Annotated in this window: 98 protein-coding genes and 3 tRNA genes (2 of these 101 running past the window's edge); 40 read left to right on the top strand and 61 right to left on the bottom strand. The window is 37.0% G+C overall.

Annotated elements, in window-relative coordinates:
• The 3 genes in view from WBG21_RS04960 to WBG21_RS04950 are tightly spaced (at most 6 nt apart) and all read right to left on the bottom strand, a layout consistent with a single transcriptional unit that may run on beyond the window.
• Positions 1-45: the 5' portion of a prephenate dehydrogenase gene (locus WBG21_RS04960; protein ID WP_340075423.1), read on the bottom strand. Its footprint begins 816 nt before the window's first position; only the first 45 of its 861 coding nucleotides appear in the window; the start codon lies at positions 43-45; its stop codon lies beyond the left edge, outside the window.
• A 6-nt stretch (positions 46-51) separates the two neighbouring features.
• Positions 52-1,197 (bottom strand): pyridoxal phosphate-dependent aminotransferase, encoded by a 1,146-nt coding sequence (locus WBG21_RS04955; protein WP_340075421.1) that lies wholly within the window; start codon positions 1,195-1,197, stop codon positions 52-54.
• On the bottom strand, positions 1,194-2,021 hold the full coding sequence (locus tag WBG21_RS04950; RefSeq protein ID WP_340075419.1) for a prephenate dehydratase: 828 nt from the start codon (positions 2,019-2,021) through the stop codon (positions 1,194-1,196). The genes WBG21_RS04955 and WBG21_RS04950 overlap by 4 nt, the downstream gene beginning before the upstream one ends.
• Positions 2,022-2,360: 339 nt before the next feature.
• On the opposite strand from WBG21_RS04950, the gene gldA reads away from it, so the two are divergent.
• The gene (gldA, locus tag WBG21_RS04945) at positions 2,361-3,263 is read left to right on the top strand and encodes a gliding motility-associated ABC transporter ATP-binding subunit GldA (RefSeq protein ID WP_340075417.1); all 903 of its coding nucleotides are present in this window, start codon (positions 2,361-2,363) and stop codon (positions 3,261-3,263) included.
• Here gldA and WBG21_RS04940 read toward each other — a convergent pair.
• On the bottom strand, positions 3,247-4,341 hold the full coding sequence (locus tag WBG21_RS04940) for a serine hydrolase domain-containing protein (protein ID WP_340075415.1): 1,095 nt from the start codon (positions 4,339-4,341) through the stop codon (positions 3,247-3,249). The genes gldA and WBG21_RS04940 overlap by 17 nt on opposite strands.
• Before the next feature lie 73 nt (positions 4,342-4,414).
• A complete protein-coding gene (metK, locus tag WBG21_RS04935; RefSeq protein WP_340075413.1) occupies positions 4,415-5,671 on the bottom strand; it encodes a methionine adenosyltransferase in 1,257 nt (418 codons plus the stop codon).
• 261 nt (positions 5,672-5,932) lie between these two features.
• On the opposite strand from metK, the gene WBG21_RS04930 reads away from it, so the two are divergent.
• The 3 genes from WBG21_RS04930 to WBG21_RS04920 all read left to right on the top strand — a co-directional run bounded on the left by WBG21_RS04930 (position 5,933) and on the right by WBG21_RS04920 (position 7,853).
• A complete protein-coding gene (locus WBG21_RS04930; protein WP_340075411.1) occupies positions 5,933-6,379 on the top strand; it encodes a hypothetical protein in 447 nt (148 codons plus the stop codon).
• 63 nt (positions 6,380-6,442) lie between these two features.
• Positions 6,443-7,237, top strand: a complete 795-nt coding sequence (locus WBG21_RS04925) for a hypothetical protein (protein WP_340075409.1) — start codon at positions 6,443-6,445, stop codon at positions 7,235-7,237.
• Position 7,238: 1 nt separating this feature from the next.
• A complete protein-coding gene (locus tag WBG21_RS04920; RefSeq protein ID WP_340075407.1) occupies positions 7,239-7,853 on the top strand; it encodes a deoxynucleoside kinase in 615 nt (204 codons plus the stop codon).
• Positions 7,854-7,919: 66 nt separating this feature from the next.
• Here the strand turns inward: WBG21_RS04920 and WBG21_RS04915 are convergent, their stop codons facing one another.
• From WBG21_RS04915 to WBG21_RS04900, 4 genes are all read right to left on the bottom strand, one after another.
• Entirely contained in the window at positions 7,920-10,328 is a 2,409-nt protein-coding gene (locus WBG21_RS04915; RefSeq protein WP_340075405.1) for a sodium-translocating pyrophosphatase, read from the bottom strand.
• Between the two features lie 350 nt (positions 10,329-10,678).
• Positions 10,679-12,613: a hypothetical protein gene (locus WBG21_RS04910; RefSeq protein ID WP_340075403.1), complete on the bottom strand. Its 1,935-nt coding sequence runs from the start codon at positions 12,611-12,613 to the stop codon at positions 10,679-10,681.
• Positions 12,614-12,777: 164 nt separating this feature from the next.
• Entirely contained in the window at positions 12,778-15,273 is a 2,496-nt protein-coding gene (locus WBG21_RS04905) for a DUF5686 family protein (RefSeq protein WP_340075400.1), read from the bottom strand.
• A gap of 74 nt (positions 15,274-15,347) precedes the next feature.
• On the bottom strand, positions 15,348-16,325 hold the full coding sequence (locus tag WBG21_RS04900) for a pyruvate dehydrogenase complex E1 component subunit beta (protein ID WP_340075398.1): 978 nt from the start codon (positions 16,323-16,325) through the stop codon (positions 15,348-15,350).
• Positions 16,326-16,496: 171 nt separating this feature from the next.
• Between WBG21_RS04900 and WBG21_RS04895 the strand changes: the two genes are divergently transcribed.
• From WBG21_RS04895 to WBG21_RS04855, 9 genes are all read left to right on the top strand, one after another.
• A complete protein-coding gene (locus tag WBG21_RS04895) occupies positions 16,497-17,243 on the top strand; it encodes an electron transfer flavoprotein subunit beta/FixA family protein (RefSeq protein ID WP_340075396.1) in 747 nt (248 codons plus the stop codon).
• Positions 17,244-17,283: 40 nt separating this feature from the next.
• The gene (locus WBG21_RS04890; protein ID WP_340075394.1) at positions 17,284-18,252 is read left to right on the top strand and encodes an electron transfer flavoprotein subunit alpha/FixB family protein; all 969 of its coding nucleotides are present in this window, start codon (positions 17,284-17,286) and stop codon (positions 18,250-18,252) included.
• Between the two features lie 87 nt (positions 18,253-18,339).
• A complete protein-coding gene (locus WBG21_RS04885) occupies positions 18,340-18,969 on the top strand; it encodes a bifunctional nuclease family protein (protein WP_340075392.1) in 630 nt (209 codons plus the stop codon).
• A gap of 8 nt (positions 18,970-18,977) precedes the next feature.
• Positions 18,978-20,687, top strand: coding sequence for a nucleoside transporter C-terminal domain-containing protein (locus WBG21_RS04880; protein ID WP_340075390.1), 1,710 nt, complete (start codon positions 18,978-18,980; stop codon positions 20,685-20,687).
• 91 nt (positions 20,688-20,778) lie between these two features.
• Entirely contained in the window at positions 20,779-21,603 is an 825-nt protein-coding gene (locus WBG21_RS04875) for a thymidylate synthase (protein ID WP_340075388.1), read from the top strand.
• 84 nt (positions 21,604-21,687) lie between these two features.
• Positions 21,688-22,848, top strand: a complete 1,161-nt coding sequence (gene egtB, locus WBG21_RS04870) for an ergothioneine biosynthesis protein EgtB (protein WP_340075386.1) — start codon at positions 21,688-21,690, stop codon at positions 22,846-22,848.
• Positions 22,849-22,867: 19 nt separating this feature from the next.
• On the top strand, positions 22,868-23,836 hold the full coding sequence (gene egtD, locus WBG21_RS04865) for an L-histidine N(alpha)-methyltransferase (protein WP_340075384.1): 969 nt from the start codon (positions 22,868-22,870) through the stop codon (positions 23,834-23,836).
• A 3-nt stretch (positions 23,837-23,839) separates the two neighbouring features.
• Entirely contained in the window at positions 23,840-24,121 is a 282-nt protein-coding gene (locus WBG21_RS04860; protein WP_340075382.1) for a DUF427 domain-containing protein, read from the top strand.
• A complete protein-coding gene (locus WBG21_RS04855; protein WP_340075380.1) occupies positions 24,121-24,897 on the top strand; it encodes a hypothetical protein in 777 nt (258 codons plus the stop codon). The genes WBG21_RS04860 and WBG21_RS04855 overlap by 1 nt, the downstream gene beginning before the upstream one ends.
• A gap of 1 nt (position 24,898) precedes the next feature.
• Here WBG21_RS04855 and WBG21_RS04850 read toward each other — a convergent pair whose 3' ends face one another.
• Positions 24,899-25,195: an isoamylase early set domain-containing protein gene (locus WBG21_RS04850; RefSeq protein ID WP_340075378.1), complete on the bottom strand. Its 297-nt coding sequence runs from the start codon at positions 25,193-25,195 to the stop codon at positions 24,899-24,901.
• Positions 25,196-25,361: 166 nt separating this feature from the next.
• Positions 25,362-26,441 (bottom strand): aminotransferase class V-fold PLP-dependent enzyme, encoded by a 1,080-nt coding sequence (locus WBG21_RS04845; RefSeq protein ID WP_340075376.1) that lies wholly within the window; start codon positions 26,439-26,441, stop codon positions 25,362-25,364.
• A gap of 48 nt (positions 26,442-26,489) precedes the next feature.
• Here WBG21_RS04845 and WBG21_RS04840 point away from each other — a divergent pair, with 48 nt between their 5' ends.
• On the top strand, positions 26,490-26,882 hold the full coding sequence (locus WBG21_RS04840; protein ID WP_340075374.1) for a 2TM domain-containing protein: 393 nt from the start codon (positions 26,490-26,492) through the stop codon (positions 26,880-26,882).
• A complete protein-coding gene (locus WBG21_RS04835; protein WP_340075372.1) occupies positions 26,879-27,367 on the top strand; it encodes a dihydrofolate reductase in 489 nt (162 codons plus the stop codon). The genes WBG21_RS04840 and WBG21_RS04835 overlap by 4 nt, the downstream gene beginning before the upstream one ends.
• Here the strand turns inward: WBG21_RS04835 and murI are convergent.
• A complete protein-coding gene (murI, locus tag WBG21_RS04830; protein WP_340075371.1) occupies positions 27,364-28,152 on the bottom strand; it encodes a glutamate racemase in 789 nt (262 codons plus the stop codon). The genes WBG21_RS04835 and murI overlap by 4 nt on opposite strands.
• 344 nt (positions 28,153-28,496) lie before the next feature.
• On the opposite strand from murI, the gene WBG21_RS04825 reads away from it, so the two are divergent.
• The 3 genes from WBG21_RS04825 (at position 28,497) to WBG21_RS04815 (ending at position 29,966) form a co-directional block, all read left to right on the top strand.
• A complete protein-coding gene (locus tag WBG21_RS04825) occupies positions 28,497-28,826 on the top strand; it encodes a zinc ribbon domain-containing protein YjdM (RefSeq protein WP_413789394.1) in 330 nt (109 codons plus the stop codon).
• Between the two features lie 51 nt (positions 28,827-28,877).
• Positions 28,878-29,057 carry a hypothetical protein gene (locus WBG21_RS04820; RefSeq protein WP_340075367.1) on the top strand — a complete coding sequence of 60 codons (180 nt, stop codon included), beginning with the start codon at positions 28,878-28,880 and terminating at the stop codon, positions 29,055-29,057.
• Between the two features lie 225 nt (positions 29,058-29,282).
• Positions 29,283-29,966 (top strand): hypothetical protein, encoded by a 684-nt coding sequence (locus WBG21_RS04815; RefSeq protein ID WP_340075365.1) that lies wholly within the window; start codon positions 29,283-29,285, stop codon positions 29,964-29,966.
• A 120-nt stretch (positions 29,967-30,086) separates the two neighbouring features.
• On the opposite strand, the gene WBG21_RS04810 is transcribed toward WBG21_RS04815, so the two are convergent.
• The 3 genes from WBG21_RS04810 to mutS form a co-directional block, all read right to left on the bottom strand.
• Positions 30,087-30,172: transfer RNA gene (locus WBG21_RS04810), tRNA-Leu, on the bottom strand.
• A gap of 30 nt (positions 30,173-30,202) precedes the next feature.
• A tRNA-Gly gene (locus tag WBG21_RS04805) sits at positions 30,203-30,275 on the bottom strand.
• A gap of 91 nt (positions 30,276-30,366) precedes the next feature.
• Positions 30,367-32,946, bottom strand: coding sequence for a DNA mismatch repair protein MutS (gene mutS / locus WBG21_RS04800; RefSeq protein ID WP_340075363.1), 2,580 nt, complete (start codon positions 32,944-32,946; stop codon positions 30,367-30,369).
• A 164-nt stretch (positions 32,947-33,110) separates the two neighbouring features.
• On the opposite strand from mutS, the gene WBG21_RS04795 reads away from it, so the two are divergent.
• A complete protein-coding gene (locus WBG21_RS04795) occupies positions 33,111-33,638 on the top strand; it encodes an RNA methyltransferase (protein WP_340075361.1) in 528 nt (175 codons plus the stop codon).
• A gap of 146 nt (positions 33,639-33,784) precedes the next feature.
• The gene (locus tag WBG21_RS04790) at positions 33,785-34,504 is read left to right on the top strand and encodes a hypothetical protein (RefSeq protein WP_340075359.1); all 720 of its coding nucleotides are present in this window, start codon (positions 33,785-33,787) and stop codon (positions 34,502-34,504) included.
• Positions 34,505-34,731: 227 nt separating this feature from the next.
• Here WBG21_RS04790 and folK read toward each other — a convergent pair whose 3' ends face one another.
• A complete protein-coding gene (gene folK, locus WBG21_RS04785) occupies positions 34,732-35,865 on the bottom strand; it encodes a 2-amino-4-hydroxy-6-hydroxymethyldihydropteridine diphosphokinase (protein WP_340075358.1) in 1,134 nt (377 codons plus the stop codon).
• 77 nt (positions 35,866-35,942) lie between these two features.
• Here folK and sppA point away from each other — a divergent pair, with 77 nt between their 5' ends.
• From sppA to WBG21_RS04765, 4 genes are read left to right on the top strand one after another with little or no spacing between them, the layout of a single operon-like run.
• Positions 35,943-37,709 (top strand): signal peptide peptidase SppA, encoded by a 1,767-nt coding sequence (gene sppA, locus WBG21_RS04780; RefSeq protein ID WP_340075356.1) that lies wholly within the window; start codon positions 35,943-35,945, stop codon positions 37,707-37,709.
• A gap of 2 nt (positions 37,710-37,711) precedes the next feature.
• Positions 37,712-38,419 (top strand): queuosine precursor transporter, encoded by a 708-nt coding sequence (locus tag WBG21_RS04775; protein WP_340075354.1) that lies wholly within the window; start codon positions 37,712-37,714, stop codon positions 38,417-38,419.
• Between the two features lie 18 nt (positions 38,420-38,437).
• Entirely contained in the window at positions 38,438-41,047 is a 2,610-nt protein-coding gene (locus tag WBG21_RS04770; protein ID WP_340075352.1) for an AsmA-like C-terminal region-containing protein, read from the top strand.
• Between the two features lie 30 nt (positions 41,048-41,077).
• Positions 41,078-42,097, top strand: a complete 1,020-nt coding sequence (locus WBG21_RS04765; protein ID WP_340075350.1) for a Kelch repeat-containing protein — start codon at positions 41,078-41,080, stop codon at positions 42,095-42,097.
• Positions 42,098-42,162: 65 nt separating this feature from the next.
• Here the strand turns inward: WBG21_RS04765 and fabD are convergent, their stop codons facing one another.
• From fabD to WBG21_RS04745, 4 genes are read right to left on the bottom strand one after another with little or no spacing between them, the layout of a single operon-like run.
• Complete coding sequence (fabD, locus tag WBG21_RS04760; RefSeq protein WP_340075348.1) at positions 42,163-43,050, bottom strand: ACP S-malonyltransferase; 888 nt, start codon at positions 43,048-43,050, stop codon at positions 42,163-42,165.
• A 49-nt stretch (positions 43,051-43,099) separates the two neighbouring features.
• On the bottom strand, positions 43,100-43,624 hold the full coding sequence (locus WBG21_RS04755; RefSeq protein WP_340075346.1) for a gamma carbonic anhydrase family protein: 525 nt from the start codon (positions 43,622-43,624) through the stop codon (positions 43,100-43,102).
• Positions 43,625-43,681: 57 nt separating this feature from the next.
• Positions 43,682-44,413 carry a LytR/AlgR family response regulator transcription factor gene (locus WBG21_RS04750; protein WP_340075344.1) on the bottom strand — a complete coding sequence of 244 codons (732 nt, stop codon included), beginning with the start codon at positions 44,411-44,413 and terminating at the stop codon, positions 43,682-43,684.
• 3 nt (positions 44,414-44,416) lie between these two features.
• Positions 44,417-46,369 carry a histidine kinase gene (locus WBG21_RS04745; RefSeq protein ID WP_340075342.1) on the bottom strand — a complete coding sequence of 651 codons (1,953 nt, stop codon included), beginning with the start codon at positions 46,367-46,369 and terminating at the stop codon, positions 44,417-44,419.
• Between the two features lie 228 nt (positions 46,370-46,597).
• On the opposite strand from WBG21_RS04745, the gene WBG21_RS04740 reads away from it, so the two are divergent.
• Positions 46,598-47,755, top strand: a complete 1,158-nt coding sequence (locus WBG21_RS04740; RefSeq protein ID WP_340075340.1) for a vWA domain-containing protein — start codon at positions 46,598-46,600, stop codon at positions 47,753-47,755.
• An 86-nt stretch (positions 47,756-47,841) separates the two neighbouring features.
• On the opposite strand, the gene WBG21_RS04735 is transcribed toward WBG21_RS04740, so the two are convergent.
• Positions 47,842-48,840, bottom strand: a complete 999-nt coding sequence (locus WBG21_RS04735) for a PorP/SprF family type IX secretion system membrane protein (RefSeq protein WP_340075338.1) — start codon at positions 48,838-48,840, stop codon at positions 47,842-47,844.
• Positions 48,841-48,953: 113 nt separating this feature from the next.
• Between WBG21_RS04735 and WBG21_RS04730 the strand changes: the two genes are divergently transcribed.
• The 3 genes from WBG21_RS04730 (at position 48,954) to WBG21_RS04720 (ending at position 52,377) form a co-directional block, all read left to right on the top strand.
• Positions 48,954-49,859, top strand: coding sequence for a NifU family protein (locus tag WBG21_RS04730; protein ID WP_340075336.1), 906 nt, complete (start codon positions 48,954-48,956; stop codon positions 49,857-49,859).
• A 99-nt stretch (positions 49,860-49,958) separates the two neighbouring features.
• On the top strand, positions 49,959-51,992 hold the full coding sequence (locus WBG21_RS04725; RefSeq protein WP_340075334.1) for a thioredoxin domain-containing protein: 2,034 nt from the start codon (positions 49,959-49,961) through the stop codon (positions 51,990-51,992).
• Positions 51,993-51,999: 7 nt separating this feature from the next.
• Complete coding sequence (locus tag WBG21_RS04720; protein WP_340075332.1) at positions 52,000-52,377, top strand: DUF1304 domain-containing protein; 378 nt, start codon at positions 52,000-52,002, stop codon at positions 52,375-52,377.
• A gap of 4 nt (positions 52,378-52,381) precedes the next feature.
• Here WBG21_RS04720 and WBG21_RS04715 read toward each other — a convergent pair whose 3' ends face one another.
• From WBG21_RS04715 to ruvB, 24 genes are all read right to left on the bottom strand, one after another.
• Entirely contained in the window at positions 52,382-52,864 is a 483-nt protein-coding gene (locus WBG21_RS04715; RefSeq protein WP_340075330.1) for a hypothetical protein, read from the bottom strand.
• 37 nt (positions 52,865-52,901) lie between these two features.
• Complete coding sequence (gene tsaB / locus WBG21_RS04710) at positions 52,902-53,573, bottom strand: tRNA (adenosine(37)-N6)-threonylcarbamoyltransferase complex dimerization subunit type 1 TsaB (RefSeq protein WP_340075328.1); 672 nt, start codon at positions 53,571-53,573, stop codon at positions 52,902-52,904.
• A 17-nt stretch (positions 53,574-53,590) separates the two neighbouring features.
• Complete coding sequence (locus WBG21_RS04705; protein WP_340075326.1) at positions 53,591-54,916, bottom strand: TolC family protein; 1,326 nt, start codon at positions 54,914-54,916, stop codon at positions 53,591-53,593.
• A 30-nt stretch (positions 54,917-54,946) separates the two neighbouring features.
• Positions 54,947-56,071 (bottom strand): efflux RND transporter periplasmic adaptor subunit, encoded by a 1,125-nt coding sequence (locus tag WBG21_RS04700; RefSeq protein ID WP_340075324.1) that lies wholly within the window; start codon positions 56,069-56,071, stop codon positions 54,947-54,949.
• Between the two features lie 31 nt (positions 56,072-56,102).
• Entirely contained in the window at positions 56,103-57,368 is a 1,266-nt protein-coding gene (locus tag WBG21_RS04695; protein WP_340075322.1) for an ABC transporter permease, read from the bottom strand.
• Between the two features lie 2 nt (positions 57,369-57,370).
• Positions 57,371-58,600 (bottom strand): ABC transporter permease, encoded by a 1,230-nt coding sequence (locus WBG21_RS04690; RefSeq protein WP_340075320.1) that lies wholly within the window; start codon positions 58,598-58,600, stop codon positions 57,371-57,373.
• On the bottom strand, positions 58,593-59,294 hold the full coding sequence (locus WBG21_RS04685) for an ABC transporter ATP-binding protein (RefSeq protein ID WP_340075318.1): 702 nt from the start codon (positions 59,292-59,294) through the stop codon (positions 58,593-58,595). Before WBG21_RS04685 ends, WBG21_RS04690 begins: the two co-directional genes overlap by 8 nt.
• 129 nt (positions 59,295-59,423) lie before the next feature.
• Entirely contained in the window at positions 59,424-59,651 is a 228-nt protein-coding gene (locus tag WBG21_RS04680; RefSeq protein WP_340075316.1) for a hypothetical protein, read from the bottom strand.
• 11 nt (positions 59,652-59,662) lie between these two features.
• On the bottom strand, positions 59,663-60,190 hold the full coding sequence (locus WBG21_RS04675) for a DUF420 domain-containing protein (RefSeq protein WP_340075314.1): 528 nt from the start codon (positions 60,188-60,190) through the stop codon (positions 59,663-59,665).
• Complete coding sequence (locus tag WBG21_RS04670) at positions 60,191-60,820, bottom strand: SCO family protein (RefSeq protein WP_340075312.1); 630 nt, start codon at positions 60,818-60,820, stop codon at positions 60,191-60,193.
• A 2-nt stretch (positions 60,821-60,822) separates the two neighbouring features.
• Positions 60,823-61,458, bottom strand: coding sequence for a hypothetical protein (locus WBG21_RS04665; RefSeq protein ID WP_340075310.1), 636 nt, complete (start codon positions 61,456-61,458; stop codon positions 60,823-60,825).
• Positions 61,459-61,528: 70 nt separating this feature from the next.
• Entirely contained in the window at positions 61,529-61,915 is a 387-nt protein-coding gene (locus tag WBG21_RS04660; RefSeq protein ID WP_340075308.1) for a cytochrome C oxidase subunit IV family protein, read from the bottom strand.
• A 19-nt stretch (positions 61,916-61,934) separates the two neighbouring features.
• Positions 61,935-62,918 (bottom strand): cytochrome c oxidase subunit 3, encoded by a 984-nt coding sequence (locus WBG21_RS04655; protein ID WP_340075306.1) that lies wholly within the window; start codon positions 62,916-62,918, stop codon positions 61,935-61,937.
• A gap of 50 nt (positions 62,919-62,968) precedes the next feature.
• A complete protein-coding gene (locus WBG21_RS04650; protein ID WP_340075304.1) occupies positions 62,969-63,550 on the bottom strand; it encodes a cytochrome c oxidase subunit 3 in 582 nt (193 codons plus the stop codon).
• Positions 63,551-63,552: 2 nt separating this feature from the next.
• Complete coding sequence (gene cyoE, locus WBG21_RS04645) at positions 63,553-64,458, bottom strand: heme o synthase (protein WP_340075302.1); 906 nt, start codon at positions 64,456-64,458, stop codon at positions 63,553-63,555.
• A 166-nt stretch (positions 64,459-64,624) separates the two neighbouring features.
• Complete coding sequence (locus WBG21_RS04640) at positions 64,625-65,335, bottom strand: energy transducer TonB (protein WP_340075300.1); 711 nt, start codon at positions 65,333-65,335, stop codon at positions 64,625-64,627.
• 61 nt (positions 65,336-65,396) lie between these two features.
• Positions 65,397-65,777 (bottom strand): VanZ family protein, encoded by a 381-nt coding sequence (locus tag WBG21_RS04635; RefSeq protein WP_340075298.1) that lies wholly within the window; start codon positions 65,775-65,777, stop codon positions 65,397-65,399.
• Positions 65,770-66,150, bottom strand: a complete 381-nt coding sequence (gene gcvH, locus WBG21_RS04630) for a glycine cleavage system protein GcvH (protein ID WP_340075296.1) — start codon at positions 66,148-66,150, stop codon at positions 65,770-65,772. The genes WBG21_RS04635 and gcvH overlap by 8 nt, the downstream gene beginning before the upstream one ends.
• Before the next feature lie 71 nt (positions 66,151-66,221).
• Positions 66,222-73,328: a T9SS outer membrane translocon Sov/SprA gene (gene sov / locus WBG21_RS04625; protein WP_413789393.1), complete on the bottom strand. Its 7,107-nt coding sequence runs from the start codon at positions 73,326-73,328 to the stop codon at positions 66,222-66,224.
• A 5-nt stretch (positions 73,329-73,333) separates the two neighbouring features.
• Positions 73,334-73,915, bottom strand: a complete 582-nt coding sequence (gene ruvA, locus WBG21_RS04620) for a Holliday junction branch migration protein RuvA (RefSeq protein WP_340075294.1) — start codon at positions 73,913-73,915, stop codon at positions 73,334-73,336.
• 61 nt (positions 73,916-73,976) lie between these two features.
• Positions 73,977-76,274, bottom strand: a complete 2,298-nt coding sequence (locus WBG21_RS04615) for an NADP-dependent malic enzyme (RefSeq protein ID WP_340075292.1) — start codon at positions 76,272-76,274, stop codon at positions 73,977-73,979.
• Between the two features lie 120 nt (positions 76,275-76,394).
• Positions 76,395-77,360: a tRNA epoxyqueuosine(34) reductase QueG gene (queG, locus tag WBG21_RS04610; RefSeq protein WP_413789392.1), complete on the bottom strand. Its 966-nt coding sequence runs from the start codon at positions 77,358-77,360 to the stop codon at positions 76,395-76,397.
• Positions 77,329-77,643: a GIY-YIG nuclease family protein gene (locus tag WBG21_RS04605; RefSeq protein WP_340075290.1), complete on the bottom strand. Its 315-nt coding sequence runs from the start codon at positions 77,641-77,643 to the stop codon at positions 77,329-77,331. Before WBG21_RS04605 ends, queG begins: the two co-directional genes overlap by 32 nt.
• A 211-nt stretch (positions 77,644-77,854) precedes the next feature.
• Entirely contained in the window at positions 77,855-78,877 is a 1,023-nt protein-coding gene (gene ruvB / locus WBG21_RS04600) for a Holliday junction branch migration DNA helicase RuvB (RefSeq protein ID WP_340075288.1), read from the bottom strand.
• A 333-nt stretch (positions 78,878-79,210) separates the two neighbouring features.
• Between ruvB and WBG21_RS04595 the strand changes: the two genes are divergently transcribed.
• The 3 genes from WBG21_RS04595 (at position 79,211) to WBG21_RS04585 (ending at position 84,671) form a co-directional block, all read left to right on the top strand.
• Positions 79,211-81,418, top strand: coding sequence for a hypothetical protein (locus tag WBG21_RS04595; RefSeq protein ID WP_340075286.1), 2,208 nt, complete (start codon positions 79,211-79,213; stop codon positions 81,416-81,418).
• Positions 81,419-81,596: 178 nt separating this feature from the next.
• On the top strand, positions 81,597-83,045 hold the full coding sequence (locus WBG21_RS04590; RefSeq protein WP_340075284.1) for an ATP-binding protein: 1,449 nt from the start codon (positions 81,597-81,599) through the stop codon (positions 83,043-83,045).
• Positions 83,046-83,657: 612 nt separating this feature from the next.
• On the top strand, positions 83,658-84,671 hold the full coding sequence (locus WBG21_RS04585) for a virulence protein RhuM/Fic/DOC family protein (protein ID WP_340075282.1): 1,014 nt from the start codon (positions 83,658-83,660) through the stop codon (positions 84,669-84,671).
• 191 nt (positions 84,672-84,862) lie between these two features.
• On the opposite strand, the gene WBG21_RS04580 is transcribed toward WBG21_RS04585, so the two are convergent.
• The 8 genes from WBG21_RS04580 to WBG21_RS04545 form a co-directional block, all read right to left on the bottom strand.
• Positions 84,863-86,677, bottom strand: a complete 1,815-nt coding sequence (locus WBG21_RS04580; RefSeq protein WP_340075280.1) for a cytochrome c oxidase subunit I — start codon at positions 86,675-86,677, stop codon at positions 84,863-84,865.
• 31 nt (positions 86,678-86,708) lie between these two features.
• On the bottom strand, positions 86,709-87,782 hold the full coding sequence (locus WBG21_RS04575) for a cytochrome c oxidase subunit II (protein WP_340075278.1): 1,074 nt from the start codon (positions 87,780-87,782) through the stop codon (positions 86,709-86,711).
• 30 nt (positions 87,783-87,812) lie between these two features.
• Positions 87,813-89,165 (bottom strand): quinol:cytochrome C oxidoreductase, encoded by a 1,353-nt coding sequence (locus WBG21_RS04570; RefSeq protein ID WP_340075276.1) that lies wholly within the window; start codon positions 89,163-89,165, stop codon positions 87,813-87,815.
• 15 nt (positions 89,166-89,180) lie between these two features.
• Positions 89,181-89,738: a c-type cytochrome gene (locus tag WBG21_RS04565; protein ID WP_340075274.1), complete on the bottom strand. Its 558-nt coding sequence runs from the start codon at positions 89,736-89,738 to the stop codon at positions 89,181-89,183.
• A gap of 8 nt (positions 89,739-89,746) precedes the next feature.
• On the bottom strand, positions 89,747-90,271 hold the full coding sequence (locus tag WBG21_RS04560) for a DUF3341 domain-containing protein (protein WP_340075272.1): 525 nt from the start codon (positions 90,269-90,271) through the stop codon (positions 89,747-89,749).
• A gap of 3 nt (positions 90,272-90,274) precedes the next feature.
• The gene (gene nrfD, locus WBG21_RS04555; RefSeq protein WP_340075270.1) at positions 90,275-91,750 is read right to left on the bottom strand and encodes an NrfD/PsrC family molybdoenzyme membrane anchor subunit; all 1,476 of its coding nucleotides are present in this window, start codon (positions 91,748-91,750) and stop codon (positions 90,275-90,277) included.
• Positions 91,751-91,778: 28 nt separating this feature from the next.
• A complete protein-coding gene (locus WBG21_RS04550) occupies positions 91,779-94,862 on the bottom strand; it encodes a TAT-variant-translocated molybdopterin oxidoreductase (protein WP_340075268.1) in 3,084 nt (1,027 codons plus the stop codon).
• Between the two features lie 68 nt (positions 94,863-94,930).
• The gene (locus tag WBG21_RS04545) at positions 94,931-96,229 is read right to left on the bottom strand and encodes a c-type cytochrome (RefSeq protein ID WP_340075529.1); all 1,299 of its coding nucleotides are present in this window, start codon (positions 96,227-96,229) and stop codon (positions 94,931-94,933) included.
• Between the two features lie 221 nt (positions 96,230-96,450).
• Here WBG21_RS04545 and WBG21_RS04540 point away from each other — a divergent pair, with 221 nt between their 5' ends.
• Positions 96,451-96,834, top strand: a complete 384-nt coding sequence (locus WBG21_RS04540) for an SPOR domain-containing protein (RefSeq protein WP_340075266.1) — start codon at positions 96,451-96,453, stop codon at positions 96,832-96,834.
• Positions 96,835-96,904: 70 nt separating this feature from the next.
• On the opposite strand, the gene WBG21_RS04535 is transcribed toward WBG21_RS04540, so the two are convergent.
• From WBG21_RS04535 to rimP, 5 genes are all read right to left on the bottom strand, one after another.
• Positions 96,905-97,603, bottom strand: a complete 699-nt coding sequence (locus tag WBG21_RS04535; protein ID WP_340075264.1) for a T9SS type A sorting domain-containing protein — start codon at positions 97,601-97,603, stop codon at positions 96,905-96,907.
• A gap of 7 nt (positions 97,604-97,610) precedes the next feature.
• Positions 97,611-98,198: a phage tail protein gene (locus tag WBG21_RS04530; RefSeq protein ID WP_340075262.1), complete on the bottom strand. Its 588-nt coding sequence runs from the start codon at positions 98,196-98,198 to the stop codon at positions 97,611-97,613.
• A 355-nt stretch (positions 98,199-98,553) separates the two neighbouring features.
• Complete coding sequence (infB, locus tag WBG21_RS04525) at positions 98,554-101,175, bottom strand: translation initiation factor IF-2 (RefSeq protein ID WP_340075260.1); 2,622 nt, start codon at positions 101,173-101,175, stop codon at positions 98,554-98,556.
• 38 nt (positions 101,176-101,213) lie between these two features.
• Complete coding sequence (gene nusA / locus WBG21_RS04520) at positions 101,214-102,446, bottom strand: transcription termination factor NusA (protein ID WP_340075258.1); 1,233 nt, start codon at positions 102,444-102,446, stop codon at positions 101,214-101,216.
• Between the two features lie 13 nt (positions 102,447-102,459).
• Positions 102,460-102,927: a ribosome assembly cofactor RimP gene (gene rimP, locus WBG21_RS04515; protein WP_340075256.1), complete on the bottom strand. Its 468-nt coding sequence runs from the start codon at positions 102,925-102,927 to the stop codon at positions 102,460-102,462.
• Positions 102,928-103,080: 153 nt separating this feature from the next.
• On the opposite strand from rimP, the gene WBG21_RS04510 reads away from it, so the two are divergent.
• Positions 103,081-103,899: a universal stress protein gene (locus WBG21_RS04510; protein ID WP_340075254.1), complete on the top strand. Its 819-nt coding sequence runs from the start codon at positions 103,081-103,083 to the stop codon at positions 103,897-103,899.
• A 34-nt stretch (positions 103,900-103,933) separates the two neighbouring features.
• Here the strand turns inward: WBG21_RS04510 and WBG21_RS04505 are convergent.
• Positions 103,934-104,004, bottom strand: a tRNA-Gln gene (locus tag WBG21_RS04505).
• Positions 104,005-104,182: 178 nt separating this feature from the next.
• Between WBG21_RS04505 and WBG21_RS04500 the strand changes: the two genes are divergently transcribed.
• Complete coding sequence (locus tag WBG21_RS04500) at positions 104,183-107,434, top strand: DUF2723 domain-containing protein (protein ID WP_340075252.1); 3,252 nt, start codon at positions 104,183-104,185, stop codon at positions 107,432-107,434.
• 48 nt (positions 107,435-107,482) lie between these two features.
• A complete protein-coding gene (locus tag WBG21_RS04495) occupies positions 107,483-108,058 on the top strand; it encodes a polysaccharide deacetylase family protein (RefSeq protein ID WP_340075250.1) in 576 nt (191 codons plus the stop codon).
• Positions 108,059-108,139: 81 nt separating this feature from the next.
• On the opposite strand, the gene WBG21_RS04490 is transcribed toward WBG21_RS04495, so the two are convergent.
• Entirely contained in the window at positions 108,140-108,436 is a 297-nt protein-coding gene (locus WBG21_RS04490) for a thioredoxin family protein (protein ID WP_340075248.1), read from the bottom strand.
• A 129-nt stretch (positions 108,437-108,565) separates the two neighbouring features.
• Positions 108,566-109,795, bottom strand: a complete 1,230-nt coding sequence (locus WBG21_RS04485) for a metallophosphoesterase (protein WP_340075246.1) — start codon at positions 109,793-109,795, stop codon at positions 108,566-108,568.
• A 200-nt stretch (positions 109,796-109,995) separates the two neighbouring features.
• On the opposite strand from WBG21_RS04485, the gene polA reads away from it, so the two are divergent.
• The 5 genes from polA to tsf form a co-directional block, all read left to right on the top strand.
• Complete coding sequence (polA, locus tag WBG21_RS04480) at positions 109,996-112,824, top strand: DNA polymerase I (protein WP_340075244.1); 2,829 nt, start codon at positions 109,996-109,998, stop codon at positions 112,822-112,824.
• Between the two features lie 150 nt (positions 112,825-112,974).
• Positions 112,975-113,430, top strand: a complete 456-nt coding sequence (gene rplM, locus WBG21_RS04475) for a 50S ribosomal protein L13 (protein WP_340075242.1) — start codon at positions 112,975-112,977, stop codon at positions 113,428-113,430.
• Complete coding sequence (rpsI, locus tag WBG21_RS04470; RefSeq protein WP_340075240.1) at positions 113,431-113,817, top strand: 30S ribosomal protein S9; 387 nt, start codon at positions 113,431-113,433, stop codon at positions 113,815-113,817. It abuts the gene before it with no gap.
• Between the two features lie 210 nt (positions 113,818-114,027).
• Positions 114,028-115,029, top strand: coding sequence for a 30S ribosomal protein S2 (rpsB, locus tag WBG21_RS04465; protein WP_340075238.1), 1,002 nt, complete (start codon positions 114,028-114,030; stop codon positions 115,027-115,029).
• 49 nt (positions 115,030-115,078) lie between these two features.
• Positions 115,079-115,343: the beginning of a translation elongation factor Ts gene (gene tsf, locus WBG21_RS04460; RefSeq protein WP_340075236.1), read on the top strand. 560 nt of this gene lie beyond the right edge of the window; only the first 265 of its 825 coding nucleotides appear in the window; its start codon is at positions 115,079-115,081; the stop codon falls past the right edge of the window.

Raw genomic sequence — 115,343 nt, 5'->3', positions numbered from 1 at the left:
CATGGAGCCCCCTATCAATCCGATACCGATTATATATATATTCATTTTTTTTTAAAACCTCTTTATTACTTCTTTAATTTTTTCTTTGTCCACACACAATGAAAACCGGATATACCCTTCACCATTACTGCCGAAAATATTCCCCGGTGCTATAAAAACACTTTTGTTATATAAAACAGCATCTATAAACTCTTGTGAAGAGCCAGCTTCTATAGGTAACTTTCCCCAAACAAACATCCCCGCTGTGTTTTTATCATAGGTGCAATTGAGTTTATCTGCCAATTGAAAGATCAATTCTCTTCTTTCATTATAAATATTTTTTAGGTTTTTAAACCATTCTTCGGAACTTTTAAAGGCTTCAATAGCTCCTTTTTGTATCCCATAAAACATACCGCTGTCCATATTGCTTTTTACTTTGAGAATGGCATTGATATATTCTTCTTTTCCGAGCACTGCCCCTACGCGCCATCCGGCCATATTAAAGGTCTTGCTAAGTGAATTGAGTTCTATTGCTACTTCTTTTGACCCTTCAATGCTAAGAAGGCTCATTGGGGTATCATTTAAAATAAAGCTGTATGGGTTGTCATTTACAATCAGGATTTGATGCTTTTTAGCAAAAGCAATCAGTTCTTTAAACAATACTTTGTCTCCTTTTATACCGGTAGGCATGTGTGGATAGTTTACCCATATGAGCTTGCTCTTGGAGAGGTCTTGCTTTTCTAATTCTTTTAGGTCCGGAAGCCAATTGTTTTTTTCTGTTAGGTCATAATATCTGGGAACAGCTTCTACCATGTGGGTGACTGATGTATAGGTAGGGTACCCCGGGTTGGGAATAAGTACCTCATCCCCTTTATTCAAAAAAGCCATGCTGATGTGCATAATACCTTCCTTGGAACCCATGAGGGGCAAAACTTCGGTATTACTGTCTAAGGAAGTATTAAAATATTTCTTATAAAAGTTGACCATTTCCTGTCGCAGTTCTGGCAGTCCTTGATAGCTCTGGTACTGGTGTGCACCAGGGTCTGACACTGCTTCTTGCAATGCTTTTATTACTGTCTCTGGCGGATCAAGGTCCGGGCTGCCTATGCCCATATTAATAATGGGTTTTCCCTGAGCGGCGAGTTGCCGTACCTCCTTTAATTTTTTAGAGAAATAATATTCTGAAACAGTATGTAAACGATTAGCTGTTTTGATCATAACCGTGCTTTTTTGTATTGACCCAATATTTTAAAATCTTCTGCCATAATTTGAAGGATGGATTTCGCCTTGGCATAGTCTTCATACTTGTCAAAAGTGACATCTACAAAAAAAGCATATTTCCATGGGGTTTCTATTTTGGGAAGTGATTGTATTTTGGTAAGGTTCAATTTACAATCGCTCATAACATTTAGTATCGTTGCCAAACTACCTCTTTTATGGTCGAGCTCAAATTTTAAAGATGCCTTATTGATTTCATTTTCAGAAGTTTCCGGATTTTCAGTCTGGAGAATCACAAATCGGGTAGCATTATTATTAATAGTCTGTATCTCTTTTGTTAAAATTTCCAGATTATACAACTTTGCGGCTACCTTACCTGCAATGGCCCCTACCCCTACTATATTATTCTGCTGTATTCTTCTAGCTGTTTCTGCCGTATCTACGTCTTCTACCAATTTGATATAGGGGTAATTTTTGAAAAAATCTTTACATTGAAGCAAAGCCATGGGGTGTGAGTGCACTTCTTTCATATGATTAATGGTCTGACCCGGCAACGCCATCAGGTTATGATGAATACTTATATAATGCTCTCCTACTACATGAAGGTGGTGTTTATCTATGAGGGCATAATTAGGAATGATGGAGCCTGCAATGGAGTTTTCTATAGCCATGACCGCTTTCCCTGATTCTTTTTCCAATAAACTGTCTACGAGTGTATCAAAAGACATGCATTCATCTACAGCAATGAGCTCCCCAAAATATTCCTGTGCCACCTGATGGTGAAAAGAACCTTTTATTCCCTGTATAGCCACTTTATTGTTCATACGTATTAAGTCATAAAAAAAGTCCCGATAATTTCGAGACTTTCTATTTTATATTTAATTCTAATTAACTATACTAAAAAAAGCCTCATCTCTTCTCTAAAATAGTAGAAGAAAAAATAAAATCCTTTCCAGAAATAGTTAGTTAAAAACATTATCTACTCTTATTTGTTGGCTAAAATACTTATTAATTTGAAAAAACAATTACGTTTTATAATTTTTTTCAAATTTTTAAATAAGAAAAAAAGAATCAATAATTCTTGTTTTTAAGTTTTCATTAATTGAGAATAATACATGCATTTTTCAGTTATATAATTGTGTATTTTTGAGGAAACATTTCCTATGTCTATTGAGGTTGTAAATATTTCCAAGCATTATGGCTTGCAGAAAGCGTTGGATTCAGTGTCTTTCTCTGTTAAAAAAGGGGAAATTGTTGGTTTTTTAGGCCCTAACGGTGCCGGGAAATCTACCTTAATGAAAATCCTCACTACATATCTTCAGGCTGATGAAGGAAGTGCGAAAATAAACGGTCATGATGTGATTTCGGCTAAAAAGGCAGTGCAAAAAAGCATTGGATATTTACCAGAACACAATCCGCTATATCTCGATATGTATGTGCGAGAGTATCTGGCTTTTAATGCAGATGTTTACAACATTCCGAAAAGTTGCATTGAAGAAGTTATCGAATTAACCGGATTGTTACCGGAAGCGCATAAAAAAATTCATCAATTGTCAAAAGGGTACCGGCAACGAGTGGGTTTGGCTACGGCATTGCTCCATAAACCTGATGTATTGATCCTTGATGAACCTACTACGGGATTGGACCCTAATCAATTGGCTGAAATACGGAACGTAATCAAAAATGTAGGTGAAGAAAAGACCGTTTTGCTATCTACTCATATCATGCAGGAAGTGGAGGCTATCTGTGACCGAGTGATTATTATTAATAAGGGGGTTATTGTAACTGATAAAAAGCTTTCGGAGCTTCGCGATGCTCAAACCCAAATAATTGAAGTGGAATTTGATTATCGGGTAGAAACCCCTTTATTACAACAACTTCCATATTTAAAAGAGCTAAAAAACACAGGGGGATTTGTGTATGAACTCACCTTTTCTACTACTAAAGATATGCGACCAGCAGTATTTGATTTTGCACATGATCATCAATTAAAAACGCTTCAACTAAATCAAAAAAATAAAAATTTGGAAAGCCTGTTCAGGGAACTTACTATTGATAGAGCATAGCTCTTTTCATCACTGCATCAATAATTTTATCGGTTTTCTTTTCTATTTGTGGGTTGGTAACATTTATCAGTATAGAAACTACCATGTTCTGTGCAGGATAAATCCTGAAAACAGCATACCCCCCCACTCCATTGCCAATATGTCCATAATAAGGCCTTTTTTTATGGTCATAGCTTACTTCCCAACCAATTCCATAATACGTTAACTGCTCACCTAGTTCTTGAGAAGAGAGAAATTGATGTGTTATGGTACTTGGTATAAAGTCCCCTTTCAGATATGCATTCCCTAATTTTAAAATATCGGTGGCCGTTGATAGGTACCCTCCTCCTGCCAGTTTGTAAAAATTATCGACTTGAGTCGCCAATCGGAATTTCCGCTTTCCTTTCTTAGAGTAAAAAACAGCTTTGTTGAGTATAGGGCTGTTTCCCTCCGGAAACGTATGTTCCATCCCTAGTGGTTTTAATACATTTTCTTCGACATATTCTTCAAAAGGCATCCCAGAGGCCTCCTGCATAGCCAAAGAAATAAGTGTCCAATCATAACTATTGTATGCATAACTGGTGCCCGGTTCAAAAAGAAGTGGGTCATCCTGAAACATGGCGATACCTTCTTTAATCGTCAAAGGTTTATTGTTTAAAAATTCATTGCCTTTGTAGGTACGGATTCCAGCTGTATGGCTTCCTAGTTGCCGGATGGTAAAATCATGTTTTTTTTTAGGGAAATAGGGAACGTATTTGTAGAATGAACTGTCTAGTGTTATTTTTTTTTCTTCTACCATTTTTGCCAATGCTGTTGCTGCCAATGGTTTGGATACACTTGCTATTCTAAAAATGGTTTTTCCAGGTTGTACAGGCTCTTTATTTTCAATATCTGCATAGCCAAAACCTGTTTCCCAAATAGTTTCTCCATTTTTTGATACTGCAATAGCCAGCCCGGGAACTTTTTTTTTCTTAACGAGTTTTTCAATAAGGCGGGTTGCCTTTTTAATGCCTTTGTCGTACTCTGATGGTTGTGAGGATAATGGGAACGCGTACAATAAAATACCCATTATAATTATATAGCGTATTATTTGATTCATCAATTCCTGAAAATTAATCTGTCTTCAAAATGAACTACCGGCTATCAACTGTTTTGAAGCGTTGTAAGTACTCTTATACTCCAAAAATTTCCTTTACCTTATCCACATAATCTAACTTCTCCCAAGTAAATAGTTCTACTTCTTTTTCTATGGTTCCATTGTATGGGGAATTGAATATTTTTTTTACTATCCTAGGTTCTTTACCCATATGCCCATATGCTGCTGATTCTAGATATATAGGGTTTCGAAGTTTTAATCGTTCTTCTATGGCAAAGGGCCGCATGTCAAATATCTCCGCTACTTTTTTAGCAATCTCTCCATCGTTCATATCTACATTAGCTGCTCCATACGTATCTACAAAAATAGAGGTAGGTGCTACTACCCCAATAGCATAGCTTACTTGTACTAATACCTCGTCTGTTACCCCTGCCGCTACCAAATTTTTAGCAATATGCCTTGCTGCATAGGCTGCGCTTCTATCTACTTTGCTTGGGTCTTTTCCACTAAATGCGCCTCCTCCATGAGCTCCTTTTCCGCCATACGTATCTACAATAATTTTTCTACCCGTTAGTCCGGTATCCCCATGAGGGCCTCCTATTACAAACTTCCCTGTAGGGTTTATATGGTAGGTGATTTTATCATTAAAAAGTTCCTGTACATATTGGGGCAATTGTTTTATTACCCGTGGCATTAAGATATTAATGATGTCTTCTTTTATTTTGGCCAACATCTTATTGTCATCTGTATCAAAAGGGTCGTGCTGGGTTGATATTACAATAGTATCTATACGTTGTGGAATATTATCATCACTGTATTCTATAGTTACCTGCGATTTTGCATCGGGTCGTAAATAAGGGATTTCTTTATGCTCTCTTCGCAATGCTGCTAACTCTTGTAATATTTTATGGGAAATATCTAACGCCAAAGGCATATAATTGGCTGTCTCTTTGGTCGCATAGCCAAACATCATGCCTTGGTCTCCTGCTCCTTGTTCTTCTCTTTTTGTACGGTCTACACCTTGGTTAATGTCTTGTGATTGTTCATGAATCAATGAAATGACACCGCACGAATCGCCACTAAACTGATACGCTCCTTTGGTATACCCAATCTTATTAACTACCTCTCTAGCTATTTGTTGTACATCCAAATATGTATTGCTTTTTACTTCTCCTGCTAATATTACTTGCCCGGTCGTAACCATTGTTTCACAAGCTACTTTGCTATTAGGGTCAAATGCTAAGAAGTTATCTAAGAGTGCATCACTTATCTGATCTGCTACTTTGTCAGGATGTCCTTCACTAACTGATTCGGAAGTAAACAAATATGGCATAATTTATTTTTTACATTGTTATAGAAACTTTTGACATGCCTCCTAAAAGAAGGTTGTATTGCTATAGTATTTTTTATACTATAAACAACTTTATCTGTCGGGACTGTAACCTTTCAAACTTTCCTTTCAAAAGTCTGTCGTGCAAATGTAAAAAATGTTTTTTGTATAACATCTTTGCCTTAATGTCTTTTAAAAAAGAATGAGATTTGTCATACATAAAGGCATAAAAACTTAGTATTTTTAATCACTAAAATTAGAATTATGATTGATAAAGAAGCTTTAAAGAAAACAATGGTTGTAATACACCAAAAGCATATTGATGAACTTGAAAATATTCGGGATAGCTATAAGCATGGAGCTGATCTTGATGAAGAGGATACCAGAGATCCGGAAGATTTTTCGCATCAGGATGAATGGACAACTGCTTCCATTAATTTACAATTGCGCATTGAACGGGCACATGAAGAAATGCGATTGATTGAGAAATTCCCTGTTACTCCACTTAATGAGGTTACTTTTGGAGCAGTTGTATGTACGGAAAACCTCAATTTTGTTATTGGTACTGTAATGCCTGTATTTGATTTTGATAATAAAAAATTTGTCGGAATTTCAGAGAATGCTCCTATTTATAAATCTTTAAAAGGGAAACATATTGGCGATGTTTTTAAATTTGGGGATTATTCTTATACCATAAAAACTATCCTATAAAAACAACACAAAGAAGTTTTTATTAATGTGTCCTTTACATTTTTTGTATTTTGTGAGATAGTTATGAATATAGTTACTTCTATTATCTTTTTTTTAACAACAGGACTTCTTTTCTCTCAGGAAAGTATTTCATTATCCATTAAAGATAGTCTTCCGATTACCGCTGATATTTTTATAGGGGTTGATGATTTTAATAATATATACTATATAAAAGATAATATTTTCCATAAAAAAACAGCAAGTAAAGTGTTTGTTTACAATAACCTCCAATTAGGTGCCATATCAAGTGTAGATATATTAAACCCATTAGATATAACTGTTTTTTATAGTGACTTTAATACCGTAATTAAATTAGACAATACATTAAACGAGACTGTTCAAATACGGTTTTCTGAAATCCAAAGCTTTAGAAATGTACAATATGTTTCCACTGCGATCAACAAAAGTTTATGGATCTTTAATACCGATATACAACAACCCGAGTTATTTGATTACCAGCAAAAAAACATATTAAGCATCAATCAACCCATTACAGAGGATGTCATTGCATGGGAAAGCAATTATAACTTCTGCTGGGCATTGACCATAAACACACTATACCAATATAATATTTATGGTAGTTTATTACAAAAAATAGCACTAAACGGATTTGATGATCTTCATCAATCAAGTGAAAACCTTGTTTTGAAGAAGAAAAATAAACTTTTTTACATAAAAAAAGGCAGTTATATAACCATTCCTATAAAATTACCTGTCAATATTTCTATTAAAGATTTTTATCTAAGAGGGGATAACTTGTATATTTACAACAATAAAAAACTTTATCACTTTATACTAAACCTTAATCAACCCGAGTAATATGCATGTCGCTATCGCAGGAAATATTGGTTCCGGAAAAACTACACTTACACATTTACTCTCAAAACATTATAGATGGGATGCCCATTTTGAAGACGTAGAAGACAATCCTTATTTAGATGATTTTTACAATCAAATGGAGCGTTGGAGTTTTAATCTTCAAATTTATTTTTTGAATAGCCGTTTTCGTCAGGTGTTGCAAATCCGGGAAAGTGGCAAAAAAATCATACAAGACCGTACCATCTATGAAGACGCCCATATTTTTGCACCTAATCTGCATGCTATGGGGCTTATGACAAACAAAGACTTTAGCAATTATAAAGCATTGTTTGATTTAATGGAAGGGCTTGTACTTCCCCCGGATCTATTGATCTATCTAAGAAGTTCTATACCCAATCTGGTCAATCAAATTCACCGGCGCGGTCGCGAATATGAAAATTCCATTTCTATTGATTATTTGAGCCGTTTGAATGAGCGTTATGAGGGCTGGGTGCAAAATTATGATAAGGGAAAACTGCTTGTGCTGGATGTTGATAAACTGAATTTTGTTGATAATCCGGAAGATCTCGGGGATATCATCAACCGGATTGATGCAGAAATCCACGGATTGTTTTAATGGGTACTTTTTTAAATAAAAAATGCGGTCATTACTGCCGCATTTTTTCAACATAATATATGCTTACTATTGCTTTTTTTCTATACGAACTTCTTTGATAACTTTCTTTGAGCCTTTCTCGCTAGTCGTATTTATTTCTACTTCAAACTCTTTAAGTTGTTCTTTTATTTCTTCTTCTGTTCCTTTCAGTACCTTTTCTTCTACAATCATTTCCCCATTCTCGTCTGAGGTAATTGTAATAACTGCTTCCACGCCTTCATCATCTCCTGATTTAATCATTTTTACTTCCACTTCTTTCTTTATTTCATTTCCTGATGTCTCAGCACCATGCCCTCCTAAAATTGGAGCAATCACTAATCCTACTAAACAGGTAAGCTTGATAAGAATGTTCATTGATGGACCTGAAGTATCTTTGAATGGATCTCCTACGGTATCTCCCGTTACAGCTGCTTTGTGTGCCTCTGAACCTTTATAGGTCATCTCACCATTGATCATCACACCTGCTTCAAAAGATTTTTTAGCATTGTCCCATGCACCACCGGCATTGTTCTGAAAAATAGCCCACATAACGCCTGAAACACACACACCTGCCATATAGCCCCCTAAAGGCTCGGCACCAAATACCAACCCAATAACAATAGGTGTTATAATAGTGATTAAACCAGGAACTAGCATCTCTTTTAATGCAGCCTTAGTTGATATATCTACACATTTAGCATACTCCGGTGTACCTTTTCCTTCCATAATTCCAGGGATTTCACGGAATTGCCTTCTTACCTCTTGTACCATTTCCATAGCTGCTTTACCTACAGATTGCATCGCTAAAGCGGAGAACACTACCGGGATCATCCCTCCAACAAATAACATGGCCAATACATCTGCTTTAAAAATATTGATCCCATCAATTCCTGTAAATGTCACATATGCGGCAAATAAAGCTAAGGCAGTCAACGCTGCCGATGCAATAGCAAACCCTTTTCCTACTGCAGCTGTGGTGTTCCCTACAGAATCTAGGATATCGGTACGCTCACGAACATGCGGTTCTAATTCACTCATTTCTGCTACGCCTCCTGCATTGTCGGCAATCGGCCCAAAAGCATCAATGGCCAATTGCATCGCCGTAGTAGCCATCATCGCAGATGCTGCCAGTGCTACTCCATAAAACCCTGCTAAAGCATATGAGCCGAATATTGCTGCCGCAAATAAAATAACAGAGAAGAAGGTAGATTTCATACCTACTGCCAATCCGGCAATAATATTTGTAGCTGCTCCGGTAGAGCTGTTTTGTACAATATTCAATACCGGTTTTTTACCTAAGCTTGTATAATAGGCTGTTACCGCAGAAATCAGAGCACCTACCGCCAATCCTATCATGGATGCATAAAACACGTGGCGTGATGGGATTTCTTTTAAACCTTCACCAAAAAAGTTCATCTGCATGGTTTCTGGTAACATCCATCGTATTAAGAACCAGCTTGCTATAAGAGTTAGTATGATTGCTGTCCAGTTTCCAGTATCTAACGCTTTTTGAACTTGAGCCTCTTTTGCTTCATTGCTTGAAATTCTAACTAAAAATGTCCCCAAAATAGAAGCCAATATACCTACACCGGCTATTACCAAAGGTAGCAATATGGGGCCCATATTATTGAATGCATCTGTAAATTGATTGACCGCTGACATGTCTTTTATCACATAGTTTCCAAGCACCATAGCTGCCAATACGGTTGCTACATACGAGCCAAACAAATCAGCACCCATACCAGCCACATCTCCTACATTATCTCCCACATTATCTGCTATCGTTGCCGGGTTTCTAGGATCATCTTCAGGAATTCCTGCTTCTACTTTCCCCACGAGGTCAGCACCTACATCAGCTGCTTTGGTATAAATTCCACCACCTACACGTGCAAATAACGCAATTGATTCTGCTCCTAATGAGAATCCTGCCAAGGTCTCTAGAACGATGGTCATATTCGTATAAAAACTTCCCTCTTGCCCCATAAACTGGCTCAGGAATAACCAAAATAACAAACTGAGCCCTAATACAGCCAATCCTGCAACGCCTAACCCCATTACTGTACCTCCACCAAATGACACTTTTAAGGCTTGTGGCAAACTTGTCTTTGCTGCTTCAGCAGTACGTGTATTCGCCTCTGTGGCAATGCGCATACCTATGTTTCCGGCAAGTGCGGAAAACACAGCTCCTATAATAAACGCCGGAACAATCATCCAACTAGTTGTGTCTACATAATAGGAAATTCCGAATAAGGCGGCAGAAGCTATCAGTACAAATACCAAAAGTAGCCGGTATTCTGCTCCCAAAAAGGCCAAGGCCCCTTCTTTTATTGCTTTAGAAATCCCTTGCATCTTCTCACTTCCTGGGGCTTGTCTTTTAACCCACGTCATTTTAATGAACATAAACAACAATCCTACAATTGCCAATGCGATCGGTGCGAAAATAATATTTGATTCCATTCGTATATAGTCTATAAATTTGCCGTGCAAAAGTATAAAAAGAATGGTATAATAAAAAGGTGCTAGGCGGTTTTATTAAAAATAGAACCCGAATGCCCCAGTTACAACAAATTTTTGGGCATCGGGAAGGTTTAAATAATGAAAATAAGAATGTGCTTAATTATATAAGATTTTCTCATTGAGAAGTACTCCGAAAACATCAATATCATAGAGAGCAATGTCTTGGCAAGTAATCTTTTGGAAATTAGTCATAAAAGCTAATTAAAATAGCTAAAAAAAATAACCGTTTAATGCAATTATATTGATTCTTTATGGTAAACGTTTTTAGCTAAAAGTTATTTAAATTTGGTTTAGTAGAAAACATTTACGAGTACTTGAATTGAATCTTCTCCATCTGTAGATCTAAAAAAAATCCTAGCACTTCCAAAAGTCTGTTTAGAGTTAACGGTAACTGTCGTAAGTCCAGCACTACCTGATGTTTTATCTATTGTAGCAATAAGTGGGTTTTCAATGGTTGCCGTCCAGTCTGTACTAGATCTTATATTAATATCCCCAGAACTTTCAATAGTGAGATCCAACCTAGATGGCCCCTTTATTACAGAGAAAGCAGCACTTCCCTGACTAGTTAACGACACCCATTCTGTACCATTATAGCCTTCAAAATCACTTCCTGTCCACCTAATTGTTCCAGGATTTGCATTGCTGGTATTCCCAATTTTTAAGGCACCGCTTATTTCCATTTTCTCTAATGGGGTTGTTGTGCCAATTCCTACATTGCCGTTAGCATAATTAATACCTCCGGTAATATTGTCCCATTGAGTAGCATTAGTACCCACTTCTTGATCTACATAAGATTTGGTAGCAGCATCTTTTGGGTTAACAGGGTCGGCTACATCAACAATGGAAGTATTCCTCATGTCTAACGAACCTGTTACTTGGGCAGTACCGTTTATGGTGAGCAATTGGTTATCAAACTCACCATAGATTAACGGTAAGGAAGTAGATGAGTTACTGATATATAATTTATTAGAGCCAGTTTCATTCACCCCTGCTCTATACCCTAAAAATACGTTACTGCTTCCATTAGTATTATCACTGCCAGCTGAACGGCCAACAAAAGTATTTCGCTGACCCGTAAGATTGTCATTTCCAGCATTTACGCCAATGAAGACGTTTTCATCACCGGTAGTATGACGATTTCCAGCAGATGCCCCAATAAAAATATTTAGATTACCTTCGGTATTTCCAGTGCTTCCCCCTATAAGAATATTCGTATTGCCAGTAGTATTCTGAGTCCCTGCAAATGTGCCAATAAATATGTTTTGAAATCCCGTCGTATTTTCATTCCCTGCAACACTCCCTATAAAAGTGTTTTGTTGTCCTACATCCGTATTTTTATATCCGGCCTGAAACCCGATAAAAGTATTACTAGATCCTATTGTGTTACTACCTCCTGCAAGTTTTCCAACAAAAGTATTTCGCATACCCGTCGTATTGTTGGATCCGGAAGATTGACCAACAAAGGTGTTATCTGAGCCTGTTGTATTATTGAACCCCGAGAATTGGCCAATAAAAGTATTTAGCAAACCTGTAGTCAAATTATCTCCTGTATTTTTTCCCAGAAGCAGGTTACTTCCTACTTGATCAAGTATCCGTACTCCATCAAGGTTGTATTGTGTAGTGGTATTAATATCTCCGACTATATCCAATTTGGCAGTAGGGATATCTGTACCGACCCCTACATTCCCACCGGCATAGTTAATACCCCCTGCAATATCGTTCCATTGGCTGGTACCACTAACATCTGTAGGTTCCCAAGCCGTGGTATTGGCATTCCATTTTAGTACTTGTCCATCAGCAGCACCTATGTCACCTAGACTGGCAGCTACCCCTGCATCCTGTGCGTAAAGGGCATAGGGTACGGAAAGAAGCTCAAAAGTTCCCAGATTGGTAAAGGCATTACCTCCTGTGGGATCTAAACCCATTTGCACATAGTGGGAAGTGGCTCCCCAATCAATCAAATTAAAATTATCGGTAGTAGTACCATTTCCTACCTCAAGGGTAAAAAGTCCGAAAGCATTGGTAGTAACAGCATGGGTCTCAGTATAGACTATCGTACCAATAGCATTACTTTCCCTGATAATAATTTGTGTGGCAATATTTTTGTTTGCTAACGGGTTACCTGCATTATCGCGAGCAACTGCCTGATAATTGATTTTTTGAGGGGATTGGGCATAGACTGCTACTGCCAATAACAGCATAATAAGTTGTAAATAGGTCTTCATACTTGTTGTAGTTATTAGAATTATAACCTATAACAAATCTAAGAAATAACGTCTAAGTTATGCTGTATATTTACAGTATATTATTTAGGGTTTTACTGTATAAATTATTGTTTTAATAAAAAATATTAGCACGCTAAATATTGAATAATAACCTTAAAATTGAGTTAGAAGAAAAACCCGAATGCCCCGGTTACACTAAATTCCCTTGCATCGGGAAGGTTTAAATAATTGCCCCTGAAATTAAAATCGATCCGGAAGACTTTAAAAATATTCCCTATTCCAAAAGAATACTCCCAGTAAATCTTATCAGAAGGTGCCCGTAAAGGTATATTGGCAGGAGCGCTAAGTGCTATATTGGCATCTGAAAGTTTACCCCACACCCCTCTTACACTAATAATTTCCCTAAGGTTATAATCGCGCAACCAAGGAATTCTTGAAAGTAGCCGTCCACCGAAATTATGCTCTAAATGAATGGAAGTGTAGGTATCGGTCACAAATTCATAAAAATCCATATTGGGAAAGGTATTGAAAATGGAAAAATAGGTTTGGTTTCCAGGCACAGGGCTTAATAACCCTAAGGGAACTTCTCCAAATGTTTTCCCTAATTCTACCACCGTAAGCAATCGGCCAAAACCACCTATTTGAATAGGGTTACGGTAAAAAAGTTGTACTTTATCGTATTCGAAATCACTTTCTAAGGTTCCTTCTATGCCTCTGGTATAGGTAAGAAAAAAGCGGGCATAATCGTCATTTACATCTTTTCGTTCTACCCCATACCCTATAGTTTTTCTACTGGGCGTGTATTCAAATGACACGTTTAGTTCTAATTGTTTTGTTTGTGAAGAGATCCCTGTGGGTGACTCCGGATCTATGTAATCCAAACTAAACGTCTGGGGTGATGCCGATTTAAGTGTACGGTAGGAACCCCCTGTTTTAAAAATCAAGTTTTTGAACGGTTCAAACTCAATAGCTGCAGTGGTGAGATTGATATTGGTAAGCTTGTCATTGGTGCCTGCTGTGAGGAGTGCTGAAGATGCAAAGCTACGTCCCAAAACATCGCTTGTAGCTGTGAGGCTTGCTCCAATCTGTTCAATGTCACGCCGGTTCCCTCCACTTATAATAACCCTATTTTTACGGCCGATCAACCACTTGCCGGAAATTCCATACTTAAACTTTTGATCCTTAAATCCATAGGCAGTATAGCCTTCTATCCGCCATAAATCATTTTGACCAAAATAGGTTCTTCCTCCTGTTCGTAAACGAAATCCTTCCACGTCATTGTTCCCGAAAGTGGAAAACACAGGACCATAGTCAAAATCCCATTTGTCAATTTCCCAATATCCGGAGGCCAATACAGAACCTAATGTATAAAGACGTTTAAATTTGGGGACGTGTTTTATGGTATCAATTAGCTTGTAAATTCCTTGTTCGTCTTTATTGAGTTTTTCCAAACGGTTGGTAGTCCAAAATGCATCGTCCTTATTGTAAATTTCTTCATCATGAGGATCTATCTCTTGTTCATAGAATTTCTTGGGTTTTTGTTCATCAAACACATAATTATCATAAACTGTTGTACGCTTTCCGTATACTCCACGGGATTCTTCTTTTTTACGCAGGCTGAAGTCACTCAACATATAATCCCTTTTCAACAAAAAAACCGAGTCATTGACTACCTGAAATTCTTGTTCTATGTATATCTCTTTTACCCAATTGATATTGGCACTTTTTGTAACGGCCATATTTATTTTCTTAATGGCAAAAGTGGTGTCATTTACCCAAAAATCGCCTTTAAAAGTAAGTTCATTTTTTCGGCGTGGGTAGTATATGATATTGTAGCACCATTTATTATCGATGAAAGTAGAATCAGCCAACGCATAGTTATACACATCTATACCTGTTTTGGATAGTGGGCTCACAAAACTTTTGTCAAAAAATTTCAAGTAGTTATTATAAATATCATAGTCTGCATATAAATCTTGAACAAAGGCAATAATACTTTGATTGTTACTGAATCCTGAATTTTTATTTCCAATAAGATCTTCTTTTACCTTTCCGTACCCATTGTCTCCATATACTTTATAGAATGCTTCATTGATAAAAATGGGCAGGTATGTTTTTCCGGTAATTCGGGAAGTGTCCATCTCTTCAAAAACAAATTCAAGTCCCTTGAACAGTTTACTTTTTATGAGAGCACTATCAATCGTATTCAGATCAAATTCTACCTTCTCATATTTATCATATTGGTACTGATCGAACTTCCTAATACCATTTTCTCTTTTCTTTGCCCATATTTTTCTTAAAATATCGATCGCCGGATTGTTCTTTTTCGACTGCTTCCCTGAAATAACGACCACTTCGTCTAATTGCTCTCCTTCAGGAAGTACTACCGTAAGATCATAGTTGACTTTACTTTCTAACAATATTTCCTGTGTAGTGTAGCCCACAAAAGATACAATGATAGCAGTATAGGTATTATCCGATTCTATATAGAAACGCCCATTATCGTTTGTGATAGTCCCTTCCGAAGAGTCTTTGAAGATAATATTGGCAAAGGGTACGGCTTCGCCCGATTCATCTACTACGATACCACTTACTTTGGTTTGTGACCACGTTGAGACAACCATTATTAAAAAAAAGAAAAAACCTAAAACCTTTTGCATAGCATAAATTAAAAACAAAACTTCACTAACAATAACAATGCCAGTGAAGCCTTTATAACGTTACAAATCTGTATTTATTTGTACAATACTTTTTTTACGGCTTTTATGACATCATTGTAATTGGGCAGCCATTCTTCTAACAATACCGGGGAATAGGGTGCTGGGGTATCCCCTGTATTTAATTTTACAATAGGCGCATCTAAATAATCAAACGCCTGTGACTGAACCTGATAGGTAATTTCTGTAGCAATATTCCCAAATGGCCATGCTTCTTCTAAAATCACCAATCTGTTTGTTTTCTTGACAGAGTTCAAGATGGCATCATGATCCATCGGCCGCACAGTGCGCAAATCAATAATTTCGCAGCTAATGTTTTCTTTTTCCAGTTCTTCAGCTGCTTTATAAGCCTCTTTTATAATTTTCCCAAAAGAAACAATAGTAACATCTGTCCCTTCTCTTTTAATATCAGCAACACCTAATGGAATTGTATATTCGTCTTCAGGAACTTCGCCTTTGTCGCCATACATCTGTTCAGATTCCATAAAAATTACCGGATCATCATCACGGATAGCTGATTTCAAAAGCCCTTTCGCATCATACGGATTGGAAGGCACCACTACTTTTAATCCCGGACAATTGGCATACCAACTCTCAAAAGCCTGGGAGTGTGTAGCCGCTAACTGGCCGGCAGAAGCTGTAGGCCCTCTAAAAACTATCGGAATGTTAAATTGCCCACCACTCATCTGTCGCAACTTAGCCGCATTGTTTATAATCTGATCAATTCCTACTAAGGAAAAATTAAAAGTCATAAATTCAATAATAGGACGGTTCCCGTTCATCGCAGAACCTACACCTATTCCAGAGAACCCCAATTCTGATATAGGTGTATCTATAATCCTTTCAGGGCCAAATTCATCTAGCATTCCTTTAGAAGCTTTATAGGCACCATTGTATTCTGCCACTTCTTCACCCATCAAGTAAATAGACGCATCCTTACGCATTTCTTCGCTCATGGCCTCTGCTATTGCTTGTCTGAACTGTATTGTTTTCATTCAAGTACTGTTAAAGTTCTGTTCAAAAATAGAACAGCAAAAATAGTAATAAATAAAAAACTTTCTCAGGCTTTCATTGACAAAAATATACTATGCGCGCATAGTATATTCAGGAAAATATCAGTATCTTCGTAGCCACATTTTTCAAATCTATAATAAATAAATATAAAAATGAAAATACTCGTATGCATTAGCCATGTTCCGGATACCACTTCAAAAATAAATTTTACGGAAGGGAATGCAAAATTTGACACTAATGGGGTGCAGTTTGTAATTAATCCTAATGATGAATTTGGTTTAACCAGAGCCATGTGGTTCAAAGAAAAACAGGGGGCTTCTGTTACTGTTGTAAATGTAGGAGGGCCTGAGACAGAACCTACGCTTAGAAAAGCGTTGGCCATTGGGGCAGATGATGCTATTCGCATAAATGCTGAAGCAACCGATGGTTTTTTTGTTGCAGAACAATTAGCAAAGGTAGTAGAAGAGAATGGTTATGACCTTATCATCGCCGGAAGGGAATCTATTGATTACAACGGTGGAATGGTTCCCGGAATGTTAGCAACATTGATAGATGCTAATTTTGTGAATAACTGTATTGGTCTTGAAATTGAAGGAAATGAAGCTACGGCACTAAGGGAGATAGATGGCGGAAAGGAAACCATAAAAACCTCATTACCGCTTGTTATAGGTGCCCAAAAAGGGTTGGTAGAGGAAAGCGACCTCCGTATCCCTAATATGCGAGGGATTATGATGGCTAGGCAAAAGAAACTTACTTTAGTAGAAGCGACAGCCGCTGAAAAAAGAACAACAGCTGTACAGTTTGAGAAACCAGCTCCAAAAGGGAATGTAAAATTAGTGGCTCCCGATAATCTGGATGAACTTATTGACCTTCTTCACAACGAAGCTAAAGTCATCTAAATTAAAACCATAACAAACTCTGATATAAAACATAAAATCTATGTCTATACTCGTATATACTGAATCTGAAGACGGAAAGCTAAAAAAAACTGCTTTTGAAGCAGCCTCTTATGCAAAAGGCCTCGCAGAAAAGCTAGGGGTTTCTGTTACTGCAATTTCCATAAATACTAATAGCACTAACGAACTTGCTACTTATGGTGTTGATAAAGTGCTCAAAGTAGTTGATGAAAAATTAAATACATTCAATGCAAAAGCATACGCTAATGTTGTAAAGCAAGCAGCGGAAAAAGAAGGTAGTAAAGTGGTCGTTATAAATTCCAGTGCCAACGGAAAATATATAGCCCCCATAGTCGCTGTAAACCTTAATGCAGGTTACGCCTCCAATGTAATTACCCTTCCCGAAAGCACTACTCCATTCAAGGTGAAAAGAACAGCGTTTACTAACAAAGCGTTCAATGTTACAGAAATGAACACCGATGTGAAAATTATAGGCCTTTCTAAAAACTCTTTTGGTCTAAAAGAATCCAATGGGGCTGCTACTGAGGAAACTTTTTCTCCTGAATTATCAGATAATTTATTCACTTCAAAAGTCGCTAACGTAGATAAAGTCTCCGGAAAAGTAACTATTGCCGATGCGGAAATAGTAGTTTCAGGAGGACGTGGCCTTAAAGGGCCTGAAAATTGGGGAATGATTGAAGAACTCGCCGACGTTTTAGGAGCTGCTACTGCTTGTTCAAAACCGGTATCCGATTTAGGCTGGAGACCACATAGCGAACACGTAGGGCAAACAGGAAAACCTGTTGCTTCTAACTTGTATATAGCTGTAGGGATCTCTGGGGCTATTCAACATTTAGCAGGAATTAATGCCTCAAAAGTAAAAGTAGTTATCAATAACGACCCAGAAGCTCCTTTCTTTAAAGCAGCTGATTATGGGATCGTAGGAGACGCTTTTGAAGTTGTTCCTTCATTAATCGAAAAATTAAAACAATTTAAGGCTCAAAACGCATAATTTTTGTTAAATTGTACCCAGTAAGGGCTGTCAGAAATAGAGGTAATCCCTTATTCAGACAGCCTTTTGGTATGTTTGCAATGTATTATGAGCTTAGTTCGCTTAAACATAAAAGGTATTTCATATAGCCAAACCCAAAATGGGGCGTATGCACTTATTCTCAATGAGGTAGATGGAGAACGGAAACTCCCTATTGTAATTGGTGCATTTGAAGCACAATCGATTGCCATTGCCTTGGAGAAAGAAATAAAACCTCCTCGACCGCTTACCCATGATTTATTTAAGAGTTTTGCTGACCGTTTTGATATTGTGATAAAACAAGTAATTATTCACAAACTGGTAGATGGTGTTTTTTATTCAAGCATCATATGTGAACGAGACCGGATAGAAGAAATTGTAGATGCCCGAACAAGCGATGCTATCGCACTGGCTATAAGGTTTAAGGCGCCTATCTTCACCTATAAAACCATTCTAGATAAGGCAGGGATTTATTTGAAGCTATCTCAAGACAAAGAAGGTGATGAAAGCATTGTTGTAGATGAAATACTCTCAGGAACAAGTGAAGAGACTCCTAAAAAAGAAATGGCTTCAACTGAAAGCTATACTTCATATGCCACAAAGGAGCTTCGCAACATGTTACAAGCAGCTGTAGCAAATGAAGATTATGAAAAAGCTGCAAGAATACGGGATGAGCTATCCAAACGAGAAAAGAAATAAACCTACGCATGAAAAAACATCTATTTGGGCTACTACTCCTGTTTAGTATTGCGTCACAAGCTCAAACTATTGAAGGGGAGTGGAATTTTAAATCCATTACCGACTCAGAAAATAACAAATTATTCAATATTTCGCAAAATGATATCCTACAGCTTACTGATGGTGATTTTACATATCAGTTAGCGAGTAAAAATAATTTGAAAGCTTCCGGAAATTACCTTGTTCAAGATAAGTTACTGGTATTTTATTACAAACAACCTAAAGATACTGTTCGATTTTATAAAATAACTACTGCCACCGACTCTACACTCATATTTACGGAGAATAGCGTACAATATGCTTTTACAAGAAATATAGAGAATGCCAACACCATAATTGATCAAGAATCCATCACAAATAATACCATCATCCCAAGTAATGGCTTTTCTACAAGCAGTTTATGGAGAGGTATATTAGGCATGCTTTCACTATTGCTGATTGCATACCTGTTTAGCAGCAATAGAAAACATATAAACTGGAAAACAGTGGGGATTGGCCTGGCCTTTCAAATTGTGCTTGCCATTGGTATTCTCAAAGTTTCTTTTATCCAAAAAGCGTTTGAGTTTGTTGGTAGTATTTTTATAAAGATACTTGATTTTACACGAGCCGGCAGTGAGTTTTTGTTAGGTGGTATGATGGACGTGGAAAGCTATGGTTTTATTTTCCTCTTCCAAGTATTACCTACCATTATTTTCTTTTCTGCGCTTACTTCTGTCCTTTTCTACCTTGGTATTATCCAAGTAGTCGTAAAAGGAATGGCTTGGGGGTTAACAAAATTAATGGGGATTTCAGGCGCTGAAAGCTTATCCGTAACAGGTAATATTTTTCTTGGACAGACCGAAGCCCCTTTAATGATAAAAGCCTACTTGGAAAAAATGACCCGTTCTGAAATCCTTTTGGTAATGGTTGGCGGGATGGCCACAGTAGCTGGCGGTGTTTTGGCTGCGTATATTGGTTTCTTAGGGGGCGACGATCCTATTCTTCGCCTTCAGTTTGCAAAACATTTATTGGCTGCATCTGTTATGGCTGCTCCAGGCGCAGTCGTTATCTCCAAAATGCTTTACCCTCAAACAGAAAAAATTGAGTCCGTTGTAGAAGTTTCCCAAGAAAAAATAGGGAGCAATATCTTAGATGCTATTGCCAATGGAACTACCGAAGGGCTAAAACTGGCTGCCAATGTGGGTGCCATGCTATTAGTTTTTATCGCTTTTATTGCTATGATCAATTTTGGATTTCTGAAAGTTGGTGGATTTACAGGTTTAAATAACTGGATTATAAATAATACACCATACCAAAGCTTGTCACTTGAATTTATTCTCGGATATCTGTTCGCACCTCTTATGTGGCTTATTGGCGTTGCCAAAGAAGATATGGCCCTCATGGGACAATTATTGGGCATAAAGTTAGCGGCTAGTGAATTTGTAGGCTACATTCAATTGGCCGACTTAAAAAACCCTGTTAACCCTCTACACCTTACTTATAACAAATCCATTATCATGGCAACCTATATGCTTTGTGGTTTTGCAAATTTTGCCTCTATCGGGATTCAAATTGGAGGTATTGGGTCATTAGCCCCCGGACAACGAAAAACACTTTCTAAATTTGGTCTTAAAGCTGTTATAGGAGGTACTTTGGCTTCGTTGCTTTCTGCCACGCTTGCAGGAATGATTATTGGATAACCGTTGATAAACTCTTGATAAAAAACCCTTCTTTTTTGCTTCGGTAAAGCAATACATTTTTTATATTCGATTTGTTCAAGAAAAAATTTAGATGAAACAATACCACGACCTCTTAAAACATATTTTGGAGAACGGAACCCGAAAAGAAGACCGTACTGGAACAGGTACCATTAGTATCTTTGGACACCAAATGCGATTTGATATGGAAGAGGGTTTTCCTATGGTCACTACCAAAAAGTTGCACTTAAAATCAATTATCCATGAACTTTTATGGTTTCTAAAAGGAGACACCAATATCAAATACCTTCAAGAAAATGGTGTCAGAATTTGGAATGAATGGGCAGATGAAAATGGAAACCTCGGCCCTGTATATGGACATCAATGGCGCAACTGGAACAGCGAAGGTATTGATCAGATAGCAGAAGTAATCAACACATTGAAAAGTAATCCTGACAGCCGGCGGATGCTAGTAGCTGCGTGGAATCCTAGTGTATTACCAGACACTTCTGTTTCTTTCTCAGAAAATGTTGCCAATGGCAAAGCAGCCCTTCCTCCCTGTCACGCTTTCTTTCAATTCTATGTAGCCGACAGAAAACTATCGTGCCAACTCTACCAGCGAAGCGCTGACGTTTTTCTAGGTGTTCCTTTTAACATTGCATCGTATGCATTATTAACATTAATGATGGCTCAGGTATGTGGTTATCAACCCGGAACATTTATTCACACCTTCGGAGATGTCCATATTTATACAAATCACCTGGAACAGGTAAACGAACAATTATCAAGAACTCCAAAGCCACTACCAAAGATGCTCCTCAATCCTGAGGTGACTTCTATTTTTGATTTTAAATTTGAAGACTTTACTTTGGTGGATTATGATCCACATCCTCCAATAAGGGCAACAGTAGCTATTTAAAAAATCAATATATTTTAACCATCTGTCTAAAATGTGTGCGATTTTATTTATGTAACTTTGGGTTTCACTTCTTTTTATTAAAAGATGATTATTACGGAAACTATTCTTACTTCTTTTATAGAAACCCGAAAAACAACAGAAGATATCTGTAAACCACTGGAAGTGGAGGATTATATCCCTCAACCCGTGGTGGATGTTTCGCCCCCCAAATGGCATTTGGGTCATACTACTTGGTTTTTTGAAGCTTTTATCCTAAAAAAACATGTGGAAGAATACCAAGCCTATAATGACGATTTCTTTTTCATCTTTAACAGCTATTACGAAACTTTTGGAAAGCGCGTGGTTCGAACTGACCGAGGGAACTTATCACGTCCGGGTGTTGAAGAAATATATGCTTATCGAAAGTATGTGACCCAGGCAATGGAAAACCTTTTGGAAAGCACTCCCTCTGAAGAAATTTTTCAACTAACAGAGATCGGTATCCATCATGAAAAACAACATCAGGAGTTATTATTGACAGACATTAAATATATTTTGGGTAACAACCCATTACTGCCGAAATATTCTGATAGTTTTGAAGAAAATATTAGCGAAACCAACACTTTTGAATGGATCCAAATTGCTGAAGGTATCTATGAAATAGGCCATGATTCAGATGCTTTTTGTTATGACAATGAACTGGGAAGGCATAAAGTCTACCTGCACGATTTTGGAATAGCCAACAAACTCGTTACCAATGCTGAATATCTCGAATTTATAGAAGATGAAGGGTATCAAACTTTTCATCTATGGCATGCCGAAGCGTGGGATTGGATCAATCAAAATAATATTAAAGCACCCTTATATTGGCATAAAATTGATGGCACATGGCACCGATATGCTATGAAGGGGTTGGAAAAAATAAATAAACTAATTCCTGTTACCCATATTTCTTACTATGAAGCTTTTGCCTATGCGCAATGGAAAGGCGTGCGCCTTCCTACTGAGTTTGAATGGGAAGCTGCCTGCAACCATTTTGATCATGGGTACCGATGGGAATGGACTGAAAGTGCCTACTTGCCTTATCCGGGATATAAAAAAGCAGCTGGGGCATTAGGTGAATACAACGGTAAGTTTATGGTGAATCAAAAAGTGCTCCGGGGTGGATCAGTGGCCTCCCCAAAAAACCATATCAGGCATACTTACCGGAACTTTTTTCATCCACATTTACAATGGCAATTTACTGGGTTAAGGTTAGCCCGTTAATACCGACTAAAGAATTACTATGAAGACAGCAACAACCACATCGTTTGCCAACGCTTTTGAAGAAGAGGTCTATAAAGGATTAACAGCATATCCGAAATACCTCTCTTCAAAATACTTTTATGACAAAGCAGGCGATAAACTTTTTCAGGATATTATGAAGCTCCCTGAATATTACCTGACCAACTGTGAATTTGATATCTTGTCCAAACACAAAGAAGCTATCGCAGAAGCCTTTAAAGGAGTTAATGGTTTTGATTTGATTGAACTAGGGGCCGGTGATGGAAAAAAAACCAAAATACTGCTACACTACTTAGCTGAAAAAAAATATGGTTTTAATTTTTTACCCATTGATATCAGTCAGAATGTTTTAAACGAACTGGAATCTTCCTTAAAAAAAGAACTGCCCAATATTTCTGTGATTCCAAAGCAAGGGACTTATTTTGAAGTATTAAAAGAACTTGCGCAATATAACGAGCGGAAAAAAGTAATCATGGTTTTAGGGTCGAATATTGGAAACCTACTACATCCGGATGCTATTTTGTTCTTAAAAAACATTGAAAAGTCAATGAGCGAAGAAGATCTTTTATTTATGGGGTTTGACCAAAAAAAAGACCCTCAGGTCATTTTAGATGCTTACAACGACAAAACCGGTGTTACTGCTGCTTTTAATAAAAATATATTGAAAAGGATCAATAAGGAGCTTGGTGCTGACTTTGATACCAGACTTTTCATGCATTGGGAGGCTTATGATCCTGAATCGGGAACGGCAAAGAGTTATCTTGTGGCAAAGGAAGCGCATAACGTTACCGTTAAAGAACTTGATTTAACCATTCGCTTTGACCAATGGGAAACCATCCACACGGAGATTTCACAAAAATATGATGACAAAGTAGTTGAGTGGTTGGCTGAAGAATCTGGACTACAGATCAAGCAACAATTCACAGATGATAGAAATTATTATAAAAACTATATATTCACTAAAAAATAAATTATGAAAGCACTATGGAACGGTAAAGTTATTGCCGAAAGCGACGATACTGTCGTTGTAGAAAACAATCATTATTTCCCTGCAGATGCTATAAAAAAAGAATTCTTTAAAGAAAGTGATACACATACCACCTGTCCGTGGAAAGGAGTTGCTTCTTATTATACCATAGAAGTAGACGGCAAAGAGAATAAAGATGCTGCATGGTACTACCCCGAAGTGAGCGAATTGGCAAAAGGTATTAAAGGGCGAGTTGCTTTTTGGAAGGGTGTAGAGGTTACAGAATAATGAAACTTATCAATCAAACTCAAAATACATTACACCACCTTGCGCAGTTTTTAGCTGCTTTTAGTAATAGCTATCTACAAAAGGAAGACGATGACAGCCAGTCAAACATTGGTTGGTCTGTTGTAAAAAAAGCGATGGTTTCCAGAAGTGTTGATGGAGTTCATTTGGAGTTATCATATCCTAACGTCACTCTTAAAATCATTAAGGAAGAAACTACCGTTGCCCAAACAACATTGTCTGGAATGTCAAGAGCAGCAATCGATTCTTGGATCAGAAAAAACCTAGAAATCCTTTCATTGGATAGCAACAAGTTTAATTATGAATTAGGGTTTAGCCTAGACACTAGTTTTAGCAACTTCTCTATAATGGATGATGAAACAATGGCATCTATCCAACAGCTTATACAGCATCGCACCATTGCTCAAAAGGCATTAGAAAAGCTAGCAAAAGCATACGCCTATCCAACCGAAATACGCGTATGGCCACATCATTTTGATACCGGAATGTTGATTGATTTAAGTGACGACCAAACACTCTCCAAGGGTTTGGGCCTTGGCTATGCTATAGCTGACAGCGTTAGCAATGTTCCTTATTTTTATACCTATGCCTGGGGCAACGATACTATTGATTACAAGCAACTGCCCCCACTAGCAAACGGCAAATGGGCAACCGGCGATTGGAAAGGTGCCCTGCTCCGCGCAGATGAACTCTTTGACTTAAAAGCCGTAGAAAGTTTCTATCAAGGAGCAAGCTACTTGTTATCCGAACTACTTTAAGCTATACCTCTAGTACTGCGTTTTCAGCACCTGCATAATCGTTCCATTGAAAACGGTATGCCTGTTCTTCATTGGCATAAGTCCCGTCTATGATGTACCGGAACTCATAGGCATTGTCTTTTTTAAAGTCAAAAGTACCTTTAAAAGTTCCATTTTTTAATTTTTTAAGGGTACTTTCTTTTGGGTTCCATCCGTTAAAGTCACCCACCACAGTTACTGATTCTGCCTCTTTTGCCAGAACAGTAAATGTTACCTTACAAACCGGCTTTGTCTTTAAATATTGTTTCTGAATTGCCATATCAATTAAAATTGGTTATTGTTTATTTTCAAACAAAAAAAAAGCATAAAAACAATGGCAACCAATAGCTGCTGTAAGAATTAGCAAATTGATAAAATGGGCTTAACCAAAATTTGTTTTTGACAAAAATAAAGGGATTAAAATTTCATATTCACAAGGCGTCCAACTACTTTCTCAGCTGTAACAAAAGCCTGTTAAGGTCTTTTTCGGTGTTGTAAAAATGAAAACTGACCCGGATACCGGAGCCGCGTTGGGAGCAAATAATAGCATTATTTCGCAACCTGTTAAACAATTCTTCATCACCTTTCATATTGAAAATAGTACTATGGTGTGCCCGTTTAACTATCGCTTCCTCCAATAAGCCCAGTGCTTCTAGTTTTTGTTTTGCTGTTATCGACAAGTGCTTCAAATGTTCTTCAATCGGCTTCAACCCTATCTCAGATAGGTATTTAAGCGAAAATTGCAAGCTCCCATAATTTAAAGTATCCTGATGCCCGGGTTCAAAATGGTTCATTAAATGACATTGTATGCTTGAAAAATCTGTGATTCTAGACTCTTTTTCAAAAGAGTCCGGATAAATCTTCTTAATGGCAGCTTCTTTAAAAAACATAAACCCGTTTCCATACCCTCCTAACAACCACTTATACCCACTAGCTCCCAAAACATCGATGCCGGAAGCCTCAAAATCAAAAATTTCGGTACCGCAATACTGCGTGCCGTCTGCAACAATCAATAAGTCCGGATGTGCTTCCTTTAAACTTTTTAGAAAACCTAAATCTATTTTTATACCGTTGATGTATTGCACCAAGCTCAGTGCCAGTATATCTGGTTGTTCTTTTTCTACAGCTATTTTTATACGCTCTTCAACACATTCGTCAATCGTTACATAGCAAGTTTTGTAACCTGCTGCCTCTACTTGCCAATTAATGGATGGGTAGTCATTTTTTAACAGCAGGACTTTTTGTTTCTTATCCAATCCGTTCAAAAGTGTCGTAAAGCCAAATGAGAAATTAGGTATTAGTGACACACGTTCACTCGAACAATTAAAAAATTTACCAACCGTTCCGCGGATACTTTCCAGTAGCGCATGATGTTCTTCCCGGAACAGACTACCCCCTATCAAGAAATCGATATCATGTTCCTGTCGCCACTCCATCAAACGCTCATAGAGCAAACCTGAAGCGGCTGTGTCTAAATAGGTATAATTTCCAATCACCGGGAAATCTTTCTGAAAATGCTGATCCATTCCTCTTAATTAAAAATCGTAAATTTGTCTAGCTAAAGGTAACAAACTATGCCTATTAAAAACAACAATCCGGAAAAAATCAGCCTAGAACAACATGAGCTCCTAGAAAAAGCACAGCAACGGATTCGCCAAAAAAAAAGGCTGTATTATCATTTTATCCTGTTTTTGATCGGTAGTATTTTTTTTATTGTCCTGAATAAATTCTTAAACTATGGCGAACCCTACAATTGGTATGTTTGGGCTATATTTTTATGGCTGTTCTTCTTGTTGTTGCATGTAGTGAATGTATATATTACCCATCCGTTTTTAGACAACGATTGGGAACGTGCCCAACGCGAAAAGCTAGTAGCAAAACAGCAAGAAAAAATTGCCGCCATACAAAAAGAGATCGAAGAAGCACACCCCCTACCTAACCCTCCAAAAACTGATACTGAGTTATGATTACCATGATTGCTGCTGCTGCAGAAAACAATGCGTTGGGAAAGGATAATGATTTGGTATGGCACCTGTCCGATGATTTTAAACGATTTAAAGCATTAACTACCGGACATGCCATTATTATGGGGAGGAAAACATTTGAAAGTTTTCCAAAACTATTGCCCAACCGAACACATATCATCATCACCCGAAAAAAGGACTACCACCCCGAAGGCTGTATCGTGGTCAATTCTATAGAAACTGCTCTAAAAGCTGCCGGAACAGACCCACAACCGTTTATTATTGGTGGTGGGGAAATTTATGAATTGGGAATGCCGTACGCTGATAAAATAGAACTCACAAGGGTACATGCTGCCTTTGAAGCTGATACTTTTTTCCCTGAAATTGATCCCGATAAATGGAGGCTTGTATCGGAAATATACCATCCTAAGGATAGACGGCATAATTATGACTTTACGTATTTGACCTACGAACGGATCTCCCGTTAAAAATTGAGGTAACTGATATTTATGTCTCCTTGTTCGCCTTCCAAAAAACGGTTCAGTATTTTTTCATCCGCATTGCTATAAAACTGATGTTTTGGAGGGGATATCGTTATATTGTTTAACTGAAGTGCCTCTAGTACAGCTTTTGTTTGTTTGGCCACTGCCTCGCCCGAGTCAATAATCTTAATCTCTGGAGGTATTATTTTTTTTATCTCTGGAATTAAATAGGGATAATGAGTACAGCCTAATACTAAATGGTCGATCCCCTTATTGAGCATTGGCTGTAGATAGGCATACAATAAATTGCGTGTTTCATCGGTGGCTATTTTCCCTGCTTCAATAAGTGCTACCAACCCATGACCTTCTTGTTGTATGATCTCTATCCCTTCATCATATAGACTGCTGGTTTTATGAAAAAGAGCACTGCTCAATGTCCCTTTGGTTGCCAAAATACCCACCTTTTTAGTGCGCGATTGTAGTGCTGCAGGCTTAATGGCCGGTTCTATCCCAATAAAAGGGACACTATAAGTGCTCCTTAAATAACCGATGGCATTCGTAGTAGCCGTATTACAGGCCACCACAATAAGTTTGCATTTTTTGTTAAGCAGAAACTCCGTGTTTTTTACACTCAACGCTATGATTTCCTTGTGGCTTTTTTCTCCATAGGGAGCATTTTTGCTATCCGCCAAATAAATAGTCGGTTCATTGGGAAGCAAACGGTGAAGTTCCTTCCAGATGGAAGTACCGCCAATTCCGGAATCAAAAATACCTATGGGATGGTCTTGCATACCGCAAAGCTAGTGAAAATAGCAGTTTATTTTTATTATTTCTTATGAGTAAGAGTTGTGGTTTATCTCCATCTGTAGTAGCCATTATTTTATTATATTGTTCTTGATAAAATCAAGTTGATGGCAATGATACAAAAGAATACGCAAAATCATGTCCACAGATGGTCTTTGTACACCCACCTCATATTTGTCATTTGTTTTTGCTAAATTACACCTCACAATAAACTAAAGGCACAGCCATCAACTATGTCTATATCGCATGAGGTGAAATAATGGCTCCCCTGTGAGGCCCACCTTACGACACTACATAAAAACAATTAACTGTAATTAAAATGTCAGGAGAAATGAAACCTTGCCTAAAATGCAACTCCCCATACGGATATCCACTAAGGGATGAAATATACGCCTGCCCTGAATGTGGCAATGAATGGAACCCTAATGAAAAAATGGAAGAAGATATCTTAAAAGTACTTGACTCAAACGGAAATGAGCTGAACAACGGAGACTCAGTAATTATTATTAAAAACCTTCCTGTAAAAGGAGCTCCTAAACCTATAAAAGCAGGAACAAAAATAAAAAATATCCGTCTGACAGATGGTGATCATAACATTGATTGTAAAATCGATGGGGTCGGTTCTATGGCATTGAAGTCCGAATTTGTCAGAAAAGCTTAGTTGAAGTTGAAGTGAAAAAATAAGATCTCCTGCCAACAGTACACAAATGCGGTGTACAAACTATATGCTAAAAACAGGTGTGAAAAGCAGTATAAAAACCCCTTACTAACGGCTTCTCATAGCACAAATGACAATTCAGTTGTTGCAACAGGAGCAATGGTTACAAAGAATGTGCTCAGAAACAAAATCATTGCCGGGGTTTCAGCCAAAGTAGTAAAAAAATTAGATTAACTAAAAGTAATTATTTGTAACAATAACTATAGACAAATGCTTGCCTGTTTTTAAAAACCCTTGTAATTCCAACCCTTCAAAGTCAAATTGGTGTGTATTTGAAAAATTAGGTGCAATCCCACAAAACTATCCATGATTGAGACCATTAGCCTTAATTGCCAAGAACAATTTTCCAAGCGGTAATTATTAACTTCTTTTATATCTTTGCCCGCTAATTTTGATGCTATGAGACCTAAAAAATCAGACAGACTATTTTTTCTTATTATTCCTATTTGGATTTTTACACTTTGCTTTATAGGCTTCTCTCCCTCATTTTATTTAAGAAGTTCTTCACTACCGGAATTAAAAACATTTATGCAGGTACATGGCATGATTACCTCATTTTGGATAATCCTTTTTATAGTTCAGAGTGCACTCCTTAACACTAAAAAATATAAAAATTTACATTTCAAGTTAGGATGGGTAGGATTGGCAGTTCTTTTTGCCACTTTTGTTAGTGGGCTGTTTGTTACTTTCCTTGCCGGGGAGATGCTGAATAAATCAATGGCCTCCATTGGTGATGGGTTTATTCATTTTATAATTGTCTTTCTTTTAGGTATTGCCGGGATTTATTTTAGAAAAAAGCCCATACTTCATAAAAGGTTGATGATTTTTTCTCTGATGATATTAAGTAGCGCAGGGATATCTAGAATTGTGTTTGATTTTAATGTTGGCGGAACATTCCTTGTATATTATTCGATCGTGTTTTTGCCTATGTTGGCTATATTCATTTATGACCTTATTGTGTATAAAAAAACCTTCAAGGTAACTATGGTAAGTGGTGTTTTTATATACATTTTTCTTTTTTATTCCCATTACTTATGGCAAACTGAACTTTGGGCCAATATTGTGAATTTTATAAATGCATAATTCATTTAGAACAAAGCTAACATTCATAGTGTCTTTTCTTGATTCGTTTCTTTGTCCCTAACTTCTTATAAATCCAAAAAATAAAAACCTCTTTAAACAATTGTTTAAAGAGGTTTTAAGTACTCGGGGCGGGACTTGAACCCGCACGGGCATTTCTGCCCATTGGATTTTAAGTCCAACGTGTCTACCAATTCCACCACCCGAGCATTCCATTGTTTGGGAATTGTATTTTTCAGAGCGAAAAACGGGATTCGAACCCGCGACCTCAACCTTGGCAAGGTTGCGCTCTACCAACTGAGCTATTTTCGCGTGTATTTATATGAACGTGCAATGCATTATTGCGGATGCAAATTTAACATATTTCTATAAATACCAAAGGATTTTATAGAAAAAACAAGGGCTACGCCTGTTTCTTTTTCTTGGTCAACATCCGCTTTATTTCGTTGAGTTTCATCAATGCTTCCACCGGTGTCAAGGTATCAATATCGGTTTGTAAAATTTCTTCTTTAATTTCTTCCAATAGTGGGTCATCTATATTAAAAAAACTAAGCTGCATTTCATGCTGAACTGCATTCAGATTGTCTGACAGCTCTTCACTAGAGTGTGATTTTTCCAGTTTTTTCAATATTTTATTGGCTTTCCGGATCACTTGTTGTGGCATGCCTGCCATTTTTGCCACATGGATACCAAAACTATGCTCGCTTCCCCCGGGAACTAGTTTTCTAAGGAAAAGTACCGTATCCTTCAATTCTTTGATGGAGACATTAAAGTTTTTAATGCGTGGGAAAGTGTCTGTCATTTCATTCAATTCATGATAATGCGTGGCAAATAAGGTTTTTGGCCTTGCAGGGTGCTCATGCAGGTATTCTGAAATAGCCCAGGCAATGGAAATACCATCATACGTACTTGTGCCACGGCCTATTTCATCAAGAAGTACCAAACTCCTTTCCGAGATATTGTTCAAAATAGAGGCTGTTTCGTTCATTTCTACCATAAAGGTAGATTCGCCCATTGAGATGTTATCACTTGCTCCCACCCGCGTAAATATCTTATCGATATAGCCTATACGGGCTTCATCGGCAGGAACAAAACTCCCCATCTGAGCCAAGAGGACAATCAAAGCAGTTTGCCGTAAAATAGCCGATTTACCACTCATATTTGGCCCTGTGATCATAATGATTTGCTGGGTTTCCTTGTTGAGTGTCAGATCATTTGCTATGTAAGGTTCCCCTATGGGCAATTGTTTCTCTATAACGGGATGCCTTCCATTTTTTATTTCCAGATCAAAAGAATCGTTCATTACAGGGCGGACATAATTGTGTTCTTTCGCCAATTGTGCAAATCCGCATAAACAATCCAACTGTGCTATCAAAGCAGCGTTGCTCTGTACTGATTGAATGTGTTCATGCATCCATGTTACTAATTCAGAGAACAATTGTTGTTCCAGCATCAAAATTTTCTCTTCCGCACCCAGTATTTTTGCTTCGTATTCCTTTAACTCTTCCGTAATGTACCGTTCTGCACTAACCAGTGTCTGTTTGCGTTGCCACTCTGGCGGTACTTTCTCTTTATGGGTGTTCCTCACTTCAATATAGTACCCAAAAACATTGTTGAACGCTATTTTTAGGGATGGAATCCCTGTTCGGGCAGTTTCCCGTTCCAGCATGGTATCGAGGTACTGTTTCCCGGAAGACATCAGGCTTCTAAGTTCATCCAATTCTTCACTATATCCAGGGGCAATAACATTGCCTTTCGCTAACTGTACGGGAGCCTCTTCCTGTAGCATTGTTTTGATTCGGTTTCGCAAGGCTTCACAATCATGAAGTTGTTCTCCCAGTTCCTTCAATGCTACATTTTTCCCTGAAGAAATAAGCCCTTTTACAGGAACAATGGCCTCAAGCGAATTTTTTAAAAGAACCACCTCACGCGGATTGATTTTTGAAGTAGCGACCTTAGAAATTAACCGCTCAATATCACTTATTTGCTTGATGTAATGTTGTACTTTTTCTAAAATGGTTTGCTCTTTCATTAAATAGGCAACCACTTCATGGCGTTTATTGATTTTTGCAGTGTCCTTAAGCGGTAATGCCAACCACCTTTTTAGCAAACGCCCTCCCATGGGAGATCTGGTCTTATCAATTATATCTAACAACGTAACTGCATTGGGCACCGTAGCGTGGTATAGCTCTAAGTTCCGGATCGTAAATCGGTCCATCCAAACGTACGCCTCTTCAGCAATCCTGCGGATAGCTGTTATGTGATGCAATTGATGGTGCTGCGTTTCCGACAGGTAGTGCAATACCGCACCGGAAGCTAACAATCCTTCTTCAAGGTTTTCAACGCCAAACCCTTTTAATGAACTCGTTTTAAAATGATTGGTCAGGGTTTCATGCGCATAATCTTCCTGAAATACCCAATCTTCCAGATAAAAAACATGGTATCCCTTTCCAAAAGATTCTGCAAAATCAGTTTTTTTAGTTTTAGTGACCAACACTTCACTTGGCGCAAAGTTCTGCAACAACTTGTCAATATATTCACGGTTCCCTTGCGAAGTTAAAAACTCACCGGTGGATACATCTAAAAAAGCAACCCCCAATTGTTTTTTACCAAAGTGAACAGCACATAGAAAGTTGTTGGTTTTGGATTGCAGAATATCGTCATTTAAGGCCACCCCGGGCGTCACCAATTCAGTAACCCCCCTTTTTACAATGGTTTTGGTAAGCTTTGGGTCTTCCAATTGATCGCATATGGCTACCCGCTCCCCTGCTTTTACCAATTTTGGCAGGTAGGTGTTCAAGGAATGATGGGGAAACCCGGCCAATTCGGTTTTATCACCGCCATTGTTCCTGTGGGTAAGGATAATTCCCAATATTTTAGAGGCCCGCACGGCATCTTCTCCAAAGGTTTCGTAAAAATCCCCTACTCTAAAAAGCAATAAGGCATCAGGGTATTTTGCCTTAATCTGATTGTATTGCTTCATTAAAGGGGTCTCCTTTTTACTTTTTGTTGCCAATAGTTTCTGTGTATTGCGTTATTTTTGTAAAAATCGGGATATCGTGCGAATTTACTATTTTTTTGCCTTGTTTTGGTTTAATATAGCTACAATTATGTAGCTGTTGCTGTCATTGTAAAAAATAATTTTTTATGCGAAAACTTCGAAATGAGGAATTGAACCGGTTATCGGTAGAAGCATTTAAGAAAAGTGCCAAAACGCCTGTTATTGTTATACTTGACAACATAAGGAGCCTGAACAACATTGGTTCGGTTTTCAGAACTGCCGATGCGTTCCGTGTTGAAAAAATATACCTCTGCGGCATTACGGCCACCCCGCCCCATAAAGATATCCATAAAACGGCATTAGGGGCCACAGAAAGTGTTGATTGGAAATATGTAAAAGATTGTTCTTCTCTTGTTAAGAACCTAAAAACGCAGGGTGTAGAAACCATTGCTATTGAGCAAACCGAAAACGCGGTTATGCTAGACCGGTTTTACCCGAAAAAAGGTAAAAAATATGCTATCGTCTTTGGCAATGAGGTAAAAGGGGTTTCCCAAGAGGTTGTTTCTACTTGTGATACCGTTATTGAAATCCCTCAATACGGTACCAAACATTCTCTAAATATCTCGGTAAGTGCCGGAATCGTTATTTGGGACCTGTTCTGTAAACTTTCTTAAAAAAGTAACTCCTATTGATTAACAGGAAGTTTTAATTCGATAAAAACCTACTTAATTTATACGATTTTTACTTAAATTTACTGATGTAAATATAATAGGGCTACATACAATTGTATTTATTCTTGCGTTAGTAGCAAATATTAATAATGAACATAGTCAATAAAAATCAAATAAGTAAAATAGTCTGGACTATATCCATATTGGCATTTATACTTTCAGTATTGTTATTCTATCTATATTTCAAAAATTTCAATGGAGAATTGTCAAAAGACCAAACTGATTGGGGAGTTTTCGGTGATTATGTGGGTGGAGTAATTGGAACTCTTTTCAGTTTAATTGCAGTTATATTTTCAATATTGAGTATCTATGTCACACTTAAAATTGCAAACTATATCCACGAAAAAGAGCAAAAGTTTAATGCGCAGAGATTGACTAAAGAAATTGAAATAGTTCACAAACAAAATAGACCATACATATATTTAGATTTGACAAGGACTAAAGATTTTATAAAGATCGATATAATGAATTCAGGTACTGGACCTCTAATTATAAAAAAGTGGCAAATTAAATATAAGAATGAACTATTCAATAACTTCAATGATTTTATTTTAAGATTCGCAAAAAATCCACCAAATAGTGAAAAAACTAGTATTAGTCTGAATACAGCACCAACCCATATTCTTGGAGTTAATGTCTCTAAAGAGTTATTACTAATGAAGCCAAAAGGAGTAAACTCGAGGGAACATAATCAATTCCAAGGAACTATTCGAAATTATTTTATCGAGTCTATAATTGAATTTAGTTTTGAAGATATATTTGAAAATAAGTTCTATCACTCTCAAAGTTTATCCTTTTTAAGAAATTAAATCAACTGCTAAAAATGACTACAATTCATTGTGTTTCAAATTTTACTACCCATTTGATAGCTTTAAATATCATTAGGCACAAAATAAAAGAGGCTTAAACAAATGTTAAGCCTCTTTCAACGTTGATTTATAAAATCGAGTTAGCTAGTTACGATCTTGTTATTAATCCTGCGCTAATATAAATAAACCTTTTTGTGATTTACAAAAAAAATCTTAAAAAAATGCTGTTATCCCTTAAAATCCAGTATTTTAGTAATAATATTCTTATAATCTACGCTACTTCTCACAAAATCATGTGCTGAAACATCAATTACAAGCACCTTCATTCCTTGCTGTGTTTTGATAAACTCTACATATCCCTGGTTGATCTGTTCTAAATATTCCGGTGCAATATTTTGTTCGTAATCGCGTCCTCTTTGTTTAATGTTATACAACAGCCTTTCTGTATTCTGGTACAGGTACACATAGATATCGGGCTTAATAACATCTTTATACATATGGTTGAATAGCTTTCTATATAGTATGAACTCATCTTCCGGCAAGGTTATTTTTGCAAAAATGAGTGATTTATAAATATCATAATCGCTTACCATAAAGTTTTTAAAAAGGTCAAACTGTGAGGAGTCATCCGTAAATTGCTGGTACCTGTCCGCCAAAAAAGACATTTCTAACGGAAAGGCATACCGTTGCTTATCTTGATAGAATTTTGGGAGAAAAGGGTTGTCTGCAAAACGCTCCAAAACAAGTTTGCCGTTAAAATCATTGGCGATTTTTGTGGCTAAGGTTGTTTTTCCTGCCCCAATATTTCCTTCAATAGCAATGTAATTGTACTTTGAAAAGGGTTTCTCTTGTGCCCATTTCAATACTTCATCTCTTTTTTCAATAACACTATCGTCCAGACATGCTTCAAGTAGTTCAATAACACTTTTTTTAATAACGGGATGTATTTTGCCCGGCGCAATTTCTGCCAAAGGCTCTAAAACAAAACGCCTTAAATGCAATTGTGGGTGTGGTATTGTTAAATTTTTTCCCTGTATGATTTCCTCTTCATAAAATATGATGTCAATGTCTATGGTACGGGAAACATAACCATCATCAGAGCCCCGGGTTCTCCCCATTTGGTGTTCAATCTGTAATATGTTTTGTAATAGTTTCTCAGGGGTTAAAGCTGTGTCAATAGCAAGGCATGCATTCAAAAAATCAGCTCCCTTAAATCCCCATGCCGGTGTTTTGTATATAGAAGAGCCGGTTTTTATATTCCCTATAGTTTTTTGGAGTTGGTCAACCGCTTTTTGGAGATGTGCCTTTTTATCTCCTATGTTACTACCAATAGATAAATATGCCCTTCTTAAATTTTTCATAATTAGACGGACAAAGTAAACAAAACAATTTCACAAAAAGTTATCTTTGCCTACCATTGTTGATAAGTTTTAAGACCATGAACTTTTTAAAAAACACACTTGCTAGTATTCTTGGAGTGCTTATAGCTTCAGGGATCTTATTCATTATTTTCTTCGTGTTTATTGCTATTGCCGGCACTGCCGAAGAAGATAGTATTTCTGTACGCAATAATTCAGTATTAGATTTAAAATTCAATGCCCCTTTAAAAGATTACGGAGGTGCCTATCATTTCTCGGACATTGAATACTCTTTTGAAAAATATGATGGACTCAACCACGTACTGAATGCTATAGAAAAAGCTAAAGAGGATCCTAAAATAGAAGGAATATCCATCAGCAATTCATTTCTCATGGCAGGAATTGCGCAAACAAAAGCTATTCGAGATGCTTTAATTGATTTTAAAACATCCGGAAAGTTTGTATATGCCTACAGCGATTATTATGCCCAAAAAGACTATTACCTTGCTTCTGTAGCTGATTCTATTTTCTTGAACCCCTCAGGCGAGTTGCTTTTCAGGGGACTGGCGGCAGAAGTGTTGTTTTTTAAAGATTTTCAGGAAAAATCAGGCATTAAAATGGAAGTGGTCCGCCATGGGAAATATAAAAGTGCTGTAGAGCCTTTTCTTGATGATAAAATGAGTGATGCCAACCGGGAACAGCTATATGCACTTTTAACTTCTGTATGGGGCAGCGTGCTTGATGATATTGCTGAAAGCAGGAACCTTTCAGTAGAGGAATTAAATACTATTGCAGATGAGCTTCTGGGAAGATCTCCCAAACTTGCTAAAACAGCAAAGCTCATTGATGAAGTTGCATACTATGACGAATATGAAATTGTACTAAAAAACGCCATAGGGCTTTCTGAAGATGAAGACATCAACTATGTGAAGCTGGAGGATTATGCAGAATATGCTTATAAAAAGTTTAAAAGTGGGAAAAAAGACAAAATTGCTGTTATTTATGCGCAAGGGGACATTCTTTATGGAGAGGGAAATAACGACTATATTGGACAAGGCATCATTGTAAAATCCCTAAAAGAAGCCCGGGAAGACACGAATGTAAAAGCCATTGTATTGCGGGTAAATTCCCCGGGTGGTAGTGCACTTACCTCAGAAATCATATGGCGCGAACTGGAGATCACAAAAAACTACAAACCCTTGGTGGTTTCTATGGGGAATTTAGCCGCCTCAGGAGGGTACTATATTGCACTTAGCGGACAGAAAATTTTTGCGGAACCTTCTACCATTACCGGTTCTATAGGTGTTTTTGGAACACTTCCTAATTTTAAGGGGCTGGCAGATAAACTTGGGATTAATTCTGAGCAGGTGGTTACTAACAAGCAAGCAATTGGTTATACACCTTTTGAACCACTTTCTGATGCATTTTATAATGAAACCAAGGAAAACGTTAACGAAATATACAACACTTTCATAAAACGGGTAGCCGACGCAAGAAACCTCTCTGTTGCTTCGGTTGACAGCATTGCACAGGGAAGGGTATGGAGTGGCATAGATGCAAAACAAATAGGGTTGATAGATGAGATTGGTGGTCTCGATGATGCTATTGCTGCTGCTGCTAACTTTGGAGAGGTTGCCGAATACCGTATAAAAAACTACCCTGTTTATAAAACTAGCATTGAAGAGGTTATAGATCGCTTATTCGGAATCCAGATGTCAAAAAGTAAAACAACAATTCTTAAAGAAGAATTGGGGGCAGAAGGATATGAACTGCTCAGAACCATTCAAGCATTTGCAAAACAAAAAGGTATTCAGGCACGGATACCTTACGAATTGAACATAAAATAAACATGACTTCAAGAGATAAAAAAACAGCTCATAAGATCTATCTATATCTCGGTGCATTGTTTATTACATCATTGGTGGTTTCCAATCTTATTTTTCAAAAGTTTTTTTATTGGTACCCTTTTGGGGAGATTAACATATTTGGCGCCCCCCTTTTCGAGCTATCCGTGGGTATTTTGCCTTATCCCATCACTTTTTTGATTACCGACCTTATCTCAGAGATCTATGGGAAAAAGAAAGCCAACCGTATTGTTACTGCCGGTATCTTTGCTTCATTTTTCTCGATGGGGATTGTACTACTGGCCAATTCCGTTCCTGCCATTCCTTCATCTCCCGTAGACGATACTTTATTCTCAAGTGTTTTTGCGCTGTCTCCCATTGCCGTGTTGGCATCCATGCTAGCCTATCTTTTTGCACAGTATGTAGACATAAAAATCTATCACTTTTGGAAAAACTATACAAACGGGAAGCATTTATGGCTCCGCAACAACTTCTCCACTTTCACCTCTCAGTTTATAGATACCTTTACGGTAGTATCCCTATTATGTCTGTTTAAAGTATTGCCATGGAGCATGTTTTATGGGCTGCTCATCAGCGGGTTTATTTTTAAGGTGTTGATTGCAGCAATAGACACTCCTTTTTTGTATCTTTTCGTTGCCATTTTCAGAAAACGGTTTAAATTAAAACCTAATCAGGAAATTGAATTAGATTGAACCCTCAACCTACACATTATGAAAAAAACAAAAAAACTGTTTAAAATCTTCCTTATCATTTTACTGTTAGGGGTAGGCACATTATTTGCCATTCCGCTATTGTTTGAAGACAAGATAGTATCCATGGTAAAAGACGCGGCCAATGACAACCTCAACGCCAAAATCGATTTTCAAGATGCCCATATCAGTCTGTTCAAAAATTTCCCTAATGCAACACTCTCCATAGAAAACCTGTCATTGATAAACTTTACGCCATTTGAAAGGGACACTTTGTTTTATGCAGGTCAAATGAGCCTAAACATGTCTTTAATGGAATTGTTTAAAAGTAAAGAAGAGGGCATTGCCATAAATAGCTTTTTTATTGACCAAGCCAAAGTGAATATTATCGTAAACAAGGATGGCATTGCTAATTATGACATTGGAAAAGAAAGTGCCACAAACGATAGCTCCGGAGAGAAAGAACCTCAAAACATCACCCTTTCCTTAAAAGAGTATGCCATCACCAACAGTCAAATTTCATATATGGATGAAGGGAGTATGCTCTATCTGAAAATTGAAACATTTAACCATCGCGGCAGTGGCGACCTTTCAGCCAGCCGTTCAGAATTGGATACCCAAACCGAAGCTACAGTTTCTTTTGAAATGGACAGCACCAATTACCTCCAGAAAAACAAGGTTAAGCTCGATGCTTTGTTAGATGTTGACTTGGAAAAGAACACGTACACTTTTCTAAAAAACGAAGCCCTTGTGAACCAATTGCCCATTGTTTTTGATGGTTTTGTAAAAGTGAATGACAATAATCAGGAGATTGATTTAACCTTTAAAACACCTTCGTCCGATTTTAAAAATTTCCTTGCTGTTATCCCGGAAGCCTATTCAAAAAACATCCAAGATGTAAAAACAGAAGGCAATTTTGAAGTCAACGGAAAATTAAAAGGTATCATAGATGACACCCACATACCCACATTTGCTGTTTCTATAAATTCTGAAAATGCATCTTTTCAATATCCAAACCTTCCAAAATCGGTCAAAAACATCCATATTGCTACTGAAATAATAAACACTACTGGGATTACCAATGATACCTATATTGATATTAAAAAACTATCGTTCAAAATTGACGGGGATACGTTTAATGCAAAAGCGAAACTGAGCAACCTTGTAAAGAATCCTTATGTAAATGCCCATATCAATGGCCGCCTCAACTTAGCAAACCTTTCTCAGGCCTACCCAATGGCTTCGGAAACTACACTTAAGGGAATTGTTGATGCCAATGTAGCCACTTCTTTCGATATGAATTCCATAGAAAAAGGAAATTATGGCAATACTAAAAGTGAGGGGACTTTAACCGTCTCCGCACTTGAATATGCTTCTACTGAACTGGCCCATCCGGTACAGATTAATACATCGACCATTGGCTTCAACACAAAAACCATAACCCTTAACGAATTTGATGCAAAAACCGGAAAAACAGACCTGAAAATTGCAGGGACTATTGATAATTTGTTTGGTTTCATGTTCAATAACGAAAATATTAAGGGAGATTTCAACCTCAAATCCAACACTTTTTCCGTGAATGATTTTATGGTGACTGAAACCACTGCCGATACCAACGGAAATGAGAAAAAAGAAGAAGCACAGTTAAAAATTCCATCATTCTTAGATGTCACCATAAATGCCGGTGCAAATACTGTTTTATATGACAATTTAACATTGAAGGATGTAAAAGGCACTTTGATCATTAAAGACGAAAAAGCCTCTTTTATAAATGTTACTTCTAACATTTTTAATGGAAGTATGGCACTCAATGGAAATGTATCCACCAAAAATGAGACCCCTACTTTTGACATGGACCTAAACATCAATGCTTTTGATATTACAGAATCATTTAACGGGTTGGAGCTGTTCCAAGCACTATCGCCCGTTGCAAATGCCTTGCAGGGAAAACTGAACAGTACTTTGTCCCTGTCAGGCGACCTGAATACCGATTTTACCCCAAACCTTTCCACAGTAAGCGGCAATGGCTTGGCAGAAATACTCTCTTCCTCGCTAAACCCTGAAAAATCAAAAGCGCTTTCATTGTTGGGCAGCAATTTGAATTTTATAGATCTCAGTAAAATGGATCTTGAAAAGTTAAAGACTTCCATCTCTTTTGAAAATGGGAAAGTAAGCGTAAAGCCTTTTAAGATAAATTATCAAGACATCAGTATCGATGTTTCGGGAAGCCATAGTTTTAATAAGGCCATGGACTATAATGCTACTTTTAACGTCCCTGCAAAATACCTGGGCAAAGAAGTTTCCGGTTTACTGGCCAATCTCAGCAACGAAGAAGCAAACAATACTACGGTTCCCGTTACGGCAACTATTACCGGGAACTTCACCAATCCTTCTGTAAAAACTGACCTTAAACAAGCTACCTCAAACCTTACTAAACAAATCGCTGCCAAACAAAAAGAAAAACTTGTGGGGAAAGGAAAGGATGTGATTAACAAAACATTAGGGAACTTATTGAATGAAAAAAACGCCACAAAAGATTCCGTCCCCAAAACACAGGATGACCCGGTAAAGAAAACTGCCAATAAGCTCATCAATAACCTTTTTAAGAAAAAGAAAGACACTACACAATAACACATTAATTAATCTTTAAAACATAAAAAAATGCGCTTATCTATTCTAATTCTTGCTTTTTTATTTTTTTCAATTTTATATTCACAAGAAAAGCTTTCTGTAAGAAACGCCCATGCCATGGCATACAATTCAAAAACAGGGCAAACCTTCCTTTTTGGTGGGGCCAGTGAAAAAGAAGTTCTAAATGATTTCTGGGTTTTTGAAAATAATGCCTGGGGCGAAATACCTGCTTCTAACAATCCATCTCCCCGTACTTTCCCCGGAATGGTTTATGATAGTGGCAATGACCGGATGCTCCTTTTTGGAGGAAACAGTGTGTTGTTTGGGAAGGGTGATGGAACACCAACACTCCTTAACGATATTTGGGAATACAAAAACACGCAATGGACACAATTAACTCCTTCCTCAGCACCTTCTCCGAGATCAGAAGCTGCTATGGTATACGATCCAAACAACAATAGTGTATTACTTTTTGGAGGTTATAAAATTGTTGAAGGAAACTATATAAAGTTAGGTGACACATGGGAGTTTAAGAATAACGAATGGCGTCTTGTATCTGAAGAAGGCCCTTCTGCCCGTAACGGTGCTGTCATGGTGTATGATAAGAAGAATAAAAATGTTTTGTTATTTGGAGGAAGTAACGTAAACAGGGATTCCCGATATGGTGAAGGTACCGGCGAAACTTGGTTTTGGAATGGGGAAAAATGGAGTAAATATGAGATGAAACAGCCTTATAATGTGTTTAATGCTGCCATGGCCTATGACACTCATAAAAAATGTATGGTCCGTTTTGGGGGGTGGATTGGAAAAACCCGTATAAATGGCACTTTTCTATTAAAAGACAATGAATGGAAGGAATTAAAGTTGGATACTGCACCACAAGCACGTAACCATAGTGATATGGTATACGATGCCAAAAACAAACGTTTCATCCTTTACGGAGGGCATGATGGGGAAAACATCTTTGGCGATACCTGGGAATTTAAAAACAATACATGGAGATTGTTATCTGAAACGCCTGTATTGAAGAGAGTGCCAAATAATCATTAAAAATTAAGACCTCACAGGTTTTGAAAACCTATGAGGTCTTTAGTATCCTATTAACCCAATTACCTTCAATCAGGCATAACAGCAGAGGCTACCTCAGCATTCCTGTCTATTTTTTTTACTAGTCCCTGCAATACTTTTCCCGGCCCGACTTCTGTAAACAGAGCAGCACCATCTTTAATCATATGCTGTACACTTTGTGTCCATTTTACAGGAGCCGTTAGTTGAGCTATCAAGTTCTTTTTAATCTCATCTGGGCTTGTTACTGCTGTGGTAGTTACATTTTGGTACACAGGGCATACAGGCACATTAAAGTTTGTGTTTTCAATTGCATTGGCGAGTTCTTCCCTGGCAGGTTCCATTAATGGGGAATGAAACGCTCCTCCTACGGGAAGTACCAAAGCTCTTCTCGCCCCTGCGGTTTTCAGTGCTTCACAGGCTGCATTCACAGCAGTTATCTCTCCTGAAATCACCAATTGTCCGGGGCAATTATAGTTGGCTGCCACCACAATTCCGGAGGTATCTGCACATATTTTTTCAACAACTTCGTCTTCTAACCCTAAAACGGCCGCCATGGTACTGGGTTGTAACTCACATGCTTTTTGCATGGCCAAAGCCCGGCGGGAAACCAAGGTAAGGCCATCCTTAAAATTCAATGTGCCATTGGCTACCAAAGCGGAAAACTCTCCTAGTGAATGTCCTGCTACCATATCAGGTTTAAATTCATCACCCAACACTTTACTTAAAATTACTGAGTGTAAAAATATGGCTGGTTGCGTTACTTTAGTTTCTTTCAAATCTTCTGCAGTCCCTTCAAACATAACATCCGTAATGGAAAAACCTAAAATATCATTCGCTTGTTCAAAGAGTTCTTGGGCTAAAGGTGATTTTTCGTAAAGTTCTAACCCCATCCCTGAAAATTGGGCACCCTGTCCTGGAAATATATATGCTTTCATTTATCACTTTATTTTGATGCGCAAAAATAGGAATTATTTATATGACGGGTTATTGTTCTTTTTCTTCCTTAAACCAGCCTGAATACTTTATGTAATTATTTGCAATCCGGTCAATCTCTCCCGAAATAAGTTCCTGGCTTATGTCTTTTACTTTTTTGGCTGGAACCCCAGCATAAATGCTCCCTGCTTCCACTCTCGTATTTTGGGTGACTACGGCACCGGCAGCAATAATACTGTTACTTTCTACCACACAGTCATCCATAATAATGCTCCCCATCCCAATAAGTACATTGTCGTGGATTGTGCAACCATGAACAATAGCATTATGCCCTACGGAGACATTGTTCCCAATATTGGTAGGTGATTTTTGATAGGTACAATGGACTACCGCACCATCTTGTATATTTACTTTGTCGCCTATTTTTATAGAATGGACATCGCCCCGGACTACAGCATTGAACCATATACTGCACTGGTTGCCCATTACTACATCTCCTACCACTACAGCGTTTTCTGCAATAAAACAGTCTTCTCCAAATCGGGGGGCTTTTCCATTTATCTTTTTTATGATCATTTGTTTTTTTGAGGTTTATTAGTTTAGACGTATAAGGGTTTAGAAGGTCAAAAGCTTTTATTCAAAATAAGACAGTAATGTTCCTTTTTTGGCAGATGAAACAGACAGTTCTTTTCCATTGGTCAAAACTACACTCCCTCCTTTTCCTTTTTTATATTTTATGATTTTATTTACGTTGACCAAATAGGATTTGTGAATTCGGACGAAAGGGAACCTCTGTAATGCTTCTTCAAAATATTTGAGAGTTTTGCTAACTACCAACTTCTGCTTTTCAAGGTATATTTCGGTATAATTGTCATCTGCCTTGCAAAAGAAAATATCCGTTACCTGAAGTACTTCAAAACCATCTAGCTGAGGGATTGTTATCTTTCCGTTTACGCTATCTGTTTTGGGTACTGCTATCTTTTCTTGAAGGGTATTTTCCTTTTGTTTTATCTCCACTACATAATCTACTGCTTTAATGAGTTCATCAATAGAAATTGGTTTCATTAAATAATAAGAAGCATGGTTGTTGAGCGCATCTTTTGCATAATGGTCATAGGCCGTTACAAAAATGGTTTCAAAAGTACGGTCGCCCACTTTGTCTAGCAGATCAAAAGCATTCCCGAAAGGCATTTCTACATCCAGAAAAACCAAATCAAGATCATTGTTCCTAATCAATACCAGTGCTTCTTCAATGTTTGAGGCTTCTCCAAGTACGGTTACATTTGGGCAGTATTTGGCAATATAATTGCCCAGTATTTCCCTACTCACTGCTTCGTCTTCTACGATAATGGCATTTAAGTTCATCTACTATTTTCTTAATGTCAGAATTACTCTGGTACCAGTCCCATCCTCAAAAACATCTTCTATCCTAACCGACACTTTATTTTTATACATATCATTTAAAATGGCTATCCGTTTTTTGATATTCCCCATTCCTTTTGATTGTTGTTTTTTTTGGTTTTTTGTTTTTAATTCAGTTGATTTTTTTCTTCCAATACCGTCATCTTCAATGATTACTCTTATTTCTTCAGGGTTTGACTGCGAAAAGTGTATTTTTAGATTTCCTTTACTTTCTTTATATCGTAAACCATGCCATATAGCATTTTCTATATAAGGTTGTAACAACATAGGAGGGATTTGAAATGATGCAATAGCAACATTTGCATCAATTTGAATATCATAATCAAACTTATCCATAAAACGGGAATGTTCCAGCTTGGTATAGAGTTTTAACAGTTCTATCTCTTTAGCTAAAGGGATAAAATCTTCTTCGGAATTTTCTAAAACCGATCGCATCAAGGCAGAAAATTCACTTAGGTACCTGTTGGCACTACGCTCATCATTTTTTGCAATAAAGTTATTTACTGAATTGAGCGCATTAAAAATAAAGTGCGGATTCATCTGAGAACGCAACGACTTTAATGAAAGCAGGTTATTAGTAAGTTTTTGTTGCCGGTTACTTCTGTAAAACAGTATGATGACCGATAATAACAATAATAACCCTAAAATAAGTGCATAAATAATGAATTGTTGCCGTTTGTTGCTTTCTGAAATTAAAGCACGTTCTTTTATTGCTAATTCGTATTTGCTTTCTGAAAGTTCCCTGTCCTTTTCTAAACTGGCTATCCGGTTTTGATTCAATGCAACATTCCGGCTAAACTGGGAAGCTTTTGTTATTTCTTCTTCTTTCTTGATATATAATTCATCTACCAACTGAACATAATTTTGATAACTTGCTAAAGCTTTATCATAATTTCCTACTGTCCTATATATTTCAGAGAGTTGCCTGGTAGCATCTTTTTGAACTACCAAATCTTCTTCATCATCTGCTTCAGCGATACTTTCTTCCAGATAAGGAATGGCCTCTTCATATTTGTTTTGTGCTATATAAGCCCCTGCTATTTTATAGTTTATACGTTGTGGCGTAATGGTATCTTCTTCCGGAGAAACACTTGCAGGGGCAGGAGCTGTTTCTCTTTTTAACTTTTTAGCATCTTCTAATGCCGACTGCCGTATAGCTATTTCTTTATCATATAAATTTCTATTTTTATAAAAATCAGCCACACGCTCCTTTTCTTCAATAGCACGTCTTGGGTTTTGTTTGCTTGCTAACTGGAGTGAATTATCATATAAGTTTTGTGCTTGATCTAAGTCGTTCCGTTTTGCATAAGCAGCTGCTAACTTTGAGTTAAGATCAATTGTTTTTGGAGTTATCAAATTATCCTGCGCTATTCTAAGGGCTTGTTCATAATTACTAATAGCCTTACCAATATCGTTCTCACTTCTATAGACATCTCCCAAACCTTCATACAGTAATACGCTTTGATATGCCGATAAGCTGTTATCGTTTATCAGTTCTTGATAGATAGCGAGGCTCTTCTTATTTTGTTTATTCAAATAATAAGCATTCCCTAATTTTATTTTTATTTCAGGTGCTGATTGCTCATGTAGTGCAATTTCATAATTGGCAATAGCCAAATCATATTGTTTCCAATAGGTATAAATATCTCCTAAGGTTGTGTATGAAACAGCTGTTTTAGGGCTATTTTTTTGCCGGCCCAGTACCGTCAATGATTTTTCTATAAAGCCAATGCTTTGTGCGATGTCTTTCTTTTTATAAAAATTGGCTGAATCTATGAATTGTTTGTGTGCCTCCTGAGAAGGTTCTCTTACCCCCGATTTATTTGAAACAGGGCTTGCCTCTTGGGAAAACACCCAAAAAGGAATAAATAAAAATGCTATGTAAACTCCTTTTTTCAAAACCGAGGTAATTCAATAATTATGGTTAAACTTACGTACTTTCTATGATATTAGAAAACACGTAAAACTTATACTTTCTCTAAATCATAGATTTTATTGTTCCTTTTTTCTACATTACTCATTAAAAGGTCTGTTTCCCTAATAGAAAAGTATCATTCCCTCATTCTAGATTTTTTTCAAAAAAACTCGGAGCTACTTTTATACCATTAACATAAAAAACACTACATCATGAAAGCATTAAAAACACTCATTAGCATAGTCGCACTAACTCTATGTTATACTATCACCTCAGGATTTGATATTGTTTCAAAAAATGAAGCGGCCTCATTTGAAAATTTTGAAAAGCCAAAAAAGAAATATATCAAAGTTGCTTTACTGCTTGACACCAGCAATAGTATGGACGGATTGATCAACCAAGCAAAAGCAAAGTTGTGGGACATTATCAATGAACTGTCGTATGCCCGCCACAAAGGACAGGCCCCCAATCTAGAAATCGCTTTATATGAATACGGAAATGATAATTTATCTTCTCAAGAAGGATATATCCGGCAAGTGATTGGTTTTACCAATGACCTTGATGATATTTCTGAAAAGCTTTTCTCACTAACCACAAATGGCGGAAGTGAATTTTGCGGACATGTTATCCAAACATCATTAAATCAACTTGAATGGGGAGACAATCCAGATGATTTAAAATTAATTTTTATTGCGGGGAACGAGCCTTTTACACAAGGAACTGTAGATTATAGAAATGCAACTGCAAATGCTAAAGAAAAAGATGTAGTGGTGAACACCATTTTTTGTGGAAACCACAATTTAGGAATTAATGGAGAATGGAAAAATGGGGCAATATTGACCGACGGTGATTACATGTCGATTGACCACAATGAAGAAATTGTACAAATTGTTACTCCTTATGATGATTTAATTTTACAACTCAACATCAAACTAAACAACACTTACATTCCTTATGGAAATAGAGGGTATGAAAAAATGAAAATACAAGCTACACAAGATGCCAATGCAGCTTCTGTAAATGAAGAGGTACAATTAAAAAGAACTGTGAGTAAAAGCTCCGGGCTATATAAAAACACCACATGGGATCTAGTAGATGCTGCCGCAGAGAAAGATTTCAGTTATGATGATCTGGAAAAAAAGGATTTGCCAGAACCGTTAAAAGAAAAATCTACTTATGAAATCAAAAAATATGTAGCACAGAAAGCCGGTGAGCGTTCTAATATCCAAAAAGAGATACAAGCCTTGAATGCTAAAAGGAAGAAATATATTGCTGAAGAGAAAAAGAATGTAACATCCAAGGGGTTGGAAAATGCTATGATAAAAGCATTAAAAAGCCAAGCTTCTAAAAAAGACTATATCTGGCAATAAATAAAAATGCTCAAAAAAAGTCATTTCGGATCTCAATAGTTGTCGGGATTCGAAATGACTTCTATTTTTATTTTAAAAACGCTCCTCTAGTAATTCACCGCTGGACATGTACAATCATACGGCCGTTTTCCTGCTCCTAAGAAATTATAGCCCAATGTAAGTTGATGAAATCCGCCATTATCAATCCGGATATCCCCTGTTTGATAAGAATACGTATATGCAAACACAAAGTTCTTATAATCTACGCCCAATATCGGAGTGATAAGTTGTAATTTTTGATCGGAAAAACTCCCTCCTGCAACAGGTTGCGCACCATCAAAACTTCTTCGGTATGAAAGTCCTCCCCATAACCTCCCAAAGCCAACATCTTTATATACTTTTGCATTAACATCAATAGTTTTTTCATTGGTAAACTCCGTTGCCTGAAAAAGAAGAGAAGGTTCATACCACCATCCGTTATTACCTCCTCCAAAAAGATACCCTACAGATAGTATATACCTTCTAAGATTGTCGAATTCTTGAGCCGTATATAAATCCCTTCCCGTTCCCAATGCATTATGAACTGTAAAGTGTGCATAGAATTCCAGAAAGTTATAGGACATCCCAAAATCTACATTAAAATAACTAACGCTTGTCTCTGCTCCGGTGATAATGGGATCAGGAATGGGAGATACAAAATCACGTTCATCCAAACGGCTTTGTAATACGCCCGCCGATATTCCGAAAGATAATTGGTTGATATCAACTATGTTTCTTGATAAAAGAATATGATGTGCATAGGTGATCTTTCCTCCTGTTTGTGAATGGAACCCATTTTCATCATTAAATAAAATAACACCTATACCGCTCCTATACCCTAACCGAACATGTGCGTTCAGTGTCTGTAAAACAGGTGCCTGTTCTACATCAAACCATTGTTTTCTGGCAGTGGCCCGAACCTTACCGCCTTGCCCTACTCCCGCCATTGCAGGGTGAATAAGGTAATAGTTGTCCGATAAATAATCAAAGTATACAGGAAGTCCCTCTTGTGCAGGTGCACAATGTCCAATAATAAAGAGTATAATAACGACAGCTTGTTTTCTCATTGGTAATTTGGGGGCAATTATATGAGGTTATTTATTGTATCATACCTCTTATAACTTCAAATATATTAATAATCTTGCCTTTGTTTTTCTATTTTTGTAAAAAAATTGCGAAAATGGAGAGAATTACTATAAAAATACAACCCACAAACAATCCGGCTATCATCAAATTTCAGGCTGATACTTTTCTCGTTAATCATAAAAGCTATGAGTTTAACAATATAGATGATGCAAAAAACGCCCCGCTAGCACAACAACTGTTTTATTTACCTTTTGTGAAGACCGTATTGATTTCAGGGAATTTTATTGCTATAGAACGCTATGATATTGTAACTTGGGAAGATGTCCAAAATGAAGTGGCTGAACAAATTGAAAACTACTTAAATAGTGGGCAACCACTTGTAAATGAAGCTCCTGATACCACAAAAAAAACAGCTGTTACTATTTATGCCGAAAGCACCCCAAACCCTGCTGTCATGAAGTTTGTAGCAAATAGGCTGCTGATACCTTCCCCTCATGAATTTAAAAATATTGATGAAGCCAAAGAAGCTCCTTTAGCCCAGGCATTATTTAATTTTCCGTTTGTGAAAGAAGTTTTTATTGATGAAAATTATATCGCTGTTGCTAAATATGATATTGCGGATTGGAATGATATTACCATGGAACTTCGTGAGTTCATCAGAAACCATATAACCGAAGGCAATGAGATTGTTTCTGAAAACAGTGTTTCAAAAACAACCGGTAAGCGTGAAACAGCTAAAAAAAATACCGAAGATTTTGATGATACATCCAAAGAGATTATTAGTATCTTGGATGAGTATGTAAAACCTGCTGTAGCCAGTGATGGTGGGAATATCTTATTTGAATCATATGATGAGGAAAGCAAAACCGTTAAAGTGATCCTCCAAGGTGCATGTAGTGGTTGCCCGTCTTCTACCTTTACCTTAAAGAACGGGATTGAAACCATGCTCAAAAATATGCTGCATGATAAAGTAAATGAGGTAGTAGCTGTCAACGGATAAACTACATTCCTGTATAATAACGAATTCAATATGAAGAAGGTGTTTTTTCATATTATTATTGCAATATTCTTTAGTAGCTGCATAAATAAATCACAAGAAATGAAGCCTGAATTCACGAACTCCCTTATCCACGAAACCAGTCCATATTTATTACAACATGCATACAATCCGGTAGATTGGTTGCCTTGGGGGGAAGAAGCCCTTCATAAAGCAAAAAGTGAAAATAAACCCCTTCTTATCAGTATTGGTTATGCCGCCTGTCATTGGTGCCATGTGATGGAAAAAGAAAGTTTTGAAGATGAAGAAGTGGCAAAACTCATGAATGAGTACTTTATCAATGTTAAAGTAGACCGAGAAGAACGGCCTGATGTTGACCAAATATACATGGATGCCGTTCAATTGATGACCAATGGTGGTGGGTGGCCCTTAAATGTAGTGGCTATGCCCGATGGGCGGCCTTTTTGGGGAGGTACTTATTTCCCGAAAGAAGATTGGATGAATTCCTTAAAACAACTTTCCCTTATTTACAAAGAGTCCCCTGAAAAAGTGATTACCTATGCAGATAACCTTCAAAAAGGGATCGAAGGGCTTCATGCGGTCATTCCACCTGCAGAAAAAACAGGATTTTCCAATTCAGAACTAAAAACAGCTGTAGAAAACTGGTCAAAATACTTCGATTACAAAAATGGTGGTATTACCCGGGTTCCAAAATTCATGATGCCTGTAAACCTCCAGTTTTTGTTACGCCATGCTACTGCCCAGAAAGATGCTGCACTTTTAGCATACGTAGAGACCACACTTACTAAAATTGCTTATGGTGGTGTATATGATCACATTGGAGGTGGTTTTGCACGTTATGCTGTAGATAAAAAATGGCATGTCCCTCACTTTGAAAAGATGTTGTACGACAATGCGCAGTTGGTAAGCCTCTACAGCAATGCCTATGCTGCGACTAAAAATGAGCTGTATAAAAAAGTGGTTATTGAAACCCTTGCTTTTGTAGAGCGTGAGCTTATGAGCGGTGAATTTGCTTTTTATTCTTCTTTGGATGCCGATAGCTACAATGAAAAAAACGAACTGGAAGAGGGTGCTTTTTATGTATGGAATAAAGAAACCCTACAGAAGCTGATCAAAGATGATTATGAAGTTTTTAGTAACTACTACAATATTAATGACTATGGGTATTGGGAACATAATAACTATGTATTGATACGGGACCAAACGGACGAGGAATTGGCAAAAAAACATCAAACAACCCCTGAAAGGCTTCGTCAAATTATTGAAAAAAGCAAAAAGGTCCTTTTTAAAGAACGTGAAAAACGCTCCCAGCCCCGGTTGGATGATAAATCATTGACCTCTTGGAACGCTTTAATGCTAAAAGCATATGTAGATGCTTATAAAATATTTGGGGACGACCACTATTTGGACATTGCCATTAAAAATGCCCATTTTCTGCTACAAAAACAGCTTAGGGAAGATGGCGGCCTCAACCACAATTACAAAAAGGGAAAAAGTACTATCAATGGGTACTTAGAAGATTATGCCACATTAGCCGATGCGTATATTGCGCTTTATGAGGTTACTTTAGATGATACATGGCTACACACCTCAAAAAGTTTCGTGAATTATTGTTTTGACCATTTTTTTGATGATACCTCTAAATTATTTTACTTCACTTCTAATGAAGATGATATTATTGTGGTACGGGGAATCGAAAAGGCAGATAATGTGATCCCTGCATCCAATTCCATTATGGGGAAAGTATTATTCAAACTTTCACATTATTATGATAACAAAAAATATAAGGAAACTGCCGAACAAATGCTTCATCCTATCAGAGGAGAATTTTTGAGTTACGGATCCAGTTATGCCAACTGGATGAACCTGATGCTAGATTTTACAAACCCATTCTACGAAGTTGCTGTAGTGGGTGAAAATGCAAAAGATAAAATTGACTGTCTGAATCAATATTATCTTCCTAACAAAATCATAGCAGGAAGCACAAAACCTTCTAAAATGTCATTGTTGAGAGATCGATACACTACTAATAAAACATTTATGTATGTTTGTGTAAATAACAGTTGTAAATTGCCTGTCACCGAAGTATCAGAGGCACTCAAGTTAATGGATTAAACCATACATGAAAATACTAGCACTTATTTTTGTAAGCATTGTAGCCTTAGAACATCTTTATTTTTTAATCCTGGAAATGTTTTTGTGGGACAAGCCCTATGGCATGAAAGCCTTTGGTCTGAAAAAAGATTATGCTAATAGCACTAAAGTATTGGCTGCCAATCAAGGGCTTTACAATGGTTTTTTGGCTGCCGGACTCATTTGGTCGTTGGTGGAAAGCAATGAGGTTTTCTCTTTTTATTTAAAATTGTTTTTTCTTTCTTGTGTTATTATCGCTGGGGTTTTTGGAGCTTTTTCAACCCAAAAAATAAAGCTGTTTTATGTGCAGGCAGTTCCTGCTATTATTGCTTTGGGGTTAACTCTATTAATTAAAGTAAATATTTAATTCTTTATCTACTATTAAAAATATAATTATACTCATTTGAAGTAATTATACTATCTCCATACCCTAAGTCTTTTCTTAATAAACCTATATACTCAGCAATATCAACAGGTGTTGGTTTTCCAGAGAAAAAAAAGGGATATTTTTTCAAAATTTTATTGTCATCAACATATAAATTCAACTTTGCATAACAAGAATTAATTTCTACTTCATTTGGTGTGTCCATGTAAGGGATTCTTTTTTCAGGAGCCCCTGGGCCACTCCATTTTGTTGATGCTAAGTTTCGGCTAATTAAAATTATCACCTCAAAAAAAACTTCTCTTTTCGAATTTAAATAATTTTCTCTTCTTAATACTTGCTCAGCCGTTAAAGGTTCATGATCCTTCAGTTTCTTTTCAAATTTATAATTCACCCACTTTCCTAATATGACACTTACAATTCCCAAAAGAACTACATCAATTATTACTCTATCCCAAAATTCACTTATCATAGACATCTATATTTAATTAATTTATAACAAAAATTGATCATAATTTACTCCCCGGAATAAAATCTTTTAGGTAATACGGTTCAAAATAGGCTACGTCTTCAAAGTCCCCTTTTTGGTATTTTTGAAAAGCAAGAGTTGCCATTTCCTTTGCAGAAGGAACAAACTTTTCATCAGTAAACATGGCATTTGGATGTTGTATAAGTGGTTTGCATTTTTCAGCACCACTTCCTATAAAATATACTTTGTCCTGATTTAAAAACTTGTGAAAAGATGCTTCTTCAATAATCTCAGCTTTTGTTTCACGGACTTTTTTATGACCGGCATCAAAAACTGCAGCATATACTTCCATTCTTCGAGCATCTAACATAGGTACAATAAAGCCCTTATCTATTTGTAATTGCATGCTCAATGCTTTTAGGGTTGAAACAGCTATCAATGGTTTATCTAGTGCAAAGCACAACCCTTTTGCGGCAGAGACCCCTATCCTAAGCCCTGTGTAAGAGCCAGGGCCTTTACTAACCGCAATGGCGTCTAGGTGATTAAATGACAAAGAAGCCTCGGTCAAGGCTTCTTTTATAAATTTATGTAAGTTCTCTGAGTGTGAATAACCGACAGTATCTTCTTCTTTCAGTACAATAATTTGTCCCTTTTCAGATATGCTTACGGAACAGTTTGTAGAAGATGTCTCTAAGTTTAGTATTACAGCCATGTGACTGCAAATATACTCTAGTTTAACTGATCTATCGGAATACCAAAATAGAATTCGAGCACTTTGAGCTTAAAAATATAATCGTACTTGGTCCGGATTACATCTGCTTCTGCATTTTCTACACGAGATTGCGCCTGGCTAAAGTCAAACGAATTCATCAACCCTACATTGAAACGTTCTCTTGCATAATTAAACGCTTCTTTTCTGGCAGTAAGTGTTTTTTCTGCGGCTTCATAGGCTTTTAAAGATCCCCTGGTATCATTCCAAGCTTGATTAATAATATTTTCCAAGTCCAACTTGGTTTGTTCTAATTGAAACTGTGACCGCTGATATGCAATTTTATTCCTTTTGATGCTATTACTGGTTCGGAAACCGTTGAATATGGGTACATTTAATTGCAATCCGTATGAAATTCCATCAAATGTATAAAACTGTTCAATGATATCCACTCCGCTAATCGCATCTGTATATCGTGTGTTGTAATTGAAAAATGCTGATAAAGTAGGATATGATGCCCCTCTCGCGATTTCTAGGTCTTTTTTTGCTAAATCTACATTGGTTTCAGAAAGTTTGATATCGTTTCTAAAGGTAAGGGCCTTTGCAAAAATTTCTTTAGGGGAATTTTCTAAAACGGTGGTGGTAGGGATAATAAAGTTTTCATCTACAATATCGAAATTTTCATAGTCATTGATCAATAGTAATTGTGCTAATGCAATTCTGGAAAGCCGTAAAGCATTTTCAGCATTAACTATTTGCTGTTCCTGATTGGCTGCAGTAGCTTCAATTTCTAATAGGTCCCCTCTTGGCACAACTCCAGAATTGACCAATTCTCTTGTTCTTTTTAAATCCTGCTCGGTTACTGCATATTGTGCTTGTGCAACCGCCAAATTTTCTCTGTTGAACAAAATTTGAAGATAGCCATTGGCTACTGCCAATGAAATGTCATCTTTAATATTATCCAACTGATATTGGGCTGCCAATTTTGAAAGTTTTGCACGGGTCAATTGTTTAAAGTTACGAAGTCCATCAAATAAGGTCACTCCTGAATTCAACCCTGCAGAAATTGTTGTTTGTGTGGCATTTTCTAAAATTCCGGTCGTTGGGTTTTGAGATAAACCTGTACTCGCAGAAAGTGTAGAGCTTCCATTTAAAGAAGGGATAAAGTTCCCTATTGCATCTCTCTTATCTACTTCTGCATTTTCAAGATCAAGCTCCGATTGCTTTATCGTAATATTATTTTCTAAAGCATATAGCACACACTCTTTTAATGTCCATTTCTTATCCTGACTGTGTATACTAATGCTTATTAATATGATGATAATTGTTATGATTTTTGCCTTCATGAGGTTGGTGCTTCTTTTTTGGTAACGAAATTAGTTACTGTTGTTAGTATCTTCTTTTTTCTTGTTTGGTTCTGTTTTGTTCCACACCTTTACTTTATCTTCTTCAGTAAGTCCGGAAACTATTTCTACATTAATACCATCAGAAATTCCTACTTCTATATCTCTTCTTTCAAATTTTTGCTCTCCTACTGCCACTTCTACATAGGGCTTATCTGTTTCTTTGTCAAACTGAAGCAATGCTTCTTTTATGGCAAGAACACTATCTTTCTTTTCTAGAACAATAGAGGCATTGGCACTATATCCTGCACGGATATATACACTGTCATTTAATTGGACATTTCCTTCTATCTTAAATTGTACCGCTCCTTGTTCTTCATTTCCTTTTGGGGCTATAAAACGCAAACTCGCATCAAATTCTTTATCCTGGATAGCACCTAAACTTACTTTTAACGGAGTCCCTATTTGTAGTTTTCCTACTTCTGCTTCGTCTACCTTCCCTTCAAAAATCATAATACTCAGGTCTGCAATAGTAGCAATGGTGGTACCGTCATTAAAGTTGTTACTTTGTATTACCTGATCTCCTTCTTTAACGGGAATTTCTAAAACAGTTCCTGATACTGTTGCTCTAATATTGGTATTGGCTACAGAAGATCCTGCTGCCGATCCTTCGCGAATGATCTGCAAGTCGTTTTGGGCATTTGTCAATTCTTGTTTTGCCTGATCGTATTGCAGTTGGATGGTATTAAAATCTTGACTGGAAACAACACCTCTATCAAATAATGTTTTATTCCTATTGTATTCAATTTTTATATTGTTGAGGCTTATTTGTGCATTTTTCACTCTTCCTATGGCACTATTAAGTGCCTGCTCATTAGGAACTACTTTTACTTTTGCAATAAGCTCTCCTGCTTTTACTTTTTCACCTTCTTTAAGGTATATTTTTTCTATAATCCCGGATATTTGAGGTTTTATATTTACTTCGTCTTCTGGAACTACTTTCCCTGTGGCTACTGTTTTTTCTTCTATACTGGTTATAAATGGGGTTTCTGTATCATATTCTACTATAGACTTACTATTGGTCTTTACAAAGTAAGCAGCAGCAAACAATACGCCAAGTACCAGAACGGCAATTCCAATGTATTTTAAAATTTTCATTTTCTTAATTTTTGTTTTATAGTTGTTTAGTTTATTCTTCTCTTAATGCGTCAATTGGTTTAATACTCACAGCACGTTGGGCAGGGATCATTCCTATTAGTATCCCTAATGCAATCATTATAAATAAAGAGCCTACTACATAAGGAATGGGAACTGTGGGATTGGTATATGGAAAATCACTTTGTCCTTGTGTCATTGCATTAATTGCTGCAAGTACCAATGCCCCTAAAACAATTCCAATAATTCCTGCTATGATCGTTAAAAAAACAGATTCTAATATGATTTGGCCTTTTACTTCTCTGGGTGTGGCGCCCAATGCCCTTCTTATGCCCAATTCTTTGGTACGTTCTTTTACAGAAATTAGCAAAATATTCCCAATACCAATAACTCCTGCTATAATAGTAGCTATCCCTACTACGAGTGATAGAAAGGTCATTCCTTTTGAAAAGCCCATAATCCGTTCAAACATTTCCCCTAAATTGAAAGAACCAAAAGCTCTTTCGTCATCTGGATGCACTTTGTGAATACTTTTTAAGGTGGCTTTTATATCTTTTTCTACCTGTATAACATCCACATCAGCATATGCAGCAATAGAAAACCACTGTACATTTTCCCCGGTGTTATATAATTTTCTATAGGTAGAGAAAGGAATAAAGATATCACTATCTGATTCAAAACCCCCTCCCGGAATAAATTTATGAACTCCGATAACTTGAAAGTAAACATCGTCTATACGGATGTATTTTCCGATAGGGTCTTCATCTTTCTCGAAAAGTTCTTTTTCAGTACGTTCCCCAATAACACATACTTTTCTGGCATGTTCTATATCAGCATCATTTATAAAACGCCCCCCTTCATATATTTTTTTGGTTGCTATTTTGGTATATACGGGAAAGTCTCCATAGATGTTGTAGCTTCCTGTTTTTTGGCCTCTTACAATATTCGCGCCGCTACCACCAAAAGCTCCTTTCGTATTTCGAGGGGCAATGTATTGTATTTCGGGGATCCTTTCTTGTAATATACGGGCATCGTTCAATTTTAATTGTAAACTTCTCCCCGTTTTAAACCCTGCATATGGGATACTGGTCCGTTGCGCCCATGCAAACATACTGTTCATGGCCACATTTTCAAATTGGCGTTCAAAACCATTGTCCAGACCTTTTGCAGAGCCGGAAAGGGCTATGTAGATGAAAATTCCCCATAGTACACCAATAACGGTTATGATGGTCCTCAACTTATTCTTCCGAATAGAACCAAATATTTCTTGCCATGTGTCTCTATCAAAAATAAATCGCATACTTATTCGTCTCTTAGTGCTACTATTGGTTTTATTTTGGCAGCTCTTTTCGCCGGAATGTATCCTGCTATTGCACCAAAAATAACAAGTATAATTGTTGCAAAAATGGCTGTACCTGTATTTATATAGGGGTCTTTTATGAAATATTTTTGAAGGGTATCTCCAAGAGAGCTTAAAATTAATACCCCTATAAACAACCCTATATACCCTGCTATGGTAGTAATAAAAACAGATTCTTGCATGATCATCCCTATTACAGATCTTGGGGTTGCTCCTAATGCTTTTCGGATACCTAATTCTTTTGTACGTTCTTTTACTGTATATACCATAATATTGCTAATCCCTATAATGCCTGCTATAAGTGTCCCGAAACCAACAAATGTTACAATAAGTTGCAATACTCCTGCAAATTGTTGGTTCTGCTGAAGGTTGGTTGCTATATTCCGTATAAAAATAGCCCTTTGGTCATCAGGGGATATGTTGTGTTTATTTTTTAAAAATTTCATCAAACTACTTTCAAAAGCCATAGCTCCTGCATAGCCTATCTCAGGTTTAAATGCTAATATAATCTGGTCTATTTTATCGGTGTTTTTCTCTACTAGTTGTCTCGTGGTGTATGGGATATAAATAAGTCGCTCTTCATTATCGCCCCCATCATCTTGAAATACTCCGATTACTTTATAAACACTTCCTCCTATATCAATATACTGTCCCATGCCATTGCCATCACCAAAAAGATCTTTCTCCACCAATCGGCCTATCACGGCATATTTTGTTTTATTAATGATATCATCTTCATTGAGATAACGGCCTTTCATCATAATCGTCTTCTCATTGTACTGGTGTGCTGGGCCTACGGCTCTGGTTGTGTAGTTGTTAGATTCATTTTCATATTTTACCAATGCACTTCTGGATATTCTCGGAGTGATATATTCAAGAAATAGGGGAAAATTCTTTTCAATATCCTCTAAATCATCATTCCTGAATTCAATCCGCCGATCTGCTTTGTATCCTTTGTATGGTTTAGATGTCCTGCCTGCAAATATGAAAAATGTGTTGGTAGCATCGTCCATGAAAAACTCATCAAATTGGTTCTTTAGCCCATTTCCAAAGCCAAACAGAATTACAAAAATGAAAATTCCCAACGCTACAGAAAACCCTGAGAGAAATGCTCTCAGCTTATTTTTTCTGATACTATCAAATATTTCTTGCCAACGGTCTCTACTAAACATGTTCTTTGGCCCTTACTTGTTTTACTTTTTTATCTTCCATTATTACACCATCTTTCAAATGGACAATCCGCTTGCACATCTTTGCAATATCCGTTTCGTGTGTTACAATTAAAATGGTCTTGCCTTCATCATTGATCTGTTGAATAATGTCCATTACTTCATAAGATGTTTTGCTGTCCAAGGCTCCCGTAGGCTCATCAGCTAACAACACTTTTGGTTCTGATGCTAGTGCCCTTGCGATAGCTACACGCTGTTTTTGTCCTCCGGAAAGCTCACTAGGGTGATGCGTGGCCCATTCTGCCAAGCCAACTTTTTCTAGATATTGCATCGCCTTTTTTTGACGTTCTTTTCTACCTAAGCGTTGATAGTATAACGGCAACGCTACATTTTCTAATGCTGTTTTATAATTGATGAGGTTGAATGATTGAAAAACAAATCCAAGAAATTTATTTCTGTATTTTGCTGCTTTTGTCTCGTTTAGGTTTTTTATCAGAATGCCATCTAATATATATTCGCCAGAATCGGCTTCATCCAGCATTCCCAGAATGTTTAATAGTGTAGATTTACCAGATCCTGAAGATCCCATAATAGCAACCAATTCACCCTCTTCTACAGAAAAATCAATACCTTTTAGAACATGGAGGGAATTTTTCCCCATTTTATAGGATTTGTGCAGTTCTTTAATTTCTATCATGATGGTTAGTTATACTATTTTTATTATTTAACATCACACGCTTAACTGTGATATTACATTTTGTAAGACTCATTCAACAAAGAATTGTTACAATTAAAAAAGCAAAAAAAATGTTAAAGTTTGGGGAATTTATTTTTTTAGCTTTTTATAAATTAGAAATCCTAATGCTCCAATAAGTATGTATGGAATGGCCATTAAATAAATGATTCCATTATTAATACCTTCACCAATTTGTTGCTCTTCTCCACTTTCAAGAACAGCCCTGCACATAGCACATTGTGCATTTATCAATTGTGGAACCATAAGAAATCCAAAAAACAATATCAGAAAATATATGTTGAGCCTTTCTTGTTTCATTATATTCTTTATTAATAATAAGGCGCTATCATTATATAAACCATTACACCTGTTATTGCTACATACAACCAAATGGGAAAAGCAACCCGCGCTATTTTTTTATGTTTGTCAAAACGCTTGGAAAGTGCTCTTACATACGTTATAAGTACTAAAGGAATCACCGCGATTGATAATATAATATGAGATATTAAAACAAAAAAATATACATATTTCATGATACCAAAACCTCCATAAGTGGTAGGCTCAGAAGTCATATGATATGCAATATACATTAACAAAAACAGTACTGATAATATAATACATGACTTCATTAATCTTTCATGTAATTGTTTTTTTCCATTATGGATGGCTATATATGCCAGAACTAATAAAAATGCAGTAGCTCCATTAATAGTTGCATAAATAGGTGGCAAAAATTTTAATGGCGTCGCATTGGGGATTTTTATCCCAAAAAGGACAGCTACCGCTAAAGGAATTGTAATAGACAATATAACAATCCATTTGTTGTATTTTTTCTCAAGTTTGGGTGTACCTGCCATCTATTCTTCTTTTAACAACTTTTCGATATCTTCTTTTAACATATTGATTCCTTCCTGCTCAAGTCCGTCATAATAAACAATAGGGTTCCCATATGCATCATTTCTGGAGCGTATATAGCCTTCTTTATCAATCAATGCAAATAATCCGGAATGTTCAAAACCACCTTCTGCTTCTACATTTTGATCAACATACAAATTGAACCCTCCATTTGCCAATTTATATATTTCATCTTTGTCTCCTGTCAACAAATGCCAATGGGGATGTGTTATTTTATACCTTTCTGCATATTCATTTAATATTTCCGGAGTATCATGCTTAGGGTTTATGCTAAAAGAAGCAATACCAAAATTAGGATTTCCATAAAACTTATCTTGCAATTGAACCATGTTACGATTCATAATCGGGCAGATAGTAGGACACGTAGTAAAGAAAAATTCCACTACATATACTTTCCCTCTATAGGTTTCATTAGTTATTCCTTCGCCTCTTTGGTTTATGAAATTAAAAGGTTTTACTTTTCCAATTTTTGAAAGTCCGGGGCTCGTAAATTTTGATACAATTTTTGGGACTGCCCAAATACCAAAAACTAGAATTACTAACGATATCCCTATATAGGAGTATTTCTTCATATTCATTTTTCTTTGTATACATTATTTTTCTTCAGGGCCATTCTGTACTCTGCTAAAATAACTTTCACATCATCTTCCATTTTATTATTTATTTCTGCCACCGAAGTAGCATCAAAACCATAAACTGTTTCATCGCCTTTTCGGCCACGTAAATTTCTGTCTTTATCAATAATAAACACATAGGGTATGCTCAAATCCTCTTCCAGAGTTAAATTGGATTGAAGGCTATTGAATATAGATTGAATTTTACTCGCTTCTGCAAATACAAATTTCCAGTTTTTAGTATCTGTAAAAGGTTGTAGTTCGTTTTTTAATTCTTGTATTTCGGGCTCTGTTCCCTTAGGTTGAACAATTACGAACTGAAAGTCATGAAATTCATAAAAGCGCTTGTATATTTTTTGATTTAGATTGAATGCATTCCCTTTTTTATTTGCTACATCCTTACCAAAAAAACCTAAAATGGTAATTTTATTGTCTAAACTTATTTTCTCTCCTGAAAGTGATGAAAGTTCATCAACGTTATTAATCCCTTGGGTTAATACCGGAAGTTTAGCAAAATTATTGACTCCGGAAGCAAAAAAGAGATATGCTACCAAAGGGAATACAAATAAAATGCTAAGAACTATGATTTTTTTCATGTGTCTTTTGTCCTAATACAAAATTAAAAAAGACGGTCGAAACCGTCTTTCTATATATCGTTAAAGAAAATTAAAAATTCCAACTTACAAAGCCTTCCCGCATTATATCATATATATAGTTCCCTTCTACCAAAAGTATGAAGGCAAGGTAAGGTATAAGGATAACTAAAGGCAATACAATAGACCACTTAAGGCTTCCTTTTTCATCACGCAAATGCATAAAATCCCATGCTATGTAATACGCTTTCACTAAGGTAAGCAGAATAAATATCCAGTTCAATAATTTCATCCCTAAAAAATAATTATCTATTAAAGATGCCGGTTTAAGTATTCCTAAAGCAACTTCAATAACGGTTACTATGGATAGAAATATCAATACGCCCCATATTTTTTGTTCGTTGGATTTGAACTTTAATAATCCTCTAAAAATTGCTAGTTTATGTGTGTCGTGTCCCATTTCAACTTTTTATTTCCAATTATACCAAATAGAAGAAGGTAAATACAAATACCCAGACTAAATCTACAAAGTGCCAGTATAACCCAACTTTCTCTACCATCTCATAATGACCTCTACGTTCATACGTTCCCAGTATTACATTAAAAAAGATAATGATATTGATCACTACGCCCGAGAATACGTGAAATCCATGAAATCCGGTAATAAAGAAAAAGAAATCTGCAAACAAGCGGTTTCCATATTCATTTCTTACTAAGTTTGCGCCTTCTACTACCAATACGGCATTTTTTAATTTTTCAGCTGATTCTGCACGGGTAAGGATTGTTTTTTCTCCTTCCTCATTAAGCATTTCAGTACGAACCAATACATTTTCGTGTGCGCTAAACCCATTTACCACTTCCTCTACTGTATATGTCGGCAGACTGCCTTCATTTGTGAACCATAATCCGTCCTTTCTGGTATGCTGAACACGGTCTTTGTGGCTAAGTGTAGCAAAATCATGCAATGCTATTTGCTTTCCAGTTTCGGAATCTACAAATTGTAATATCCTACCTCCTTTTGTTTCTATTGCACCATACTCGCCCTTTATAAAGTTTTTCCACTCCCAGGCCTGAGAGCCAACAAATATAGCCCCTCCTAAAATGGTGAGCAGCATATACCAGGCCACTTTATTTTTTTTCATGTGATGCCCTGCATCTACTGCCAATACCATGGTTACTGATGAAAAAATAAGAACAAACGTCATCAATGCCACATAATACATGGGAGCTGGCACACCATGTAAAAATGGAAAGTGCGTAAACACTTCATCAGCTATAGGCCAAGACTCAATAAATTTAAATCGTGAAAAGCCATAGGATACTAAAAACCCTGAAAATGTTAAGGCATCTGATACAATGAAGAACCACATCATCATCTTACCATAACTGGCATTAAGAGGTTGGGTTCCTCCTCCTTCCCATACTTTCCCTTTTGTTTCTGTAGTGTTTACAGTAGCTTCCATAAAATAGTGTAGTCAGTTTTAAAAAATTTGTCCAAATTTACGTTTTTTTCTCATCTAAAGAAATAGAAAAATAAAATAAGGTATAGCCACAAGAAATCTAAGAAATGCCAAAAAGTGACCCCTAGTTCCAACCCCAATGTTTTTCCTTGATTATAGCTCCCTTTCAGATGTTTAACAAAAATTGTGGTAAGTACTATAATCCCTGCGAAAACATGTACAATGTGCGTCAATGTAATTGCATATAAAAAAGAAGTTGTAATACTGCTTTCGCTTCCGGTAAAATAATATCCTTGTGCTATGATTTGACCAAATCCCTTGAATTGAAAAAAAATAAATGCTATTCCTAACAATAATGTCCCTGTTAAAAAATAAGTTCCATTTTTAGAAGCTTCTTTTTTTATAGCTCTTTTTGCCATGTGTATAGTGATACTACTTAATAATATGGCAATAGTACTAATATAAAATGCTTGTGGGATTTGAAATTCTTTTAGCCAATCGGGTCGCGATTTACTCACCACATAGGCACTCGTTAAACCTGCAAACATCATCGCCATACTAATGATGCCAAACCAGAGCATCATTTTCTTTGCACGGGCATTTTTATGTTCTACAGTTCCTTGTGTTAAATCCATTTCTATCCTATCAATTTATCAACTACATATACGAGTTGCATTAAAGTAATATAGCTTACGCTTGCCAACATAAGCTTTCGTGCCGATTTATTGTCTCTCATTCTATAAAGCCTAAAGGCAAACACTAGCATCCCTATCCCTAGTAGAAGAATAATTATAGCAGCTGTTATCGATAATTGCAATGCTCCTGTTAATCCTGTAACCGGAAATATGGAAATAATAATCATCCATATAGTGTACATGATTATTTGTATGGTAGTTGCTTTATCTTTTTTTCCGGTAGGCAGCATTTTAAATCCGGCTTTTTTATAATCTTCATGTAACAACCATCCAATAGCCCAAAAATGAGGGAATTGCCAAAAAAACTGGATCATAAAAAGGGTGCCGGGTTCAATGCCAAAATCATTGGTCGCTGCTACCCAGCCCAGCATAAAAGGAATAGCCCCCGGAAAAGCCCCTACAAAAACAGCCAATGGTGTTTTGGTTTTTAAAGGTGTATAAACACTTACATATAAAAATATAGAAATAGCCCCAAACATAGCTGTTTTAGGATTCACTATATATAATGCAATAATTCCGGCTATAGCTAATACTGTAGCTATTGTAAACGCAGAAGAAACTGTCATTCTACCTGATGGGATGGGTCTGTTTTTTGTGCGCTGCATTAAAGCATCCAGATCTTTCTCAATAATCTGATTGTAGGCATTTGATGCCCCTACCATACAATAACCGCCCAAGCTGAGCAGTATTAATATTTTTATATGAATAGTATCGGCACCTAGCAGATACCCTGCTATGGATGAAAACACCACACTAATTGCTAAGCCAACTTTTGTTATTTGTTTAAAATCTTCCAGTGCCGGAAGTAAGGTATATGACTTTTCTGCGGTACCCAGTGCGGTCTTCATTCATTTTTATATAAGTGGTGCAAAGATAAACCACTAATGCCTTTTATGCAATGATTTTAAAAGCATTTATCTGTAAACTGACCATGTCCTTAAAATTGAAGTTATAGTAATGAAAAAGGCACTGAAAAATTCAGCGCCTCTTGATATTTTCTATTACTATATTTATTTACTGTAGTTTAAAATTGATCGGGATACTAAACGGCACACGAACCGCACGACCTCGTTGTTTTCCAGGCGTCATTTTAGGGAGTTTTTGAATAATCCGCATCGCTTCTTTCTCTAAGTTCTTATCCGGACCACGCATCCTGATATTGGTAATGCTTCCATCTTTATCTATGGTAAACAATACACTTACCCTTCCTTGTATCCCCATCTCCTGAGCTATCTCAGGATACCTGAAGTTTTTACGTATATGATCCTGCATTTTTTGCTGGAAACAATCCCTTTGTTTTGATTTTGGTTGCCCTTCACATCCGGGGAAAATCGGCACATCCTCGATCACTGCAAAAGGAACATCTATATCTAAATCTTCTTCAATAACTTCTACTTCTTCTACCTCCACAATTTCTTCTTCTTGATTTGTTTCTGTAGATTCAATCACTGTTTCTTCCACTTCTTCTTCATCTTCCACTACTTCAATAACTTCGGGTGCTGCCGGAGGTGGAGGTGGAGGCGGCGTTTTTAATTGTTCTGTAATTGGGATTTCTTCTTCCAATTCGTCATCCACATTTAATGCATAATCAAATGCTGAGTTTTTCTCATAAGTCTTCCATTCCAATGCTGCCCATGTAGTCCCCAAAACCAATGCAAGGCCTATAACAAAGTACAAGCTACTGTTTTTGGTAAGGTCAGCTTTTGGGTTTTTCTTGAGTTCCATAATTCAAATTTTTACGATTGCTAATTTAAATATTTATTTATAATAAAAGCAACTAAAACTTTTATTTTAACGACTTGCTTTTTAGAGGAAGCGTATATAGCAACAAAATTGCTAAAGTTACCCCTATGGCATTCGCTATTCCATCCAGCCACTCCGCTGTCCTTCCGTAAGGAAGTATAGCTTGTATTATTTCAATTATTATGCCATAAATTAAAGCAGCGATGCTAATAGCTATTATTTGTTTATATTTTGTTTTAGTTGTTTTAAAATAAAAAAACCACGCTAGAGTCATAACATTATAAAAAATGATATGTGTTATTTTGTCTGAGTGTGGTATGAATTCTGTATTTGAAATAGTATCCGGAAGAGAAAATAAGCTAAGTATGGCCACTAAAAAAGTCCAGCTTACTGCAAAAGTACCATAGATGTGTTTTTTACGCACCTATCAATTCTTTATAGGCGTCACTATCTAACAAGCTGTCTATTTCAGAAGTGTTGGCTATTTTGATTTTTACCATCCATCCGTCTGTATAAGGAGCTGTATTTACTTTTTCAGGGGCATCTTCTAGTTCTTCATTAAATGCTGTGATTTCTCCACTTAAAGGAAGAAACAGATCTGACACTGTTTTTACTGCCTCTACGGTACCAAAAACCTCATCTTTATCCAACGTTTCTCCAACGGTTTCTATTTCTACATAGACAATGTCTCCTAACTCGCTTTGTGCAAAATCAGTAATTCCAACAGTAGCCACATCGCCTTCAATTCTTATCCATTCGTGGTCTTTGGTATATTTTAAATCAGCTGGTATGTTCATGATGCATCCATTTTAATTGTTGATGGACAAATGTACTTTTTTAAGCGATTTTAGCAAAAAAAATACTTTGATTAATTTCCGAAATTATACCGCAATGTAAATCCTGACCGAATGGTGGTTTGTGGAAATGCAGTAGATATTGCAAATTTTGAAAATGTATGGTCATAAAAAAACAATGTCGTAAGGTTTTTACTTAATGCATAATCTGCAGTAAATTTCAGTGCCCAAATAGTTTGTCCTGCTGTAATTTGATTATTTTCAATATCTAAATTCCTAATAATACTTATGTTGTCCCGATATGAAATATCCGCTTTCAAATTAAGGTCTCCTTTTAAGGTTGTTTTCTTTCCTCCTATATTGGTTTTGAACCGTAGGTCTTTTATACGATAGCCTAACCCTACTATATATTCATTTCCTGAGACATCGGTCAACAAACTATTGTCAAAACTAAGAGATAATGCACGATCCCGTTTTACCTCTGCTTGTACATTAATAGAATTTTTCATCTCAAAATCTACCCGCACTAATGGGTTAAACTGTTCTACGAGGGTAACATTGGTATAAACATTTTTATTCAGAAAGTTTCCGGCCTGATCAACTTGTTGGTTTTTAGGAAGGTCAGGGTCAAACTCTAAATTAGTTCGAAATGAATTAACGCTATAACTAGATCGGTACCCATGGCTAACTGAAAATCGCTTAAATCGTTTTTTAAACCATTTTGAACGCATTAATCCGGTATATTTTATATTCCAATTCGGAATTGGCACATCCCTGAACGCACCTAATTGAACATTCTCTACATTTTTTCCTGTATAGGCAGCAATAAATGCCGGAAGTAATACTGCCTGATTGTTTTTGCCATATCCTCTAGGGAAACCATCTGCATCGAGCTGAGCAGGGTCTGTAATATCAATACCATCCTGTATGGCCAAACGATTGGCTATAGCAAGCCGGTTTGCTCTAAATTCGTCAAAAGTTTTTGATGTAAATTCATCGCTTTTGGAAAATGTGGTTCCTATCATCAATGTTGAAATCGAAAAATCGCCTATCCGGTTTCCTAATAAATTTTCATATTCAAACTGTCCGTTGCCCAAATCGTTAATAGCAAAGTTTTCTGTATAGCTGTCCCCGTATTGACGATTGGCCACTAAATCAATTGTCAAGTCAGGTATAGGCTGTACATTGGCAGTGATATTTAATGTAGTGTTATTCCGTTCTAAATATTGTTGGTTAAGATCGGGGAACGTAGTAATCCAACCTTTTCGGGCCGCTTCAAAACGGATGTCAGACTGACTCCCAAACACAAAGCCCAAAGAGGGTCTTAGGGTGCCTATAAAACCTACAGATTCTGTATAGCCAGGCAATACTTTTCCGTGGTTTTCCGAATAACTGATATTAATTCGTTTTACAGTAGTAAAAACATCCACTAGTGTGTTGTGCAGTCTAGATGTTTTTTGTGGGGTTGCTTCATTGTTTACCGTTGTAGAGTTTGTATTTGAAACAGGCTTGTTCTGGGGTTTTGTCGCCGACCCCCTTTTTACTAATCCTAAATACTTATATAATTTGTCCATATTAAGGGATGCATTCAGGTTATGTGTATTAGCATTTTGGATAGTATTTATATCTTCTCCGGCAACTTCGTTCAATACATCACCTCCCCGCTGCCAGTCAAAATCACCCGTATAACTGTAGGTGGCATCTATAAAACTAAATGTGGGTATCTTATTGAGTGGCAGTGTATAGTTTACCTGTAATTGTTGTGTGTGCCTGTTGGGCTCCCCTAAATTGAAAAAATCACTCCAAATACCTACATCATCCCTGATAATGGTGTTCCCATTCTCATCTTCGTCAAAATAATTCCTTACAATGTTATAATTGGAAGCTGTAAAATTGAACTGTAGTGATTTTGTAAGGTTATGATTAATGGTATACTGCCAATCGAAGAGAAAGTTGCGTTGTTGTAAAGTAGGCAAATTCAATTGTTCTCCTGCGTTTACATCTCCTGTAAACACATCTCTAAAGCGCTGTTCGTTAAAAGTCCTGGTAAAATTGGAATTAACAGAAATATTTGACGGCAACAAATTCAAATTTAAATCTTTGAGCCATTGCCAGTATTTACCCATAAAAACAGAGTCTTTATTTTTGAAAGGTGCTACTTCCAATGGTTTAAAACTATAGCTATACAAAAAGCCGGTCTGTACCCGTTGATCATTCAATTCTTCAATTTCAAAATCTCGATGGTTGACTTCACTGTATGCGTAATTAAATGTAAAGTTTTCTATATCATATACCCGCTGTTTCTGCTCCGGTCCCCTATTCTTTCGTAACCCGATAAGGTTAATGCTTCTTCGTTTGGTATAATCTTCTGCCTGTTTTTTTGTTTGTTCTTTTTCTTCATTGGTTTCAACAGCATCAATACGGTCATCTAATCGAATGTCTTGGTATACAGGATCAAACTCCGGTGTAATCAATTCTTCTGAAATACTGTAATTTAAAGGTATTTGCAATCCCCAATTTTTAGGGAATAATTGTCCCAAATTAACATTGGTGTTCAGTCCATATTGAACAGCGTCTTCCCTGCTCCGTTCATTGGGTGTTTGTTCTAAAGAACCAAACCCTACGGTACTCATCTGACCGGTTGCAGAGATCGTTGCAAAATCTGCAAGATTGGTATCTATTCCTGCTACAGCCGCCCAACCTCCTTTATTGTCAAGCTCTGATAATCGAAGCTCATTAAACCATACTTCCCCGCAAATTTCATTTCCAGTAGCGTTTTTAACACCTACCATCAGGGCGCGTATATTCCCCAATGCAGGGTTTCCTTTAATAGCCAATCGTAGCTGCCCTTCCTGTCTTGGGGCAAATTCATTGACTTGATTTAATTCTTCATCATAGAATGTGATATCAGGAAGTGTTCCATTAGCTATTCCAATGGATTTTATTCTGGAAAGAAGCTCTAAAGGTACATTAATGTTGTTAATTTCCGGCCATATTTCTTCAGATGTAGAAGCTCCCGGCCTTGTAACTGAAAGTGGAATTTCTATCTGGTAAAAATTATCATTAAAATCGGTTCCTAAACGAATGAATCCAACCAGTTCATTATCATTTATAACATTTTCCTGAAAGGCCTCTGCATGTAAAAACATTTTAAGGCGCTTGTATTGTCGCATATCCAGGCTTACATTTTTGAACACCCCTCTGGAATCTTCCGGCTCTAACCCACATACAGCAAACGACAGTGATTGTTCATTTTGCCGTATGATGGTATTATTGTTATTTAATTGTTCTCGTTGAACCCCGGGTGGCAACCTATAAGGAATAGGCTGTCGTTGTTCATTTTCCTGAATATTAACAGTATTGATATCTGCTAAAGTTCCATCATCTGATGGATCGTCTAAATCTGTTTGCAGTGTACGGGTATAAAAACGGTAATCACCTCTTACTAAATCCAGTGTTCCAAAACGCAACACCACATTCTCTTGAAATCCGGTAAGGTACATTCGCATAAAACTTATGGAACGAATATCTGTAATTCCGCCTATGGCATCATCAAATTCTCTTATCGGGATTTTGAATTGTATCCATCTGGACCGTACTACATCATTATTGGGTGTAGTAACATCTACTTCTCTTATATCAGAAACAAACCGGTCCGTACGCTGGATATTTGGTTGTATAGGAATACGGTATTCAAAATAACTATCTACTGTATTCAGTGTTAAATCACGGTCTATGTCTTCTACATCCGGCAGTGTGGTAGAGCCTCTATTTGTATTTGAAACAGCTACTGGAGAGTTTCCGTCCGTATTGTTAAAATTGAAATACCTTTCTAAAATACTTCCTGAAGCATCTAGGTAATACTGATAGTTATCTAATGCAGGGTCATCACCTCCATTATTATATATCAACGCTTCTTCTGTATCATTAAGACCATCTAATCCAATATCTTGAATACTTCTATTCGCTTCATCGGAATCAAAGGCATATACTAATGATTGTGTAGAAGGCACCACTCCCCAAGGTGTATCAACAGTAAGGTTGGTACCTGTTGGGTTATCACTGATGGGCAATCCGTTTTCATATTGTTTTCTGCCATCTTTCAGAATATCTTCAGAGATATTCCCAAGATTGAACACAAGCTCACCTCCATTTCCTGTAATGCCCTCTACATAGGGGTCTAATACCCAAAATTGTATAAACTCTACATTGGATTGTTCAAAGTTAGTACTGCTGATAGAGCGCATTATCCCTCCCCATTTTTCATCGGGTTGTAGGCCTGAAAAGTTTGTATTTGTATTATATGGTCCTTTCTCTTGTGGGTAATAGGCTAAGTCTAAAGTATTCTGCACTGTAGTTTGCCCTTGTGGAATATCTACTTGGGGAAATAATTCGTCAATAAATATCCGGCGGGTCTGATTTGAAGAGACATCGCTATCTGAAATACCACTTGGGCGTTGCGAAGTATAAAATATAGGATCTATAGTGTACCATGCCATTTTTGCCCGTTCAATTCCTGTGCTCAATCCTGTTTCGTCAGGGTTAATGAATTCCAAAGGTGGACTTGCAAGAAACCATGCTAACGGGCCTCGTATGTCAATAAGGGATTGTGCTCCTTCAAAATCATCCAGATAAGCAGTTGTTTCCCCTTCAAAGTCTGCATTTTTTGGCGATCCAGGCAATAAGTATGCAAATTCTCCCCTCACCGATAGGTTAGAGGGAACATCGGTATCAATATTTGGGAGTTTGTTCACTAAACGTGTTAAAAATGGTACTTCTGTTGAAAAATTACCATTAATGCCAAAAATGGTATTGTTAACAGGCTCTACCCCAAAGTTGGCTTTCTGCGTAAGTGGGCGTTCACTTAAATTAAGAAAGGTTCCTCCGAGTATAAAGTTTTCATTAAACTGGTGTTCTATGTTAACTCCTGCAAACCGACGGGTTTGCTGCCCAAATATGGCATTATTCTCTACAGATACTTCTATAGGTGTATTGGAGGCTTTAAGCCCTTCATCTAATATTTGGACAGTTCCTGCCTGATAATTAACAGTATAATCTATCCCTTCTTGTAATAAGCGGCCGGCTGCTGTAACACGCACCGATCCTCTGGGCACATTAAACGCTCCAATGGGAATACCTCCCGAGCCTTCCGATTTATATCGCCCCTTTAATTGGTATTTGTTTTGGTCGCTATCTTCTAGTGCTGCTGCTTTAGTAAGACGGTAAAGGTTCCTGAATACATATTGCTGCTGGTTAGGGTTATAAGATAAAGGATCATCATAATTACCCCCTCCCAGTACTTGGTGTATAAATTCTCCAAAAGGCTCTACTTTGGTAAAGATGATATTTCCGGATTGTGGGTCAACAGTTATTCCCGGAATAAAATCAAAGAAACCATCTCCTTGCGCTTGTGGGTCATTATATATATTAAGACGGTCAAAATTGAATACATTTAATAAAATACGCTCATCCAATCCATTCGGAAATGTAGCTTCATCTATGGGCGCCAGATAATTGACAGGTGAAGGGTCTGTATAAAGTATATTTAATCTAAAGTCTTCTTGACTCAGTTGAAATGCTCCTGTTGCATAGATATTTTTCATCATCAGGTTCCAAATAGGATCTGACACATTGGTAATATTACTTTTCAACAGTTTTACAACGAGTGTATTGTTAGTGATGATATTGGTATTTGGATCAACTGTTGTAGATCCGACCCCATCTGCGGCAAATTCTCCAACCTGAAAAACCTGTCCGTTGATCGTATATTGGAAAGCAACTCCAAGTACTTCGTCATTACTTAAACGTTGGTTAAGGGAGATGTAGCCTAATTGTGTATTAAGAGTATAATCTCTCCCTTCTTGTAATTTTCGGGCGTTTTCCAATATGGCATAATCAAATCCTTGATTGATAATACTACTAATACTTCCAAATCCTGATTGTACAGTTGCTATATCCCGAATGGCTGGGGTTAGTACAGAGGTACTTCCTATTTCTATGGGGTTAAAGTCGTTGGCATCGTTTCTCGGTAATAATCCTGCTGAGCCCGAATTAAAAAAGCCTGCCGGGGCATTGGTGTTAATTCGGGTATTATCAGGATCCGGCTCTCCTATGTCCTGAATTGATACAATATTTCTAACATTATCTGTTCGTTGTCCTCTATTAGTAACCCATACTTCAAGACGTGTTATTTGTATTTGGCTTCTAATAAAAGGATAATTTTCCAGTGCCTGATCATATTGGTCCCTGAAATAGTGGGATAAAAAGAAATGCCGGTCTTCGTCATAATCCAATGCCAGTATTTCAAATTCATTTAAGGTTCCTCCTCCTTGCGCTACTACTGACCTGCTTTGTGAACGTTGTTCTGAGAATACACCGGTGACTTTTGTCCTTCCAAACTGAAGTTCTGTTTTTACCCCAAAAAGGCTTTGTGCCCCTGTTATAAGTGAACTATTCAAGGGCATACTTACATTTCCGATCTCTATTTTTTGAAGGATATCATCTTCGTCTGGCGCATATTCCAGTTTTATAAGGTTTTGAAAATCAAATGTAGCTTCCGTATCAAAATTAGCCGTAACAGACAACCTTGTTCCTATTTTTCCTAACAAGCTTAAACTAATACGCTGGTCAAAATCAAAAGTCAAATTAGTCCGGTTTCTAGGAGATAAGGCAGGGTTGTCATTTTTTTGAAACCGTATCCCCATATCCATCGCCACAGATCCTTGTGGTATAATTTCAATGGTATTCCCTCCAAAAATAGATTCAAAAAATCCTGAGTTCACATAGAAGTTAGGCAATAGGTTTTTTTGTGCTTCTTCAGTTCCTGCTTTTTTTCCCGAAATAGCGTCAAGTTTCTCTTTGAAATATGATTTTATGCCCTCTTTTTCTATTAATTCAAGATATTCTGTAGGGGTCAGTATATTGGGGTAATTTATATTATAGTTGCCTATAGTCTCATTGTAAAAGTACAAATCAAGCTCAGAATCATATGTATATTTTGAGACAATACTTTCAGGGTTAGCCATTAGTATCTTTCCCAAAGCTATCCCCGTTGGAATGGTATCCTGCTTTTGTATGGTATCTACTTCTTGAGCACTTACCAAGTGTCCTGATAGGATAAATAAAGAAAAAAATGAAGCTTTAGCTAAGTAGTATATAAATTTTAATATATGTGTTTTCAAACTCCTTATAAATTTTTAAGCGCATGTTTAATGATTTCCTCTACACTTAATTCGGGGGTATTTTTAACAATTTTATCTATTATTTTTTCTGATTGTTTTCTGGTAAATCCAAGGACTTCTAATGCTGATAACGCTTCTTCCTTATTTGTATTGCCTTGTTTTACAGAAATTTCATCCACATTATATAACTTGAGTATTTTATCCTTCAAATCCAATATAACCCGTTGTGCCGTTTTAGCTCCAATCCCTTTTATGGATTGAATACTAGCTACATCATCTGAAGCAATTGCATCCCTTATTTGTTCAGGGTTCATCGACGACAGCATTGTCCGTGCCGTACTGGCCCCTATCCCTGAAACTGAAATAAGCAATACAAAAATTTCACGTTCTTGCTTTTCAGCGAAACCATATAGTGTATGTGCGTCTTCCCTAACCAGCATATAAGTATATAGTTTGAGGTGCTCTACATCGGGTATTTTGGAATAGGTATGTAACGATATGTTCACAAAATATCCTACCCCGTTACAATCTATAACTACGTTTGTAGGGTTTTTTTCTGTAAGCCTTCCTCTTAGATGTGTTATCATACCATGCGAAATGTAGACTCTCCAAATGTAGCAAAATTATTTGCAAGAATAGGACCGTTTTCTATACTTGTCTTTTTTTTGCATTTTCTCTTTTTTCTTTTTCCTGTGCATCAACAACTGCTACAGCAGCCATATTTACCATTTCCTCTACACGGGCTCCTAATTGGATGACATGTGCCGGTTTTTGCATACCTAACATAATAGGGCCTATAGAGTCAGCCTTGTTAAGTTCTTTTATTAATTTATAAGTAATATTTGCAGCATCTAGGTTTGGGAAAATGAGTGTATTCACTTTCCGTCCGGAAAGTTTAGAAAATGGAAAGTTTTTTCGGAGCATTTCACTATTTAATGCAAAGTCTGATTGTAGTTCTCCATCTACTACAATATCAGGAAAATAGCGATGTAAATAACTTACGGCTTCTTTTACTTTTACTGCTTTTTCATTGTTAGAAGACCCGAAATTTGTATAGGACAGCATCGCTATAACTGGCTCAAAACCAAACATTTTAACCACTGTAGAAGTCATTTGTGCAATTTTTGCAAGCTCCTTTGCATTAGGCTCTACATTGATTGCTGTATCTGCCAAAAAAATAGGGCCTCGCTCTGTAATCATCACATTCATTGTTGCTGCTTTAAAAACACCCTTCGCTTTACCTATCAACTCTAATATAGGCTTTAAAACTGTGGGGTAGCTTCGGGAGTACCCTGAAATCATAGCATCGGCATCTCCTTCATTTACCATCATAGCAGCATAATAATTGCGTTCCCTTATTTTCTTTTGAGCATCGTACAAGGTTACCCCTTTACGCTTCCGAAGTTTCCAATATTTTTTAGCATATAGCTCTTTTTCCTCTTTATAGTCATCTGTTTTGGGGTCTATAATCATCACTTCTGCATCAAACTCGATTTCTTCCTTAAGCTCTAGAATTGTTTCTTTATGGCCTAATAATATCGGAACCGCAATACCTTCATCATATACTATCTGTGCCGCTTTCAAAACATCTAGATGGTCTGCTTCTGCAAAGACAACTCTTTTAGGGTTCGCTTTTGCCCTATCGTGTAAAAACCGGACTACTTTATTATCGTTTCCTAACCGCTGAAGGAGTTCTTCCTTATATACTTCCCAATCTTTTATTGGCTCTGTTGCTACCCCACTCTCCATAGCTGCTTTTGCAACTGCTGGAGGAATTTCACCTATCAATCTTGGATCAAAAGGTTTAGGGATAATATACTCTCTGCCAAAAGTAAGCCGGGTTTCTCCATAGGTAATATTTACTTGCTCAGGGACCGGTTCTTTTGCAAGTGCTGCCAGTGCTTTTACTGCAGCCATTTTCATCGCTTCATTGATCTTTGTAGCTCTTACGTCTAATGCCCCTCTGAAGATAAAAGGAAACCCTAACACATTGTTTACCTGATTGGGGTGGTCCGAACGGCCCGTCGCCATAATGATATCTTTTCGAGTAGCTACTGCTAGGTCGTAATCTATTTCAGGATTAGGATTGGCCATCGCAAAAACAATGGGATTTTTCGCCATGGAATTGAGCATCTCAGGAGATACTATGTCAGCAATAGAAAGGCCTATAAAAACATCTGCATTTTTCATCGCTTCCTCCAAAGTGTCTATTTTTCTATCGGTAGCAAACTCCAGCTTTTCCACTGAAAGGTGTCCCCGGTCTTTCCGGATAACTCCTTTACTATCTAGCATTACAATATTTTCAGGTTTGGCTCCAAAGGCTTTGTACAGTCGGGTACAAGAAACTGCAGCAGCTCCTGCTCCACTAATTACGATTTTAACTTCTTCTATTTTTTTATTTGCTATCTCTAAAGCATTCAACAGTGCCGCCGCCGATATGATAGCTGTTCCATGTTGGTCATCGTGCATTACAGGAATATCCAGTTCTTCCTTCAATCGGCGCTCTATCTCAAAAGCTTCAGGTGCTTTTATGTCTTCTAAATTGATACCCCCGAAAGTTGGTGCAATGGTTTTTACAGTTTCTATAAATTTGTCAACATCTTTGGTATCTAGTTCTATATCTATACCATCTATATCAGCAAAGATTTTAAAGAGCAAACTTTTTCCTTCCATAACCGGTTTGGCTGCTTCCGGACCTATATCGCCTAATCCTAAAACTGCTGTTCCGTTAGTGATAACAGCTACCATATTGCCTTTGGCAGTGTATTTATACACATTTTTTTTGTCTTTTTCTATTTCAAGGCAAGGTTCTGCCACACCAGGGGAATAGGCTAATGCCAGATCGCGCTGTGTAGCATAGCGTTTGGTAGGAACAATTTTTATTTTTCCGGGTTGGGGCTTTGCATGATAAATTAATGCTTCCCGTCTTTTGCTTTCCTTACTCATAGGCTCATTTTAAGAACAGCAAAGGTAATGGTATTCGCTTTAAAAAGCGATTGTTTTTGAAGAACATAGACATTAATTATGATAGAAATATCATAATTAAAATTGTATATTAAAAAATGGTCAATCTGTTTGTTTTATAAAAGTAACGTTCCTTTTTAATCCGGAAAATTTTGTCCGTTTTACTGCTGACTTTTTAAATAACTTATTGAATACTTCTTCTGTGAGTTCTTCCCAATCTCTCTGTGTCATGCTCAGCAAATCAGGATGTGGGTCAAAAAGTGGTTCGTTATGTGATTTTGAAAACCGGTTCCACGGGCACACATCTTGGCATACATCACACCCAAACATCCAATTATCAAATTTTCCCTTGTATCCAGAAGGGATTTGGTCTTTCAATTCAATCGTGAAATAAGAAATGCACTTACTGCCGTCTACCACATAGGGTTCTGTAATGGCTTGTGTGGGGCAAGCATCTATACAGGCGGTACAGGTTCCACAATGATCGGTCGTGGGGCTATCATACTCCAATTCTAAATCAACAATAAGCTCCGCTATAAAATAAAAGGAACCTGTTTGTTTAGAAAGCACATTGGTGTGTTTTCCCATCCAGCCCAGCCCGCTTTTCACCGCCCATGCCTTATCCAACACAGGGGCCGAATCTACAAAAGCACGGCCATTGACTTCCCCTATTTCTTCTTGAATGATTTGTAATAATTGTTTGAGCTTGTCTTTTATTACAAAATGATAATCAGTACCATAGGCGTATTTTGATAATTTTGGCGCATTCTCGTCTTGTTGCGTTTCCGAAGGGTAATAATTGAGTAATAGGGAAATGACCGATTTTGCACCATCTACCAATAGCCTGGGGTCTAGCCGTTTATCAAAATGGTTTTCCATATAGCGCATCTCCCCTTGCATGTTCTGGTTGAGCCACCTTTCCAGCCTAGGAGCTTCTTCTTCTAAGAAGGCAGCTTTGGAGATGCCACAGGATAAAAACCCCAATCGTTTTGCGTGGGTTTTAATAAGGTTGGTATGCGCTTGTTTTGGGTTCAAACTATGATGGTCGGTACTTATGATGCGTGGCATTTCTGCATTCGGCTAAAATATGGAGCCTGTCAAAATCATGGTTTATTAATGCTTCTTTTTTTGCCCTTGTCCATTTTTTAATCTTCTTTTCAAAATAAATGGCTTGTGCTATCTCCATAAACTCTTGTTGAAAAACAAGTTTCAAGGGCCTTCTCTTATAAGTATAACAAGTGGGGTTTATACCTGCTTGGTGTTGGTGGAACCGTTCTTCCAGATTATTGGTGACCCCAGTGTAATAGGAGTTGTCTTTGCATTTTAGGATGTAAACGTAGTAGTGTTTCATTTGTATTCTTCCAGATGTCTATCCTTCGACTGCGCTCAGTGTGACATTAGTTGATTTTATTTATTGTCTCAACACTTCAAATGCGCTCAGTGTAACATTATTGGACTTTTTCTAACCTTTTAACGCTTCGACTGCGCTCAGCGTGACATTATTTTGACAAAAGATCATATAAAAACCGTCATCCTGAGCGCAGTCGAAGGATCGGTTTTAGTTAAAACAACCCACCTTGTGTTCCGCCTTTAATCTTTCCCAAGTGCTTATATGCCAATTCTGTGACTTCTCTTCCCCGAGGGGTCCGTACGATAAACCCTTGTTGAATTAAAAAAGGTTCGTAGACTTCTTCTATGGTCTCGGCACTTTCAGAAACAGCAGTAGCGAGCGTAGTAATACCCACCGGGCCTCCTTTAAACTTATCGATTATAGTCGATAAAATTTTATTGTCCATTTCATCCAATCCAAAAGTATCTACATTCAGTGCCTTTAATCCATATTTGGAAATCTCAATATCAATCTTTCCATTCCCTTTTATCTGGGCAAAATCGCGTATCCTGCGCAGCAATGCATTGGCTATCCGTGGGGTGCCTCTGCTACGCCCGGCAATTTCTATAGCGGCTTCCATAGAAATGGGGATCTTTAAAATATGAGCACTGCGTTCTACAATGGTTGCCAACAGTTCCGTAGTATAATATTGCAATCGGCTGCTAATGCCAAACCGGGCGCGCATGGGTGCTGTTAATAACCCAGACCGTGTGGTAGCGCCTACCAATGTGAAAGGGCTTAGGTTGATCTGAACGGTGCGGGCATTGGGCCCGCTTTCTATCATGATGTCGATCTTGTAATCTTCCATGGCAGAATACAGGTATTCTTCTACGATAGGGCTTAAACGGTGTATCTCGTCAATAAACAATACATCGCGCTCTTCGAGGTTGGTGAGCAAGCCGGCTAAATCGCCGGGTTTGTCGAGTACCGGTCCGGAAGTTACTTTAATGCCTACCTCCAGTTCGTTTGCCAAAATATGGGCAAGGGTGGTTTTTCCCAATCCGGGAGGGCCATGAAACAAGGTATGGTCCAATGCTTCTCCCCTTAGGTTAGCCGCTTCCACAAACACTTTCAGATTGTCCAATACGGCGTCCTGTCCTGCAAAATCTTCAAAGGTTAGAGGGCGCAGTGCTCTTTCAATATCCAGTTCTTCGGGGGAAAAGTGGTCTTTCTCCGGGTTTAGGTTTTCATTCATTCTGTGAAATCGTTATCGAACTTCACAAAGATAAAGAAGTTGGTTGGTTTTTAAGTTGAAAGTGAAACGTTGAAAATAAAGGCCCCTCCAAAATCATAATTCGTTAATCTGCAACCAGTAATCCACTTTTCCGAGATTGTTTATTGTTGGCAGTAAAATTATTATCCCTTTTAACTTCCGGTATTTTTACAAAATAAGGATAAACATCATAAAGCAAGTTTAACTTTTTTACTAAAAAAGTATTATTTTTATGACAATAAAATGGGTTATACAGAAAACTTCGTTTATACAGTAGTTGTACACAATTTGCGAAACCCGAAGAATATTGAATTTATGGAGTTAACAATCAACAAAGAAGAATTTAAATACGCACTATCTGAATTTGGGAAAGGCGAAATATTTGAGGAGTTCGCACATTCATTTTTAAGTCAAGTTTTAGGTGATGAATTTATTCCTGTTGGTGGAACAAAAGACAAAGGAATTGACGGAAGTTTAAAAGTATATTCTCGCTCAACTCATCCAACTTTTATTTACCAAATATCAACTGAACTTGGTTACGAAAAGAAAATTCAAGGCTCAATTGAAAAACTGATTATGAATGATGTCAATGTTGACCGCTTAATTTACGTTACTGGCAGAAAGGTTAATCAAAAAAACACAATTGAAGATAATTTTATACAAACCAACAAAATCAATCTGACAATTTATGATGTAGAATGGTTTGCAAGTAACGTAACAAATGATGAAAGACTAATCCAATTATACAATTCATACATTGAGAGTAATATTCATCAATTTAGAAAACCTCAAAATGAATACATTGTAGGTAATTATATAAAAGACCCAAGGTTATATGTATTTATGCGTCAGCAATTCAATTCAAAAAATAATAACGATGAAATAGAAGAAAAACTTGCAGACAGTTTGATACTTTACGCTTTGGAAGGAACTGCTTCAGAGACAAAAACTTTTAAAAATTTAGAACAAATAAAACAAGATGTTGCTCAATATGTGAAATTCAATCCGAAATCGGTATACGCCACTATTGAAAAACAATTAGGTGTTCTTTCAACAAAACCAAAGCAAATAAATTACCATTCAAAAGAAGACGCATATTGTCTTCCATATCAAACAAGATTAATTCTTCACGAAAGGGATATTGAAGAAACACATATTCACAATACATTTAAAGAACAAACATTAGAACAGCTAAAGAAATATTTAAAAGATGAAAATGTAAAAGCGACAAATGCTCTTTCGTTAATAGAAGCTACTGTTCACAATATATATCACAAGCAAGGAATAGAATTCTCGTCATTTATTATTGACAGACAAAGTAGGGAAATTCTTGAAGTTGCTTTACCTGAAATTGTTGGGCAAGTCGTGGACGATAGTCATATTAAAATGGATAACAAAGAGAGTGTTAAAAAAGCTCTTTTAATGACAATTCGCAATATTGCATACAATGGTACATCTGAACAGAATGAATATTTAAAGCGTTTATCATACACATATAATATGATGTTTATGCTTCGTTGGGACCCTCATTTAGCAAGTGCTTTCCAAAAATTAGCGTCGCAATTGAAAATTTATGTCGGCACTTCTATTTTAATTCCTGCCTTATCTGAAATTCATTTAGAACCTTCAAAAAGAAGATATTGGAGTTTATTAGAAGGAGCATACATTTCTGGAGTTCAGTTGACAATTAACGAAACTATTTTAGATGAATTAGTAAATCATTTTGGTATGATTCGCCACAAATACAAAACGATGTATAAAAATGTTGAAGATTTCTATCTTGAAAGTGAAATTAATACAATGTATGTGGACGAAATATTAATTAGAGCCTATTTCTATTCGAAAAGTAGAGGTAATGTTAAAAAGTTTAATGATTTCATCGACAATTTTGCACATCCAAATTTATATAATGCACATCGTGATTTAAAAGAGTTTTTGAACGACGAATTCCATATCAAGTATGAGGACACCTCGAAAATAGAAAAACAAATTGACGATAAGGATTTACAGCAGTTAACGGAGAAATTAACTGAAATGAAAAACTCAAAAGAACGTGCTGCAACAGATGCCAATTTAATGCTTATGGTATATAAGCAAAGAGAAATTAATAAAGAAGAAGACAGAAAAAGTGTTTTTGGTTACAAAACTTGGTGGCTTTCAAAAGACATATATACTTATCAAGCTATCCAAGATGTGTTTCGTTCACGTTTCAATATAAACTGTTATATGCGTTCTGATTTTCTTTTTAATTACATAGCAATGGCACCAAAGAAAAAGGAAATTGATAATATGTTTAAAAAAGTTTTTCCAAGTCTTTTAGGTATTAACTTAAGTTATCATATGCCAAAAGACATTTGTGGACACATAAATAAAGCTCTCAACGAATATTCGGAGAAATCGCCGACAATGATTAGACGGGCTGTGAGGAATTACACTGAAAAGCTAATGAGCACAAACACAAAGAACTCGAAAAAATTGAATTCATTCTTCGATGATGAACTGAAAAAACTAATGAAAAAATAAAAACGAAATGCCAACAATTACTTATAGTCGAGACCGTTAGGCTTCACTAAATAAAGAATACAGTTGTAGATCTAAGTATTCACTTCTCATTAAAATCCTATTAATTATACAAAATTGTAAAAATAAGAAGTTTTAAATCTATTTATTTTTGCTAAATTTGTATTTTTAAAATAGAAATATGAGCACCCATACCCTTATCCCAACAGAAAAAATAATTGAGCGCCTTCGCTATGAAAACCCATGGTGGGTCTCAAAAGAAATTCCAAATACATACAGTTCAATGTCGAAGCGATTGTATTTTAACTTATTTTATCCATTCGTCCTTGAAAGAGGTATTAAAAGGGCATTGGTACTTATGGGACCTAGAAGAGTTGGCAAAACCGTAATGTTATTTCATTGTATTGAAGAATTACTAAAAGAAGGTATAAGTCCTCATAAACTTTTCTTTATCGGAATTGACAACCCTATTTATGTCAATCTAAGCTTAGAGGATATTTTAACATTGTGCAAAGAATCTTTAAATCTTGGGAACCTTAATGGCTGTTATGTCTTTTTTGATGAAATACAATATTTAAAAGATTGGGAAAGGCATTTAAAAGTGCTAGTTGACTCATATCCTGAAACTAAGTTCATTGTTTCTGGATCAGCTGCTGCGGCCTTGAAATGGCACAGTACAGAAAGTGGCGCAGGTAGGTTTACTGATTTTTTGTTACCTCCGTTAACATTTCAAGAATATATCCACCTAAAAAACCTAGATCATTTAATTTTTGAAGGTGATATTCAATATGGAGGAAAAGATATAAAATATTGCTTAACCCATGACCCAAAAGTATTAAATAAGGAATTTATCCATTATTTAAATTTTGGAGGATACCCAGAAGTTGTCTTGTCTGAAAAGATACAAAGTGATATGGGCAGGTATGTAAAAAGCGATATTGTAGATAAAGTTCTGCTTAGAGACTTGCCAAGTTTATATGGAATCAAAGATGTTCAAGAATTAAATAGGTTTTTTACATACATAGCATATAATACTGGAAATGAATTTTCGTATGAGACGATGTCAAAAGAAAGTGGAATTCAAAAGGACACTTTAAAAAAATACTTAGAATATTTGGAGGCCGCATTTCTCATCAAAATATTAAATAAAGTTGGAGTCAATGCAAAAAGATTTAAAAGAATAACGAGTTTCAAAGTATATCTAACCAATCCTTCACTTCGAACCGCTTTATTTTCCCCAATAAGTGAAACAGACCGGGAGATGGGGAATATGGTGGAAACTGCAATTCTTTCACAATGGATGCACCGAGAGCACCTAGATTTAACATATGCTAGATGGAAAGATGGAAGAAAGGAAGGTGAAGTAGATCTTGTATTAGTGGATGACAAAAATTATAAACCTGTTTGGGGGGTTGAAATTAAATGGAGCAACCGGTATTTCAATAGCCCTCAAGACTTAAAAAGTTTAATTAAATTTTGTGAAGTAAATAATTTTGAATCAGCTCTTGTTACTTCAATTGATTTATTAGGAGTGAAAGACATGCAAGGGGTAAAGTTAACTTTTCTACCTGCTTCAATATATGCTTATAACATTGGAGAAATCACGCTAAAAATAAAAACAAATAACTAAAAGTATGGAAGCCCAACAAAGTGTATTATGACCCTATGCAGAACCTTCTCCTGTAATTTCAAACATTTGTTAAATAAAAAAGCCTGCAAAATCATTCCACAGGCTTTTCTATATTTTATTATGTTGTACTCTTATTAATGTGTCAGCTCTTCTTCGCCTTCTTGTAACGGAATGTGCTGTGGTACATAATCTTGTTCCGGGATTACATATTCACCATTTTCATTGGTTTTGCTATAGTCGTACGCCCAGCGGTGTACATGTGGTATAGGGCCGTCCCATGTCCGTCCCTCGGGAAATATATTCTATCTCCCCGCTACACCTAATTACATTTGCCATAATATTCATTTCTCACCACAAATGAGTTTTTTTGCGGAACTATACTGACCAAAACGGTTGTTAAATGCAATTTGATTTCGTTCTCTTAATCCCAGTGCCGTGAAATCTACAAGAAATACCTACTTTGTGGCCTTCCTGATAAATTATCATTTGAAATACGATAACCCTAAACTGCAAAATTTTCCAAATAACAGTCCAAAGTTTTCACTATATTTCTTTGTTCTAAATGAAACTGCGCTTAGTGCCATAATTAGGCTTAATAAAAAATTACTTAAAATGAGTAAAAATGAAAAGATAGAATTGAAAGCAACTGAAGTGGTTGTTTACAAACCCTCGGATCAAAACAATGAATTTCAGGTCATTTTTGATATTGGGGCTGAAACTATCTGGGCCACAGAACAACAGATTGCTGATATTTTTGATCGGGATAGAACCGTTATTGGCCGACACATCAAAAATATTTTTAAAGAAAATGAATTAAATAAAAATTCAGTATGTGCAAAATTTGCACATACTGCTGAAGATGGCAAAACCTATCAAGTCAACCATTACAATCTTGACGTGATAATTTCAGTAGGATATCGAGTAAAATCAAAAATTGCTACTGAATTCAGAAAATGGGCAACTAACAAATTACGTAATTACTTTTTAAAGGGAGCAGTAATTAATGAGCGACTTTTAATTCAACAAACTGAGAAAATCTCTCAACTTGAACATCAAATCGATCTTCTCTATGATCAAGCTCATCAGAACCAAGTCCAATTGACCGAAGGATTTCTATCAATAGTCACAAAGTATTCGAAATCGTTTGAACTACTAAACAAATACGATACGGAAGATCTCGAAACAAAAGATCTCGAAACAAATATTATTTATATCATCAATTATAGAGATGTTAAAAAAGCTATTCTAGAATTAAAAAAGGAGCTCATTAAAAAAGGAGAGGCTAGTGATTTGTTCGGTAATGAAAAAGACAAGTCTTTTGAAGGAATTTTAGGGAGCATTTCACAAACAGTTTTTGGGAAACTAGCCTATCCATCAATTGAAGAACAAGCAGCGCAACTATTGTACTCAATAATAAAGGGGCATGCATTTAGCGATGGAAATAAAAGAATAGGTTCTTTTGTTTTTGTATGGTTTTTAGAACAAAACAATTTTCATCTTGATAAAAACGGACAAAGGAAAATAAACAATAATACATTAGTTACTTTGGCATTAGCTGTTGCTCAAAGCATTCCAGAACAAAGAGAAATTATAATTCAATTGATTATTAATTTGATAAAAAACTAAACTTAAGACGTGTATAGAACTACCCTCTCAACAAGTTATGGGCTATGTATACAAAAAAGTTAATTCGATTACAATGCTACCCCATCTTATCCATCTAAGACCTTACTACTAATTATTTACTGCAATCTTATACACAACATAAACCTCCAAAAAATCGCAGGTTTCTATAAAACTTTATACGTATCTTAATGTTAGTGTGTCAGCTCCTCTTCGCCTTCTTGTAACGGAATGTGTTGCGGCACATAGTCTTGTCCGGGGATTACATACTCGCCATTTTCGTTGGTTTTGCTATAGTCGTACGCCCAGCGGTGTACATGTGGTATAGGGCCGTCCCAGTTTCCGTGAATGTGTTTCTGCTCTGCAGTCCACTCCAATGTAGTGGAGTTCCATGGGTTTTTAGGTGCTTTTTTACCGTAGAATATGCTGTGTATAAAGTTGTACATAAATACTAACTGTGCCAGACCTGCAATTAATGCAAAAATGGTAATGACTATGTTAATATCACTTAATTCGTCAAACATAGGGAATGCGGTGTTTTGGTAGTAACGCCTTGGCAAGCCTGCCATCCCTATAAAATGCATGGGGAAGAAAACGCCATAGGCACATACGGCTGTTACCCAGAAGTGTACGTATCCTAAATTCTTGTTCAGCATTCTGCCAAACATTTTGGGGAACCAATGGTACACGCCGGCAAAAAGCCCATATAAGGCCGATATTCCCATTACCAGGTGGAAGTGTGCTACCACAAAATAGGTATCATGAACGTTGATGTCCAATGCACTGTCTCCAAGGATAATCCCTGTTAACCCTCCTGTGATAAAGGTAGATACCAATCCAATGGAGAATAACATGGCAGGGTTAAACTGCAGGTTTCCTTTCCATAAGGTGGTAATATAGTTAAATGCTTTTACTGCTGATGGAATCGCAATCAATAAGGTGGTAAATGTAAATACGGAACCTAAAAACGGGTTCATTCCCGAAACAAACATATGGTGCCCCCACACAATGGTTGAAAGGAAAGCGATGGCCAATATGGATGCAACCATGGCGCGGTACCCAAAGATGGGTTTACGTGCATTGGTGGCTATTACTTCTGAGGTGATCCCTAACGCCGGAAGCAATACGATATATACTTCGGGGTGGCCCAAGAACCAGAATAAATGTTCAAACAATACGGGTGAACCTCCTTGGTAATGGAGCACTTCACCTTGTATAAAGATATCAGACAGGAAGAAGGATGTCCCGAAACTTCTGTCCATAATCAACAGTAATGCTGCTGATAGTAATACCGGGAACGATACCACACCAATAACGGCTGTGATAAAGAATGCCCAGATGGTCAACGGCAATCGGGTCATAAACATTCCTTTAGTCCGCAAGTTTAATACGGTTACGATATAATTCAACGATCCTAATAGTGAGGAGGCAATAAATATGGCCATTGAAACCAACCAAAGTGTCATCCCTGCCCCTGAACCAGGCTGCGCTTGTGGCAATGCACTTAATGGAGGGTAGATAGTCCATCCTGCAGATGCCGGTCCTGCCTCTACAAACAAAGAGATGACCATTACTACACTCGACAGGAAGAACAACCAATAGGAAATCATATTCAGGAAGCCTGAAGCCATATCTCTGGCTCCAATTTGCAATGGAATTAAGAGGTTACTAAAAGTACCACTCAATCCTGCCGTCAGAACAAAGAATACCATGATGGTTCCGTGAATGGTCACTAAAGCAAGGTACATATTAGGATCCATTACGCCATCGGGCGCCCATTTTCCAAGTACGGCTTCTAAAATAGGGAATGATTCTCCCGGCCAAGCCAGTTGTAACCTGAATAACAATGACATTGCAATCCCGATAAAGCCCATAATCAAACCGGTAATCAGGTATTGCTTAGAAATCATTTTATGGTCTTGACTAAATATAAATTTAGTGATGAACGTTTCTTTATGATGATGCCCGTGATCGTGGTCCTCTACGTGTGCGTTTGCTATTGCTGACATACTCTTTTTGTTAGTTCCGTTTGAATGTTAGTTATTCTGATGCGATCATTTGTCCGAAGGTTTGTTGTTCCTTCATCCACTCATTGAATTCTTCCTCGGTTTCTACTATAATTTTCATCTGCATGTTATAGTGAGAAGTTCCACATATTTTGTTGCATAGGAGGATGTAATCAAACTCCCATGGTTCTAATGCTTCTTCGCCTTTAGCTGTGAGTTCTTTACTTTTTTCGGAACGGATTTTATTTGTTCGCTTTACTTTCTCCACTATATCCGGGTCTAACCGCATATCTTCTGTAGTAATGGTGGGTGTAAATGAAAACTGTGTAATCATTCCGGGGACACAGTTCATTTGTGCCCTGAAATGTGGCATATAGGCTGAATGCAATACGTCTTGCGAACGCATTTTAAAGTTTACTTTTCTACCTACGGGAAGGTGAATTTCTGTAGTTACTACTACATCATCCATTCCATTAGGGTCTGATGCGTCTATCCCAATGACATTCCGGCCATCAAAATCTTGAAGGAAGCGCACATTGGCATCTCCCAACACATTATCAGCTCCTGCATAGCGTACTTTCCAATTGAACTGTTGTGCATATAATTCTACAACAATCGGATCATCTTCGTCATTGATATCCATGATATTTGTCCAAGTATATAGGCCATATAGGATAAGGCCTGCTAAAACAATTACCGGAATAATGGTCCAAATAAATTCCAATCGGTCATTATCTGCATAAAACAATGCCTTTTTTCCTTTTTGCCCCCTATACTTATAGGCAAAATAATGTAACAATGCCTGAGTAATGGTTTGTACAAAAAATATTAATGCAAAAGAAATGAGCATTAATTGATCTATTTCTTTACCATGTTCTGAAGCAGGAGTACCTAGTATTACATGTCCCCATTTCCAAAAAGAATAAATAGTAAGCAGATAGATGAAGATAAGAAACAGGAACATTAAATTTCCGTTGAGTTTGTTATCCTTATCATTTGCTATTTGGGAGTTGTCTGCGCTTGCCTGTGACAATTCAAAAATCTTTGTCATCTGCCAAATGGCGATAAACACAAGTACAAGAACTATAATCGTTAATAAAGCAGTCATCGTATCTATCTTGTTTACTTTTGTTTTTAATTAATAGTGAAAGTGTTTGCTTTCTTCTATGTATGGATTTCTTTTTGGTATTAATGGTGCTTTGGTAAGCGCACTAAATACTATATATATGAAGAGGCCTAAGAAAAACAGTATGCCTCCTATTTCCGGGACTCCAATAAACCATTGTTTTCCTACTGTTGCCGGCATAATCATATTGAACACATCTACATAGTGCCCTAATAGGATAACAATACCAGCCATTACTACAAACCAATTAATACGCTTGTAATCGCTGTTCATCAATATTAAGAACGGAAATATAAAATTCATCACGAGCATGCCAAAAAACGGCAATTTATAATCTTCTATACGGGTTACGAAATAGGTAACTTCTTCAGGAATGTTTGCATACCAAATAAGCATGAACTGCCCGAACCATAAATACGTCCAGAATATACTAATCCCAAACATAAACTTGGCTAAATCATGAATATGGCTATCGTTTACTTGTTCTAAATATCCTTTAGATTTAAGGTAAATCGTAATCATCGCTATAACCGTAATCCCGGATACAAACATGCTTGCAAACACATACCATCCGAATAGGGTGCTAAACCAGTGTGGATCAACACTCATTACCCAGTCCCATGCCATCATGGATTCTGATACTAAATAGAATACTAAGAAGGCAGCTGATATTCTGAAATTCTTTTTAAAGTTGCTATTGTTTTCAGCCGTGTCTTGTGCAATAGAAAATTTCCTTGAGAAATAACGATAAGCACTCCATCCGGCAATATAGATAGCAGCCCTTATTAAGAAAAACGGAAGGTTTAGGTATCCTGACTTTCCTTGGATCAATTTATCATGCGCGACTACTTCAGGGTCCATCCATACAAATAAATGGTTCATATGGAATCCTGATAATGCCAGAATTACAAATACGATCACGGCTCCAGGTAACAGATACGCCGTAATTCCTTCCATTACCCTAAACAATACAGGCGACCACCCAGCTTGTGAAGCACGTTGTATGGCGTAGAAAGCCAATACTCCCAATGCTATCATCATGAAAAAGAAAGCGGCGACATACAATGCTGCCCATGGCTTGTTTTGTAGTTGATGAAGCAAGTGCTCATCATGATTGCTTTCATGAGCTGCTGTTGCATGATCATTCACTACGTGTACTTCTTCTGTATGATTGTTTTCATGTGCTGGTGTTGCATGTGTTTCAGTAGTAGTTTCGTGACCTCCTCCATGATGGTCGTCCGCAACCATTGCTTTTGCTTCTTCTACAGTTGAAGGTGCTGTATAAAAACCGTATCCCAATCCAAGAACGCCTACAATCATTAAAATGAAAGAGGTCATTCTTAATTTATTTGAAAACGTGTACATATGCTGTATCTCTGGTTATTTTAATAAATCTTCTCTTAATTTCTGAACATATTCTGTTACCTGCCAACGCTCTTCTTCATTAAGCTGAGCTGCATATGAACCCATCGTATTCAGTCCATAGTAAATAACATGGTAGGTGCTTCCTTCATTAATCACTCTATCTGCATAACTGGGCACTCCTAATATTTTTTCTCGTTTCACCAAGGTTCCTTGTCCATCTCCTTTTGCTCCATGGCAAATGGCACAATAAATAGCATACAGCTCTTTTCCTACTGCAAGGTTTTCCTCTTTTTGAAGTGAATCCAAAGGACTTGTTAGTTCTAACGTAGCAAGTTCTTTCCCTTCCAATGTATTTTCATACGCATATGGCATCCATCCTCTTTTTATTGTATTTTCCGGTGGAAGTTGTGCTTCTACACCATTTGCAAATGCACTTGACTCAGCATAGGTCTCATACCCTACCGGTTCATACATGTTTGGAAAATATTGATAGTTTGGACGCGAACTGTCAAAACATGAAGTTAGCAATAAAGCAACTCCAAGTACAATTCCTATATTTATAAAGCTCTTCATATCGTATATTAATGCTTTTCTGATATTTTAACTTCTACTGCTCCTGTCTCTTTCAACAAAGCTGTTAGTTCTTTTTCATTTCCATGAATGGCCACTTCCATTAAAAAATGGTCATCCGTAGTTCTTACATCAGGGTTTTCTGCTTTTTTAAAGGGCCATAATTTGCTGCGCATGTAAAATGTAATTACCATTAAGTGTGCTGCAAAAAACACGGTCATTTCAAACATAATAGGTACAAAAGCTGGCATATTTTCTATATAGCTAAAGCTTGGTTTACCACCTATGTCTTGAGGCCAGTCTTGGATCATTATATAGTTCATCATGACAATAGCAACTGCCAATCCTAAACAACCATACATAAATGATGTAATGGCAATTCGGGTAGGTGCCAGCCCCATCGCTTTATCTAAGCCATGCACCGGAAACGGACAATATACTTCTTCTATATGATGATGTGCAGCTTTTACTTTTTTGACTGCCTCCATCAGGATGTCATCATCATTGTATAATGCTTGTACTACTTTCGTACTCATACATTAGTTATTTTTAGTTTTATCATCATCCTCTTTCTTTTTCTTAGTGCTCGCTGTTTTAGGCTTTGCAACTTTTGGCATCTCATATAATGGCTTACCTGCCTCACGTAGCTTCTTATATTTCTCTCCGGATGATTTTAAAATTGTTTTTACTTCTGCCTGGGCAATCACAGGGAACGTCCGGGCATATAACAAGAACAATACAAAGAAAAATCCTATTGTTCCTATAAATATCCCTATATCGACAAATGTTGGTGAAAACATGGTCCATGAAGAAGGAAGGTAATCTCTATGTAATGAAGTCACAATAATTACAAAACGTTCAAACCACATTCCAATGTTTACCACTATGGATATAATGAACGAGAATACAATGCTAGTCCTCAATTTTTTGAACCACATAAACTGTGGAGAGAACACATTACAAGTCATCATGGCCCAGTATGCCCACCAGTAAGGTCCTGTTGCACGGTTAAGGAATGCATACTGTTCATATTCTACTCCTGAGTACCAAGCAATAAACAATTCTGTAATATATGCACATCCCACAATGGAACCGGTAATCATGATGACAATGTTCATCAATTCTATATGCTGAACGGTGATGTAGTTTTCTAAGTTTACCACTTTCCTCATGATGATCAGCAGTGTATTTACCATTGCGAATCCTGAAAAGATAGCCCCTGCAACAAAATAAGGCGGGAAAATAGTGGTGTGCCATCCGGGAATAACCGAAGTAGCAAAGTCAAACGATACGATGGTATGTACCGAAAGTACTAACGGTGTTGCTAATCCTGCTAGCACAAGTGATACTTCCTCAAAGCGTTGCCAATCTTTAGCACGACCGCTCCACCCAAAACTGAGCATGCTGTATATTTTCTTTTGGAACGGTTTTATGGCCCTATCCCGTATCATGGCAAAATCAGGAAGTAATCCTGTCCACCAGAATACTAAGGATACCGAAAGGTATGTGGATATCGCAAATACGTCCCACAATAATGGTGAATTAAAGTTTACCCATAGGGAACCAAATTGGTTAGGGATTGGTAACACCCAATAACCTAGCCATGGGCGACCCATGTGAATAATAGGGAATAAACCGGCTTGTATTACCGAGAAAATAGTCATGGCCTCTGCTGAACGGTTAATCGCCATTCTCCACTTTTGGCGGAATAGTAATAATACTGCGGAGATCAAAGTTCCTGCGTGACCAATACCTACCCACCATACAAAGTTGGTAATATCCCAAGCCCAACCTACTGTTTTATTGAGCCCCCAGGTACCTATTCCTGTTGAAATTGTGTAAATGATACTTCCAATTCCCCAGAGGAATGCTACCATTGCAATGGAAAAAACAATCCACCATTGTTTATTGGCTTTCCCTTCTACCGGTGCAGCAATATCTACAGTTACATCATGATATGTTTTATCTCCGGTAACTAAGGGTTTACGTATAGGTGCTTCGTAATGCGACGCCATAATCGTTTAATTGTTTCTTTATTATTTTTTAAGCTTCTTCTGTATTTCTCACTTTTACATGGTAGAACACATTGGGCCGTGTTCCTACTTGTTCAAGCAAGTGATACATGCGCTTGTCTTTTTTTCGTTTTACTATGTTGCTTTCTTTATCATTTACATCACCAAACACCATCGCTCCATTTCCACAGGCTGCAGAACATGCTGTCTGAAATTCTCCGTCTTTGATAGTCCTTCCTTCTCGTTTTGCATCAAGAATGGTTTTTTGTGTTTTTTGGATACACATGGAACATTTTTCCATGACACCGCGAGAACGTACATTCACATCAGGGTTTATAACCATTTTACCAAGGTCATCGTTCATGTGGTAATCAAACTCATCATTGTTATTGTATAAGAACCAGTTGAAACGACGTACTTTATATGGACAGTTGTTAGCACAATAGCGTGTTCCTACACAACGGTTATATGCCATATGGTTCTGTCCTTGCCGACTATGCGATGTAGCTGCCACCGGACAAACAGTCTCACACGGAGCATGGTTACAGTGTTGGCACATTACCGGTTGGAATGCTACTTGAGGGTTCGCTGCAGCATTTTCCATCTCATTGAACGTGGTTAAGGAATCACCCAATCCTGATATACCATCCTTAGTTTCATTATCTTTTGCAAAGCTGTCTTCGGAAGAGTAATACCTGTCTATACGCAACCAGTGCATATCCCGTGATTTTCTCACTTCAGCTTTTCCAACAACGGGAACATTATTTTCTGCGTGACATGCGATGACACAAGCACCACATCCGGTACAGGCATTCAGGTCGATCGATAAATTGAAGTGATGCCCTATAGAACGGTCAAATTTATCCCATAAATCTACAGATGTAGCTGGCACCTCTTCATGGTTCAATGATACTTCAGGTATAGGATTCCACTCATGTGCATCTTTAGTATTGAATATTTCAAGAGTGGTTTCTTTTATAATGTCCCCACGCCCCATTAAGGTGTTCTGGAGCTGCACACATGCAAATTCATGTGCTCCTGAAATTTTCTTTAATTGTACTTCAGATTGAACATTATTAAAGTCTTTATAGAAATGATAGGCATTTTTACCTGTCATCATTTCTGTTTTCATCCCTTTCTTTCTACCATACCCTAAAGCTAAACCAACAGAACCTTTGGCCTGACCGGGTTGAATAAGAACAGGAATTGTAATAGGGATATTGTTTACTGTTAATTCAACACGGTCACCATTAAGGGCTCCATTAGCAACATTCCAGTTCTTAAGTCCTAATTCATCTGCATCTGCTTTTGAAATTGTTAAATAGTTGTCCCAAGATACCCGTGTAATCGGATCGGGGAATTCTTGCAACCATGGGTTGTTAGCTTGCTGGCCATCTCCCATGCCTGTCTTTGAATATAGAACAAGTTCTATTCCACTGGCCGTTGCACGGCTAAGGCTGCTCAAAGCAGAGCTTATTGAAAAGGTACTAGTCTCTGTATCTTCTTCTGTTGTTTGAACTTCAGGCATTGCCGCAATAAACACACCATCATGCAATGCTTTGTTCCATTTGGTTTCTCCTAGTACAGCTGTTGTCCAAGTTTCTTTTATATAATCGTAATATGTTTTATCACTCCCTATCCACTTCAACAATGCATCTTGAAATTGCCGTGTATCAAACAATGGGCGAATCGCAGGTTGCGTCAAACTATAGTGTCCTTTCTTGATTTCCACATCGCCCCAAGACTCCAGGTAATGAGGTGCTGCTGCTATGTATTGTGTAGTTGTTGATGTTTCATCCTCTTTCATAGAAAATGTAACAGAAAGAGCTACTTTGCTTAGATTTTCTATAAACTCCGTTGCATTTGGGAGCGTATATGCAGGATTGACACCACTCATGATCAATGCACCCACGTTTCCTGCTTTCATATCAGCTATAAGCGCATCAACCTCTTTGGTGTTTCCTTGACGGATCAATCTCGGAGCTTTTGTGTCAAATGCTATGCTTCCCCAGCTTTCATTCATTTCCAATACAAGCATTTGTGCATCCAAATTCTGGATTCCAGTTACTACCACTCCTTTGTTGCCTGCTTTCTTTAATTGGCTTGCTGCAGTTTTTACGGCAGCTTCGGCAGCTTCAGGAAGAGTTCCTGAGACTGCTATACCATTAAGGTGTCCGTATAATTTAGCTAAAGCTACTTTTTGTTGTGAGGGAGTTAATGGAATTCGTTTGTCGGCATTGGCTCCAGACAATGTCATGTTTGCTTCAAACTGAATATGCTTCGACATTTTTCCATGATGTGGCATACGTCCTTTTGCATACTCTGCATCATAACCTCCCCCTTGCCAGTCACCTAAAAAGTCTGCCCCAATAGATACAATTACTTCTGCTTTTGAGAAATCATAGTCGGGTAGAGCCCTTGTTCCATATTTTAAATAAAAAGCTTCCAGCGCTGCATCTTCAGCAATAGCATCATATTGAACATGTTTTACGTTGCCAAACTTTTCTTTGAATTCATTTATCAATTTTGAGGTGGAAGGACTGGAAAATGTCTGTGTAAACAACACTATTTGCTTTCCAGAATCCTTTAAACCATTTAACCGGCTTACAACACTCGCGTCTAAATCATTCCATGAGATATTCTCTCCATTTACTTTAGGACCTTGTACCCTTAAGCTGTCGTACAAAGACAGAACAGATGCTTGTACTCTCGCATTGGCAATTCCTTTTACTGTTGCCTCAGCATTATTTTCTATTTTTATAGGTCGGCCTTCTCTTGTTTTCACAAGAATACTCGCAAAATCATATCCGTCCGCAATGGTAGTGGCATAATAATCTGCTACTCCCGGGCGGATCTGCTCCGGTTGCACTACATAGGGTATGGATTTTATTACCGGACCTTCGCAAGCTGCCAACGATGCAGCTGCTGTACTAAAGCCTACGTATTTAAGAAAGTCTCTACGAGTGGTAGAAGAAGCTTCTAGGTTTTCTTTATCTCCAAGAAAATCGTCTACCGGAATTTCTTCAACAAACTCATTCTGTCTGAGTGTTTGCATAACGGAGCTTTCAGGATTTAGCTCCTCAACACTTTTCCAGTATTTTTTGTTTGATGCCATTTAATTTTCTATTTATAGTGATTGAAAGATGTAACGATTTTTATCTTTCAATTTTTTTATTCTTTATTTTAATAATGACACTTACCACATTCTAATCCTCCCATTTGAGCGGCAGTAAGCTTTTCTACACCATATTTTTTGGACAATTCTTCGTGGATTTTCGAATAGTACTCATTGTCCTCTACCTTTATGTTTGTCTCACGGTGACAATTAATACACCATCCCATTGTTAAGGGTGAATACTGGTACATTACTTCCATTTCTTCTACCGGACCATGACATTTTTGACATTCCACTCCTGCTACTGTAACGTGTTGTGAGTGATTGAAATATGCAAAATCAGGCAGGTTGTGAATACGCACCCATTTTACCGGTTTTGTTTTACCTGTATATTGTTGATTTTCAACATCCCAGCCTACAGCATCATATAGTTTTTGTATTTCTCCGTCATAAAACTCTTTAGAATATTCTTCAGTAGCTGTTGTCTCTGCTACTTCCTGAATGCTCTTGTGGCAATTCATACAAACATTCAGGGAAGGAATTCCCGAATGTTTTGAGACTCTAGCAGAGGAATGGCAATATTTACAATCTATTTCATTATCTCCGGCATGTATTTTATGTGAATAATGTATGGGTTGAACCGGCATATAACCTTGGTCAACTCCTATTTGCATAAAATATCCGTATACATAATATGCCCCTACCAACATTAGAAACACCACTGACACCAATACTAAAAACTGGTTTTTAGCAAATGCTTTCCATAATGGTAAACGTTTTTCGGCTTCTTCTGATACTACTTGAACACCATTAGCTTCAGCAATCCGGCGTAATGTTTTGTTTACTAAGAAAAGCATTACCACTAACATTCCAAAAACCAAAGCTAATGCTCCTAATATTACTTCATTGGAAATTCCTGAGCCTTCTGCCACAGATTGTGTGCTTACTATTGTACCTGTACCAACAGGTATAGGAGGTGGTGCATCTGTATATGCTAATATATTATCTATATCTTCATTGGATAACTGCGGAAAAGCATTCATAGCAGTTTTGTTGTACTCTTCCCATATGGCTACAGCATCAGCATCTCCAGATTTTATAAGTGCAGCACTGTTTTTAATCCATGCATAAAGCCATTCTCTATCATATTTTTCACCAACTCCAGCTAATGCAGGGCCTGTCATTTTTCTATCTAACCTATGGCAAGCAGCACAATTTGAATTAAATAATGCCTTCCCTTTTACAGGGTCTGGTCCTGTTTGTGGTTGTTCTTCTTGCGAGAAAAGACTGGTTGAAAATGTTAGCAGAACTGCTATACTTATGATAAGAATTCTTGAAGCTGAATTGCGGTGTATCACCTTTTTCATATTAAAATATGTATTACCTCCTTTGTTTGGCACGGTATTTTCAACATATACTATCATTATTTTATACCGTTTCCATAAAATTCGAGCACAAAAATACAATATAGACTCGATTTGTAAAATGTTAGTGAAGTGTTAATTTATAATTTATAACAATTCTAAATAATGTTTTTAATAACATATCGTTTCAATGCGCTATTTTTGTGATTGTTAATATTTATTCTATGAAATTATTAGGTACAAGACATACTGTCAAATTGTTATTGTTTATGATATTTACAGCTCCTTTGGCTTTTTCGCAAGAAGGTACTATAACTATTGAAGGTGACCCAAGGCTTGATAAGCTAATTGCTATAAAAAAAGAAATAAACCGTACAGAGCCTATTGAAAAGATATTCCGAATTCAAATATACAATGGCAATTTAGAGGGTGCTAAAAAAGCACAATCTGATTTTCGGAATCAATTTTTGGGATGGTCTTGTGATATTTCTTTTGAAACACCTAATTATAAAGTACGTATAGGAAAATTTCGTACTCGCATTGAGGCAGATCGACAGCTTATAGAGGTTAAAAAAAAATACCCTAATGCTTTTATCTTAATCCCCTAAAGTATTTAAATAAAAATGTCTGCCATGGATATTCCAGAGACAGACATTTGATTTTAAAATTTGTAATTAGTTATTCTTTTAATAGTTTTTGGGTCACTACTTTATCTTTAAAATTTATTTTAATAAAATACATGCCTGGAGACAGACCCTCAAGATTAATGTCTTTCTTGCCTGATATTTCTATATGTTCAATCTTTTTTCCTTCACTCCCATATAATTGAACTTCTGATATAGCATTCTCTTTGTCAGAGATATATAGTATGTCAGAAACAGGGTTCGGATATATTTGAACTCCATAGGAAGCTAAAATCTCTGAAATACCTAATGTAGTATCCTGAACCTCTCCGGTAAGCGTTGAATTTGCATTCGTTAAATCTCCTCCACAACCTCCTGCTGTTACAGCTGTGTTTTCAGACCATATCCCAAGATTTAAACTTGGGGGGTTAGGGGTAGATGCTGCTGTATTTGCATATATAAGAAATGGTGAACTAAAATCCCCGCTCCCACTGTCAGCTAGAAATTCCCATTGACTATTCAAATCATTCCATGCAATTCTAAACTCACAGACCCCAAGTCCCCCACACCCTTGATCTCCACTTATAGGGGTTGTTTCATATACATTCCGTCCGGTTGCATCAGTTGTGACCATATTAAACAAATAGTTTTGGTTTTCAAATAATGCATTACAACCGTTAAAGGTTATTGTTTGTGCTATTGTAAATGGCATTATCAATAACAATAACACAGAAAAGAATATAATTTTTCTCATCTATGCATTAATTTCTAGGCGGATATATTCCGTCTAATGCAATAATGAAATTAACTACAGAATAAGGTTGCATATTGTTTACCGGCTGTCCTCCTCCTGAAGTTGAAATCATATTGGATTTCATAGTGGTATCCGGATTTGCATTTGAATATTCTCTATCTAGAGCCCCACTGCCTGCCAATAAGTTATTAGTAGGAACAGATTCACTTCCATCAGAAGAAACAGCATTTACGTTATGTGAATGGGGTGGCATCTGAAGCGTAGATAAAGTATTTGTCTCTGTACCACCTTTTTCGCCTAAAATTCTGTTTGACAATCCAGGGCCCCTGCCCGGAGCCATCGGTGCTCTTCCTCTTAAATCTGGCAAAGCAAAAGTAGTCCTTCCGTCTCCTCCGTATGTATTCCCCAATAATGAATATAATGCCTGATACTGAGATATCGGCAATAAACGCCCATCACAAAAAGCCCAATTCCTGGGAGCAAAATTCCCTGCAAACATTCTTATTTCCCCAATATATTGATCTTGGGCTGAAACATTAAAGGTGCCGCTAAAAGTAATTAGCATAACAATTAGAATAATTGACTTGATTTTCATAATAATAGATTGTTTTTAAGTTTAACTACTGGCAATATAACTAAATTATTTCTGATACGTAGAATTAAACTTACTTTTTTACATCTAAAAACTTAAATAATAAGAAAATATTTTTTACTTAAAAAGATTATATTTTATACGTTTATTACGTAATATTATATTTTATCCTTATATTTTTTACTTGTTTATTTTAAATATATGCTAATAATTGTTATGAACTTCAAGTTATAAATGGAGCGTTCTTTTAAAATATAAAATCTCAATAGCTAAAAAGCTATTGAGATTCCTATTTATATCAACTAATTTATACCCTACAAAGTCAAAAAACAAGGCAGGTATATAACAAGAATTATAATTATTTTAGTTTTTTCTTTACAGCTACTTCCTGGAATGCTTCTAATATATCTCCTTCTTTAATATCATTATAGTTCTTCAATTGCATACCACAGTCGTACCCTTTAGAGACTTCTTTTACATCATCTTTAAAACGCTTTAATGATGTTAATTCTCCTGTAAATATAACAACGCCATCACGTATTAACCGGATATTTGAGTTTCTGAATATTTTACCGTCAGTTACCATACATCCAGCAATAGTACCTATTTTGGATATCTTAAAGGTTTCTCTGATCTCTGCCGTACCGGTCACTTCTTCTTTCATTTCAGGAGATAGCATTCCTTCCATAGCATCTTTAAGGTCATTAATAGCATCATAGATAATAGAATAAGTCCTGATATCTATTTCTTCTTTGTCTGCTAATGAACGGGCATTCCCCATAGGCCGAACGTTAAACCCTATAATGATCGCATCGGAAGCAGAGGCTAATAATACGTCAGATTCAGTTATCGGGCCAACTGCTTTGTGAATGATATTAATTTGTATTTCTTCTGTGGAAAGTTTTTGGAAAGAATCCGTCAATGCTTCTACAGAACCATCCACGTCTCCTTTTAGGATAATGTTCAATTCTTTAAACTCTCCAAGTGCTATACGTCTCCCTATCTCATCTAATGTAATGTGGCGTTGCGTTCTCACCGATTGTTCTCGCTGTAATTGAGTACGCTTGGTAGCTATTTGCTTGGCTTCTTTTTCATCTTCAAATACATGGAACTTATCTCCTGCTTGTGGAGCTCCGTCTAAACCTAAAATAGAAATAGGGGTAGATGGTCCTGCTACTTTGATAGATTTTCCTCTCTCGTCATGCATCGCTTTTACTTTCCCGCTATTTTTACCCGCTAAAACATAATCTCCTATACGAAGGGTACCTGTCTGTACCAATATTGTAGCAATATATCCTCTTCCTTTGTCTAAAAATGCCTCTACAACTGTTCCTGAAGCTGCTTTATTTGGGTTTGCTTTTAATTCTAATATCTCAGCTTCCAACAACACTTTTTCCAAGAGTTCTTTTACTCCCTCACCTGTCTTGGCAGATATATCTTGTGATTGGATTTTTCCTCCCCAATCTTCTACCAACAGGTTCATATTGGCTAGGCTTTCTTTTATTTTATCAGGGTTTGCCGTGGGCTTATCCACTTTATTGATTGCAAAAACAATAGGTACCCCTGCTGCTTGCGCATGGCTTATTGCTTCCTTGGTTTGTGGCATAACGTCATCATCAGCTGCAATTACAATAATAGCAAGGTCTGTTACCTGAGCTCCTCGAGCTCTCATTGCTGTAAACGCTTCGTGTCCCGGTGTATCTAAGAAGGTGATTTTCTGCCCATCATCTAGGGTTACTCCATACGCCCCAATGTGCTGTGTGATTCCTCCACTCTCCCCGGCGATTACGTTTTCTTCTCTTATGTAATCTAACAATGATGTTTTTCCATGGTCTACATGTCCCATTACAGTTACAATAGGTGCTCTAGCCTGAAGATCTTCTGGTTTGTCTTCTTCTTCTTGTATTGCTTCCTCGATGTCAGCTGTCACAAATTCTACTTCATAACCAAATTCTTCTGCTACAATGGAAAGTGTTTCTGCATCTAACCGTTGATTCATTGTCACCATAATTCCCAATGCCATGCATGCGGAGATAACTTGTGTAGTTGGAACTCCCATCATAGTGGCTACTTCGGCCACAGTAACAAATTCTGTAACCTTTAATATTTTACTATCTAGCTCTTGTTGTGCAAGTTCGTCTTCTGATTTTTGACGTCGTGAATCTCTTTTTTCTTTGCGGTATTTTGCTCCTTTAGATTTGCTTGTTTTCCCTTGAAGTTTTTCAAGTGTTTCTCTTACTTGTTTTTGTACTTCTTCCTCTGTGGGTTCTACTCTAGCTACTCCACTCTCTTTTCGTCCTCCTTTTTTGTTAAATCCGCTTTTCCCTGATAATCCGTTAGACGGTCTTGATGATTCTTTGCTAATCCTTCTTCTTCTACGTTTTCTATCTCCAGAAGGAGTTTTTTTGGTTTCTTTTGGTTCTTCTTTTTTCTTTTTAGGTTTATTAAATTGTGTAAGGTCTATCTTTTCCCCTGTCATTTTAGGGCCGCTGAGTTTTTGATATTTTGTATCTATCTTTTCAGATTCAACACTTTCATCATCAACAATAACAGATTGTTTTTTAGGATCTTCTTTTATTTCAGCAGGCTCAACCGTTTCTTCCGGCGATGCTTCTTCAGGCTTTTCTTCTTTTGGTTCCAGATCAATTTTCCCTATTGTTTTTGGGCCTGAAACAATACCTTTAGCTTTTACAATTTCTTCTTTCTGAGATCGTTTTTCTTCAAGTTCTTTTTCAAGTTCTTGGCGTATAGCTTCTTTTTCTTTTCTTTTTTCTTCCCCTACTTCTTTAGAGGCCACTTTTTTGCTCATGTCTGTCTGAAACTCATCCAAAAGAATTTGATACACTTCTTCTGTGATCTTCGTTGTAGGCCTTGCTTCTATTTCTATTTCTTTAGAAGCAAGATGTTCTACAGCGCGATCCAGAGAAATGTTTAATTCTCTTAACACTCTATTTAACCTCATAGTTGCGTTTCCAGCCATAATTATTATCTCTCAGTATAATATACTATTTATATTTTTTAGTTTTCAAACTCTTCTTTGAGAACTTTTAATACTTCTACTATTGTCTCTTGTTCTAAATCTGTTGCTTTTACCAGATAATCAACATCTTTGTCTAAGACACTTCTTGCCGTATCTAAACCTATCTTTTTGAATTCTTCAATGATCCATTCTTCTATTTCATCTGAAAATTCAGTGATTTCCACATCTTCTTCAATCCCCTCTCTATATACATCTATCTCATATCCTGCTAGTTGGCCTGCCAACCGGATATTATACCCTCCTTTACCAATGGCTTTAGAGACTTCTTCCGGCTTAAGGGTTACCTCAGCACGTTTATTTTCCTCATCTAAAGTTACAGAAGTAATTTTTGCTGGGCTTAGTGCTCTAGTAATTAATAGTTGTAAATTGTTGGTATAGTTTATTACATCTATATTTTCATTTCCTAATTCCCGTACAATTCCATGAATCCGAGAACCTTTCATCCCTACACAAGCTCCAACAGGGTCAATTCTATCATCATATGAATCAACTGCTACTTTGGCTTTCTCTCCAGGTATCCTAACTACTTTTTTAACTGTTATCAAACCGTCAAACACTTCCGGGATTTCCTGCTCAAAGAGTTTTTCCAGAAAATCGGGAGATGTCCTGGACATAATGATCATCGGCTTGTTCCCCTTCAATTCAACGCTTTCTATAATTCCTCTTACATTATCCCCCTTTCTATAGAAATCGGAAGGTATTTGTTTCTCTTTAGGAAGTATAATCTCATTGCCTTCATCGTCCAAAAGAATAACTGCTTTGTGACGAACATGGTGAACTTCTGCTGTATAAATTTCCCCCACCATGTCTTTGAACTTCTTATATATGGTGGTATTGTCATGCTCATGAATTCTTGAAATAAGGTTTTGGCGAAGGGCCAGTATAGCTCTCCTTCCAAGGTCTTTTAGCTTTACTTCTTCAGACACATCTTCACCTACTTCAAAATCAGGTTCTATTTTTCTTGCTTCGGTCAATGATATTTCCTGGTTTGGGTCTTCTACCTCATCATCAGCAACTACGATCCTATTTCTCCATATTTCTAAATCCCCTTTATCAGGGTTAATGATAATATCAAAATTATCATCAGAACCATACTTTTTTTTCAACGCATTTCTAAAAACGTCTTCTAAAATAGCCATTAGCGTTACACGATCTATGAGTTTATCATCTTTAAACTCTGAGAATGATTCGATCAATGCAAGATTTTCCATGTCAAACTTTAAATTAAAATTTTATCTTCACTTTAGCTTCCAAAATCGTAGCAAAAGAAAGTTCTTTTTCTTTTTCTACAGTTATCTTACCTTTTCCTATTGGTTTAGGTTCGCGGGTTTTCCATTTTATTTTTATTCCCTCTGGTGCAACTGCGGTCAATTCTCCTTCATACGCCCCATCATCTAATGTTTTTATCTTCAGTTGCTTCCCTATATTCTTTTTATATTGCCTTTCTTGCTTTATTGGTTCCGTTGCCCCGGGCGACATCACTTCTAATGAAAAGTCTTCTTCTTCCCTATCCAGATTTTGTTCTATTTCTCGACTCACTGTTATACAGTCATTTAGTGTAACTCCTTCATCTCCATCAATAGTTATACATATTTTATTGTCCGGAGACACTATATAATCTATTAAAAATAACGATTCGTTTTTTTTAAAAATTTCATCAAGAATCGATAATAGCTTTTCTTTGAGCGCCATTTTTAGTATGAAAAGAGGGGACTTTTCGTCCCCTCATTTGTTTTAATCTTCGTTCCAGATGGCAAATATACAATATTTTTTAATCTCCTAAAAACTCTTTTTACCCTTCAAATATTTCGTAACTTTAGGTGAAAATATTTTTTGTTATATCACATGAAAAAAATACTTGTTCCTACTGATTTTTCAACTCCTGCTGCACATGCTCTGAAAGTAGCCGCACAATTGGCCAAAAAACACCATGCGGAAATTTACTTGTTCCATGCTTTAGAACTACCTGTCCATCTTGCTACCACAAACACAGGAAAAATCCCTGAAGCTGTTTTTTATATGAAATTGGCACATCAAAAATTTGAGGGTCTTAAGAAAGAACCTTTTCTAAAGGACATTACCATTCATGAAACTATCGATTCCGGAACTGCACATTCCGGTATTACAGAAACTATTAAGAAGAATGCTATTGATATAGTTGTAATGGGTTCTACCGGAGCATCCGGATTAAAAGAAATGTTTGTAGGCTCTAATGCCGAAAAAATAATCCGGACATGTGAAGTACCTGTGTTGATCATAAAAAAAGAGCATGAAAATTTTAATATTAACAACATTGTAATAGCAAGTGATTTTTCTTCTACATCCCAAAAAAACCTTAATAAAGGTGTTGCCTTAATGACTGGTTTTGAAGGTACTGTTCATTTTTTATATGTAAATACCCCTCATTTGTTTTTAACCACTTTAGAGGCCGAACACCAAATGAAAGCTGTTATAGATAAAACTGGCATGACTAACTATACTTCAAACATTTTTAATGATGTTTCTGTGGAACGGGGTATTCTTAATTTTTCTCAAAAAATAAATGCTGATCTTATATGTTTGGGCACACATGGAAGGAAGGGGTTGGCACACTTCTTTAATGGAAGTATTGGTGAAGATCTCGCCAATCACGCTATGCGGCCGGTAATGACCTACCGTATATAAAACAAAAAACTACTTAAAATAAAGTAGCTTTTTGTTGGCCCACAAGGATTCGAACCTTGAATGACTGAACCAAAATCAGTAGTGTTACCGTTACACCATGGGCCAGTGTTTATAAGCGCTCACTGAGCAGGTGCAAATTTAAGACAAACTTTTATTTGAACAAGAATTTTTTATTTTTATTTGTCTCACCATAATTAATCTTCCTTGTTAACGTTTCTTCAAAAAAGTACCCTCATAGCGTATTTATTATTAAATTCGCCAACATATCAGAAAAATAAGATATATGATTGCACAGCAATTTAGAAAATGGGATACGGTCTTCGGATGGATCGTTTTTTTTATAGCACTTATTACCTATGGGCTTACTGTTGAGCCTACTGCCAGTTTCTGGGATGCCGGTGAATATATTTCCACTTCGGCCAAGCTACAAGTAGGACATCCCCCGGGAGCGCCTTTTTTTCAAATGATGGGAGCATTTTTTGCCCTGTTTGCCACTAACCCTGAAGATGTAGCCTTAATGGTCAATTATATGTCCGTATCCTCCAGTGCTTTCACTATTTTATTTGTTTTTTGGACCATTACTAACCTGATTCAAAAGCTTGTTAAAACAGATAATGAATTCACAAACAGTAAAGCCATTGCTATATTGGGAAGCGGTATTGTTGGTGCGTTGGCCCTTACTTTCTCTGATAGTTTTTGGTTCAATGCTGTAGAAACCGAAGTATATGCCATGGCTAGTTTAATTATGTCCCTGCAATTATGGTTGGGGCTTAAATGGATTGATAATATAGATACTCCCAGAGGTAATAAATGGCTCGTTGTTATCGCTTTTGTCATTGGGCTAACCTTTGGCATCCAGTTTATGGGATTCTTAGCCATTCCTTCCATAGGGTTGCTTTACTTCTTCAAAAAATACAAGACAGTCACTACCAAAAATTTCATTTTGGCAAATATTGCGGTAGTTGCTCTATTGATGTTTGTCTATAAATTTTCCTTGACATATGTATTGAAAATATTTGGTTGGGGCGAGCTATTCTTTATAAATACTATTGGCTTACCTTTTAATTCAGGGACCCTAATCATTTTTATACTTTTTGTAGCAGCCTTCTATTACGGACTTCGTTATACCCGGAATAAAGGGTATAAATTGGCAAATACTATTGTGCTTTGTTTTCTTTTTATGTTTATTGGTTTTTCTTCATGGGTCATGCTTCCGATACGGGCAAATGCTAATGTAATTATTAATGAAAATAATCCTGCCGATGCACGTGCCCTTCTAGCCTATTACAACAGGGAACAATATCCCGGCGTCGATAGTCCCGTTTATGGTGCCATGTATTCTGACATGTTTGCGGGGCAAGACCCTGACAATCCTTATAAGGATGATAAACCCAAATATGAGCGTGATGAGAAAGCCGGTAAATATATCATTGTTAATAACTACAAAGATGCTGTGCCCAATTCACATCAAGACCATGTTGGTTTCTTGCCAAGGATGTGGAGTGCCGAACATGCTGAAAATTATATTAAGTATGTTGCTCCTCTTGACTTCAAAATTAAATCTGAATACCTGTCAAATAATGACCTCAGGGCAGCTGTTAACGAATTTAAAAATGATTATGCTTCCGGAAAAGTAGATGCGGAAGGCTATGTTTCGTTCTTAAGGCAATTTATAGAATATATTGATGTACAGCCCCCAACATTGTCACAAAACATCTCATTTATGCTTGAATACCAGTTCGGGTACATGTTTTGGCGGTATTTCTTCTGGAATTTTGTTGGTAAGCAAGATGATCTTCAGGGGAAATATGACAATCACGGGAACTGGCTAAGCGGTATCAAATTTATTGATGAATGGCACCTAGGGCCACAAAACAATCTTCCTTCCGATGTTAAAAACAATAGAGGCCGTAACACCTATTTTTTTCTTCCTTTAATTTTAGGAATTATTGGGCTTGTTTTTCAATTTAAAAAAGACCGAAAACAATTTTGGGTACTTTTATTGTTCTTTCTATTTACCGGGGTCGCTATCCAGTTTTACACAAACGTACGCCCTTTTGAGCCTAGGGAACGCGATTATTCATTGGTTGGGTCTTTCTATATTTTTGCCCTGTGGATAGGCATGAGTGTTTATGCCTTATTTGATGAATTTAAACGATTCTTAGCTCCAAAAATAGTAGCCCCGGCAATTACTGCTGTTTGTTTATTAGCAGTTCCGGCAGTAATGGCGTATCAAAATTGGGATGACCACGATCGTTCAAATCGCTATACAGCACAGGCTATGGCAAAATCGTACCTCGATTCTGTACAAGAAGATGCAGGAGCCCTTTTATTTACTATAGGTGACAATGATACGTTTGCGCTATGGTATGCGCAAGAAATTGAAGGGTACCGAACAGATGTACGAACCATTAATACAAGCCTCTTCGCTACTGATTGGTACATCGATCAAATGAAGCGAAAAGCGTATGAGAGTGAACCCATCCCGTCACAGCTCACACATGACAAGTATGCTTGGGGAGTCCGGGATGCGATTAAATATGAGCCCTTACCACTCAAAGATAGTATATGGTCCATCCAAAATTTTATGAATTGGGTAGGTAGTGATGACCCAAAAACAAAATACGGATACTTGCTCAAGCAGTTTGGTGCTGACCTAAGCCAATATCCTGAAAGTACTGCAGATCTGGTATACTATCCTACCAATAAGATACGGATTCCAGTAAACAAAGAAAATGTTTTAAAAAGTGGTTTGGTAAAAGAAAAGGATTCAGCATTGATTGTTGATCATATTGACATTGAATTACCTCAAAGTTATTTATATAAAAACCGGTTGCTAATGCTCGACATTATTGCTAATAATAATTGGAAACGACCTATTTATTTTACCGGGGGTAGTTTCGATAAAGCCGAATACATATGGATGAAGGATTATTTACAACTGGATGGGCTGGTTTATAAACTGGTTCCCATAAAAACACCCATTAATCGAAATAATCCTTTTGAAATGGGCAGGATTGATACAGAGCTTATGTACGATGTTGTCATGAAATGGGGTTGGGGAAATTCAGGGAGTCCCGACATATACCACGATCCTGAAACACGCAAAAACAGCATTAATTATAGAAGCAATCTTGCACGTTTGGTTGAAGCATTATTACAAGAAGATGAAAAAGAAAAAGCGGAAGATATTCTGAATCTTGCCATGGAAAAAATGCCGGTTGATAAATTTGGTTATTATGTATTCCTTGAACCCTACATGGAAGGATATTATAAAATTGATAAAAAGGAGAAGGCACGTGTTATTTTTAACCAAATAGCTGTAAAATATCAGGAAAATTTAGATTATTACAGCACGCTCCCTTTAGACCTTCAATACCAGATGGCTTCAGATATTGTATCGGATATAGAACGTTATCGGGGAATTTTAGATATCCTCGTAATAAATGATGACGAGAAAATAGGGAGAGAAAAAGTAGATCAATTCAATACCTATCTCGAAAAGTTCAATCATTTTTATAGAGACGACGAATAATTTGTGAGGTATATCCCTGCCAAAATACCCAAATTAATAAAGTTCCTTATGCCGGGCTATACATGGGACATTCCATCTATAAACAAAACCCTTTTCATTACTTTTGATGACGGGCCCACACCTGGTGTTACGGATTGGGTATTGGAAGAACTCCAAAAATACAATGCTAAGGCTACCTTTTTCTGTATTGGTAAAAATGTAACGAAACATCCAGAACTATACCACCGAATTATACATGAAGGACATGCAGTCGGCAATCATACGCATGGACATATCAAAGGTTGGAAGACATCAGTTTCAGACTACATAGAAGATATAGAAAAAGCGTCGGAAATAATCGATAGCAAATTGTTCCGCCCTCCTTATGGGGAAATTACGATTCCAAAAGGCAGGCAACTCAAAAAATTAGGTTACAAAATCATTATGTGGGATGTTTTAGCTATCGATTGGAAGCCTCAAATCTCTCCGGAAAAAAGTGTTTCAAATGTGATAAAAAATGCCAGAAATGGAAGTATCATTGTTTTTCATGACAGTATAAAAGCTTCAAGAAATATGAAGCATGCGCTTAGTGAAACACTTGCCTATTTCCATAATAGCGGTTATACTTTTAAAAGTATAAAATAATATAAGACCTCACAGGTTTTAAAAACCTGTGAGGTCTATTAACTTATATAAATAGGGAAATTAAAAGCTAAGACAATAGGTTTATACATATTCCTGTAATAACCCTATGAGAGTATTGGCATCCTGCTCTCCGCTTTGGCGCCAAACCATTTCTCCATTTTTATAGATCATAAGTGTAGGCAGCCCTTTTACCCGGAGCGCTTCTGCAAGTTCCTGATTTTTATCCACATCGATTTTAATCACTTTTGCCTTATCACCCATAGCGGCTGCGACATCCCTTAGAACGGCATGCATTTCTTTTGTAGCATCGTTCCAATCTGTATAAAAATCAAGGAGTATCGGTACATTTATGTCTATTAATTCACCAAACTTAGACATCCATTTATTGGTTTTAACAACTTAACAAATCAAATGTAATAAAAAAAGCTAAATAATTTGTACACCTATTACTTTTAGAGGTGTTTACACCTCCTTATTGAATTGAAAACTTAAACTGATGCAGTATTTCTATACCAACGATCTCTTTTTAAGTTCTATTACGGTAATTTCAGGCCAAATACCTACACGCCCAGGATACGCCAAAAAGCCAAATCCTCTATTTACATTAATAAACTGCCCCATTTCTTCGTAGATGCCGGCCCAATACTTGTACCGCCATTTTACAGGACTCCATTTTATCCAACCGGGTATTTCAATACCAAACTGCATCCCGTGGGTATGCCCGCTTAGTGTCAAATGAAAATGATGGTCATGGCTTACCACCTCATGTTCCCAATGTGACGGGTCATGGCTCATTAATATTTTGAAATCATCTTTCGCAATTCCTGTAATGGCGGTATTCAAATCGCCTGCTTTTTTAAATCCCCCTGCTCCCCAGTTTTCAACACCAACAATAGCAATACGTTCGCCGTTTTTCTCAAGATAACGATTGTCATTCAATAGCAAATCAAAACCAATTTCTTTCTGAATCTCCTTTAAAAGTTCCAGGTTCGCTGTCTTTTTTTCTTCGCTTTCCCAACTTACATAATCACCATAATCATGATTCCCCAAAACAGAATATTTTCCATCTTTTGCCTCCAATTTTGCAAAGGTTTCTTTCCAAGGGAGCATTTCCGTGGCCATGTTGTTTACCATATCACCTGTAAATAGAATAAGGTCACTTGCCTGCTTGTTAACAAGGTCTATGGCATATTCTATCTTGTTTTTATTATCAAAACTACCGGAGTGGATATCACTTATTTGTGTAATCTGGTAGCCATCAAAACTTTCCGGAAGGTCATCAAAATGAAGTGTGTATTTTAAAACCCTAAAATCATATTTTCCTTTATACATACCATAAAGCAAAGATGCAAAGGGTATCGCTGCAATCCCTAATGCTACTGTACTTATAAATTTTCTTCTGGAAGGAATACTAAATGATTCAGCAGTACCGAATAATTTGCTATACAAGCCTGCGCCAAGCCTGTAAATATCTTCACCAAACAAAAATGGCAAGACAAAAAGTTTAAGCGCCATCAACGTCAACAAAAAACCAAACGCATAACTTTTTATAGGTGTCAATACCCTTCCCGTATCATTACTAATTACGAATTGTAATATGAAGTTTCCGACCACCAAAACAGATACTAAAATATGTGCATAGTGTATCCACACATTTTTAGTAACGGTCTTTACTGCCTGGAAAGCATACCAGTCAATAATCACATAAATCAGGATAAAAATGATCCAACGAATCATGAGCAATTTTATCTTTTTTACAAAAATATTACATCCATTCCTTACTTATACCATCTTTATATTAAGATTAACAGGGTTACATATAAAAAAACATTTTAGCACCTCCTATTTACTTTGTAGTTTTGAAAATAGCATAAAAATAATTAGTAGCGAGTGCTTCATGCCAACTTCCAAGCACTCAATACTCAATACTAAAAATAATGTCTGAACAAAAACGCCTTTTTTTACTTGATGCCTATGCATTAATCTTTCGTGGGTACTATGCATTCATCAAAAATCCCCGTATCAACTCAAAAGGATTGGATACCTCTGCCATTATGGGCTTCATGAATTCATTGCTCGATGTCATCAAACGTGAGAAGCCCGACCATCTTGCAGTTGCTTTTGACAAAGGAGGTTCTGAAGCCCGGACAGAACTGTTTGAAGCCTACAAAGCAAACAGGGATGAAACTCCGGAGGCCATTAAAATTGCCGTTCCGATTATTCAAGACATTCTTAAAGCCATGCATATCCCGGTGTTGGAAAAACCCGGCTATGAAGCGGATGACATCATTGGCACACTCTCTAAACAAGCTGAAAAGCAAGGGTATAAAACCTATATGGTGACCCCCGATAAAGATTTTGCTCAATTGGTCTCAGACAATATTTTTATGTACAAACCTTCCCGTATGGGCAATGGCATTGAAATTTGGGGTGTAAAAGAAATACAGGAAAAATTTGAAGTAGAACACCCCGAACAGGTCATTGACCTTCTTGGAATGATGGGTGACTCCGTCGACAACATCCCTGGATTCCCCGGCGTAGGTGAAAAAACAGCTAAAAAATTCATCCAAGAATTTGGAAGTATGGAAAACCTATTGGCAAATACCGATAAGCTGAAAGGCAAGATGAAAGAAAAAGTAGAAGCAAATGCCGAACAGGGAATCCTTTCTAAAAAACTAGCCCGCATCATGCTCGATGTCCCGGTTACATTCCATGAAGAGGATTTTGAACTGAACACTCCGGACATTGAAAAGGTAAAAGAACTATTTCAGGAGCTTGAATTTCGGAGGCTCACTGAAAACCTTTTAAAAATATTCGGGCAAGAAGAAGTTGTAGAGCACAATACCAACTTATCAAAAGCTCCAGAGCAAAAAGCTACTCCCCAAAATGTGCAGTTTGATTTGTTTAACACGCCCAATGAAGATATTTCAGAGACAACTTCATCATCAACCTATAATACAATTGATAATCAGGGCCATTTTTATCAATATGTAAATACCCCGCTTGCCAGAAAGCTATTGCTAAACAAGCTTGTGAAACAACAAAGTGTCTGTTTTGATACCGAGACTACCAGCCTAAAATCGTTGCAGGCAGCACTGGTCGGCATTGCCTTTTCTTGGGAAGTTGGTAAAGGCTATTATGTAACCTTTCCGGAAGATCAGCAAGAAACAACTGCTATCCTAGAAGAATTCAGACCCTTTTTTGAAGCAGAAACCATTGAAAAAATTGGGCATAATTTAAAGTATGACATTAAAGTGCTTTCCAACTATCAAATGCCTGTAAAAGGAACACTCTTTGATACGATGATTGCCCATTACCTTATCAATCCGGATATGCGGCACAATATGGACCTTTTAGCAGAAACCTATCTCAACTATCAGCCTGTTTCCATCGAAACACTTATTGGAAAGAAAGGAAAAAACCAAAAATCCATGCGTACTGTTGCCGTAGAACAACAAACTGAGTATGCGGTTGAAGATGCTGACATCACACTGCAATTAAAACACCTATTTGAAAAAGAGCTCCCCAATCGGAATGCATCAAAACTATTTAAAGAATTGGAGTCTCCGTTAGTGAATGTGTTGGCCAATATGGAAATTGAAGGCATCAATATTGATGTTGGATTCCTTAAATCCCTATCTAAAGACCTGACCATTGATATTAGAAACCTTGAAAAAACTATCTATGAACAAGCAGGCGAAGAATTTAATCTCGCCTCTCCCAAACAATTAGGTCCTATTTTATTTGATAAGTTGAAATTAGTTGATAAACCTAAAAAAACCAAAACCGGACAGTATTCTACCGCAGAAGATGTACTCTCATATCTCGCAAAAGACCATAAAATCATAGCCGACATATTGGAATGGCGGCAATTACAAAAATTACAAAACACCTATGTAGATGCATTACCCAATGAGGTAAACCCCAAAACAAATAGAATACACACCATCTATAGCCAAGCTGTTGCTGCTACCGGACGGTTGAGCAGTAACAATCCCAACTTACAAAACATCCCGATCCGGACAGCACGTGGCCGGCAAGTACGGAAAGCGTTCATTCCAAGAAGTGATGATTACTTTTTATTAGCCGCCGATTATTCCCAAATCGAGCTTCGCGTCATTGCTGCTTTAAGTGAAGAAGAAACTATGATCAAAGCATTTCAAAATGGGGAAGATATTCACGCATCAACAGCAGCCAAAGTATTCAATGTTCCGTTGGAAGAAGTTACCCGGGAGCAGCGCAGTAATGCCAAAACCGTAAACTTCGGCATCATTTATGGGGTGTCGGCGTTCGGGCTTAGCAATCAGACCACCCTTTCGCGTAGTGAGGCTAAAGAGCTTATCGACACCTATTACAAAACCTATCCAAAATTACGGGCCTACATAAACCATCAAATCCATTTTGCACAAGACCATGGATATGTAGAAACCGTCTTAGGCCGGAGGCGTTACCTGCCTGATATCAATTCCCGAAATCAGGTGGTGCGAGGTGCCGCAGAACGCAACGCCGTGAATGCCCCCATACAGGGAAGTGCAGCCGATATTATTAAACTCGCCATGATTGACATTCATAGAAAGCTAAAAGAAGGGAATTTTAAAACTAAAATGCTTTTGCAAGTCCATGATGAATTGGTTTTTGATGCTTATAAAGCCGAACTGGAAACCGTAAAGCCCCTTATTAAAACTGCTATGGAAAACGCCTATCAATTAGCTGTTCCGTTGGATGTGGAAATAGGCTTAGGCACAAATTGGCTAGAGGCACATTAATAGTTAAAGAATGAATCTATTTATCAGATAGAAAATTCTGCTTTTCCTATTTGTAATTAAAATTTAAAAATGTACATTTGCAGCCCCTTAGCATAAAAACACCTCTATACTAAGGTAGATTGAAATGTTTAATACTTAAAAAGAGTTAATGTGGATACATTAAGCTATAAAACCGTTTCGGCCAACAAAGCAACGGTAAACAAACAGTGGGTACTTGTAGATGCGGAAGGCCAAACATTGGGTCGCCTTGCTTCTAAAGTGGCTAAACTACTTAGAGGTAAATATAAGCCTGAGTTTACGCCTCATGTTGATTGTGGAGATAACGTTGTGATCATCAATGCAGAAAAAATCAACTTGACCGGAAATAAATGGGATGCTAAAGAGTACATTCGCCATACAGGTTATCCCGGCGGACAACGAAGCATTACAGCAAGAGCGCTTTTAGCAAAGCACCCCGTTCGAATTGTAGAAAAAGCAATAAAAGGGATGCTCCCTAAAAACAAATTGGGCGCTGAGCTATTCCGAAACTTAAAAGTATATGAAGGTGCTGAGCATAAGCAAGAAGCACAAAAACCAACAGTAATTAACTTAAACGATCTTAAGTAAATGGAAGTAATTCACAAAATAGGTAGAAGAAAGACTGCTGTTGCACGTATCTATGTCTCCGAAGGAAAAGGAGCCATCACTGTCAACAAAAAAGAGCTAAACACCTACTTCCCTACTGCTACCTTACAATACAAAGTAAAACAACCTCTTGAGTTAACAAATAATACTGAAACCTTTGATATTAAAGTAACTGTCTATGGAGGTGGTATCACAGGGCAAGCAGAAGCGGTTCGTTTAGCTATTTCAAGGGCACTTTGTGAAGTAGATGCCGAAAATAGAAGCACATTAAAACCTGAAGGTTTATTGACCAGAGATCCGAGAATGGTGGAGCGTAAAAAATTCGGACAGAAAAAAGCGCGTAAGAAATTCCAGTTCTCTAAACGTTAATATATGCTCTGAACTTCGGTTCAGAACCTTTTTTGACATATTGATATTGCTAAAACCCGAAAAAATCGGAACGGCACTGAAAAATTAATTATTAATCATTGTTGTTGTTGCTCTGCACATGCAGAACTTAGTTTAGCATCCAAATGGTAAAGGCCGGAAATACCGCCACTTTATCATTGCTAACTCAACGGAACGTAAACTATTTTAAAAATGGCAAATAAAACAGAAGTAAAAGATTTACTTGAAGCTGGTGTGCATTTTGGCCACCTCACCCGGAAATGGAATCCCAACATGGCTCCTTATATCTACATGGAGCGGAACGGAATTCACGTTATCAATTTATACAAAACCGTAGCAAAGCTTGAAGAAGCTAGTGAAGCCCTTAAAAAAATTGCAGCTTCCGGAAGAAAAATTCTCTTTGTAGCTACTAAAAAACAAGCAAAAGATATTGTTGCTGAAAAAGCAGGCAATGTAAATATGCCATATATTACTGAGCGTTGGCCCGGGGGTATGCTCACCAATTTTGTTACCATCAGAAAAGCTGTCAAAAAAATGGCCGCGATAGATAGAATGAAAAAAGATGGAACATTTGATACCCTCTCTAAGAAAGAACGTTTACAGGTAGACCGTTTACGAGCTAAACTGGAGAAAAACTTAGGGTCGATTGCCGATATGACCCGTTTACCCGGGGCATTGTTCATTGTAGATACGATGAGAGAACACATTGCAGTAAAAGAAGCGCAAAAGCTGAACATCCCTATTTTTGCAATGGTTGACACCAATTCAGATCCCAGGGATATTGATTTTGTGATCCCTTCCAATGATGATGCTTCAAAATCTATTGAAAAAATACTGACCCATATCACAGAAGCTGTTGCAGAAGGCCTAAGCGACCGAAAAGCAGAAAAAGAAAACAACAAAGCGGAAGAAGAAGAGGAAGAGACAGTAGAATCAAAGAAAGACATTGTTGTTGATGAGGATGAAGAGAAAGAACTAGTTGCAAAGAAAGCAAAGGCTAAAAAACCAGTAGCAAAACCAAAGAAGAAAGAAGAAGAGGAAGAAGCCAAAGAAGAAACAAAAAAAGCAAAGACTACGAAAGCTTCTGCTACCAAAAAGAAAACAACAGCAAAAAAAGAAGCAGCAGAAAAACCAAAAAAAACCACTAAAAAGGTTACTAAAAAAACGGAAGAAAAAACTTCAGAAGAAAAATAATTACTACTTAGTACAACAACATTAAGTAAACTAAAAAAGGAAAACAGAAATGGCAACTATTACGGCTTCAGACGTAAACAAATTAAGAAAAGCTACCGGTGCTGGTATGATGGATTGTAAAAATGCATTGGTAGAAGCAGATGGAGATTTTGATAAAGCGATAGAAATACTCCGTAAAAAAGGACAAAAAGTAGCTGCAAAAAGAGCTGACAGAGAATCCTCTGAAGGAGCTGTTATTGCAAAAGTGAACGATAGCAATACAAGTGGTGTCATCGTATCATTGAACTGCGAAACAGATTTCGTTGCAAAAAATG

This window comes from Leptobacterium meishanense (assembly GCF_037645805.1).
Lineage (GTDB): Bacteria > Bacteroidota > Bacteroidia > Flavobacteriales > Flavobacteriaceae > Leptobacterium_A > Leptobacterium_A meishanense.
The sequence above is the reverse complement of the archived record's forward strand: the minus strand, read 5'-3'. Positions and strand labels throughout refer to the sequence as shown.

What these genes read in the sequence shown, in the direction of transcription:
- WBG21_RS04570 (WP_340075276.1), bottom strand. Translation starts at nt 89,165, where the DNA reads ATGTACACGTTTTCAAATAAATTAAGAATGACCTCTTTCATTTTAATG.
- WBG21_RS04490 (WP_340075248.1), bottom strand. Translation starts at nt 108,436, where the DNA reads ATGTCTAAGTTTGGTGAATTAATAGACATAAATGTACCGATACTCCTT.
- mutS (WP_340075363.1), bottom strand. Translation starts at nt 32,946, where the DNA reads ATGAAGCAATACAATCAGATTAAGGCAAAATACCCTGATGCCTTATTG.
- WBG21_RS04575 (WP_340075278.1), bottom strand. Translation starts at nt 87,782, where the DNA reads ATGACTGCTTTATTAACGATTATAGTTCTTGTACTTGTGTTTATCGCC.
- WBG21_RS04845 (WP_340075376.1), bottom strand. Translation starts at nt 26,441, where the DNA reads ATGGATCAGCATTTTCAGAAAGATTTCCCGGTGATTGGAAATTATACC.
- WBG21_RS04510 (WP_340075254.1), top strand. Translation starts at nt 103,081, where the DNA reads ATGAAAAAAATACTTGTTCCTACTGATTTTTCAACTCCTGCTGCACAT.
- WBG21_RS04705 (WP_340075326.1), bottom strand. Translation starts at nt 54,916, where the DNA reads ATGAAGGCAAAAATCATAACAATTATCATCATATTAATAAGCATTAGT.
- WBG21_RS04670 (WP_340075312.1), bottom strand. Translation starts at nt 60,820, where the DNA reads ATGAAGAAATACTCCTATATAGGGATATCGTTAGTAATTCTAGTTTTT.
- WBG21_RS04950 (WP_340075419.1), bottom strand. Translation starts at nt 2,021, where the DNA reads ATGAACAATAAAGTGGCTATACAGGGAATAAAAGGTTCTTTTCACCAT.
- WBG21_RS04895 (WP_340075396.1), top strand. Translation starts at nt 16,497, where the DNA reads ATGAAAATACTCGTATGCATTAGCCATGTTCCGGATACCACTTCAAAA.
- WBG21_RS04730 (WP_340075336.1), top strand. Translation starts at nt 48,954, where the DNA reads ATGGAGAGAATTACTATAAAAATACAACCCACAAACAATCCGGCTATC.
- sppA (WP_340075356.1), top strand. Translation starts at nt 35,943, where the DNA reads ATGAACTTTTTAAAAAACACACTTGCTAGTATTCTTGGAGTGCTTATA.
- WBG21_RS04775 (WP_340075354.1), top strand. Translation starts at nt 37,712, where the DNA reads ATGACTTCAAGAGATAAAAAAACAGCTCATAAGATCTATCTATATCTC.
- rimP (WP_340075256.1), bottom strand. Translation starts at nt 102,927, where the DNA reads ATGGCGCTCAAAGAAAAGCTATTATCGATTCTTGATGAAATTTTTAAA.
- WBG21_RS04795 (WP_340075361.1), top strand. Translation starts at nt 33,111, where the DNA reads ATGCGAAAACTTCGAAATGAGGAATTGAACCGGTTATCGGTAGAAGCA.
- WBG21_RS04495 (WP_340075250.1), top strand. Translation starts at nt 107,483, where the DNA reads ATGCCGGGCTATACATGGGACATTCCATCTATAAACAAAACCCTTTTC.
- WBG21_RS04885 (WP_340075392.1), top strand. Translation starts at nt 18,340, where the DNA reads ATGAGCTTAGTTCGCTTAAACATAAAAGGTATTTCATATAGCCAAACC.
- metK (WP_340075413.1), bottom strand. Translation starts at nt 5,671, where the DNA reads ATGCCATATTTGTTTACTTCCGAATCAGTTAGTGAAGGACATCCTGAC.
- polA (WP_340075244.1), top strand. Translation starts at nt 109,996, where the DNA reads ATGTCTGAACAAAAACGCCTTTTTTTACTTGATGCCTATGCATTAATC.
- rpsI (WP_340075240.1), top strand. Translation starts at nt 113,431, where the DNA reads ATGGAAGTAATTCACAAAATAGGTAGAAGAAAGACTGCTGTTGCACGT.
- gcvH (WP_340075296.1), bottom strand. Translation starts at nt 66,150, where the DNA reads ATGAACATACCAGCTGATTTAAAATATACCAAAGACCACGAATGGATA.
- WBG21_RS04815 (WP_340075365.1), top strand. Translation starts at nt 29,283, where the DNA reads ATGAGACCTAAAAAATCAGACAGACTATTTTTTCTTATTATTCCTATT.
- WBG21_RS04925 (WP_340075409.1), top strand. Translation starts at nt 6,443, where the DNA reads ATGAATATAGTTACTTCTATTATCTTTTTTTTAACAACAGGACTTCTT.
- WBG21_RS04580 (WP_340075280.1), bottom strand. Translation starts at nt 86,677, where the DNA reads ATGTCAGCAATAGCAAACGCACACGTAGAGGACCACGATCACGGGCAT.
- WBG21_RS04690 (WP_340075320.1), bottom strand. Translation starts at nt 58,600, where the DNA reads ATGTTTAGTAGAGACCGTTGGCAAGAAATATTTGATAGTATCAGAAAA.
- WBG21_RS04750 (WP_340075344.1), bottom strand. Translation starts at nt 44,413, where the DNA reads ATGAACTTAAATGCCATTATCGTAGAAGACGAAGCAGTGAGTAGGGAA.
- nusA (WP_340075258.1), bottom strand. Translation starts at nt 102,446, where the DNA reads ATGGAAAATCTTGCATTGATCGAATCATTCTCAGAGTTTAAAGATGAT.
- WBG21_RS04605 (WP_340075290.1), bottom strand. Translation starts at nt 77,643, where the DNA reads ATGAAACACTACTACGTTTACATCCTAAAATGCAAAGACAACTCCTAT.
- WBG21_RS04655 (WP_340075306.1), bottom strand. Translation starts at nt 62,918, where the DNA reads ATGGAAGCTACTGTAAACACTACAGAAACAAAAGGGAAAGTATGGGAA.
- WBG21_RS04920 (WP_340075407.1), top strand. Translation starts at nt 7,239, where the DNA reads ATGCATGTCGCTATCGCAGGAAATATTGGTTCCGGAAAAACTACACTT.
- WBG21_RS04590 (WP_340075284.1), top strand. Translation starts at nt 81,597, where the DNA reads ATGAGCACCCATACCCTTATCCCAACAGAAAAAATAATTGAGCGCCTT.
- fabD (WP_340075348.1), bottom strand. Translation starts at nt 43,050, where the DNA reads ATGAAAGCATATATATTTCCAGGACAGGGTGCCCAATTTTCAGGGATG.
- WBG21_RS04675 (WP_340075314.1), bottom strand. Translation starts at nt 60,190, where the DNA reads ATGGCAGGTACACCCAAACTTGAGAAAAAATACAACAAATGGATTGTT.
- WBG21_RS04905 (WP_340075400.1), bottom strand. Translation starts at nt 15,273, where the DNA reads ATGCAAAAGGTTTTAGGTTTTTTCTTTTTTTTAATAATGGTTGTCTCA.
- WBG21_RS04900 (WP_340075398.1), bottom strand. Translation starts at nt 16,325, where the DNA reads ATGAAAACAATACAGTTCAGACAAGCAATAGCAGAGGCCATGAGCGAA.
- WBG21_RS04715 (WP_340075330.1), bottom strand. Translation starts at nt 52,864, where the DNA reads ATGATAAGTGAATTTTGGGATAGAGTAATAATTGATGTAGTTCTTTTG.
- WBG21_RS04685 (WP_340075318.1), bottom strand. Translation starts at nt 59,294, where the DNA reads ATGATAGAAATTAAAGAACTGCACAAATCCTATAAAATGGGGAAAAAT.
- WBG21_RS04915 (WP_340075405.1), bottom strand. Translation starts at nt 10,328, where the DNA reads ATGGAATCAAATATTATTTTCGCACCGATCGCATTGGCAATTGTAGGA.
- WBG21_RS04860 (WP_340075382.1), top strand. Translation starts at nt 23,840, where the DNA reads ATGAAAGCACTATGGAACGGTAAAGTTATTGCCGAAAGCGACGATACT.
- WBG21_RS04790 (WP_340075359.1), top strand. Translation starts at nt 33,785, where the DNA reads ATGAACATAGTCAATAAAAATCAAATAAGTAAAATAGTCTGGACTATA.
- WBG21_RS04540 (WP_340075266.1), top strand. Translation starts at nt 96,451, where the DNA reads ATGAAATTATTAGGTACAAGACATACTGTCAAATTGTTATTGTTTATG.
- WBG21_RS04880 (WP_340075390.1), top strand. Translation starts at nt 18,978, where the DNA reads ATGAAAAAACATCTATTTGGGCTACTACTCCTGTTTAGTATTGCGTCA.
- WBG21_RS04585 (WP_340075282.1), top strand. Translation starts at nt 83,658, where the DNA reads ATGAGTAAAAATGAAAAGATAGAATTGAAAGCAACTGAAGTGGTTGTT.
- WBG21_RS04615 (WP_340075292.1), bottom strand. Translation starts at nt 76,274, where the DNA reads ATGAGTAAGGAAAGCAAAAGACGGGAAGCATTAATTTATCATGCAAAG.
- WBG21_RS04940 (WP_340075415.1), bottom strand. Translation starts at nt 4,341, where the DNA reads ATGAATCAAATAATACGCTATATAATTATAATGGGTATTTTATTGTAC.
- WBG21_RS04850 (WP_340075378.1), bottom strand. Translation starts at nt 25,195, where the DNA reads ATGGCAATTCAGAAACAATATTTAAAGACAAAGCCGGTTTGTAAGGTA.
- WBG21_RS04640 (WP_340075300.1), bottom strand. Translation starts at nt 65,335, where the DNA reads ATGGAACTCAAGAAAAACCCAAAAGCTGACCTTACCAAAAACAGTAGC.
- nrfD (WP_340075270.1), bottom strand. Translation starts at nt 91,750, where the DNA reads ATGGCGTCGCATTACGAAGCACCTATACGTAAACCCTTAGTTACCGGA.
- WBG21_RS04660 (WP_340075308.1), bottom strand. Translation starts at nt 61,915, where the DNA reads ATGGGACACGACACACATAAACTAGCAATTTTTAGAGGATTATTAAAG.
- WBG21_RS04650 (WP_340075304.1), bottom strand. Translation starts at nt 63,550, where the DNA reads ATGGATTTAACACAAGGAACTGTAGAACATAAAAATGCCCGTGCAAAG.
- WBG21_RS04930 (WP_340075411.1), top strand. Translation starts at nt 5,933, where the DNA reads ATGATTGATAAAGAAGCTTTAAAGAAAACAATGGTTGTAATACACCAA.
- cyoE (WP_340075302.1), bottom strand. Translation starts at nt 64,458, where the DNA reads ATGAAGACCGCACTGGGTACCGCAGAAAAGTCATATACCTTACTTCCG.
- WBG21_RS04565 (WP_340075274.1), bottom strand. Translation starts at nt 89,738, where the DNA reads ATGAAGAGCTTTATAAATATAGGAATTGTACTTGGAGTTGCTTTATTG.
- WBG21_RS04700 (WP_340075324.1), bottom strand. Translation starts at nt 56,071, where the DNA reads ATGAAAATTTTAAAATACATTGGAATTGCCGTTCTGGTACTTGGCGTA.
- WBG21_RS04765 (WP_340075350.1), top strand. Translation starts at nt 41,078, where the DNA reads ATGCGCTTATCTATTCTAATTCTTGCTTTTTTATTTTTTTCAATTTTA.
- WBG21_RS04890 (WP_340075394.1), top strand. Translation starts at nt 17,284, where the DNA reads ATGTCTATACTCGTATATACTGAATCTGAAGACGGAAAGCTAAAAAAA.
- folK (WP_340075358.1), bottom strand. Translation starts at nt 35,865, where the DNA reads ATGAAAAATTTAAGAAGGGCATATTTATCTATTGGTAGTAACATAGGA.
- WBG21_RS04910 (WP_340075403.1), bottom strand. Translation starts at nt 12,613, where the DNA reads ATGAAGACCTATTTACAACTTATTATGCTGTTATTGGCAGTAGCAGTC.
- WBG21_RS04545 (WP_340075529.1), bottom strand. Translation starts at nt 96,229, where the DNA reads ATGAAAAAGGTGATACACCGCAATTCAGCTTCAAGAATTCTTATCATA.
- rpsB (WP_340075238.1), top strand. Translation starts at nt 114,028, where the DNA reads ATGGCAAATAAAACAGAAGTAAAAGATTTACTTGAAGCTGGTGTGCAT.
- gldA (WP_340075417.1), top strand. Translation starts at nt 2,361, where the DNA reads ATGTCTATTGAGGTTGTAAATATTTCCAAGCATTATGGCTTGCAGAAA.
- WBG21_RS04560 (WP_340075272.1), bottom strand. Translation starts at nt 90,271, where the DNA reads ATGAGTACGAAAGTAGTACAAGCATTATACAATGATGATGACATCCTG.
- tsaB (WP_340075328.1), bottom strand. Translation starts at nt 53,573, where the DNA reads ATGGCTGTAATACTAAACTTAGAGACATCTTCTACAAACTGTTCCGTA.
- WBG21_RS04595 (WP_340075286.1), top strand. Translation starts at nt 79,211, where the DNA reads ATGGAGTTAACAATCAACAAAGAAGAATTTAAATACGCACTATCTGAA.
- egtB (WP_340075386.1), top strand. Translation starts at nt 21,688, where the DNA reads ATGATTATTACGGAAACTATTCTTACTTCTTTTATAGAAACCCGAAAA.
- WBG21_RS04720 (WP_340075332.1), top strand. Translation starts at nt 52,000, where the DNA reads ATGAAAATACTAGCACTTATTTTTGTAAGCATTGTAGCCTTAGAACAT.
- WBG21_RS04680 (WP_340075316.1), bottom strand. Translation starts at nt 59,651, where the DNA reads ATGAAACAAGAAAGGCTCAACATATATTTTCTGATATTGTTTTTTGGA.
- murI (WP_340075371.1), bottom strand. Translation starts at nt 28,152, where the DNA reads ATGCAAGACCATCCCATAGGTATTTTTGATTCCGGAATTGGCGGTACT.
- WBG21_RS04695 (WP_340075322.1), bottom strand. Translation starts at nt 57,368, where the DNA reads ATGCGATTTATTTTTGATAGAGACACATGGCAAGAAATATTTGGTTCT.
- WBG21_RS04755 (WP_340075346.1), bottom strand. Translation starts at nt 43,624, where the DNA reads ATGATCATAAAAAAGATAAATGGAAAAGCCCCCCGATTTGGAGAAGAC.
- WBG21_RS04840 (WP_340075374.1), top strand. Translation starts at nt 26,490, where the DNA reads ATGCCTATTAAAAACAACAATCCGGAAAAAATCAGCCTAGAACAACAT.
- WBG21_RS04550 (WP_340075268.1), bottom strand. Translation starts at nt 94,862, where the DNA reads ATGGCATCAAACAAAAAATACTGGAAAAGTGTTGAGGAGCTAAATCCT.
- WBG21_RS04770 (WP_340075352.1), top strand. Translation starts at nt 38,438, where the DNA reads ATGAAAAAAACAAAAAAACTGTTTAAAATCTTCCTTATCATTTTACTG.
- WBG21_RS04735 (WP_340075338.1), bottom strand. Translation starts at nt 48,840, where the DNA reads ATGAGAAAACAAGCTGTCGTTATTATACTCTTTATTATTGGACATTGT.
- WBG21_RS04530 (WP_340075262.1), bottom strand. Translation starts at nt 98,198, where the DNA reads ATGAAAATCAAGTCAATTATTCTAATTGTTATGCTAATTACTTTTAGC.
- WBG21_RS04855 (WP_340075380.1), top strand. Translation starts at nt 24,121, where the DNA reads ATGAAACTTATCAATCAAACTCAAAATACATTACACCACCTTGCGCAG.
- WBG21_RS04500 (WP_340075252.1), top strand. Translation starts at nt 104,183, where the DNA reads ATGATTGCACAGCAATTTAGAAAATGGGATACGGTCTTCGGATGGATC.
- WBG21_RS04535 (WP_340075264.1), bottom strand. Translation starts at nt 97,603, where the DNA reads ATGAGAAAAATTATATTCTTTTCTGTGTTATTGTTATTGATAATGCCA.
- egtD (WP_340075384.1), top strand. Translation starts at nt 22,868, where the DNA reads ATGAAGACAGCAACAACCACATCGTTTGCCAACGCTTTTGAAGAAGAG.
- WBG21_RS04875 (WP_340075388.1), top strand. Translation starts at nt 20,779, where the DNA reads ATGAAACAATACCACGACCTCTTAAAACATATTTTGGAGAACGGAACC.
- WBG21_RS04485 (WP_340075246.1), bottom strand. Translation starts at nt 109,795, where the DNA reads ATGATTCGTTGGATCATTTTTATCCTGATTTATGTGATTATTGACTGG.
- WBG21_RS04740 (WP_340075340.1), top strand. Translation starts at nt 46,598, where the DNA reads ATGAAAGCATTAAAAACACTCATTAGCATAGTCGCACTAACTCTATGT.
- ruvB (WP_340075288.1), bottom strand. Translation starts at nt 78,877, where the DNA reads ATGAATGAAAACCTAAACCCGGAGAAAGACCACTTTTCCCCCGAAGAA.
- queG (WP_413789392.1), bottom strand. Translation starts at nt 77,360, where the DNA reads ATGCCACGCATCATAAGTACCGACCATCATAGTTTGAACCCAAAACAA.
- WBG21_RS04665 (WP_340075310.1), bottom strand. Translation starts at nt 61,458, where the DNA reads ATGAAAAAAATCATAGTTCTTAGCATTTTATTTGTATTCCCTTTGGTA.
- WBG21_RS04955 (WP_340075421.1), bottom strand. Translation starts at nt 1,197, where the DNA reads ATGATCAAAACAGCTAATCGTTTACATACTGTTTCAGAATATTATTTC.
- WBG21_RS04825 (WP_413789394.1), top strand. Translation starts at nt 28,497, where the DNA reads ATGAAACCTTGCCTAAAATGCAACTCCCCATACGGATATCCACTAAGG.
- ruvA (WP_340075294.1), bottom strand. Translation starts at nt 73,915, where the DNA reads ATGATAACACATCTAAGAGGAAGGCTTACAGAAAAAAACCCTACAAAC.
- WBG21_RS04835 (WP_340075372.1), top strand. Translation starts at nt 26,879, where the DNA reads ATGATTACCATGATTGCTGCTGCTGCAGAAAACAATGCGTTGGGAAAG.
- WBG21_RS04725 (WP_340075334.1), top strand. Translation starts at nt 49,959, where the DNA reads ATGAAGCCTGAATTCACGAACTCCCTTATCCACGAAACCAGTCCATAT.
- infB (WP_340075260.1), bottom strand. Translation starts at nt 101,175, where the DNA reads ATGGCTGGAAACGCAACTATGAGGTTAAATAGAGTGTTAAGAGAATTA.